This window comes from Thioclava sp. JE_KL1 (assembly GCF_009296265.1).
Classification (GTDB): Bacteria; Pseudomonadota; Alphaproteobacteria; order Rhodobacterales; family Rhodobacteraceae; genus Thioclava.
Genome location: NZ_WBJS01000006.1, coordinates 222,536 through 335,317, shown reverse-complemented (window position 1 = coordinate 335,317; position 112,782 = coordinate 222,536). Strand labels below are relative to the sequence as shown.

105 protein-coding genes (2 of these 105 only partly in view) are annotated in these 112,782 nt (G+C 63.9%); 48 read left to right on the top strand and 57 right to left on the bottom strand.

What is annotated here, in order from left to right:
* On the top strand, positions 1-657 hold the end of the coding sequence (locus F8R15_RS13835; RefSeq protein ID WP_168174793.1) for an extracellular solute-binding protein. The gene continues 1,056 nt to the left of window position 1, outside the view; the window shows 657 of its 1,713 coding nt (coding positions 1,057-1,713); its start codon lies off the left edge, out of view; the stop codon is at positions 655-657.
* Between the two features lie 486 nt (positions 658-1,143).
* Here F8R15_RS13835 and F8R15_RS13830 read toward each other — a convergent pair whose 3' ends face one another.
* The 7 genes from F8R15_RS13830 to F8R15_RS13800 all read right to left on the bottom strand — a co-directional run bounded on the left by F8R15_RS13830 (position 1,144) and on the right by F8R15_RS13800 (position 7,690).
* Positions 1,144-2,763 carry a Na/Pi cotransporter family protein gene (locus F8R15_RS13830; RefSeq protein WP_152844958.1) on the bottom strand — a complete coding sequence of 540 codons (1,620 nt, stop codon included), beginning with the start codon at positions 2,761-2,763 and terminating at the stop codon, positions 1,144-1,146.
* A 151-nt stretch (positions 2,764-2,914) separates the two neighbouring features.
* Positions 2,915-3,751, bottom strand: a complete 837-nt coding sequence (locus tag F8R15_RS13825; RefSeq protein WP_152844957.1) for an energy transducer TonB — start codon at positions 3,749-3,751, stop codon at positions 2,915-2,917.
* Positions 3,748-4,134, bottom strand: coding sequence for a biopolymer transporter ExbD (locus F8R15_RS13820; protein ID WP_152844956.1), 387 nt, complete (start codon positions 4,132-4,134; stop codon positions 3,748-3,750). The genes F8R15_RS13825 and F8R15_RS13820 overlap by 4 nt, the downstream gene beginning before the upstream one ends.
* Positions 4,131-4,505 (bottom strand): biopolymer transporter ExbD, encoded by a 375-nt coding sequence (locus F8R15_RS13815; protein ID WP_253732596.1) that lies wholly within the window; start codon positions 4,503-4,505, stop codon positions 4,131-4,133. The genes F8R15_RS13820 and F8R15_RS13815 overlap by 4 nt, the downstream gene beginning before the upstream one ends.
* 1 nt (position 4,506) lies before the next feature.
* On the bottom strand, positions 4,507-5,187 hold the full coding sequence (locus tag F8R15_RS13810) for a MotA/TolQ/ExbB proton channel family protein (protein WP_152844955.1): 681 nt from the start codon (positions 5,185-5,187) through the stop codon (positions 4,507-4,509).
* Positions 5,184-5,516, bottom strand: a complete 333-nt coding sequence (locus F8R15_RS13805) for a hypothetical protein (RefSeq protein ID WP_152844954.1) — start codon at positions 5,514-5,516, stop codon at positions 5,184-5,186. Before F8R15_RS13805 ends, F8R15_RS13810 begins: the two co-directional genes overlap by 4 nt.
* A 74-nt stretch (positions 5,517-5,590) precedes the next feature.
* Positions 5,591-7,690, bottom strand: a complete 2,100-nt coding sequence (locus F8R15_RS13800) for a TonB-dependent receptor (protein ID WP_253732594.1) — start codon at positions 7,688-7,690, stop codon at positions 5,591-5,593.
* Positions 7,691-7,897: 207 nt separating this feature from the next.
* On the opposite strand from F8R15_RS13800, the gene F8R15_RS13795 reads away from it, so the two are divergent.
* The 6 genes from F8R15_RS13795 to F8R15_RS13770 all read left to right on the top strand — a co-directional run bounded on the left by F8R15_RS13795 (position 7,898) and on the right by F8R15_RS13770 (position 13,024).
* Positions 7,898-8,941, top strand: a complete 1,044-nt coding sequence (locus F8R15_RS13795) for a hemin-degrading factor (RefSeq protein WP_152844953.1) — start codon at positions 7,898-7,900, stop codon at positions 8,939-8,941.
* The gene (locus F8R15_RS13790; protein ID WP_152844952.1) at positions 8,938-9,777 is read left to right on the top strand and encodes a hemin ABC transporter substrate-binding protein; all 840 of its coding nucleotides are present in this window, start codon (positions 8,938-8,940) and stop codon (positions 9,775-9,777) included. Before F8R15_RS13795 ends, F8R15_RS13790 begins: the two co-directional genes overlap by 4 nt.
* A gap of 10 nt (positions 9,778-9,787) precedes the next feature.
* The gene (locus F8R15_RS13785) at positions 9,788-10,843 is read left to right on the top strand and encodes an iron ABC transporter permease (protein WP_253732623.1); all 1,056 of its coding nucleotides are present in this window, start codon (positions 9,788-9,790) and stop codon (positions 10,841-10,843) included.
* Between the two features lie 2 nt (positions 10,844-10,845).
* A complete protein-coding gene (locus F8R15_RS13780; RefSeq protein ID WP_152844950.1) occupies positions 10,846-11,625 on the top strand; it encodes a heme ABC transporter ATP-binding protein in 780 nt (259 codons plus the stop codon).
* Positions 11,626-11,745: 120 nt separating this feature from the next.
* The gene (locus F8R15_RS13775) at positions 11,746-12,081 is read left to right on the top strand and encodes a DUF1992 domain-containing protein (protein ID WP_078547572.1); all 336 of its coding nucleotides are present in this window, start codon (positions 11,746-11,748) and stop codon (positions 12,079-12,081) included.
* A 109-nt stretch (positions 12,082-12,190) separates the two neighbouring features.
* Positions 12,191-13,024: a CPBP family intramembrane glutamic endopeptidase gene (locus F8R15_RS13770; RefSeq protein WP_152844949.1), complete on the top strand. Its 834-nt coding sequence runs from the start codon at positions 12,191-12,193 to the stop codon at positions 13,022-13,024.
* 17 nt (positions 13,025-13,041) lie between these two features.
* Here F8R15_RS13770 and F8R15_RS13765 read toward each other — a convergent pair whose 3' ends face one another.
* Positions 13,042-13,869, bottom strand: coding sequence for a DUF6544 family protein (locus F8R15_RS13765; RefSeq protein ID WP_152844948.1), 828 nt, complete (start codon positions 13,867-13,869; stop codon positions 13,042-13,044).
* A 352-nt stretch (positions 13,870-14,221) separates the two neighbouring features.
* Here F8R15_RS13765 and F8R15_RS13760 point away from each other — a divergent pair, with 352 nt between their 5' ends.
* Positions 14,222-14,974, top strand: a complete 753-nt coding sequence (locus F8R15_RS13760; RefSeq protein ID WP_152844947.1) for an SDR family oxidoreductase — start codon at positions 14,222-14,224, stop codon at positions 14,972-14,974.
* 29 nt (positions 14,975-15,003) lie between these two features.
* Here F8R15_RS13760 and F8R15_RS13755 read toward each other — a convergent pair whose 3' ends face one another.
* Complete coding sequence (locus tag F8R15_RS13755) at positions 15,004-15,744, bottom strand: sulfite exporter TauE/SafE family protein (protein ID WP_152844946.1); 741 nt, start codon at positions 15,742-15,744, stop codon at positions 15,004-15,006.
* Positions 15,745-15,774: 30 nt separating this feature from the next.
* The gene (locus F8R15_RS13750) at positions 15,775-17,280 is read right to left on the bottom strand and encodes a PLP-dependent aminotransferase family protein (RefSeq protein ID WP_253732592.1); all 1,506 of its coding nucleotides are present in this window, start codon (positions 17,278-17,280) and stop codon (positions 15,775-15,777) included.
* Between the two features lie 254 nt (positions 17,281-17,534).
* On the opposite strand from F8R15_RS13750, the gene F8R15_RS13745 reads away from it, so the two are divergent.
* The 4 genes from F8R15_RS13745 to F8R15_RS13730 all read left to right on the top strand — a co-directional run bounded on the left by F8R15_RS13745 (position 17,535) and on the right by F8R15_RS13730 (position 21,727).
* Positions 17,535-18,908: an aspartate aminotransferase family protein gene (locus F8R15_RS13745; protein ID WP_152844945.1), complete on the top strand. Its 1,374-nt coding sequence runs from the start codon at positions 17,535-17,537 to the stop codon at positions 18,906-18,908.
* A 93-nt stretch (positions 18,909-19,001) separates the two neighbouring features.
* Positions 19,002-20,000 carry a taurine ABC transporter substrate-binding protein gene (tauA, locus tag F8R15_RS13740; protein WP_152844944.1) on the top strand — a complete coding sequence of 333 codons (999 nt, stop codon included), beginning with the start codon at positions 19,002-19,004 and terminating at the stop codon, positions 19,998-20,000.
* Between the two features lie 78 nt (positions 20,001-20,078).
* The gene (locus tag F8R15_RS13735) at positions 20,079-20,864 is read left to right on the top strand and encodes a taurine ABC transporter ATP-binding protein (protein WP_152844943.1); all 786 of its coding nucleotides are present in this window, start codon (positions 20,079-20,081) and stop codon (positions 20,862-20,864) included.
* On the top strand, positions 20,861-21,727 hold the full coding sequence (locus F8R15_RS13730; protein WP_253732590.1) for an ABC transporter permease subunit: 867 nt from the start codon (positions 20,861-20,863) through the stop codon (positions 21,725-21,727). The genes F8R15_RS13735 and F8R15_RS13730 overlap by 4 nt, the downstream gene beginning before the upstream one ends.
* Positions 21,728-21,833: 106 nt before the next feature.
* On the opposite strand, the gene F8R15_RS13725 is transcribed toward F8R15_RS13730, so the two are convergent.
* The 3 genes from F8R15_RS13725 to F8R15_RS13715 form a co-directional block, all read right to left on the bottom strand.
* Positions 21,834-22,958 (bottom strand): PQQ-dependent sugar dehydrogenase, encoded by a 1,125-nt coding sequence (locus F8R15_RS13725; RefSeq protein ID WP_152844942.1) that lies wholly within the window; start codon positions 22,956-22,958, stop codon positions 21,834-21,836.
* 189 nt (positions 22,959-23,147) lie between these two features.
* A complete protein-coding gene (locus F8R15_RS13720; protein ID WP_078522979.1) occupies positions 23,148-23,768 on the bottom strand; it encodes a DnaJ domain-containing protein in 621 nt (206 codons plus the stop codon).
* A gap of 278 nt (positions 23,769-24,046) precedes the next feature.
* A complete protein-coding gene (locus F8R15_RS13715) occupies positions 24,047-24,445 on the bottom strand; it encodes a hypothetical protein (protein ID WP_078571686.1) in 399 nt (132 codons plus the stop codon).
* A 175-nt stretch (positions 24,446-24,620) separates the two neighbouring features.
* Between F8R15_RS13715 and cobS the strand changes: the two genes are divergently transcribed.
* Together cobS and F8R15_RS13705 are read left to right on the top strand one after the other, a co-directional pair.
* On the top strand, positions 24,621-25,592 hold the full coding sequence (gene cobS, locus F8R15_RS13710) for a cobaltochelatase subunit CobS (protein ID WP_152844941.1): 972 nt from the start codon (positions 24,621-24,623) through the stop codon (positions 25,590-25,592).
* The gene (locus F8R15_RS13705; RefSeq protein ID WP_078601784.1) at positions 25,589-26,176 is read left to right on the top strand and encodes a hypothetical protein; all 588 of its coding nucleotides are present in this window, start codon (positions 25,589-25,591) and stop codon (positions 26,174-26,176) included. Before cobS ends, F8R15_RS13705 begins: the two co-directional genes overlap by 4 nt.
* A gap of 91 nt (positions 26,177-26,267) precedes the next feature.
* Here the strand turns inward: F8R15_RS13705 and F8R15_RS13700 are convergent, their stop codons facing one another.
* Positions 26,268-26,867, bottom strand: a complete 600-nt coding sequence (locus tag F8R15_RS13700) for an NADPH-dependent FMN reductase (protein WP_078522983.1) — start codon at positions 26,865-26,867, stop codon at positions 26,268-26,270.
* A gap of 278 nt (positions 26,868-27,145) precedes the next feature.
* Here F8R15_RS13700 and cobT point away from each other — a divergent pair, with 278 nt between their 5' ends.
* Together cobT and F8R15_RS13690 are read left to right on the top strand one after the other, a co-directional pair.
* Entirely contained in the window at positions 27,146-29,023 is a 1,878-nt protein-coding gene (gene cobT / locus F8R15_RS13695) for a cobaltochelatase subunit CobT (protein ID WP_152844940.1), read from the top strand.
* On the top strand, positions 29,023-30,822 hold the full coding sequence (locus F8R15_RS13690; RefSeq protein ID WP_152844939.1) for an aminopeptidase P family protein: 1,800 nt from the start codon (positions 29,023-29,025) through the stop codon (positions 30,820-30,822). The genes cobT and F8R15_RS13690 overlap by 1 nt, the downstream gene beginning before the upstream one ends.
* A gap of 136 nt (positions 30,823-30,958) precedes the next feature.
* Here F8R15_RS13690 and F8R15_RS13685 read toward each other — a convergent pair whose 3' ends face one another.
* Both F8R15_RS13685 and F8R15_RS13680 read right to left on the bottom strand, forming a co-directional pair.
* Complete coding sequence (locus F8R15_RS13685) at positions 30,959-32,131, bottom strand: acetate/propionate family kinase (protein ID WP_152844938.1); 1,173 nt, start codon at positions 32,129-32,131, stop codon at positions 30,959-30,961.
* Positions 32,128-33,516 (bottom strand): bifunctional enoyl-CoA hydratase/phosphate acetyltransferase, encoded by a 1,389-nt coding sequence (locus F8R15_RS13680; RefSeq protein ID WP_152844937.1) that lies wholly within the window; start codon positions 33,514-33,516, stop codon positions 32,128-32,130. The genes F8R15_RS13685 and F8R15_RS13680 overlap by 4 nt, the downstream gene beginning before the upstream one ends.
* A gap of 176 nt (positions 33,517-33,692) precedes the next feature.
* On the opposite strand from F8R15_RS13680, the gene F8R15_RS13675 reads away from it, so the two are divergent.
* The 4 genes from F8R15_RS13675 to F8R15_RS13660 all read left to right on the top strand — a co-directional run bounded on the left by F8R15_RS13675 (position 33,693) and on the right by F8R15_RS13660 (position 37,306).
* On the top strand, positions 33,693-35,069 hold the full coding sequence (locus F8R15_RS13675) for an FAD-binding oxidoreductase (RefSeq protein ID WP_152844936.1): 1,377 nt from the start codon (positions 33,693-33,695) through the stop codon (positions 35,067-35,069).
* Complete coding sequence (locus tag F8R15_RS13670; RefSeq protein ID WP_152844935.1) at positions 35,066-35,458, top strand: SgcJ/EcaC family oxidoreductase; 393 nt, start codon at positions 35,066-35,068, stop codon at positions 35,456-35,458. The genes F8R15_RS13675 and F8R15_RS13670 overlap by 4 nt, the downstream gene beginning before the upstream one ends.
* Positions 35,459-35,571: 113 nt before the next feature.
* Positions 35,572-36,483 carry a hypothetical protein gene (locus F8R15_RS13665; RefSeq protein ID WP_152844934.1) on the top strand — a complete coding sequence of 304 codons (912 nt, stop codon included), beginning with the start codon at positions 35,572-35,574 and terminating at the stop codon, positions 36,481-36,483.
* Positions 36,484-36,517: 34 nt separating this feature from the next.
* Positions 36,518-37,306 (top strand): glycosyltransferase domain-containing protein, encoded by a 789-nt coding sequence (locus F8R15_RS13660; RefSeq protein WP_152844933.1) that lies wholly within the window; start codon positions 36,518-36,520, stop codon positions 37,304-37,306.
* 32 nt (positions 37,307-37,338) lie between these two features.
* On the opposite strand, the gene recN is transcribed toward F8R15_RS13660, so the two are convergent.
* The 16 genes from recN to F8R15_RS13580 form a co-directional block, all read right to left on the bottom strand.
* Positions 37,339-38,988, bottom strand: a complete 1,650-nt coding sequence (recN, locus tag F8R15_RS13655) for a DNA repair protein RecN (protein ID WP_152844932.1) — start codon at positions 38,986-38,988, stop codon at positions 37,339-37,341.
* A 21-nt stretch (positions 38,989-39,009) separates the two neighbouring features.
* Entirely contained in the window at positions 39,010-39,858 is an 849-nt protein-coding gene (locus tag F8R15_RS13650; RefSeq protein ID WP_078571802.1) for an outer membrane protein assembly factor BamD, read from the bottom strand.
* 179 nt (positions 39,859-40,037) lie between these two features.
* Entirely contained in the window at positions 40,038-40,958 is a 921-nt protein-coding gene (lpxC, locus tag F8R15_RS13645; RefSeq protein ID WP_078522993.1) for a UDP-3-O-acyl-N-acetylglucosamine deacetylase, read from the bottom strand.
* A gap of 233 nt (positions 40,959-41,191) precedes the next feature.
* Positions 41,192-42,904 carry a cell division protein FtsZ gene (gene ftsZ, locus F8R15_RS13640; protein ID WP_152844931.1) on the bottom strand — a complete coding sequence of 571 codons (1,713 nt, stop codon included), beginning with the start codon at positions 42,902-42,904 and terminating at the stop codon, positions 41,192-41,194.
* A 269-nt stretch (positions 42,905-43,173) separates the two neighbouring features.
* Positions 43,174-44,499: a cell division protein FtsA gene (ftsA, locus tag F8R15_RS13635; protein ID WP_078522995.1), complete on the bottom strand. Its 1,326-nt coding sequence runs from the start codon at positions 44,497-44,499 to the stop codon at positions 43,174-43,176.
* Positions 44,496-45,461, bottom strand: coding sequence for a cell division protein FtsQ/DivIB (locus tag F8R15_RS13630; RefSeq protein ID WP_152844930.1), 966 nt, complete (start codon positions 45,459-45,461; stop codon positions 44,496-44,498). Before F8R15_RS13630 ends, ftsA begins: the two co-directional genes overlap by 4 nt.
* Positions 45,449-46,363, bottom strand: a complete 915-nt coding sequence (locus tag F8R15_RS13625; protein WP_152844929.1) for a D-alanine--D-alanine ligase — start codon at positions 46,361-46,363, stop codon at positions 45,449-45,451. The genes F8R15_RS13630 and F8R15_RS13625 overlap by 13 nt, the downstream gene beginning before the upstream one ends.
* Positions 46,364-46,429: 66 nt before the next feature.
* Positions 46,430-47,362 (bottom strand): UDP-N-acetylmuramate dehydrogenase, encoded by a 933-nt coding sequence (gene murB, locus F8R15_RS13620; RefSeq protein ID WP_078547622.1) that lies wholly within the window; start codon positions 47,360-47,362, stop codon positions 46,430-46,432.
* A gap of 48 nt (positions 47,363-47,410) precedes the next feature.
* On the bottom strand, positions 47,411-47,662 hold the full coding sequence (locus tag F8R15_RS13615) for a DUF2484 family protein (RefSeq protein WP_078522999.1): 252 nt from the start codon (positions 47,660-47,662) through the stop codon (positions 47,411-47,413).
* Positions 47,659-48,849: an APC family permease gene (locus F8R15_RS13610; protein ID WP_152844928.1), complete on the bottom strand. Its 1,191-nt coding sequence runs from the start codon at positions 48,847-48,849 to the stop codon at positions 47,659-47,661. Before F8R15_RS13610 ends, F8R15_RS13615 begins: the two co-directional genes overlap by 4 nt.
* Positions 48,850-48,933: 84 nt before the next feature.
* Entirely contained in the window at positions 48,934-50,343 is a 1,410-nt protein-coding gene (gene murC / locus F8R15_RS13605) for a UDP-N-acetylmuramate--L-alanine ligase (RefSeq protein WP_078523001.1), read from the bottom strand.
* Positions 50,340-51,443 (bottom strand): glycosyltransferase, encoded by a 1,104-nt coding sequence (locus F8R15_RS13600; RefSeq protein WP_152844927.1) that lies wholly within the window; start codon positions 51,441-51,443, stop codon positions 50,340-50,342. Before F8R15_RS13600 ends, murC begins: the two co-directional genes overlap by 4 nt.
* A gap of 18 nt (positions 51,444-51,461) precedes the next feature.
* The gene (locus tag F8R15_RS13595) at positions 51,462-52,628 is read right to left on the bottom strand and encodes a putative peptidoglycan glycosyltransferase FtsW (protein ID WP_152844926.1); all 1,167 of its coding nucleotides are present in this window, start codon (positions 52,626-52,628) and stop codon (positions 51,462-51,464) included.
* A gap of 150 nt (positions 52,629-52,778) precedes the next feature.
* Complete coding sequence (locus tag F8R15_RS13590; protein WP_368731051.1) at positions 52,779-54,017, bottom strand: FAD-binding domain-containing protein; 1,239 nt, start codon at positions 54,015-54,017, stop codon at positions 52,779-52,781.
* 53 nt (positions 54,018-54,070) lie between these two features.
* Complete coding sequence (locus tag F8R15_RS13585; RefSeq protein WP_253732587.1) at positions 54,071-54,505, bottom strand: cyclophilin-like fold protein; 435 nt, start codon at positions 54,503-54,505, stop codon at positions 54,071-54,073.
* Between the two features lie 107 nt (positions 54,506-54,612).
* Positions 54,613-55,812, bottom strand: a complete 1,200-nt coding sequence (locus F8R15_RS13580; RefSeq protein ID WP_152844925.1) for an NAD(P)-dependent alcohol dehydrogenase — start codon at positions 55,810-55,812, stop codon at positions 54,613-54,615.
* A 243-nt stretch (positions 55,813-56,055) separates the two neighbouring features.
* Here F8R15_RS13580 and F8R15_RS13575 point away from each other — a divergent pair, with 243 nt between their 5' ends.
* The 11 genes from F8R15_RS13575 (at position 56,056) to F8R15_RS13525 (ending at position 65,258) form a co-directional block, all read left to right on the top strand.
* The gene (locus F8R15_RS13575) at positions 56,056-56,511 is read left to right on the top strand and encodes a cupin domain-containing protein (protein ID WP_152844924.1); all 456 of its coding nucleotides are present in this window, start codon (positions 56,056-56,058) and stop codon (positions 56,509-56,511) included.
* A 75-nt stretch (positions 56,512-56,586) separates the two neighbouring features.
* Positions 56,587-57,516 carry a LysR family transcriptional regulator gene (locus tag F8R15_RS13570; RefSeq protein WP_253732585.1) on the top strand — a complete coding sequence of 310 codons (930 nt, stop codon included), beginning with the start codon at positions 56,587-56,589 and terminating at the stop codon, positions 57,514-57,516.
* Positions 57,517-57,698: 182 nt separating this feature from the next.
* Positions 57,699-58,562, top strand: a complete 864-nt coding sequence (locus F8R15_RS13565) for an aldo/keto reductase (RefSeq protein WP_152844923.1) — start codon at positions 57,699-57,701, stop codon at positions 58,560-58,562.
* Positions 58,563-58,715: 153 nt separating this feature from the next.
* The gene (locus F8R15_RS13560) at positions 58,716-59,477 is read left to right on the top strand and encodes a carboxymuconolactone decarboxylase family protein (protein WP_152844922.1); all 762 of its coding nucleotides are present in this window, start codon (positions 58,716-58,718) and stop codon (positions 59,475-59,477) included.
* Positions 59,478-59,488: 11 nt separating this feature from the next.
* Positions 59,489-60,127, top strand: a complete 639-nt coding sequence (locus F8R15_RS13555; protein ID WP_152844921.1) for an NADPH-dependent F420 reductase — start codon at positions 59,489-59,491, stop codon at positions 60,125-60,127.
* Positions 60,128-60,163: 36 nt separating this feature from the next.
* On the top strand, positions 60,164-60,559 hold the full coding sequence (locus F8R15_RS13550; RefSeq protein WP_078601764.1) for a cupin domain-containing protein: 396 nt from the start codon (positions 60,164-60,166) through the stop codon (positions 60,557-60,559).
* A 75-nt stretch (positions 60,560-60,634) separates the two neighbouring features.
* Positions 60,635-61,315 carry a dihydrofolate reductase family protein gene (locus F8R15_RS13545; RefSeq protein ID WP_152844920.1) on the top strand — a complete coding sequence of 227 codons (681 nt, stop codon included), beginning with the start codon at positions 60,635-60,637 and terminating at the stop codon, positions 61,313-61,315.
* Positions 61,316-61,548: 233 nt separating this feature from the next.
* Entirely contained in the window at positions 61,549-62,205 is a 657-nt protein-coding gene (locus tag F8R15_RS13540; protein WP_152844919.1) for a TetR/AcrR family transcriptional regulator, read from the top strand.
* Positions 62,198-63,151 (top strand): HlyD family secretion protein, encoded by a 954-nt coding sequence (locus tag F8R15_RS13535; protein WP_152844918.1) that lies wholly within the window; start codon positions 62,198-62,200, stop codon positions 63,149-63,151. Before F8R15_RS13540 ends, F8R15_RS13535 begins: the two co-directional genes overlap by 8 nt.
* Positions 63,148-64,128, top strand: a complete 981-nt coding sequence (locus tag F8R15_RS13530) for an ABC transporter ATP-binding protein (protein WP_152844917.1) — start codon at positions 63,148-63,150, stop codon at positions 64,126-64,128. The genes F8R15_RS13535 and F8R15_RS13530 overlap by 4 nt, the downstream gene beginning before the upstream one ends.
* Positions 64,125-65,258, top strand: coding sequence for an ABC transporter permease (locus F8R15_RS13525; protein WP_078606220.1), 1,134 nt, complete (start codon positions 64,125-64,127; stop codon positions 65,256-65,258). The genes F8R15_RS13530 and F8R15_RS13525 overlap by 4 nt, the downstream gene beginning before the upstream one ends.
* A 141-nt stretch (positions 65,259-65,399) precedes the next feature.
* Here F8R15_RS13525 and F8R15_RS13520 read toward each other — a convergent pair whose 3' ends face one another.
* From F8R15_RS13520 to F8R15_RS13510, 3 genes are read right to left on the bottom strand one after another with little or no spacing between them, the layout of a single operon-like run.
* Positions 65,400-65,918: a phage tail protein gene (locus F8R15_RS13520; RefSeq protein ID WP_253732619.1), complete on the bottom strand. Its 519-nt coding sequence runs from the start codon at positions 65,916-65,918 to the stop codon at positions 65,400-65,402.
* A gap of 55 nt (positions 65,919-65,973) precedes the next feature.
* Positions 65,974-66,513, bottom strand: a complete 540-nt coding sequence (locus tag F8R15_RS13515) for a phage tail protein (RefSeq protein ID WP_152844915.1) — start codon at positions 66,511-66,513, stop codon at positions 65,974-65,976.
* Positions 66,514-66,552: 39 nt separating this feature from the next.
* Positions 66,553-67,065, bottom strand: a complete 513-nt coding sequence (locus F8R15_RS13510; RefSeq protein WP_152844914.1) for a phage tail protein — start codon at positions 67,063-67,065, stop codon at positions 66,553-66,555.
* A gap of 498 nt (positions 67,066-67,563) precedes the next feature.
* Between F8R15_RS13510 and F8R15_RS13505 the strand changes: the two genes are divergently transcribed.
* Positions 67,564-72,318: an autotransporter domain-containing protein gene (locus F8R15_RS13505; protein WP_172976226.1), complete on the top strand. Its 4,755-nt coding sequence runs from the start codon at positions 67,564-67,566 to the stop codon at positions 72,316-72,318.
* A gap of 401 nt (positions 72,319-72,719) precedes the next feature.
* Here F8R15_RS13505 and F8R15_RS13500 read toward each other — a convergent pair whose 3' ends face one another.
* The 3 genes from F8R15_RS13500 to F8R15_RS13490 are packed head-to-tail and all read right to left on the bottom strand — an operon-like array spanning position 72,720 to position 76,620.
* The gene (locus tag F8R15_RS13500; RefSeq protein ID WP_152844912.1) at positions 72,720-73,706 is read right to left on the bottom strand and encodes an ATP-binding protein; all 987 of its coding nucleotides are present in this window, start codon (positions 73,704-73,706) and stop codon (positions 72,720-72,722) included.
* Positions 73,703-75,862, bottom strand: a complete 2,160-nt coding sequence (locus F8R15_RS22105; RefSeq protein WP_152844911.1) for a Mu transposase C-terminal domain-containing protein — start codon at positions 75,860-75,862, stop codon at positions 73,703-73,705. The genes F8R15_RS13500 and F8R15_RS22105 overlap by 4 nt, the downstream gene beginning before the upstream one ends.
* Positions 75,859-76,620, bottom strand: a complete 762-nt coding sequence (locus tag F8R15_RS13490; RefSeq protein WP_152844910.1) for a hypothetical protein — start codon at positions 76,618-76,620, stop codon at positions 75,859-75,861. Before F8R15_RS13490 ends, F8R15_RS22105 begins: the two co-directional genes overlap by 4 nt.
* Before the next feature lie 511 nt (positions 76,621-77,131).
* Here F8R15_RS13490 and F8R15_RS13485 point away from each other — a divergent pair.
* The gene (locus tag F8R15_RS13485; RefSeq protein WP_152844909.1) at positions 77,132-78,949 is read left to right on the top strand and encodes a TniQ family protein; all 1,818 of its coding nucleotides are present in this window, start codon (positions 77,132-77,134) and stop codon (positions 78,947-78,949) included.
* A gap of 229 nt (positions 78,950-79,178) precedes the next feature.
* Positions 79,179-79,388, top strand: a complete 210-nt coding sequence (locus tag F8R15_RS13480) for a hypothetical protein (RefSeq protein ID WP_368731050.1) — start codon at positions 79,179-79,181, stop codon at positions 79,386-79,388.
* A 132-nt stretch (positions 79,389-79,520) separates the two neighbouring features.
* On the opposite strand, the gene F8R15_RS13475 is transcribed toward F8R15_RS13480, so the two are convergent.
* Positions 79,521-80,213, bottom strand: a complete 693-nt coding sequence (locus F8R15_RS13475) for a hypothetical protein (protein WP_152844908.1) — start codon at positions 80,211-80,213, stop codon at positions 79,521-79,523.
* 219 nt (positions 80,214-80,432) lie between these two features.
* Between F8R15_RS13475 and F8R15_RS21490 the strand changes: the two genes are divergently transcribed.
* From F8R15_RS21490 to F8R15_RS13465, 4 genes are all read left to right on the top strand, one after another.
* Positions 80,433-80,603 carry a hypothetical protein gene (locus F8R15_RS21490; RefSeq protein WP_172976225.1) on the top strand — a complete coding sequence of 57 codons (171 nt, stop codon included), beginning with the start codon at positions 80,433-80,435 and terminating at the stop codon, positions 80,601-80,603.
* 184 nt (positions 80,604-80,787) lie between these two features.
* Entirely contained in the window at positions 80,788-80,961 is a 174-nt protein-coding gene (locus tag F8R15_RS21485; protein WP_172976224.1) for a hypothetical protein, read from the top strand.
* Positions 80,909-82,366 (top strand): site-specific integrase, encoded by a 1,458-nt coding sequence (locus F8R15_RS13470; protein WP_152844907.1) that lies wholly within the window; start codon positions 80,909-80,911, stop codon positions 82,364-82,366. Before F8R15_RS21485 ends, F8R15_RS13470 begins: the two co-directional genes overlap by 53 nt.
* A 117-nt stretch (positions 82,367-82,483) precedes the next feature.
* Positions 82,484-84,115 carry a hypothetical protein gene (locus F8R15_RS13465; protein ID WP_152844906.1) on the top strand — a complete coding sequence of 544 codons (1,632 nt, stop codon included), beginning with the start codon at positions 82,484-82,486 and terminating at the stop codon, positions 84,113-84,115.
* Positions 84,116-84,117: 2 nt separating this feature from the next.
* On the opposite strand, the gene F8R15_RS13460 is transcribed toward F8R15_RS13465, so the two are convergent.
* From F8R15_RS13460 to F8R15_RS13450, 3 genes are all read right to left on the bottom strand, one after another.
* Complete coding sequence (locus tag F8R15_RS13460) at positions 84,118-84,747, bottom strand: hypothetical protein (RefSeq protein ID WP_152844905.1); 630 nt, start codon at positions 84,745-84,747, stop codon at positions 84,118-84,120.
* Between the two features lie 157 nt (positions 84,748-84,904).
* Positions 84,905-85,237 (bottom strand): hypothetical protein, encoded by a 333-nt coding sequence (locus F8R15_RS13455; protein ID WP_143594888.1) that lies wholly within the window; start codon positions 85,235-85,237, stop codon positions 84,905-84,907.
* 632 nt (positions 85,238-85,869) lie between these two features.
* Complete coding sequence (locus tag F8R15_RS13450) at positions 85,870-86,733, bottom strand: SDR family oxidoreductase (protein WP_083078266.1); 864 nt, start codon at positions 86,731-86,733, stop codon at positions 85,870-85,872.
* A 116-nt stretch (positions 86,734-86,849) separates the two neighbouring features.
* Here F8R15_RS13450 and F8R15_RS13445 point away from each other — a divergent pair, with 116 nt between their 5' ends.
* The gene (locus F8R15_RS13445; protein ID WP_368731049.1) at positions 86,850-87,749 is read left to right on the top strand and encodes a LysR family transcriptional regulator; all 900 of its coding nucleotides are present in this window, start codon (positions 86,850-86,852) and stop codon (positions 87,747-87,749) included.
* Positions 87,750-87,852: 103 nt separating this feature from the next.
* Here F8R15_RS13445 and F8R15_RS13440 read toward each other — a convergent pair whose 3' ends face one another.
* Complete coding sequence (locus tag F8R15_RS13440) at positions 87,853-88,740, bottom strand: LysR family transcriptional regulator (RefSeq protein ID WP_152844903.1); 888 nt, start codon at positions 88,738-88,740, stop codon at positions 87,853-87,855.
* Positions 88,741-88,777: 37 nt separating this feature from the next.
* Here F8R15_RS13440 and F8R15_RS13435 point away from each other — a divergent pair, with 37 nt between their 5' ends.
* A complete protein-coding gene (locus F8R15_RS13435; RefSeq protein WP_253732583.1) occupies positions 88,778-89,599 on the top strand; it encodes an SDR family oxidoreductase in 822 nt (273 codons plus the stop codon).
* 418 nt (positions 89,600-90,017) lie between these two features.
* On the opposite strand, the gene F8R15_RS13430 is transcribed toward F8R15_RS13435, so the two are convergent.
* Both F8R15_RS13430 and F8R15_RS13425 read right to left on the bottom strand, forming a co-directional pair.
* The gene (locus F8R15_RS13430) at positions 90,018-91,079 is read right to left on the bottom strand and encodes an LPO_1073/Vpar_1526 family protein (RefSeq protein ID WP_152844902.1); all 1,062 of its coding nucleotides are present in this window, start codon (positions 91,077-91,079) and stop codon (positions 90,018-90,020) included.
* A 629-nt stretch (positions 91,080-91,708) separates the two neighbouring features.
* Positions 91,709-93,973, bottom strand: coding sequence for an adenosylcobalamin-dependent ribonucleoside-diphosphate reductase (locus F8R15_RS13425; RefSeq protein ID WP_152844901.1), 2,265 nt, complete (start codon positions 93,971-93,973; stop codon positions 91,709-91,711).
* A 159-nt stretch (positions 93,974-94,132) separates the two neighbouring features.
* On the opposite strand from F8R15_RS13425, the gene F8R15_RS13420 reads away from it, so the two are divergent.
* Positions 94,133-94,558 (top strand): DUF1489 family protein, encoded by a 426-nt coding sequence (locus F8R15_RS13420; protein WP_152844900.1) that lies wholly within the window; start codon positions 94,133-94,135, stop codon positions 94,556-94,558.
* Here F8R15_RS13420 and F8R15_RS13415 read toward each other — a convergent pair.
* From F8R15_RS13415 to F8R15_RS13385, 7 genes are all read right to left on the bottom strand, one after another.
* A complete protein-coding gene (locus tag F8R15_RS13415; RefSeq protein ID WP_152844899.1) occupies positions 94,555-94,875 on the bottom strand; it encodes a hypothetical protein in 321 nt (106 codons plus the stop codon). The genes F8R15_RS13420 and F8R15_RS13415 overlap by 4 nt on opposite strands.
* 117 nt (positions 94,876-94,992) lie before the next feature.
* Positions 94,993-96,600 (bottom strand): glucose-6-phosphate isomerase, encoded by a 1,608-nt coding sequence (gene pgi / locus F8R15_RS13410; RefSeq protein WP_152844898.1) that lies wholly within the window; start codon positions 96,598-96,600, stop codon positions 94,993-94,995.
* A 16-nt stretch (positions 96,601-96,616) separates the two neighbouring features.
* A complete protein-coding gene (pgl, locus tag F8R15_RS13405; protein ID WP_152844897.1) occupies positions 96,617-97,288 on the bottom strand; it encodes a 6-phosphogluconolactonase in 672 nt (223 codons plus the stop codon).
* A complete protein-coding gene (zwf, locus tag F8R15_RS13400; RefSeq protein WP_152844896.1) occupies positions 97,285-98,739 on the bottom strand; it encodes a glucose-6-phosphate dehydrogenase in 1,455 nt (484 codons plus the stop codon). The genes pgl and zwf overlap by 4 nt, the downstream gene beginning before the upstream one ends.
* 106 nt (positions 98,740-98,845) lie before the next feature.
* Positions 98,846-99,346: a DUF2478 domain-containing protein gene (locus F8R15_RS13395; RefSeq protein WP_078601750.1), complete on the bottom strand. Its 501-nt coding sequence runs from the start codon at positions 99,344-99,346 to the stop codon at positions 98,846-98,848.
* Positions 99,347-99,410: 64 nt separating this feature from the next.
* Entirely contained in the window at positions 99,411-99,953 is a 543-nt protein-coding gene (locus tag F8R15_RS13390) for an RSP_2648 family PIN domain-containing protein (protein WP_078547709.1), read from the bottom strand.
* Positions 99,953-101,161, bottom strand: coding sequence for an RSP_2647 family RNA methyltransferase (locus F8R15_RS13385; protein ID WP_152844895.1), 1,209 nt, complete (start codon positions 101,159-101,161; stop codon positions 99,953-99,955). The genes F8R15_RS13390 and F8R15_RS13385 overlap by 1 nt, the downstream gene beginning before the upstream one ends.
* A gap of 240 nt (positions 101,162-101,401) precedes the next feature.
* Between F8R15_RS13385 and edd the strand changes: the two genes are divergently transcribed.
* Positions 101,402-103,207 carry a phosphogluconate dehydratase gene (edd, locus tag F8R15_RS13380; RefSeq protein ID WP_152844894.1) on the top strand — a complete coding sequence of 602 codons (1,806 nt, stop codon included), beginning with the start codon at positions 101,402-101,404 and terminating at the stop codon, positions 103,205-103,207.
* Between the two features lie 133 nt (positions 103,208-103,340).
* Complete coding sequence (gene eda / locus F8R15_RS13375) at positions 103,341-103,982, top strand: bifunctional 4-hydroxy-2-oxoglutarate aldolase/2-dehydro-3-deoxy-phosphogluconate aldolase (RefSeq protein ID WP_152844893.1); 642 nt, start codon at positions 103,341-103,343, stop codon at positions 103,980-103,982.
* Positions 103,983-103,990: 8 nt separating this feature from the next.
* Here eda and F8R15_RS13370 read toward each other — a convergent pair whose 3' ends face one another.
* Both F8R15_RS13370 and F8R15_RS13365 read right to left on the bottom strand, forming a co-directional pair.
* Positions 103,991-104,257, bottom strand: a complete 267-nt coding sequence (locus F8R15_RS13370) for a hypothetical protein (protein ID WP_152845000.1) — start codon at positions 104,255-104,257, stop codon at positions 103,991-103,993.
* 15 nt (positions 104,258-104,272) lie between these two features.
* On the bottom strand, positions 104,273-107,047 hold the full coding sequence (locus F8R15_RS13365; protein ID WP_152844892.1) for a glutamine-synthetase adenylyltransferase: 2,775 nt from the start codon (positions 107,045-107,047) through the stop codon (positions 104,273-104,275).
* Between the two features lie 122 nt (positions 107,048-107,169).
* On the opposite strand from F8R15_RS13365, the gene F8R15_RS13360 reads away from it, so the two are divergent.
* The 5 genes from F8R15_RS13360 to F8R15_RS13340 all read left to right on the top strand — a co-directional run bounded on the left by F8R15_RS13360 (position 107,170) and on the right by F8R15_RS13340 (position 111,927).
* Positions 107,170-107,634, top strand: a complete 465-nt coding sequence (locus tag F8R15_RS13360) for a YbaK/EbsC family protein (protein ID WP_152844891.1) — start codon at positions 107,170-107,172, stop codon at positions 107,632-107,634.
* Positions 107,635-107,764: 130 nt separating this feature from the next.
* A complete protein-coding gene (locus tag F8R15_RS13355) occupies positions 107,765-108,220 on the top strand; it encodes a DUF2852 domain-containing protein (protein WP_078520098.1) in 456 nt (151 codons plus the stop codon).
* Positions 108,221-108,359: 139 nt separating this feature from the next.
* On the top strand, positions 108,360-109,190 hold the full coding sequence (locus F8R15_RS13350) for an arginyltransferase (protein WP_078520099.1): 831 nt from the start codon (positions 108,360-108,362) through the stop codon (positions 109,188-109,190).
* A 234-nt stretch (positions 109,191-109,424) separates the two neighbouring features.
* Complete coding sequence (locus F8R15_RS13345) at positions 109,425-110,522, top strand: TRAP transporter substrate-binding protein (RefSeq protein WP_152844890.1); 1,098 nt, start codon at positions 109,425-109,427, stop codon at positions 110,520-110,522.
* Between the two features lie 292 nt (positions 110,523-110,814).
* Positions 110,815-111,927, top strand: a complete 1,113-nt coding sequence (locus F8R15_RS13340; protein ID WP_083078118.1) for a TRAP transporter substrate-binding protein — start codon at positions 110,815-110,817, stop codon at positions 111,925-111,927.
* 75 nt (positions 111,928-112,002) lie between these two features.
* Here the strand turns inward: F8R15_RS13340 and F8R15_RS21480 are convergent, their stop codons facing one another.
* The 3 genes from F8R15_RS21480 to F8R15_RS13335 form a co-directional block, all read right to left on the bottom strand.
* Entirely contained in the window at positions 112,003-112,170 is a 168-nt protein-coding gene (locus F8R15_RS21480) for a hypothetical protein (RefSeq protein WP_158522199.1), read from the bottom strand.
* A gap of 99 nt (positions 112,171-112,269) precedes the next feature.
* Positions 112,270-112,440: a hypothetical protein gene (locus tag F8R15_RS21475; RefSeq protein WP_098411498.1), complete on the bottom strand. Its 171-nt coding sequence runs from the start codon at positions 112,438-112,440 to the stop codon at positions 112,270-112,272.
* 76 nt (positions 112,441-112,516) lie between these two features.
* Positions 112,517-112,782, bottom strand: partial view of a TRAP transporter large permease subunit gene (locus F8R15_RS13335; RefSeq protein ID WP_152844889.1) — the 3' portion only. It continues 1,486 nt past the right edge of the window; only the last 266 of its 1,752 coding nucleotides appear in the window; its start codon lies off the right edge, out of view; it ends in the stop codon at positions 112,517-112,519.

Below are 112,782 nucleotides of genomic sequence, written 5' to 3'. Positions count from 1 at the left end.
AGCTTCGACACATTCGAAAAGCTGAAGCTTCAGATCGACACCGAGGATGCGCTCGAAGTGATCGAATACATGAAGCAGCTCGTCGAGGTCTCTCCCCCCGACATCGCGACGATGGATTGGGAGCGGCGGATCCACTACTTCATGTCGGGTCAGACCGCGCTTGCCTATTGCTGGACGATGCGCGCGGCGCGCTTCGAGCATGAACTGAGCTCCCGCGTTGCACGACGTGTCGCCTACCTGCCGCCCCCCTCGCGCCGGATGCGTCGCGTGTCGGCCCCGATCGGCGGCTTCCTTCTGACGATCCCCGCCTATGTCGAACCCGCGCGGCAGAAGCAGATCATCGACGCGATTGCGTGGATGGTCTCGCCCGAAGCGATGAAGGAGCACGTGAAGAACGGCTTCCCCGTGGCTCCGCGCTTCTCGGTCTGCGCCGACCCGGAGGCGCTGGCCTCCTCACCCATCGTCAGCATGGTCGACCGCATGGCACGCAAGAACGAGCTGGTGACATGGGCGCGCCCGCCGGTGCCGGAATTCAATCTGATCGAACGCACGCTCGGGGAAGAAATCCACGACATCGTCTTCAACGGAAAATCGCCCCAGCGCGGACTGAGAGACGCGGAGAACCGAATTCTCGACGCCGTCCGATCCGCGGGCTGAGACTGCTTCCCGCTGGCTGCCCTCTCGAGCTCGGGGGTATCGCTTGGCTGAGCAGCCATGGGGCATTCAACTGGCCGAGACTGGCGCCCGGGCAGCGTTCACGCCGGGCGGTGCAGGTTGAAGCAGTCGCCCGACAGGCGGCATCGAGACGCCGATCCTGATGCTCTTCCCGGAATTTCTGAAGGTGCTCCTCTCCTTCGTGGAGCGCGAGCGTGCGCTTCGTCACGTCGATTGTTGGGTTTCTACCTATTCGACCTGGCTGACTGCAGCGGAGAAAGCGCGGGACCACGTGCTCGATCTGCATACGGCTATTCTCGACGAACGTTGTGGATCTAATTTTTGGATGGCAGGTCGACACGTCATCCACTTCGGGATGCCCCAAAGCCCCTAGACGGACCCTCCGTAGATAAGTGACGGGGGGCACGGGTGGTGATGCGCGCGTCCCATGCCGCTTGAGCGGACGGATCGGCCGGTTTCCGGATATCGTCAGGCGAGCTCGGCGGCAGGCGGCGGCGCGGCCTCGGGGGAGGGGACGGCCTCATGGCCCAGATTGCTCTGAACCTCGCGATCATATTCCCCGACGCGCTGGACATTATGCATGATCCGCGTGAACCAGCGCATCGCATCGGTCGCCTGAAAGGTCTCCTGCATCGTATAGAGCCCGACATGCTCGCCAAGCAGAAGCCCGCGCCGGTGCCGCGCGAAGCGATGGGCCACCGGCGCGGCCATCAGCGCCATCCGTGCCCCGATCTGCGGCAGATCGAGCGGGCGGTCAGGCGACAGGCAGGCGGCGAACCACTGCGCGGGCCGCGGCGTGATCTTGCCGCGCAGCAGGATCGCGATATAGCCGCGATGTTCGGCCTGCTCCACCAGACGCACCAGATGGTCAGCCTGATGCATCAGGGCTGCGAAGGCGGCGGCCTCGGTGGGCTTGTCGCGCGGGACCGAAACCTGCGCCATGTAATCCTTCAGCTCATCGAGCGCGATCCCGACCCGCGGGCCCAGTGCCGACATCCGCCGCAGATCGCGCGCAGGGCCGATGGCCAGCGAATAGGCCGAGAGGACCTCGCGCGCGGCCCAGATCACCATCGCATGGGCCGATTGCATCGCCGCGCCCTCGTCGCTCAGCAGATGCCGGTCTAGCTCGGGCGGTGCGCGCCCGCCCAGATCGGGGCGCAGCTTCGCGACGAGCGTCGCGAATTGGCGTGTGACGGGCAGAAAGACCAGCGTCCCCAGCAGGTTGAAGCCGGTGTGAAACAGCACCAGCGCGGTGTCCACCCCGGTGCGCGCGGCCAGCGCCTCCAGCGGGCCCGCGATCAGCTGCAGCAGGGGGAAGGCGATCACCATCGTCCCGCAATTGAACAGCAGGTTCGCAATTGCCGTCTGCTGCATCGCCCGCGATCCCCCGAAGGCGGCGATCAGCGCGGTGAAGGTCGTGCCGAGGTTCATCCCGATCACCGCCGCCGCCGCCTGAATGAGCGGCAGCGCGCCGTTGCTGACCAGCACCAAAACCACCGCGATGGCCGCCGAGGAGGATTGCATCACCACCGTGACCGCCAGCCCCAGCGCCGCCATCGCGAGCAGGCCGCCCACCCCGGTACCGGGGATGCGCTCCACCGTGATCCAGTCCGCCGCGCCGGACATACCCTGTTGCATCATGTCGAGCCCGATGAAGAGCAGGCAGAAGCCCGCAAGCACGCGCCCGATGCGCGCCGCTCGGCCATGCGAGAGAAACAGCGTCAGGCTCGCGAAGAACAACAGCCCCATCGCCACCGCGCCGAGCTTCAGCTTGAAGCCGACCAGCGACACGATCCAGCCGGTGACGGTGGTGCCGATATTGGCGCCGTAGATCACGCCGAGCGCCTGCGTGAAGCTCAGAAGCCCCGCGCCGACGAAGCCGACCGTCATCACCGTGGTGGCTGAGGAAGACTGGATCACTGCCGTCGTGACCAGCCCGCTCGCCACACCCTTGAGCGGCGTGGTGGTGAACCGTGCCAGCAGGCGGCGCAGGTTCGCGCCTGCCGCTTCGCGCAGCGCCTCGGTCATTATCTTCATGCCGAGCAGGAACAACCCGATTCCGCCCAGTGCCGACAGTGTCTCGGACATGGTTTTCCACCCTTTGCCGTCGAGAATGCGACCGCGCGAAACGGAATTCAAGCGCTGGCAAGAGCGCCGCGCAAAGCTCTGTTTTACCAGATGAATCCGGTTCCGCCTGACCTGTGCGAGTTGCCCTCCGGGTCGTTTGAGGGTCGCGGCCTTAACCGCGGGCGATGAATTCGAAGGAGAACTTCATTCCCGGCTTTGGCGGGGGCGGGAACGGCGCGGCCCGGCGGACATGGTCGAGCGCCACCGCGTCGAGCCCCGAGGAACCGGAGCCGCGCAGGATGCGCACCGTACTCAGCCGTCCGTTCGCGGAGATCACGAAGCCGACCACCGCGCGCCCGCGGCCCTGCCCGCGTCGCTTCGGCGTGGACTGGATCTTGCGGATGACCGAGGCCGCGTATTGCCGGGGCGATTGGCCGGAGCGCGCGGCGCTGGGGGCCTTGGCGGGCTGGCCTTTATCGGCGGTGTTGCGCGCCTTGGCCGCGCCTTGCGAGGAGCCGCGCCGGGCATCGCGGGCGGCATTTCCCGCGTTGCTTGGGGAGGCTGGTTTCGCTTCGCTTTGCGCCTGTTTGCTTGGCTTGGCCCTTTGCTGCGGCGCGGGGCGTTGGGGGCGCGCTTCGGGGCGCTGGCTTTGCTGCGGGGCGAGCGTACTCTCGGCGCGCAGGGTCTCGGGCGCGGGGGTGACGGCGGCGAGGCGGTCCGGCGCTGTGGGCGCGGACGGGCTTGTGGCCTTGGGCATTGCGGGCGCCTCCGGCTGCACCGGGCGCGTGACCTCTCGGGCAATCGGTTCGGCGCGCTCCGGCGTAACAGGTGTGGCGCGTCCTGCCGCGAGATCGGCGAAATCATTGCCCAGAAGCGGGGCCTCCTGCGCGGCCTGCCCGCCTGCGGGTGGCAGTTCCGGCGCGGAGACAGGCGTTTGCGCCAACCCCAGCGCATGCAGCCCGGCGGAAACCGCAAGCGCCGCGATGGCGATGAACGCGCCCCGGGTCATGGCGCGTCTCCCCTCTCGGCCACGAGGCGGATGCCCTGCGCCCCCGCCGCGCTGAGATCGCGCGCCAGCGCCACGAGCGCGGGTGCGGGCGCCGCGCGATCGGGCAGGATACGGGCCACGCCGCCTGCCTCGGGCGGAAGCTGCGCGATGAAGGCGGACGCATCCGCGACGCCCTCGGGCCAGAGAATCTCGCCCTGCGCGCTCAGCGCCACCCGGCCCGGTTCGGGCGCGCGAGCGCCTTCCGGCAAAGCGACCAGTTGCAGATCGGCGGGCGGGCGCGCGGCGAGCGTGCCGGCCACGAGGAAGAAGGCCAGCAGCAGGAAGACCACGTTGATCAGGGTCAGGATTGGCTCGCTCCGGCGGCGGGTGAAACTCGTGCTCATCCCAGCACCTCCGCCTGCAGCCCCGGCACCGCGTGCAGCCGCACCAGCAGATCGGCCAGCCGCTGGCTCGACGTGTCAGGATCGAGGCTGACCAGCAGGCGCGGCGGGGACTGTCCGAAATCGACTCGCAGGGCCGCCTCCAGCGCTTCCAAGTCCAGCACCTTGCCGTTCAGGCTGATCCGCTCGGGTCCGAGCTTCAGGAAGGCCAGCTTGCTCTCGGGCGCAGCCGCGCCCCCTGCCCCGCGCGCCGCGATCGGCAGTTCGGTCATGCGTGAAAAGCTCGAGGCCAGCATGAAGAACATCAGCAGCAGGAAGATCACGTCGATCAGCGAGGTCATCGACAGGCTGCGGCGGCGAAGCGGCTTGCGCATGTCACTCTCCGGCGGTTTGCACAGCGCGATTGAGTTCGGCCCCGACAGGTGCGCTCTCGGGCAGCGCCGGGCCGCAGAGCGCCTCGATCATCAGCGCCGCCGTTTGGCTTTCGCGGGCGATGCGGCTCTCGACGAAGGACAGAAACAGCGAGACCGGCATCGCGATCCCGAGGCCGAGCGCGGTGGTCAGAAGCGCCACCCAGATGCCGCCCGCAAGCTGCGCCGGATCGACCGAGGAGCCTGCGCTCTGCAGCGCCTGGAAGGCTTCGATCATCCCCAGAACCGTGCCGAACAGGCCCAGCAGCGGCGCAGTCTGCGCGATGGCGTCCAGCAGCCGCATCCCTGCCTCGCTGCGGGCGGCTTGGATTTCGGTCTCGGTCTGCAAGCGAGTCCGCAGCGCCTGCGGATCGGGGGCCGACATCGCGCGACGGGTCAGGTCCACCAGCGGACCGCGGGCTTGCGCAAGGCTCTGGCGCGCGGCCCCGCGCTGGCCCGCCTGCCACAGATCGAGCGCGGTCTCCAACCGCGCGTGAGCACCGATCCGCAGGCTCGTCAGGTGCCAGAGCTTCCACAGCACCGCCGCCCCGGCGATCACTGAGACACATAGCAGCAGCGCCACGACCCAGCCGCCCAGCGCGACGAAATCGTTCAAACCCTGTTGGATTGCCGCAAGAGAGATCATCCCGTCACCTCCGTTCCGTCGACGCGCGAGCCGGTTACCAGAGCGTCCGCGCAGGCCGCTTCGTCCCCGCCCTCGCAGCTCTCGACGCCATTGATCAGGATCTGGCCAAGCGCCTCGCAGCGCAGCCCGGCCAGATCGAATTGCCGCACGCGGGGCTTGGCTGCGGGCAAGTCGCGGAAATCGAGGAGCAACAGCCGCTCGACCGCGCCCGCGCGGGTGAAGATCACGGCCTCCACCACCAGCGCGTCGAGATCGCTCTCCAGCCCGTTCTCGGCGAGAAAACTCAACCGGCAGGCGTCTTCGGCCTCGGTTGCCCCGGCCAGCGTCAAGCTGAGCCGGGGCGCGCCCTGCGCGGAAATGCCATGAGGGAGGCACGCGCAAAGCAGTGTCAGAAGCGCCGCCCTCACCATGTGAAGGCTTTCGCGACGGCGAGTTTCACGTTCCGGCCCGGCGCGTTGTCGAGCGAGAGGTTATTGCGATATTCGCGGTCGAAGACGTTCTCGACCGTGAGGTTCACCTCGATTCCGGCGAGCCGTTCGGGTTTCCAGCTGACGAAGAGATCATGCGTGGCGTAGCCCGGCGCGGAGGTCGAGGTGGACGCCGTCTCGATCCCGCTGAAGCCCTGCACGCGCCAGCCCGCGCGCACACCCTGATCGGGGAATTTCGCCCCCAGCGTCAGCGCGATATTCTCGGCGGGCGTGTCGGTCAGGGTCTGGCCCGTCGCCTCGTCCTTGGATTTCACCTTGGAATAGGCGAGCTGGCCGAACCAGCGATCGGCCTCGTAGGACGCCTCGATCTCGCCGCCCCAGATTTTCGCGGAATCGACATTGCGGAAATAGGGCAGGCCGACCGAGCCGGAGGGGTTGGCTGCGATCAGATCGGTCAGATCGTTGTGGAACAGCGTGGCTTTCGCGGAAAGGCTGTCGCCCTCCGACAGAAGGCCCGAAGTCTGATAGGTCACGCCCAGCTCGACCGTGGTGGCTTTCTCCTTGTCGAGATTGAGGCTGGCGGTGCGGCCAGCCGCCCCGATCCCGTCGGTCTGATAGAGCTCGTCCAGCGTCGGCATCCGCTCGGTCCGCGCGAGCGAGCCGAAGACGCCCCAAGTGTCGTTGAACTGATAAAGCGCCGCGATCTTGGGCGAGATTGCCGTCCCGTCCTGATCGGTGCCGCCTTGGGCCGCCGCCGCCGCATCGGGCGAGAGCCACGCCCGGTCCACGCGCAGGCCCGGCGTGATCGTCAGCTTGTCGTTCCAGACGAATTCGCCCTGCACATAAAGGCCCAGCTTGTCCTCGGTGCCGCCCGGGTGGAAGGCGGGTTCGCCCACCGAGGAATTCGCGTAGCGGTTCTGATGCGAGAGCTGCGTGCCGAAGGTGAGGTAATTCTCCCACGCGCCGCGCGACATCTCGACGGTGTTCTCGAGCTTGAGCGCGGTCGTCTCATAGCTCGCCGTATTGGGGCAGAGCACCGAAAAACGACCCGCCGAACACATCATACCAAGCGAGAAATTATCGCGCTCCGTCGAGGTTTTCGAGTAGCTCAGCTGCGCTTCGAGATCGAGCCACGGGTTGCCCACCCCTTCATTGGCATAGGTCAGGCTGAGCGTATCGTCGATCGCATGTAGGTCCGAAGTGCCGAAAGCCGAGGCCAGCGCCCCGCCGGTCTGCGCGACGGCCGCATCCTTCAGGTCGCTATCGGTGCGCGAGGCCGAAAACGTCAGGCGCTGATCGCGGTTCTCGCCGAAATAGTAGTTCGACTTCAGCAGCGCCGACCAGCGGTCGCCAGCCGTCGCCGGGATCGTTTCGCCTGCACCGTCTTCCATGTCGTCGGACGAACCTTGCGAATAGCTGAGCAGCATATCCGCATCCTCGCCCAGCTTCTGGGCATAGGTCAGCGTGCCGATCTTGCCGTCGCCATTGCTGTCATACGCGCCCTTGAGCCGGACCGCGCCGGTCTGCCCCTCGGGGATGAAATCGGTCGCGTCCTTGGTGGTGAAATTCACCACGCCGCCAATCGCGCCCGAGCCATACATCGTGGACGAGGCCGGGCCGCGCAGCACTTCGACGCGCTTGTAAAGCTCGGGATCGCCGAAGAAGGAACCGGTGCGATACTGCTCGAAGAATTTCACCGCGCCGTCCACGGTGATGATGATGCGGTTCTGGCTGCCGGTCTGCTCGGCATTGCCGATACCGCGGATGTTGAAGGCCTGCCCCAGCATCCGCGCCGAGGCGCCTGCCGCCTGCACGCCCGGCACGTCGGCAAAGAGATCGCCCATCGTGCGCGGCTGTTCCTCATCGAGGTCCTGCTGGTCGATCACCGTCACCGCCTGCGGCGTGTCGATTGCCACTTTCGGCGTGCCCCAGCCGTAAATAAGGCGGCCCAGCATCGTGTAGCCGTCATCGGTCCCGCTCTGCTGTGCGAGTGCCGGACCTGCGGCGGCGATCAGCGCGAGGCTGGTAACTGTCGTGAAAAGCCGCATCCGCGCGGCGCGAGGCGTCGTAGCCATGAGTGTCCCCTTTGTGGTCTGCATGGGGCTGGCGTGACGCTGGCAGCGCAGAAACTGTCTTGATCTCGATGATGTGACCAGCTAGAGAATCCGACAAAACTAGTCAAGTATATTCCTGAGATATATTTGACCCCATCCGCGCCCAGCCCGAGGCCTCGCCCTCTCGCCAGATTCGCGCCCTTTGCGAAAACGACGAGAGGACTCCCCATGCCCGCAGACGGCACCCTGCCCCAACAGCTTTCCCCCGAAGGTATCCGCGCGTTGCGCGCCGAGCGCCCCGAGATGCGCGCGCGCGATTTCGCCACTCAGCATGGCATCGCGGAGGCCGAACTGGTCGCCGCCCAGATCGGCGCGACCGCCACCGCGATCGAAGCCCATCCCGATGCGCTCATGCCGCGCCTGACCGCGCTTGGAGACGTGATGGCGCTGACCCGCAACGAGAGCTGCGTGATCGAGCGGCGCGGGACTTACGAAGAGTATCACTCGGGCGCGCATGCGCAGATGGTGCTCGGCAAGGAGATCGACCTGCGTCTCTTCGCGCAGCACTGGGCCCATGCCTTCGCGCTGGAGGATGGCGACAAACGCTCGATCCAGGTATTCGACCGGGCGGGCGATGCGCTCCACAAGGTGCATCTGAAACCCGAGAGCGACTTAGAGGCCTTCTACGCGCTCGTCGCGGCGCTGCGCCTGCCCGAGCAATCAGATCAGCTCGACCTTGCGCCCCGCGCTCAGGTCGACGCCGCGAAATCGCTGCCCGAGAAGGCCGAGACCCTGCGCGCGGAATGGGACAAGCTGACCGACACGCATCAGTTCCTGCGGCTGGTCTCGAAGCTTAAGATGAACCGGCTCGGGGCCTACCGCATCGCGGGCGCGCCCTATGCCACCGAGATGTCCCCCGATGCGGTTGAGGCGCTGCTGACCCGCTGCGCAACTGATCAGACGCCGCTGATGATCTTCGTCGGCAATGCGGGCTGCATCGAAATCCATGGCGGCACGATCGAGACGGTGAAGCCGATGGGCCCGTGGATCAACGTGCTCGACCCGCGCTTCAACCTGCATCTGCGCGGCGACCACATCGCCGAGGTCTGGCTGGTCGACAAGCCGACGAAGAACGGCCCCGCGCTCAGTCTCGAGGCCTTCGACAAGCACGGCGCGCTGATCACGCAGATCTTCGCCTCGCGCAAGGATGGCGGCGTCGAGGCGTTCAACGCGACGATCCGCGCGCTGCCGCGTCTGGAGGGTCAGGCATGAAGCGCCTTGCCCTGATCGCAGCCCTCCTCACCGCAGGCCCCGCACTGGCCGAGCCTGCCCGCGTGATCTCGCTCGGCGGGGCCGTGACCGAGATCGTCGCGGCGCTTGGCGCAGAGGACCGGCTCGTCGCGCGCGATACCACCTCGGAATATCCCGAGGCCATCACCAAGCTGCCCGATGTGGGCTATGTCCGCGCGCTCTCAGCGGAAGGCGTGTTGGCGCTCGCTCCCGACCTGATCCTCGCCGAAGCCACGGCAGGCCCGCCCGAGGCGGTGGAGACGCTGAAGGCGGCGGGCGTCGATTTCGTCGCGCTGCCGGGCGATCCGAGCGTGCAAGGCGTGCGCGAGAAGATCGCGGTGGTGGGGGCTGCACTCGACCGCAAGGAAGAAGCGCAGGCGCTCACCGCCAGTTTCGACGCCGAGATGGACGCGGTGCGCAAATCGGCGGGCGCTGTCGCCACGCCGAAGCGGGTGCTGTTCGTGCTGTCTTTGCAGAACGGCCGCGTGATGGCAGGGGGCGAAGGCTCCTCGGCGGAGGCGATCATCGAGCTTGCGGGCGGGGTGAATGCCGCGACAGGCTTGGCGGGCTACAAGCCCGTCACCGACGAGGCGATCCTTGCCGCCGATCCAGATGTGATCCTGACGATGGATCGCGAGGGCGAGATGGCGGTGACCGAGCGCGACATCCTCGCTCACCCCGCGCTGGGGCAGACCCGCGCAGCCCGGGGCGGCGCGCTGGTCGCGATGGACGGGATGCTGCTTCTGGGCTTCGGGCCACGCACCCCGCAGGCCGCGCAAGCGCTGCATGCGGCGCTTTATCCCGAGGCGGAGGGCTGAGGCGATGGCGATGACCTCCCTCGCCCTGCTCGTCGCCATACGCAGCCCCTGCGCGCCGCTGCGGCTCGGGCTGATCGCGCTCTTGGTGATCGCGGCGGCCCTGTCGCTCGGGACCGGGGCGGCGGGGGTCTCGCTGCCGCAGGTTCTGGGCCAGTGTCTGACCGGCGCGGAGATCTCGACCCGTGACCGCGTCGTGCTGCTCGATATTAGGCTGCCGCGGCTGGTCATGGGGCTGATGGTCGGGGCGGCGCTCGCAGTGGCGGGCGCGGTGATGCAGGGGCTGTTTCGAAACCCGCTCGCCGATCCCGGCATCATCGGCGTCGGCGCGGGCGCGGGCCTCGGCGCCGTCGCGATGATCGTGCTGAGTGGCTTCCTCCCCGCTGCTATCGCCGCGTTCTTCGGCACATGGCTGGTGCCGGTCGCGGCCTTTGGCGGGGCGTGGACGGCCACGCTGCTGCTCTATCGGGTTGCGAGCCGGAGCGGTCAGGTCTCCATCGCGACACTTCTTCTGGCCGGGATCGCGCTGGCTGCGCTGGCGGGGGCGTTGACCGGCATCCTGACCTATCTCGCCGATGATACGCAGCTGCGCGACCTGACCTTCTGGGGCATGGGGTCGCTGGCAGGCGCGAGCGACATGAAGCTGCTGGTCGGCGGACTGCTGATCGGGCCTGCGCTGATCCTGACCCCGCGACTTGCGCGCGGGCTGAACGCGCTGGCACTGGGCGAGGCGACGGCGGCGCATATGGGCCACGATATCGAGCGGCTCAAGCATCGCGCGGTGATCGGCGTCGCGGCGCTGGCGGGGGCTGCGGTCGCGATGGCGGGCGGGATCGGCTTCGTGGGCATCGTGGTGCCGCATCTTCTGCGCATCGCGGGCGGGCCGGATCACAAGACGCTGCTGGTGGATGCGGCCCTCCTCGGTGCGGCGCTTCTCGTGCTGGCCGATCTGATCGCGCGGCTGGTGGTCGCGCCTGCGGAACTGCCCATCGGGATCGTCACCGCCATTCTGGGCGCGCCGGTCTTCCTGTGGATCCTGATCCGCCGTCAAGGACTGGGAGGCGTCTGAACATGCTGGAGATTTCCGATCTGCATGTCGCGCGCGGGCGCAGCGACGTGTTGCAGGGCCTCTCGCTGACCGCCCAACCGGGCGCGGTGACGGTCATCCTCGGCCCGAACGGCTCGGGCAAATCAACGCTGGTGCAAGCGGCCTCCGGGGCGCTGCCCTATCGCGGGCGGATCGCCCTGCAGGGCCATGAGATCGCTAAGACGCCCGCCTGGCGGCTGGCCGCGCTGCGCGCCGTGCTGGAGCAATCGAACAGCGTCGCCTTCCCCTTCACCGTGGCCGAGGTGGTGGGGATGGGGCTGCATGCCGGGATCGAGGCGGATCACCCCGAAATCGTGTCCGCCGCTTTAGCCGAGGTCGGGCTGAGCGATCTGGCCCATCGTCCGATCCAGTCGCTTTCGGGCGGTCAGCAGGCCCGCGCCCATCTGGCGCGGGTGCGGGCGCAGGTCTGGCAACCGGTCAGCCACGCAGGCCCCCGCTGGCTTCTGGTCGACGAGCCGGTGGCAAGCCTCGATATCGCGCATCAGCTCGAGGTTATGGCGATCCTGCGGCGCTTCGCCGATGCGGGCGGCGGCGTGGTCGCGGTGATGCATGACCTCAACCTCTCGGCGCAGCTGGCCGACGAGATGGTGCTGATGCGCGAAGGCCGGATCGAGGCGCATGGGCCGCCCGAGGCGGTGATGCGCGGGCCGATCCTCAGTCGCACCTATGGATGCGAGTTGCAGGTGGGCGCGGCGGCCTCGGACGGTCTTTGGGTTCTGCCGCAATTCGCGCGACCGGCCTGAGCCCGCGCGCCGTCTTTCACAGGTTTCGCACAGAAGTCTGAGTGTTCGCATCGCCACAAGCGCGCTATGCTCGCGGCAGTGCCGCGCCTCCTGCGGCGCCGGAACAGGCAGGACCGTCGCATGACCCAATCCTTGAACCGCCTCGTCGAGCGGCAAATCCAGAAGGCCCTCGCGGAGGGACAGTTGAGCGGGCTTTCCGGCGAGGGCAAACCGCTCCCGGATCGCTCGGGCGAGGCGTTCACCGATATGGCGACGGCCGTGGCGTCGCGCATCATGGCCGAAGCCGGCGCGCTGCCCGAGGAGTTCAAGCTCAAGAAGCTGCTGGAGGCCGCCAAAGAGAGCTACCGGGAGGCGGAGGGCGAGGATGCCAAGCGCGTCGCGATGGCGCTGATCGCCGATCTGGAGCAGCGCTACAACATCGCGGTAGAGGCGCGGCGGCGTTTCATGGCCCCTTAGCCTGACGCGGGCGTTCGAGGTTCGATCCGCTTGACCCAGAACAAGGAAATCCGCGCGGAAAGCGGCGACGGTGACGCGTTTCCTGACGTCACGCTCCAAGGCCGCCCCAATGTCTGTTGCTCGCGAACACCCGACCCCGACATCGACGGCGCGCGCATTGCTCGCCTTTCTCGCGCTGACCTTCGCGATCACCTGGGGCGTGATCGGCAGCTACATCTTCTGGCCTGACGCCATGGCCGCGCGGTTCGGCCAGATCAGCGGCGCGCACCCGCTCTTCTTTCTGGCCACCTGGGCCCCGGCCATCGCGGCCTTCACGGTGGTGGTGGCCTCCGCGGGACTAGGCGGCTTGCGCGGGTTCCTGTCGCGGCTTCTGATCTGGCGCTGTCCCGCACCGTGGTGGGGTTTTATCCTGCTCGTGATCCCGCTCGTCTTCATGGCGGGCTCGCTGATCAAGGGCGGCCCCCTGCTTGCGCCGATGCCGCCCGAGGGCGTGGGCGCGATGGTCAGCGTGATGTTCATGATGCTGCTTCTCGGCCCGATCGAGGAGTTCGGCTGGCGTGGCGTCGCGCAACCGCTGTTGCAGCGCCACGTCGCCCCGTTCTGGGCGGGCGTGCTGATCGGCGCGATCTGGGGCGTCTGGCACCTGCCCGCCTTCTACCTCGCCGGGGTGGTTTTCGCGCAATGGAGCTTCCTGCCCTTCTTCATCGGCAATATCACCCTCGCGGTTCTGGTCACGCCGATCTTCAACGCGGCGCGCGGCAGCCTGCTACTGCCGATGCTGTTCCACTGGCAGCTCATCAACCCGTTCTGGCCGGATGCGCAGCCTTGGGACACATGGATTCTGGTGGGCGTCGCCGCGATCGTCGTCTGGTGGAAGCGCGACATGATGTTCACGCGCGAAGGCGCCGTGACCGAAGTGATCCCCGGTGAAGAGCGACCATGAAGCAAGGGTAGGCGCAGTCACCTGGGAAAGCGAATGTCGGTGACATCGGCGATGTAGAACGGGAAATAAGCCTCACTCTCGAAGTTGTTCCCCGCCTCTACATGCGTCGGCAGCCGAAAGCCCTCGACCTCGCGAAACTCCGAGAGATAGCCGCCGAAGGGCTGAAGCCGGTGGCGCTTTTGCGGGTTCGCATTGCTCCAGCGCAGGAAGCGGACCTGCTCGGGGCGGCCATCCTCGGCGACGGTGAGATCGACCGCCTGCTCCAGCCCGTTATGGCGCATCGTCATCCGGGCGATGTTCGTCGAGACCGGCTCCCACGTCACATTCGGGCCCGGCAGCACCGCGGCGGGCGTCCAGAAAACCGCTTCGGCCACGTAGCGCCCGAAGGCGGAGCGTTTGTGATCCGCGCTGCCGCCGAACCGGGCCACGGGGGCGAGCCCCGCGATCCAGAACCGGGTCCATTTGGCGCTGTCGGAGCCGCTGAGACGCATCCCACTGGCCCCGCCCGACATCGCCCAGACGAAGCCATGCGGCGCGGCGAGGACCTGCGTGGCGCGCATCGGCATGTAGCCGGGGTCGGATTTGTCACCCATGCCGAACTGCCCCTGCATCTTCAGCCGGGCGACGGTGTAGAGCGGCGTTCCTTCCGCGATGGCGAAGGTGAAAAACCGGCGCGCGGGCTCGGGGAGGTCGGCGACCATATCACCGGAGAAGCGCGGCGGATCGCTGGGTTGAAATGCACTCAGGCGGGCCATCTCGGACCGGTCTGCCCGCAGGTCGAGACGTCGCCTTGCGAAAAGGCCGAGCAGCCCGATGGCGACGATGGCCAGAACCCAAAGAGCCATGCAGCTTTCCTACCTTTCCATGTCCGATCCGCGAGATGCCAATTGCGCGCCGTCCCGGACTTGAGGATAGCACAAAGACTTAACGCGCTTCGATCCGCTCTGGTCGCCGCGCATCCCGAGAACTGACCGCCGGGGCGCGAGGGACAGGGACGCAGTCACGCGCCCGTGAAATTGCAGTTCCGACCCCCTGCCCCTATCGTGCCGCGGCAAGCGGTGCGCAGGCGCGTGGAACTGGCCCCATGGGAAATCCCCGACTGGCCCTGTCGCACCGGCAGACCACGAAGACAGACTGGCCGCGACCGCCGTGCCGAGATGCGCGGCCCGACAGGCAGCAAGACAGGAAGGCCCCTTCATGACCAAGACCGCCCTCATCACCGGAGCCACCGCAGGGTTCGGCGACGCCATCGCCCGCCGTTTCGCCCATGAGGGCTGGAAGGTCATCGTGACCGGGCGCCGTCAGGAACGGCTCGACGCGCTAGTCGACGCGCTTGGCGGTCCGGAGGTCGCGCATCCCCTGTGCTTCGACATCCGCGACGAGGACGCGACGCGTGCAGCGCTCGACAGCCTGCCCGAAGGCTTCGCGCAGATCGACGCGCTGATCAACAATGCGGGCCTCGCGCGCGGCACCGCGCCTGCGCAGGACTGCGATCTGGATGACTGGCGCGCGATGATCGACACCAACATCACCGGGCTCGCAGTGATGACGCGGCTCACGCTGGATCGGCTGATCGCGCGCCGCGGGCTGATCGTGAACCTCGCCTCGATCGCGGCGAACTGGCCCTATCCGGGCGGCAATGTCTATGGCGGGACGAAAGCCTTCGTGCAGCAATTCTCGCTCGGGCTGCGCTCGGACCTGTCGGGCACCGGCGTGCGCGTGACCTCGATCGAGCCGGGCCTGTCGGAGAGCGAATTCACGCTGGTACGCACCGGCGGCGACAAGGCGGCCTATGACAAGCTCTATGCCGGGGCCGATCCGTTGCAGCCCGAGGATATCGCCGAGAGCATCTACTGGGTGGCCGCCCTGCCCGCGCATGTGAACATCAACTCGATCGAGATCATGCCGGTGAGCCAGAGCTGGGCGCCGTTCCAGATCCACCGCGACTAAAGCCAGCGAAAAGACCGGCGCGGGGCCGATCACAGATAGACCGAGAGGCCCCGCCACCCTGCCAGCACCGCCGAGATCGCCATCACCGCGATCGCGATCTTGCGGTATTGCGCATAATCGAGCCGCGCGAAGGCCGCCGTGCCCGCCCAGGTGCCCAGCGCCATCGGCGGCACGGAAATCGCGGTCAGCCAGAGCACCTCCCCGTCAATCGCACCTGCGAGCCACAGCCCCGGCACCGCGATCACCGAAGCCACGAAGAAGAACAGCAGCAATGAGGCCCGCGTCTGCGCAGGCGGCGTGCCTGCGCCGAGGTAATAGACCACAGCCGGCGGCCCGGGCATCGCTGCCAGACCTGAGAACGCGCCCGAGGCCACACCCGCCAGCAGCGCCAGCCCCGAATGGGGCTGCGGCGCCGCGGGCTTGTAGCGCAACAGCATCGCGAGCCCTCCCAGCACCAGCACCGCAATTGCCATCCGCGCGGCGTCGGGGCTGAGCGCACTGAGCGCCCAGATCCCCAGCGGCGTGCCGATCAGCGACCCCGCGCAGAGCCGCAGCAGCGAGGGCCGATGCACGGCGCCGCGCAGCTTGACCAGATCGTGCAGCCCCACGACCACCTGCAACAGCACCGCCATCGCGACCGCCTCCAGAGGCGGGATGAACAGCGACAGGATCGGCACGGCGGCAATCGCGAAACCGAACCCCGCCATGCCGCGCAGCACCGCCGCATAGGCCACGGCGAGGATCACATAGAGGGTCGTGGCGTCGAACATCATCGGCTCCGTCAGGGTCGTTCCCTCGCCCTAGCTCGCCGCCTGCGCGCCCGATTGGTCCAGAGCGGCATTTTCGTTGGGGCCAGAGACGCCCTCTTGCGCCAGCCGCGCCGCGATCTCGCCCAAGAGGCGCATCCCCGGCACGATGGCCTCGGTCTGGATCAGCGACAGGCCGAGCCGGATGAAGCGCCCCGCCTGTTCCGGGGCCACGAAGGGATCGCCGTTTTCCAGAAGGATACCTTCCGCCCCCGCCGCTGCGATCAGCTCGCGCCCGTCGACGCCCGCGGGCAGCTCCAGCCAGACCGAAGAGCCGCCATGACACGGATCGGGCGCACGGAAACCGGGCAGCAGATCAGGCAGATGTTCCATCACGCGATACCAGCGGTCGGCATGGGCTGCGCGCAGCTTGCGCAGCAGCGACAGGTAATGCCCCTCGGCCAGAAAGATCGCGGCCGTGCGCTGGTTGTTGAGCGGGACCGAGCGATGCACCAGCCGCCGCAGCCAGCGCGCCTCTTTCACCAGCGGCTCGGGGGCCACCAGAAAGCCCAGGCGCACCCCCGGCGCAAGCGTCTTCGACAGCGTGCCGAGATAGATCACCCGCCCGTCCCGATCGCGCGATTTCAGCGCCGGTTCGCGGGCGAAGGCGACCTCGCCCTCGTAATCGTCCTCGATGATCAGGAAATCGTCCTGCGAGGCCCGCGCGAGGATCTCGTCGCGGCGCGGCCCCGGCATCATCACCATCGAGGGGCAATGCGCGCCCGGCGTCAGCAGCGCCAGATCGAGCCCCTGCCCCGAGGCGATCCGCGCGCCTTTCTCGTCGATCGGCAGCGGCACGGACTGGGCGCCGGACATCTCGAAGATGAAGCGCGAATCCGGGTAGCCCGGCATCTCGCAGCCGACCCGCTTGCCCGCCCCCGCCAGAAGCTGCGCGAGCAGGTAGAACCCCTCCTGCGCGCCGAGCGTAATCAGGATCTCCTCGGGCCGCGCATAGATGCCGCGCTCGGGCAGGATGCGGGTCCGGATCTGTTCGATCAGCATCGGATCGTCATCGACCGCGCGATCCGCCGCCCACCAGTCGAGCGAGGCCCGCCCCAATGTATCGCGCGAGGAATTGCGCCACGCGTTGAGCGGGAACAGCCGCGGATCGACCTGCCCGAAGATGAACGGATAGGGATAGTCCTGCCAGTTCAGCGGCTTGCGGATATGGTTGAGTTTCGATGGGGTGACGCCGATGCGGGCCTGCCAATCGACGACGGAAGCGCCTGCGACGCTCTGGCCCTTTCCCTGTCCGCGGGTGGCGACGAACAGCCCGCGGCGCGGCTGCGCCTCGAGATAGCCGCGCGCGACCAACTCGTCATAGACTGCGGTGGCGGTGTTGCGCGCGATGCCCAGCTTCTCGGCCAGCGCGCGCGAGGACAGCACCTTCTGCCCCGGCGCCATCTTGCCTGCGTGAATCGCCGCAATCAGCGCCTGACGCAGCTGGCTTTGCAGCGGCTCGGGGCTGTTGCGGTCGATGGAGACGGGCAAGCGATCCATGATCTGGCTCCTTTGAATTGCCCTCGCATCTGCGCTCTGGCCCCATCGAAGAGCAAGGCCGAGCGGTCCAGATGCCGCCCAATCTTCGGCAATTGCCCATTTTCCGGTCATCTGCCCGGCTGAGGGCTTAAAACCTCTGCCCGAAATACATCGATGCCGAAATCTGGCCCCATCGGAATTGGCGCTCTGGCCCTCACATGCTGCACCGCGGAAAGGCTTGATGGGCGCCGAACCCAAAGGAAAGGGAAACCCCGATGGACGGTCAGTTCAACGATATCAGCGCCACGGTCGAAGCCGACCGCGCCCATGTCTGGCACCACCTGTTCCAGCACGCCGCACTGGACCACCGCGATCCGCGCATTCTTGTCGAGGGCAAGGGCATGACGGTCTGGGACCAGACTGGCCGCGACTATCTCGATGCGGTCTCGGGCGGCGTGTGGACGGTCAATGTCGGCTATGGCCGCGAGAGCATCGCCAATGCCGTGCGCGACCAGCTTCTGAAGATGAACTATTTCGCAGGCTCGGCGGGCACGATCCCGGCGGCGCAGTTCGCCGCCCGTCTGGTCGAGAAGACGCCGGGCCTGAGCCGCGTCTTCTTCGCCAACTCGGGCTCCGAGGCGAATGAGAAAGCCTTCAAGATGGTGCGCCAGATCGCGCACAAGCATCACGGCGGCAAGAAGTGGAAGATCCTCTACCGCGAGCGCGACTATCACGGCACCTCGCTGGGCGCGATGGCGGCCTGCGGTCAGGAACAGCGCCGCGACCAGTATGGCCCCTTCCCCGACGGGTTCGTCGCCGTGCCGCATTGCCTCGAATATCGCGCGCAATGGGATGACGAAGATTACGGTGTCCGCGCGGCGAACGCGATCGAAGAGATCATCCTGCGCGAAGGCCCCGACACCGTGGGCGCGATCTGCCTCGAGCCGATCACCGCAGGCGGCGGCGTCATCACTCCGCCGCCGGGCTATTGGGAGCGGGTTCAGGAAATCTGCACCAAATACGACATCCTGATCCATATGGACGAGGTCGTCTGCGGCATGGGCCGCACCGGCGAATGGTTCGGCTACCAGCATTACGGCATCAAGCCCGATTTCGTGACCACCGCGAAGGGGCTGGCCTCGGGCTATGCCGCGATTTCGTGCCTGATCACCACCGAAGAGGTGTTCGAGAAATTCCGCTCCGATCCCGACGATCCGATGAGCTATTTCCGCGACATCTCGACCTTCGGCGGCTGCACGGCGGGTCCGGCGGCGGCGCTGGAAAACATGCGCATCATCGAGGACGAGAACCTGCTCGCGAACACCAACGCGATGGGTGATCTGCTGATGGACCGCCTGATGGAGCTGAAGGACAAGCACGCCGTCGTGGGCGATGTGCGCGGCAAGGGCCTATTCTGCGGGTTGGAACTGGTCGCGGATCGCGCCACGAAAGAGCCGCTCGACGAGAAGCTTTGCGAGGCGGTCGTGGGCGCTTGCGACGCCGAGGGTGTGATCATCGGCAAGACCTCGCGCTCGTTCAAAGGCTTCAACAACACACTGTGCCTGAGCCCCGCGCTGATCGTCGGCCCCTCCGAGATCACCCGGATCACCGAGACGATCGACCGCGCGCTGGCCAAGCTCAGCGCCTGACACGGATCAACACCGGCCCGGGCGGGCAACCGCCCCGGCCCCTCCCCGAAAGAGGCCGCAAACGGCCCGCTCAACCAACAGACGAGGATAGACATGTTCAAGAAAACCGCCCGTTACGCGACGCTCGCGCTGATCGGCCTGCTGCCGATGGCCACGGCCGCCTCGGCCGAAACGCTGATCATCGGCAATTTCGGGACGCCGATCCCGATGATGACCAAGGTCAACACCGAGGAATACGCGAAGGCGATGGGCTACGATGTCGAGTGGCGCAAATTCGCCTCGGGCACCGACGTGATCGCCGCGATGGCTTCGGGCGACGTGAAGCTCGCGGCGCTCGGCTCCTCGCCCTTCGCCATCGCCGCCAGCCAGGGCGTTCCGATCAAGCTGTTCATGATCGGTGACGTGATCGGTCAGGCCGAGAGCCTGATCGCGCATGACGGCTCGGGCATTTCGTCGCTGGCCGACCTCAAGGGCAAGCGCGTGGCCGTTCCGGTCGGCTCGACCGCGCACTTTTCGCTCACCGGCGCGCTCAAGCATGAGGGCATCTCGGAAAGCGACCTGACCATCCTGTCGATGTCGCCCGACCAGATCGCCGCCGCGTGGGAGCAGCACGCCATCGACGCCGCATGGATCTGGGATCCGGTTCAATCGCAGCTTCTGAAATCGGGCACCCGCATCATGGGCGCGGACGAGACCGCGAAATGGGGCTACCCGACCTTTGACGGCTGGGTCGTCAACAGCCAGTGGGCCGAGGAAAACCCCGAAGCCGTCGCAGGCTTCGTGAAGGTCACCGCCGAGGCCGACGCTTCTTACATCGACAACAAGGACGCCTGGACCGCCGACAGCGACGAGGTAAAAGAGATCGCCACGAATACTGGTGCGGACGCAGCACAGGTTCCGGGCATCCTCGGAGGTTACACCTTCCTCAAGCCCGCCGATCAGGTCGGCTCCGACTGGCTGGGTGGTGCGATGGCGCCTGCGATCAAATCGACCGCCGAATTCCTGAAGGAAGCGGGCCGGATCGACTCGGTGGCCGATGACTACTCGCAGTTCATCACGCTCAAGCCGCTGCAAGACGCAATGGGCGAATAAAGACACGCCCCAGCGCCCGGCCAGAGATCTGGCCGGGCGTTTCCCATTCCCCAGCTCCGCCCCGGAAAGGAAGCCCAGATGCTTGAAATCCGCCGCGCCTCCGTACTCTACCCCGCCCGTGACAAATCCGAGCCGGTCGAAGCCCTTCGCAATGTCGAGCTGACCATCGAGCCGGGCGAATTCGTGGTCGCCCTCGGCGCCTCGGGTTGCGGGAAATCGACCCTCCTGAACCTGATCGCGGGGTTCCTCGCGCCGAGTTCGGGCCAGATCAAACTCGACGGCGCCCCCGTGACCGGCCCCGGCCAGGACCGCGCCGTGGTGTTCCAGAAACACGCGCTGATGCCGTGGATGAACGTGCTCGACAACCTCGCCTTCGGGCTGAAGCTGCAGGGCGTCGCCAAGGCCGAACGCTACAAGGTCGCCCGCGAATTCCTGACCGTGCTGGGCCTCGAGGGGTTCGAGGACAGCCCCGTCTACATGCTCTCGGGCGGGATGCAGCAACGCGTGGGCATCGGCCGGGCGCTCACTGCCGATCCGCGCATCCTGCTGATGGACGAACCGCTCGGCGCGCTAGATGCGCTGACCCGCGAACGCGCGCAGGAGCTGATCCTGAAAATCTGGGAAGCGCAGGGCAAATCGGTCTTCCTGATCACCCACTCGGTCGAGGAGGCGCTCTTCATGGGCTCCAAGCTGATCGTGATGTCGCCCCGTCCGGGCCGGATCACGCATCGCTTCGAACTGCCCTTCTCGCGCCGGTTCCTCGCAGGCGAGAGCGCCCGCGACGTGAAGGCATCCCCCGAATTCATCGCGATGCGCGAGACCATTCTCGGCATCATCTTCGCAGACGAGGAGAAGGCCGCATGACCATGGACATCCAAGATGAAAGCCGCCCCGCCCCGATGATCAAACGCATCTTCCGCCAAGCGCCCACGAAACCCGGCCAGACTTATGGCGTGCCGGGCGAAGGCAACACGATCAAGATCTCGGTCGTGGCCGTTCTGGTGGTGCTGGGCCTGTGGCAGATCGTGACCGCCTCCGGCCTGATCGCGCCGCTGTTCCTGCCCTCGCCCGTGGCCGTCGTGCAAAAGCTCTTCGGGCTGATCTCGACCGGCTTCACCGGCGTGCCGCTGTGGGAGCATATCCTCGTCTCCGCAGGCCGCGTCTTTGCCGCCTTCGCGCTGGCCTGTATCATCGGAATTCCGCTGGGCCTCGCGATGGGGATGAGCCCGGTGATGCGCGGGCTGTTCGATCCCTTCCTCGAGTTCTACCGCCCGATCCCGCCGCTGGCCTACCTGCCGCTGATGATCATCTGGTTCGGCATCGGCGAGACTTCGAAAGTGCTGCTGATCTTCCTCTCGGTGCTGGCGCCGGTGGCGCTCGGTGCACGCGCAGGCGTCCGCTCGGTCGCGATCGAGCAGATTCACGCCGCCTATTCGCTGGGCGCGAGCCGGGCGCAGGTGCTGCGCGAAGTGGTGCTGCCCTCGGCGCTGCCGGAAATCCTGACCGCGATGCGGATCGGCGTGGGCTTCGGCTGGACGACACTGGTCGCCGCCGAGATGGTCGCGGCGACGATGGGGCTTGGCTACATGGTGCTCTCGGCCAGCCAGTTCCTGCAGACCTCGACGGTGCTCGTGGGCATCTTCCTGATCGGCGGCATCGCGTGGTGCTTCGATCTGGCGATGCGCTGGGTGGAGAAGAAGGTCGTGCCCTGGAAGGGCCGGATGTAAGCCCGCAACGCGAAAGGCCAGGTTTGATCCGCCCGGCCTTTGTCCAAGGCGGCGGCGCTGCGCTGAGAAGCGCGCGCCGCCGTTTTCATTTACGCGCCGTGCAAGGTCACTTCGGCACCAGCTGATAGAGCGCACCCTCGCCCGCATCCTCGATGATCCAGACCTCGCCCTTGGGCCCCACGGCCACGTCGCGCACGCGCATCTGCAAATCCCAGCGCGCGATCTGATCCGAGCCGTCGCCCGCGATCAGCGCGAGCCCGTTACCCGCAAGCCCGCCGATCAGCATATCGCCCTGCCAGTCGGGGAAGTCGCGCCCCTCATAGACCGCGAGCCCCGCTGGCGCGATCACCGGCGTCCACCACAGTTTCGGCGCCGCGAAGTCGGGCCGCGTGTCGTGATCGGGGATCGACAGGCCGGAATAGTGCCGCCCGTTCGAGACCGCGTTCCAGCCGTAATTCTTGCCCTTCTCGATCAGGTTCAACTCGTCGCCGCCGCGCGGCCCCATCTCGTGCTCCCAGAGCTTGCCGTCGGGCGTGAAGGCAAGGCCGTATTGGTTACGGTGCCCCTCGGTCCAGGTCTCGGCACGCACGCCGCCTGCCCCCTCATGGGGATTGCCGGGCGCGGGTTGGCCGTCGCGGGTCAGGCGCAGGATCTTGCCGCGCGGATTGTCGGGGTCCTGCGCGGTGTCGGGCTGCATCCGGTCGCCCACGGTGAGGTAGAGCAGACCGTCCGGCCCGAAGGCCACGATCCCGCCGGGCTGACCGCGCCCGCCCGGCGTCTGCTGCCAGATCGTCTTCAGCTGCGTGAGCTTGCTGCCGTCCAGCACGCCGCGCGCCAGATGCAGCGCGTTATCAGGCGCGACATAGGTGATATAAACCTCGCGCGTGTCCGGGAAATCGGGCGGCACCGCAACGTCGAGCAGCCCGTTCTGGCCGCTATATTGCACCTTCGGCAGCCCGCTGATCGCCTGCGCTCCGCCGCCCGTGACATGCCACATCTTGCCCGCCTTTCCGGTCACCAGAACCGAACTGTCGGGCAAGGGCGCGATGGCCCAAGGGTTTTCCAGCTGCGCGATCGGCTTGAGCACGAAAGGCAGATCGCGGCTCGCGGGTTTCTCGCCCACGTTCTGCGCGGCGGCAGGCGTGGCGAGCGGCGCGACGCCGAGGCTCGAGAGAACGGGGATCGTCAGGGCGAGCGCCAATGCGGCGCGCAGACTTGGAAACGGGTTCATGAAGCACCTCCTCCCCTAGAGATGGGGCGGGTGCGCGCGAGTGGAAGGGGTCTAAGGGGCACTGCCCCTCTGCCTGCGGCATTCACCCCGGGACATTTCAAAAGAGCGAAGACGTGTAAAAAGACGTCTTCGCTCTTGCGCAAATATTCCGGGGGACGCACGTCAGCGCGGGGGACGAAGCCCCTGCCGTCACTTGAAGTTGCGGCTGTCCTTCAGCTGGTCCCAGGCCCAGACGACCTCTTGCAGCATCTCTTCCTGAGAGCGGTCGCCGCCGTTCATATCCGGGTGCAGCACCTTGATCAGCGCCTTGTAGCACTTGCGGACCTCGGCCTTGGTCATCGAGTCCTTCGCCTCGAGAATGTCGAGCGCGCGACGTTCGGTCGGCGGCAGCTTGCGGCCCATCGTCCGGCCGGGGTTCTTCGTGGCGTTGTCGCCGAGGATCTCATGCGGGTCGGAGATCCCGTGACGCGCCCAGCCGGCCTCTTCCTTGGCCTTGCTGAAGGGCTTGGTCGGCCGCTCCCAGACGGTCGCATTGTCGAGGAAGGCCTGAAATTCCTCCTCGGACTGACCCTGGAAATAGTTCCAGTTCAGATTGTACTCGCGGACGTGGTCCTTACAGAACCAATAGTAGTCATCGAGGATTTTCGGGCTTTTCGGCGCACGGTACTTGCCCGGCTCGTTGCAGCCTTCCTTGTCGCAGATCCGGGTCGAGGTCTCGAAAGCCCCCGACATGCCGCGCCTGCCACGCGAGCGGCGCTTCTTGTCCGCCGCGGCCGAAATGTTGAAGCCGAAAGGATCGCTGTTGCTCATGCTTGCCTCTTGCCTGCTGCCCGAATGCCACTTCGGGGCGGCGTTTGAGGCCTGCCTCCGAGTCGGGTCACGCAGTCTACTGGAAATGACAGATGTTGAAAGGGGGTCGGGCGGAAATGGGGCCGCTATTTGCTCGGATCAAGGGTCGGCGCGGGCCGCCCCTACGGCAACGCAACCGGCACGCCGAGATGAGGCGCGCGGCATGTCTTGCAGCTGGAAGCTCAGGACGCGCGGCACCCGCTTTCGGGACGCCGCCTTCGCAACGCCCCTGCCCCGCGTCAGTCTTCGTCTTTGGCAGCCCCGTCGCGGTTGGCGCGCAGTTTCGGCGCGCGGCCTTCCGGCGCATCGGCGAGAAGCGCGCGACGCTTGGCCTCGGGCGCGTCCTCGTCATTGGCCGCATCCTCGGGATCGGGATGCGCGCCGACCGCGCGCGCCGGATCGGCGCTGGTGGGACGGCGGAAGACGAGCAGGTTGTGATAGACCGTGGATTTGCCGGTGAGCCCGGTACGCTCTTCCGCGGGCAGGGTCTCTGCGCGCAAGTATTCCCAGCCGCGCGTGGCCATCTCGTTCATCACGCCCGAGAGCGCATGGGCGAAACGGTCCGCGCCGGATTTCAGGCCGCGCTCCTTGTCGCCGCGCGCGGGCGCCGGGATGACCTTGTATTCGTAATGCTGCATGATGCACCTCAAGCTTTGCGGCCTTTCTAGCGGATGGCGGGTCCGGGTCAACTCAAACCAAGCCACGCTGGCGGGAACGGGCCGATAGCAGCCTCGCGCATCACGCGTCATCGCCCCCTTGCACGCCTGCGCGCGATGGTTCACAAATCGACCCAACCACGAAAGGACGTCCGCGATGCTCGACCAGACCGCCAAGCCCACTGAAGAAATCGACCTGCGCGAGGTGTTCGGCCTCGATTCCGACATGAAGGTCAAAGGGTTTGCAGAGCGCACCGACCGCGTGCCGGAGATCGACTCCACCTACAAATTCGACCCCGACACCACGATGGCGATCCTCGCGGGCTTTGCCTACAATCGCCGCGTGATGATCCAGGGCTATCACGGCACCGGCAAATCGACGCATATCGAGCAAGTCGCCGCCCGCCTGAACTGGCCCTGTGTGCGCGTCAATCTCGACAGCCACGTGAGCCGGATCGACCTGATCGGCAAGGATGCGATCAAGCTGGTCGACGGCAAGCAGGTCACCGTCTTCCACGAAGGCATCCTGCCCTGGGCGCTGCGCAACCCGACCGCGATCGTCTTCGACGAATACGATGCGGGCCGCGCCGACGTGATGTTCGTGATCCAGCGCGTGCTGGAAGCCGATGGCAAGCTGACGCTGCTCGACCAAAACGAAGTCATCACGCCGAACCCCTATTTCCGCCTGTTCGCCACCTCGAACACGGTGGGTCTGGGCGACACGACCGGCCTCTACCACGGCACCCAGCAGATCAACCAAGGTCAGATGGACCGCTGGTCGCTGGTCTCGACGCTGAACTATCTCAGCCATGACGCCGAGGTCGCGATCGTTCTGTCGAAGAACCCGCAATACAACACCGAGGCCGGCCGCAAGGTGATCAGCCAGATGGTGACCGTGGCCGATCTCAGCCGGACCGCTTTCATGAATGGCGATCTCTCGACGGTGATGTCGCCGCGCACGGTGATCGCATGGGCACAGAACGCGCGCATCTTCGACAATATCGGCTATGCGTTCCGTCTGAGCTTCCTCAACAAATGCGACGAGTTGGAGCGCCAGACCGTGGCCGAGTTCTACCAGCGCCTCTTCGACGAGGAACTGCCCGAGTCGGCGGCGGCTATCGCCTCGTGATCCCGCGCCTCGCGATCCGGGGCGCGCTCTTCGCGGCGCTGCTGCCCTTCGCGGCGGCAGCTCAGGAGGCGCCCAAGGATGGCGAGATTTTCGCGGCCCTCACCGGGGATTGGAACGGCGACGGCACGCAGGATGCGGCGATGCTGGTGCAGAACGGCGCGGATGCGGCCGATCTGGTGATCTATCTCGGTGATCCGACCTTCGGGCTGAAACGCGAGATGACGGTCGAACGGGTGGTCTTTTCGGGCCAGATGGGCGGTCAGACACCCTCGCTCGAGCCGCTTTCCGACAGCGCGTTCAAGCTGCATTCCGAACAGATCGGGATCGGGCGCACCCCGTGGGAAAGCGCCTATTCCATCGCGTGGCGCAATGGCGGCTTCGTCGTCTCGGGCTACAGCTACCGCTATTACGACCGGATCGATCCCGAGGATACCGGCACCTGCGACGTGAACCTGCTCAATGGCGATTACGTCATGACGCGGCGCGGGCAGACCGCGAAGGGCTCGCAGGATCGTCGCGCCTTCCCGCTGAGTACGTTGCACGCGGACTGGATGCCGATGATCTGCACGGGGCTTTTCCAGTAATCGCAGCCCCTGGAGGCGCGCATAAAAACGCCCGGCGCGGGGGCCGGGCAAACTCGTTACTCTACTACTACGTGTGGCAGATCCGTTTGGATCATGCGGCTTGACGATTTTCTGTCTCGCCCTTGGCCAGCTTCGCCGCCTGACCCCAGAACGCCATGTCGTCGAGCAGCGTTTTCGCCGGGCCGTCCAAATGATCGCCCAGCTCCGCGATCGGCGTGCCTTGCGCGGCCTTCACGAAATCCGCACCGCCGATGCTGACCGCGCCCGCGACCGGGACCATGCCGAAATTGATCGCGACGAGCCGCAGATGCTCGACCGCGCGGGCAGCACCCACGCCGCCATAGCCGACGGTGCCCAGCGGCTTGCGGCGCCAGCCTTCGAACGCATAGTCGAAGGCGTTCTTGATCGTGGCGGGGATCGAGTGGTTATACTCCGCCGTCACCACGATGAACCCGTCGAATTCCTTGAGCTTCTCACCCCAGGCCTGCGCCTTCTCGCTGGTCACGGGCTTCGCTGCAGGCGGAGCCACCTCGTCGAAGAAGGGCAGCGCGGCTTCGCGCAGATCCAGAACCTCATAGCGCATGTCGTCGCGCGCATCGATCTTGGTTTCGAACCATTCGAGTGCGCGGTCAGCGAAGCGCCCTTCGCGCGTCGTGCCGACGATCAGGCCGATGTTCAAAGTCTCGCTCATGTCGAACTCCTTTCGGGTATGTCGTCCGGTGTGTCGCACGGGGCCCTCGATTGGGGAAGTCGGGCCACAGGGGGAGGCGTGCGTCTCGTGTTCAACTCTACGTAAGCCCTGTTTGAGCCCATCCAACCCGTCCGCTATGTGCACAGGTGAACGGATGCCGCGCGCCAGCAGCGGGAACTTTCCCAGGCCCCGCCCCGCTCAAATCGGGCCGATCTGCCGCGCGCGTCTCGCGCGATCGGCTCTTGCGGGCGGACGCGCGCGATGCTTTATCTGAGGCTATGAGCAAGCCTTCCGACAACCCCGCGGATCCCTTCAAAAAGGCGCTGGCCGAGGCCACCAAGACGATGGCCGACGCGCCCGATATGACGGTGAGCTATTCGGTCGACCCTTCGGGTATGACCGCCGACACGATGCGCCTGCCGCAGGTTTCGCGCCGGATGACGCGCGACGAGGTTCTGCTGGCGCGCGGCACGGCCGATGCGATGGCGATGCGCCGCCGCCACCACGATGCCGCGATCGACAGCCGCTATGCGCCCGCGGGCGATCTGGCGAGCGCGATCTACGAGGCGATGGAGACCGCGCGCTGCGAAGCCTTGGGCGCGCGCGACATGCCGGGCACGCTGTCGAATATCGACGCGAAGATCGCCCATGAGGCCGAACGCAAGGGCTATGCCCAGATCCGCGCCCCCGAAGAGGCGCCGCTCTCGGTCGCCGCGGGCTATTTCGTGCGCGAACTGGCGACGGGCCGGAAACTGCCGCCCGGCGCGGATAACGTGCTCGACCTGTGGCGCCCCTTCATCGAGCAATCGGCAGGCGACGATCTGGAGAACGTCAACCACGTCCTCGCCGATCAGGCCGCCTTCGCGCGCCTCACCCGCAAGGTGATCGCCGATCTCGGTTATGCCGATCAGCTGGGCGACGATCCCGACGAGGATATGGGCGACGAGTCCGAGGACGAGCAGGAAGAGAACGCCGACGAGGAACAGGGCGAAGAGCAAGCCCGCGACGAGCAGGAGGACGACGAGGCCGAGGCCACGCCGGAATCCAGCCAGGAAGCGCAGGACGACCAGACCCAGACCTCGGTCAGCTCCGACGATCTCGCCGATCAGGAAATGAGCGACGAGATGGACATGCCGCAGGCCGATGCGCCGCTGGAGCCGCCGCCACCGCCGCCGCATTCGCAGGCCGATCCGAACTACGCCGTCTACACGACCGAATTCGACGAGGAGATCGCCGCCGAGGACTTGGCCGAACCGGCCGAGCTGGAGCGTCTGCGCCTCTATCTCGATCAGCAGCTCGACCCGCTGAAAGGCGCGGTCTCGCGGCTCGCCAACAAGCTGCAACGCCGTCTGCAGGCGCAGCAGAACCGGTCGTGGGAATTCGACCGCGAGGAAGGGATGCTCGATGCGGGCCGCCTCGCCCGTGTCGTCGCGAACCCGACCACGCCGCTCAGCTTCAAGGTCGAGAAGGATACCGAGTTCCGCGACACGGTGGTGACGCTGCTTCTGGACAATTCCGGTTCGATGCGCGGCCGCCCGATTTCGATTGCGGCGATCTGCGCCGACGTGCTCGCCCGCACGCTGGAGCGCTGCGACGTGAAAGTCGAGATCCTCGGCTTCACCACCCGCGCCTGGAAAGGCGGGCAATCGCGCGAGAAATGGCTCGCCGATGGCCGCCCGCAAAGCCCCGGTCGCCTCAACGACCTGCGCCACATCATCTACAAGCGGGCCGACGCGCCGATGCGCCGGACGCGGGCCAATCTGGGCCTGATGATGAAGGAAGGCCTGCTCAAGGAGAACATCGACGGCGAGGCGCTGGAATGGGCGCATCGCCGGATGCTCGCCCGCACCGAGCAGCGCAAGATCCTGATGGTGATCTCGGACGGCGCGCCGGTGGACGACTCGACGTTGTCGGTGAACCCCGCGATCTATCTGGAAAAACACCTGCGCGACGTGATTGCGATGGTGGAACGCCGCCGCGCGGTGGAGCTGATCGCGATCGGCATCGGCCATGACGTGACGCGCTATTACCAGCACGCGGTGACGATCACCGATGTGGAGCAACTGGCGGGCGCCATGACCGAACAGCTCGCCTCCCTCTTCGACAGCGATCCGCGGGCCCGCGCCCGCTTCCTCGGGATCAAGAAGGCTATCTAATGTTTCAGGATTTCTCGGTGCAATCGCGCCCCGAACTGGGCCCGCCCCGGCTGGCGGCGCTGCGCGAAGCCATGTCTGCCGCCGGGCTCGACGGCTTCATCATTCCCCGCGCCGATGCGCATCAGGGCGAATATGTCGCGCCCTGCGATGCGCGGCTGGGCTGGCTCACCGGCTTCACCGGGTCGGCAGGCTTCTGCATCGCCCTGCCCGAGATCGCGGGAGTTTTCGTCGATGGCCGCTACCGGGTGCAAGTGCGCGCCGAGGTCTCGCTAGACCATTTCACCCCGGTGAACTGGCCCGAGGTAAAACCGGCTGACTGGCTGAAAGAGCAGGCACACGCGGGCGCGAAGATCGGCTTCGACCCGTGGCTGCACACGAAATCCGAGATCGCGAAAATCCGCGAGGGGCTGGAAGGCACCGGCATCGCGCTGATCGAGAGCGAGAACCTCGTGGACCGCGTCTGGGACGACCGCCCTGCCCCGCCCGCGGAACCGGCCCGCATTCACCCGCCGGAATTCGCAGGCGAGACCGCCGCAGAGAAACGCGCCCGTCTGGCCGAGGGCCTGCGCGACGACGATATCGCCGCCGCCGTGCTCACCCTGCCGGATTCGATCTGCTGGCTTCTCAACATTCGCGGCTCCGACATTCCCCGCAACCCGGTGGTTCAGTCCTTCGCGGTGCTCTTCGACGACGGCGCGGTGAAGCTCTTTGCCGACGACGCGAAATTCGACGCCGACCTGCGCGCCCATCTAGGCGACGGGATCTCGATCCTGCCGCCCGACAGCCTGACCGCCGCGCTAGAGGCGATCGAAGGCCCGGTGCTGGTCGACCCCGACAGCGCGCCGCTCGCCGTCTCGCTGCTGCTGGCCGATCACGACACCAAGATCCATGAGGCGCGCGATCCCTGCATCCTGCCGAAAGCGCGCAAGAACGCCGCCGAGGTCGCAGGCATGGAGGCGGCGCATCTGCGCGACGCCACCGCTATGGTCGAATTCCTGAGCTGGCTCGACACGGAAGCCCCGAAAGGTAAGCTGACCGAGATCGATGTGGTCACCGCGCTCGAGGGCTTCCGCCGCGACACCAACGCGCTGATCGACATCTCCTTCGAGACGATCTGCGGCGCGGGTGGCAATGGCGCGATCGTCCATTACCGCGTGAACGAGGACACCAACCGGCCCGTGAAACCGGGTGAGTTGCTGCTGGTGGATTCGGGCGGCCAATATGTCGATGGCACCACCGACATCACCCGCACCGTGGCCGTTGGCGACGTGCCACAAGACGCCAAACGCCCCTTCACCCGCGTGCTGCAAGGCATGATCGCGCTGTCGCGCACGCGCTTCCCGCGCAGCGTGGCAGGCGCCCATCTCGATGCGCTCGCCCGTGCGCCGCTTTGGGCCGAGGGCTGGGATTACGATCACGGCACCGGCCATGGCGTCGGCGCTGCGCTCTGCGTGCACGAAGGCCCCGCGCGGATTTCTCGGGTGTCGACCCTGTCGCTCGAACCCGGAATGATCCTGTCGAACGAGCCGGGCTATTACCGCGAGGGCGCATTCGGCATCCGGATCGAGAACCTGATCCTCACCGAAGAGGCCGAGGCTAAGGGCGACAATCGCGACCAACTGTCCTTCTCGACGCTGACCTGGGTGCCGATCGACCGCCGCCTGATCGATGTCGAGCTGCTTGGTCCCGAAGAGCGCGACTGGCTCGACGCCTATCACGCCGAGGTGCTGGAGCGGATCGCGCCGAAGGTCAGCGAGCGCGCCAAGGCCTGGCTGCAAACCGCCTGCGCGCCGATCTGAGACTGCGCGCGCCGAAAGCCGTCGGATGCCTCCGGCGGGGATATTTAGGGCAATTGGAAGGGAAGCCTGCGCTCTGCTTCCAACTGCTCCAAATATCCCCCGCGGAGCGTCCAGCAGGACCCGCAAGCGCCATCGCTTACAGGTCGAGCACGGCCTTCGCCGCCCGCGCGATGACGATTTCCTCATTGGTCGGGATCACGAGCACCCGAACCGCGCCCGACCCGATCTCGCGCGCATTCTCGGCATTGGCGCCGACGTCGATCGCGACCCCGAGGAAGCCCAGACCCTCGCAGGCCTGCGAACGCACGCGCGCCGAGTTCTCTCCGATCCCGCCGGTGAAGACGATCCCGTCCAAGCCTCCCATCGCCGCCGCCATTGCGCCGATCTGACGTTTGATGCGGAAGCAGAAATAGTCGATCGCCTCTTTCGCCTTGGGGTCGCTTGATCCTTCCAGCGTGCGCATATCGTTGGAGATGCCGGACATGCCCAGAAGCCCGGATTCCTTGTAGAGCAGCGTCGAGATTTCGGACGCGCTCATCCCCTCCTGATCCATCATGTAGAGCAGGATGCCGGGATCGAGCTCGCCCGGACGCGTGCCCATCGGCAGCCCTTCGAGCGCGGAGAACCCCATCGTCGAGGTGACCGACTGGCCATTCTCGATCGCGCACATCGACGCGCCCGAGCCTAAATGCGCGACGATCATCCGGCCCTTATGCAAGTCGGGCTCGGTGCGGGTCAGCTCGCCATTGATGAAATCATAGCTCAGCCCATGAAAGCCGTAGCGGCGCACGCCCTTCTCGTAATAGCGGCGCGGCAGGGCGAAGGTGTCGCTGACGAAGGGATGGCCGCGATGAAAGGCCGTGTCGTAGCAGGCGACCTGCGGCGTGCCGGGGAAGGTATCGACCGCCGCGCGGACACCGGCGAGGTTATGCGGCTGGTGCAGCGGCGCGAAGGGAGCGAGCTTGGCCAGCTCCTTCATCAGCGGTTCGGACAGGGGCTCGGGGGCGGCATGGTCGATCCCGCCATGCACGATCCGGTGGCCGACCGCGATCACTTCCAGCCCCGGAAAGGCCGCCTGAAAGGCCGCGAGCGCGGTGTGGAGCGCCGCCGCATTGGTCGCGAAATCGTCCGGGGCGGAGGCGGGCAGCGGTAGCGGCGCGCCATCGGGGCCGCTGAGTTTCATCGCTGCCTCGCGCCGCCCGATCCGGTCGACATGTCCAAGTGCGAGCGTGTCGAGGTCTTCCGAGAACAGCCCCAGTTTCAGCGAGGAGGAGCCGGAGTTCAGCGTCAGGATCGCGCGGGTGCTCATGCGCGATCCCCGCAGGTCCGGTGGTAGTGGATCGAGGCCACGGCGGCGGAGGCCAGCCGCGCCATACCGCTATCGGAGCGCGAGTTCAGGATCACCGGCACTTTCGCGCCCAGCATCAGCCCCGCCCCTTCCGCATGGGAGATATAGGCGAGCTGCTTGGCCAGCATATTTGCGGAGTCGATCCCGGGTGCTACCAGCACCTCGGCCCGGCCCGCCACGGCCGAGCGGATGCCCTTGGTACGCGCGGCGGCCAGATCGACGGCATTGTCCATCGCGAGCGGCCCATCGACCTCGCCTCCGGTGATCTGCCCGCGCTCTGCCATCTTCGACAAGAGCGCCGCATCGAGGGACGACGGGATCGCGGGCGTCACGGTCTCGACCGCAGACAGCACGCCCACTTTCGGCACCTCGATCCCGATCGAGATCGCCACGTCGATCGCGTTTTGCACGATATGCACCTTGGTCTCGAGATCGGGCGCGATGTTGATCGCGGCATCGGTGACGATCAGAGGATGCACGACGCCGGGCACATCCATCACGAAGACATGGGTGAAGCGTTTGCCGATCCGCAGCCCCGTCGCCTTGTCGAGCATCGGCTTCAGCAGTGCATCGGTATGCAGATGGCCCTTCATCACCGCGCCCGCGCGCCCCTCGTTGACCAGCTGCACCGCCATGCGTGCGGCATCGCGGGCGGTCTCAGCAGGCAGGATCTCGAACTTGGTCACGTCGCGGCCCAGCTCCTTCGCGACGGACATGATCTTTTCGGGATGGCCGATCAGCAGCGGCTCGATCAGGTGATGTTCGGCGGCGAGGAGCGCACCGTCGAGCGACACCGGCTCTTCGGGGCAGACGACGGCGGTGACCAGATCGGGCAGCGGCTCGGCCTTCTCCAGCAGTTTCTCGAAATGGCGGTGGCGCTGCGAGATCAGGCCCGGCACTTCGAGCGCATCGAATTTCAAATGTTTCTGCGGAGCGTGAACCTCGGCCTCGCCCTCGACGATCAACGCGTCATCGCCCACGCGGCGCACTTCCGTCTTCATTCGCAGAAGATCGCCGGGCAGCTTCTCGAGCACCTCGACGCGTGCGCAGAGCTCCTGCCCGGCAGCCGCGAGATCGTGGAAGCGCAGGCTTTGCGAGCGATAGAGCGTCCCCGGCCCCGGCAGCAGATTGCCCAGCACGGCGGTGATCAGCGAGGCCACGAACATGCCCGGCGCATAGGCCTCCTTCTGGCCATCGCCATCGCCGTCCTCGGCCTCCAGATGAACCGGGTTGTGATTGCCCGAGGCCGCCGCGAAGACGTAGAAATCATCGGCCGTGCACAGCCGCTTCAACTCCGCCGATTGACCGACCTCGATCTCGTCCCATTTCCGGCTCTCGAACATCATGGCGCGCTCCTTCTTTTTGCCTGCCGCGCAAGTCTGACGGACCCGCGCGCTGCTAGCTAGGCAGAGATTCGCGACAAATCCTTGATCCGAGACAAAAACCGCCGACAAACCGCAGGAACCCTTTCACTCGCGCGCGGCTGAGCCTAAAGCTTGGGCACCACAAGACGGAGGCGGGCATGGCATTGGCAGAGGCGCTGGCGGAACTCGAAACTTTGCTGGGCGACCGGCTCGACGCCTCGAAAGGCGCGCGCGACCAGCATGGCCGCAACGAGACATGGTTTGCTTTCGCCCCGCCGGATGCGGTGGCCTATCCGATCAGCGCCGAGGAAGTTAGCGCGATCGTGAAAATCTGCGCCGCCCATGACGTGCCAATCACGCCCTATGGCACGGGCACCTCGCTGGAGGGCCATGCCGTGCCGGTGCGCGGCGGGATCAGCCTCGATCTGATGAAGATGGACCGCGTGGTCGACGTTCTGGCCGAGGATATGCAGGTGCGCGTGCAGCCCGGCGTGACCCGCGAGGCCCTGAATGAAGACCTGCGCGCGACGGGGCTGTTCTTCCCTGTCGATCCGGGCGCGAATGCCTCGCTTGGCGGGATGGCGGCGACCCGGGCGAGCGGCACGACGACGGTGAGCTATGGCTCGATGCGCGACAATGTGGCGGCGCTGGAAGTGGTGCTGGCCGATGGCCGCATCATCCGCACCGGCAGCCGCGCGAAGAAATCCTCGGCAGGCTACGATCTGACCGCGCTGATGGTGGGCTCGGAAGGCACGCTCGGGATCATCACCGAGCTGACGCTGCGCCTGCATGGCCAGCCCGAGGCGATCTCGTCTGCGGTCTGTGCTTTCGACACGCTGGAAGCGGCGGTCGAGACGGTGCAGATGACGATCCAGATGGGCATCCCGATGGCGCGGATCGAATTCGTCGACGACCTCACCGCGCAGATCTTCAACGAGGCCAACGGCACCGATTTCCCCGCGAAACCGCATCTGATGATCGAGTTTCACGGCTCGGAAAGCGGTGTGGCCGAAGCCTCCGAGCGGTTCGGCGAGGTCGTGGCCGAGATGGGCGGGGCCGATTTCCAATGGGCGACGACGACCGAGGACCGCAACAAGCTGTGGAAGATGCGCCACGGCGCATACCCTGCCACGATCGCGCATCGCCCCGGCTGCATGGGGCTGGTGACCGATATCTGCGTGCCGATCTCGCGACTGGCCGAGGCCGTGGCCGCGACGAAGCATGACATTCTCGAGGCCGGGCTGATCGGCCCCGTTGTGGGCCATGTCGGCGACGGGAATTTCCACTCGGTCCTGCTGCTCGATCCCGCGGATAAGGACGAGTTCAAACGCGCCAAGCTGGTGGCCGCGAAGATGGCCGAACGCGCGCTGGAGATGCAGGGCACCGTCACCGGCGAGCACGGCATCGGCATGGGCAAGATGGGCTATATGCGTGGCGAGCATGGCGCGGGCTGGGACGTGATGGGCCAGATCAAGCGCGCGCTCGACCCGCAGAACATTCTCAATCCCGGCAAACTGGTGGAGCAGGACGAATGAGCTTCGAGACCCCGGACGCGCTGCCGCGCGCCTTTGCGAAAGCCTGGGGCGCGCGCGACGCGCAGGCGCTTGCGGGCTTCTTCGCGGAAGATGCCGATTTCATCTCGCTCACCGGCGGGATCGCCTCGGGCCGCACCCAGATTGCGGAACTGTTCGCAGGCGAACTCGCCGGCGCCTTCTCCCGCGCGCGGCTGGTGACCGGCAAGGCCAAATCACGCGCCGTCGGCGCCGAGGCCGCAGTCGTCCTCCAACGCTTCGTCCTGACCGGGATCATCACCGAGAACGGCGCCGATGCGGGCCGCATCGGCTGCACGCTGGCCGCAACGCTCGAGCTTACGCCAGCGGGCTGGGAAATCGTCGCCGCGCAATTCGTGGTGGAGGCGGGGTAAGACGCCGTATGGCGGCTCCCAGCCGCTTAACCTATGGTTGCGACATGGGAGAAATCAGACCAAGAATCGTCTTCGTTTGCAGCGACCGGCACCTCTCGCTGGGCAGCACCTTCATGCGCGCCCATCAGCTGATTGAACTGATTTCGCCCGAGCTTGGCGACGAGATCGATCTCTCCATTTCCCTCGCGCCGCGCAAGTCGAAGCTTTGGGGCAAGATCGCGCGCCGTCTCTGGGCTGCACGCCAACCCGAAGACGCGATCTTCTTCGTCACGAAGAGCGCCCTGCCCGTGCTGCGCCCCGAGGTCGCCGCGATCTTGAAAAAACGCGGCGGGACAATTTGCGCCGACTATGTCGATGGCGATCTCGACCGGCTTTTGTCGCCCGCCGCCGATCTGCATATCGCAAGCTCGTATCAATCCGAGCGTCAGCTGCTCGACCTTATCGCTGAGCGGAACGCCGGCGGTCCCCGCTTTTCGTCCAAAGTCCACACAATCCTGCACGGCCCCGATATTCGCCTCGCCAATCAGGCTGTACGCGCGCAGCAGGACAAATTCCGCATGGTCTATTTCGGCGACCCGCTGAACTGCCAAATGAGCGAAGCGCTGCGAGACAAGATCGACGTGCTCAACGCGGCCCATGCCGAAGATTTCGAGGCCACATTCGAGGCGCTTGGAGATTACAGCGCGCATTACTGCGTCCGCCCCGACGCGCAAGGCAGCCGCGTGACGAAACCATTCACCAAGGGGATGATCGCCGCCGCCTGCGGAGCCGTTCCTCTGGTGAACCGCTCGGTGCCCGATGCCGAAGCGCTGCTTGGCGCGGACTATCCCTATTTCACCGAAGACGACAGCGACACGGCGGTAGAAGCGGCTTTCCAGAAGTTGGCCGCCGAGTTCGGCCGGCCGAACTGGACACAGGCACTGAACGCGACGCAGGTGATGGCTGCGCGTGTTTCCGCCCCCGCCATTGCTGAAAGATTCAGAGAACTCGTGAAAATCGCGCGCGGGAGCGTGTTTTCACTTTGAGCCGAGTGGCGCTTTGGATAAGGGGAATGACATCATGAACCCCAGTTCATCCTTTTCAGATCGGCCAAGGGTTGTCGTCTATACGGCCATAATCGACGATTACGACTTACCCCTGCCTCCGCGCCAGTCCGATCCGGACGTCGACTATATTCTGCTGTCCAACACCCCCATGCCCAAGGCGCGTGGCTGGACCGTCCGGCCGCTTCCCGAACCGGCCCGTGACCTGCCCTCGGGCGATGCGAACCGCTGGTGCAAAATGTTCGCGCATGAGATTTTCCCTGAATACGGCTATTCGGTCTATCTCGACGGGAACATTCGGATCGTCAGCAACCTCAAGGTTTTGCGCGACGAATTCATCGCCTCGCATGCCGCGATCGGGCTGTTCAAACATCCGACGCGGTCCACCATTGACGAGGAATGCACCGAACTGTGCGACTCCCCCCGCTTCTCGCCCGAGGAAAAGGCTGCGATGCTTGTGCAGCTAAACCGGTATCGCGGGGATATGCCGACCGGGTGCGGCGTGCCGCTCTCCGAAAACAGCATCATCTTCCGCAACCATCGCGCCACCAATCTCGCGCCAGCGATGCAACTCTGGTGGGAGGAATATCGTCACAACTCGAAGCGCGATCAGCTGGCTTTGCCGTGGGTACTGCAAAAGGTCGATCTATCGGTCCACCGGTGGGATTGGTCCTTCCGTCACCCGAACCCGCATTTCATCCGGATGCCGCATTTCAGCGGCCGCTCCGGCGGGGCACTTTCGGTCGCGCGTTACTATCTCTCGATGCATCGCAAGACACTGCGCAACCGGCTGAAAGCCCAGTAGGCAGACCACCGCAAAACACGCGCGGCCGACGCTTAACCCTTCAGCAAATCCAGTGCCGCCGCCTTCGCGGCTTCGGTGACTTCGGCGCCGGCGATCATGCGGGCGATTTCGTCGGTGCGCTCGGCTGTGGCCAGCGCGCGGACCTCGGAAGTGGTCATGTCGTTGTTGACCGATTTCGCGACGCGGAAATGGGTGGCGCCGCGGGCGGCGACCTGCGGGGAATGGGTGACGACGAGGACCTGCGCGCCCTCGGCGAGCTTCGCGAGACGACGGCCCACAGCATCGGCTGTGGCCCCGCCCACGCCGCGGTCGATCTCGTCGAAGATCAGGGTCAGCGTATCGGCACCGCGCGCGAGCACGACTTTCAGCGCCAGCAGGAAGCGTGACAGCTCGCCGCCCGACGCGATCTTGTTGAGCGGCCCTGCCGGTGCGCCGGGGTTGGTGGCGACGGTAAAGCGCACGGTATCGGTGCCCTCGACACCGGGCTCGCCCTCCGACAGCCGCGTCTCGAACACGGCGCGATCCATCTTCAAAGGCGCCAATTCGCCCGCCATCGCGGCGTCGAGCTGCCCTGCGGCCTCGGCACGCGCTTTCGACAATGCGGCGGCGGCCTTGTCATAGGTCGCGCCTGCTTTCGCCAGATCGGCTTCCAGCGCGCCGATCCCTTCCTCGCCCGCATCCAGGGCGGCCAGCTTCTCGCGCAGGCCTTCAGCGAAATCGGCCAGCTCATCGGCGAGCACACCATGCTTGCGCGCAAGACCGCGGATCGCGAACAGCCGTTCCTCGCAGGCCTCCAAAGCATGGGGATCGAAATCGAGCGCATCCAGCGCGGTCTCGACGCCCTGCGCGGCCTCACCCAGTTCGAGGAAGGCGCGTTCCAAGGCCTCCAGCGGCGCATCGAGACGCCCCTCGGCCCGGTCTGCCGCGCCTTGCAGCCAGCGATCGGCGTCGCGCATCATCCCCTCCGCCCCTTCCGGGCCGAGGGCGGCAAAGGCGCGCGACACATCTTCGCGGATTTTCGCGGCGCCCTGCATAAGGCGGCGCTGGCTGTCGAGCTCGGCTTCCTCGCCGGGTTTCGGATCGAGCGTGTCGAATTCCTTCACCGCATAGCGCAGGAATTCTTCCTCTTCCTTCACCGCCGCGAGAGAACTCCGCGCCGCCTCCAGCTTGCGCGCCGCCGCCGCCCGCGCTTTCCACGCCGTGCGGGTGGCCTCCAGGAGATCGGAATGGCTCGCGAAGGCATCGAGCAGCGCCCGGTGGCCGCGTTCGTTGAGCAGACCGCCATCGTCGGATTGGCCGTGCAGCTCCACCAGCGAGGCGGAGACCTGCCGCAACACGTCGCCCGAGGCCCGGCGGTCGTTGATCCACGCGGTCTTGCGACCGTCGCGCGCATTCACCCGGCGCAGGATCAATTCGTCCGAGACAGGAATGCCAGCTTCGGCAAGCACGTCGCGCGCGGGGTGATCGGAGGGCAGCTCGAACACGGCCGTCACTTCGCCCTGATCGGCGCCCTGACGCACGAGTTCCGCGCGCCCACGCCAGCCAAGAACAAAGCCCAGACAATCGAGCAGGATCGACTTGCCCGCCCCGGTCTCGCCGGTGAGCACGTTGAGGCCGGGGCCGAAGTCCAGCTCCAGCCTCTCGATAATCAGAATGTCGCGGATATCCAGCGAATGTAGCATTTCAGACCATGAGGGCCCCGATCAGAGCCACTTGCCCTGAACCACCTGACGATACACGCTGGACAACCATCCGTTGCCCTTCGCCTCGGGCTTCAACCCACGCTTTTGCAGCAGGTTGTAAGCGTCCTGATAGAAGGGCGAGGACTGGAAGTTGTGGCCGAGGATCGCGCCTGCGGTCTGCGCCTGATCGGTGATGCCGAGCGCCAGATAGGCCTCCACCAGACGTTCCAGCGCCTCGGGCGTGTGGCTCGTCGTTTGGAATTGCTCCACCACCACGCGGAAGCGGTTGATCGCCGCGGTGTAGTTGCCGCGCTTGAGGTAGTAACGCCCGATCTCCATCTCCTTGCCCGCGAGGTGGTCGAAGGCGAGGTCGAATTTCAGGATCGCCGACTGGGCGTATTCCGAATCCGGGTATTTCTCGATCACGTCGCGCAGCGCCTGCAGCGCTTGGAAGGTCAGGCCCTGATCGCGGCCGACCTCGTCGATCTGATCGTAATAGCTGAGCGCCAGAAGATATTGCGCATAGGCCGCGTCTTCGTCGCCGGGATAGGTGTCGAGGAATCGCTGCGCCGAGGCGCGGGCTTCTTCGTAATTCTTCGCCTTATGCTGGGCATAGGCTTCCATGATCAACGCGCGCTTGGCCCATTGCGAATAGGGGTAAAGCCGCTCGACCTCGGAGAAATACTTCAGCGCGGTATTGGGGCGGCGCGGATTGCCGACCTCCAGCTCGTATTCGCCACGCTCGTAGATTTGCTTGGCCGTGAAGTTTTCGAGGTTCGGTGCTTTGTTCGGGTCAGTACCGCAGGCGGAAAGCGCCATTACAAGACCAAGAGCCCCGAGTTTCGCTGCCGCCAGTTTGCCGCGCGCCATGCCCTGCCCCATCCCTCTTTCGTTGCCGGAGAAAGGCCCCGGACCCGTCAATCACTACCCCGTTTCGGAGGCCGTTCGGCATGTCCTAGCATAGAAAAATCCGGGGCGCAAAATGCCTTTGCGGGTTTTGACGCCCCTTTTCCCGATGCCCGCGAACCCGTGACCGGGCCGCGATGCATTCAGGCCGATGCCAGTGCCGCTGCCGAGCATACACCAGCGCCGGGCAAGCTGTAAGCCTGCGCGGGCGAACAGGTTTCCCAGCACCACGCATCGGGGCGCTCGAACAACGCCCGCAGAAGCTGGTTGGTCATCGCGTGACCCGCACGGTTGCCGCGATAGCGACCGAGGATCGGCGCGCCCGCAAGCGCAAGATCGCCAAGCGCATCGAGCATCTTGTGGCGCACGGGCTCATCCGCGTGACGCAGACCGCCGGGGCTGAGCACCTTGTCGCCATCGACGACCACGGCATTCTCGAACGTGCCGCCGAGGCTGAGCCCCTTCTCGCGCATCGCGTCGACATCGGCGAGGCGGCAGAAGGTGCGGCTGTCCATCAGTTCGCGCACGAAGGCGCCATTGGCCATCTTGAGGCGCTTGCTCTGACGGCCGATCGCGGCGTCGGTGAAGTCGATCGCGAAATCGATCTCGAGGCCCGCGGCAGGTTCGATGCGCGCCACGGCCTGACCGTTGCGCACTTCAACCGGCTTAAGGATGCGGATCGCGCGCAGTTCAGCGGCAAGCTCACGCAAACCAGCCGCGCGGAACGCCGCGACGAACTGGGCCGAAGACCCGTCGAGGATCGGCACTTCCGGCCCGTCGAGCGAGATCAGCGCATTGTGGATGCCCGAGCCCACGAGAGCCGCCATCAGGTGCTCGATCGTGGAAACCTGAACGCCGTCTTCGTTTTCGATCAGCGTGCAGAGCGTCGCGCTCGGCACGTTGCTCCACAAAGCGGGCACACGCGGGTTCACGCCGGACACATCGGTGCGACGGAACACGATCCCATGGCCCGCAGGCGCCGGATGCACATGCATCTCGACCGGGGCGCCCGAATGGAGCCCAACGCCGGAAAAGGCCACGGATTTGGCAAGCGTCGTCTGCACGATAACCTCACAACTTTTTTCTCTGGCGATCCACGAACACACGGGTCCGAGAGCCGCAGCATCAGTTAGTCAGAGACGGCGGGGTTAACAATTCACTCTTTGTAACGGCCTGAAACATTGCGGCCGTGATCTGGCGGAAGGCCGCGCAGAAGCACATAAGCCACTGATATAGAATGAAAAAAGGCCCGCTCTCGCGGACCTTTTTCGGCGTTTCGTGAAGCCTTTGTGACCGATTAATTCGCCTGACGGCGCAGGAAGGCCGGGATCTCGATGCGATCCTGATCCTCGGATTGCTCGTCATCATAGGCTTCGGCGCGCGGCTGAGCGGTCTGCGGACGCTGCTGCTGGGGCTGCGGCGCGGGCTGCTGCGGAGCGTGCTGCTGGGGCGCGTGGCCCTGCTCGGCATGGCCGTGGCCGGTCATGCGATTGATCAGCGAGTTGATGCCAAAGCGCGGACGCTCTGCCTGCGGCTGCGGCTGCGGTTGCGGCTGCTGCGGTGCGGCCGGGCGAGTCGCCGCCATCGGACGCTGCGCGGGCGCGTTCGACGGGGCCTTGTTCACCGCCGCCTCGAGACGACGCAGGGCTTCCGGCGAAGGGGTGCCGGGCTGACGCGGACGCGGTGCGACATAGTCATGCGCGCCGTCTTCGACATGCAGATCCTGCGCGGGCGCAGGCTGCGGACGATAGGCCGGAGGCGGAAGGTCGTCAGCGGCTTCCTGAGCGCGCGGCTGCTCCATCGTGGCACGCGCTGCGGGCGCGTCGAACAGGGTCCGCTCTTGCGCGGTCTGCTGCGGCTGCGGCTGCGGCGCGGGCTGGAGGGCTGCCTGAGCGGCCGGTGCCTGCTGCGGCGCAGGCTGGGGTGCCGGTTGCGGTGCCGGAGCGGCAGGCGCGTGCTCGATAGTGGCCTCGGCTGCGGTTTCCGCGGGCTTCAGCGGCTCGGCGAGCGAGCGGCGCGGCACCGGGATTTCCGCCGGGCTGGACAGGGCATCTATACCGGTGGCGACCACGGAGACGCGCATCGCGCCTTCCATGTCGGGGTCCAGCGTCGAGCCGACGATGATGTTGGCATCCGCATCGACCTCTTCGCGAATGCGGTTGGCCGCTTCGTCGAGCTCGAACAGCGTCAGGTCGTAGCCGCCGGTGATGTTGATCAGCACGCCCTTGGCGCCTGCCAGCGAAATCTCGTCGAGGAGCGGGTTCGCGATGGCCTTCTCGGCGGCCTGAACCGCGCGATCTTCGCCCGTCGCCTCGCCGGTGCCCATCATCGCCTTGCCCATCTCGTCCATCACCGCGCGCACGTCGGCGAAGTCGAGGTTGATCAGGCCCGGACGGACCATCAGGTCGGTCACGCCCTTCACGCCCTGATACAGAACGTCGTCGGCCATCGAGAAGGCTTCGGTGAAGGTGGTCTTCTCGTTAGCCAGACGGAACAGGTTCTGGTTCGGAATGATGATCAGCGTGTCGACGACCTTCTGGAGCTCTTCGAGGCCCTGCTCGGCCTGCCGCATCCGCTTCGAGCCTTCGAACTGGAAGGGCTTGGTCACGACGCCGACGGTCAGCACGCCCAGCTCACGCGCGGCCTGCGCGATGATCGGAGCCGCGCCGGTGCCGGTGCCACCGCCCATGCCGGCGGTGATGAAGCACATATGCGCGCCAGCGAGGTGATCGACGATCGCCTCGATGCTTTCTTCAGCGGCCGCGGCACCCACGGTGGGACGCGCGCCTGCGCCCAGACCCTCGGTGACCTTGGTGCCCATCTGGACCCGGGCCTGCGACTTGGACTGCTGCAGCGCCTGAGCGTCGGTATTCGCGACCACGAATTCCACGCCCTCAAGCTGCTGCTCGATCATGTTGTTGACCGCGTTCCCGCCCGCGCCCCCGACGCCGAATACGGTGATCCGGGGCTTCAGGTCCTCGTGCTCTGACATCATCAAATTCAACGCCATGTGGTATGTCCGCCTGTTGTTGCTGCCCGACCCTGTCCCAGGCCGATTTCAATGGAAATTAGACCGATTTTAGCGATGAATCGCCGCAGCGTCACGTAAAAAACCGCTTCGGACCACAAAATCTGGAGCTCCAGATTCCGTGACCAGCGGTATTTCGCGCAGACGTCAGCATATTGTGTGGATGATGCGGCCAGACCGCCGCCGCTACGCGAACTTGAAGTTCGCGCGACAGGCGTCTGAGATCAGTCGATTTTCACTTTTGCAACATTTCACCAATTATCGCGGAACCAGCGGATTGCCCGGCGCAGCGAGCGCCCGCCCAGCGTTTCGGGGGGCATCTCGAAATCCCACCACTCGTCTTGCGGGTGCGCCGCGAAAAGCGACAGCCCCACCACGGAAGAGAAGCCCGAGCCGGTCGCGGCCTGCGGCAGACCCTGCACCCGCATGGGTCGTCCGAGCCGCACATTCTGGCCGAGGATTCGCGCGGCCAGCCCGTCGAGACCGGGGATCTGGCTCGCCCCGCCCGTCAGCACGATCTGCTTCGAGGGCAGATGCTCGAACCCCGCAGCATCGAGGATCGCGCGCACGTCTTCGAGGATTTCCTCGACGCGCGGACGCATGATACCGATCAGTTCGGCGCGGCTCACCTGGCGGCGATCCTTTTCCCAGTCGCCGGAGTCGCCGCCCAGCTCGATCATCTCGCGATCGTCCATGCCGGTGGCGACGACGCCGCCGTGGAAGGTCTTGATCCGCTCGGCCACCGACATCGGCACCCGCAGCCCCGCCGCGATGTCGCGGGTGACATGCTCGCCGCCCAGCCGCACCGCGTCGGCATAGATCATGTGTTTCTTCATGAAGATCGACACGCCGGTCGCGCCGCCGCCCATGTCAATGCAGGCCGCGCCCAGCTCTTGCTCGTCTTCGACGAGGCTGGAGACACCCGAGACATAGGCGGAGCTGGCGATACCCGCGAGTTCGAGATCGCAGCGCCGGATGCAATAGATCAGGTTCTGGATGGCGGTGTCGGAGACGGTCAGCAGATGCATGTCGACCGCGAGGCGCTGCCCCGCGTGGCCCCGCGGATCGGCCAGACCCGAGCGGTGATCGAGCGCGAAGTTCACCGGCTGCGCATGCAGCACCTCGCGGCCTGCCCCGAGCGGCGGGATATCGCAGGACGCCAGCACACGGCTCACATCGACCTCGGTGACCTGATCGCCCTGAACTTCGATCTCGCCCGCCAGCCCGTAGGAGCGCGGCTCGGCGCCCGCGAAACAGGCAATGACGTGATCGACGCGGGTATTGGCCATCTTCTGCGCGGCCTGCACGGCGGTCCGGATCGCGCGTTCGGTCTCTGCCATCGCGTCGATCTCGCCGAAGCGCACCCCGCGCGAACGCGTCGTCGCGGCCCCGATCACCCGCACCGAGGCGTGCCCGGCCAGCGAGTCCTCATCCTCGGACCCGTTGGGATTGTCGAATTTCAGAACGAGGCAGGCGATCTTGGAACTGCCGATATCGAGAAGCGCGATCACGCCCCGTTGCATCGCTGCCTTACGCATGTTGCGCATTGCGCGCTGGAACTCGTAGAGATCGGTCATTGCGTGGCCCTCGCTTTGAGAATGTCAGACTGCACCCGGCGGAATTCGGCGAGCGCGTTATCGCTGAGCCGGATCGTCGGACGGTCCTTGTTTCGAAAATCAATCACGGTGAAATCGCGGGCGAGCAGATCCTCGGCGGTGTTGAGCGCGAGGATGCGGTCGAGTGCGGCGACGGGATCCGTCTCGGGAAGCATGATGCGCTGATCGTGATCGAGCACGAGATCCCAGCGCCGCTCGCCCAGTCGCTCCAACCCGCGCAGACGCGGCAGAAGCGGGCCGGCATCGGCAATGATTTCCAGCGCCTCGGGCACCGCCTTATCCGCGCCCATGCCGGAAATCACCGGCAGATCGGGGCGCGCTTCGCGCGAAATCAGCGTGGCGACCCGGTGGCCAGACGCATCGAGCATCTCAAGCCCCGCAGGCTGGCGCCAGAGGATCGCGGGCACGCGCTCGGTCACGTCGGCCTCGAGCACACCGCCCGGGCGGATCACCAGCCGCGCGTCCGCCACCGCATCGAGGCGGCGGATCGTGTCGCGATAGGCGTCGAGGTCGATATCGAAGCTGGAAGCAGGCAGCCCCACCGGCAGCATCGCGCGCACGGCATGGGCGACCTCGGGGCTGGCGCCCTCGATCTTGAGCAGCTTGACCATGAATTCGGGGCGATGCTCGATCGCGTCCTTCACATCCTGCACCTGCGCGACCAGATCGGCGCGGCGGCCCGGATCGCCCAGCCACACCCCGAGCCCCGCGACGATCAGAACAATCGGCACGCCGATCCGGGTGAAGGCACGCACCGCAGGCGTGAGCCACAGCCGTTCGAGTTTGAAAGCAAGCCGCGACGGCGCGGGGTCGCGACGGGCGGGACGTTTGGAGCGTTGGTAAACGCGGGGGGCCATGCCACCCGAAGGGCCTTGGCGATGCCCGGGGGCTTCGCGCGGCGGGGCACCGTTCAGCGGCCGCATGAGGCGTCCTCCACCAACCAGGCGCAGAGCTCGGGGAAATCGATGCCGCAATGCGCGGCCTGTTCGGGCGAAAGCGAGGTGGGCGTCATGCCCGGCTGGGTGTTGGTCTCCAGCAGCACCAGACCGGCAAGCCCCCTGCCCTCGTCCCAGCGGAAATCGGTGCGCGAGAGCCCCCGGCAGCCCAGAACTTGATGCGCGCGGACCGCGTAATCGAGGCAGGCTTCGGTGATCTCGACGGGGATTTCGGCGGGCAGAACGTGGCGCGAGCCGCCGGGGCGGTATTTCGCGTCATAGTCGTACCAGCCCTCGGTGATGATCTCGGTTACGCAAAGCGCGCGCTCGCCCATCACGGAAACGGTCAGTTCGCGGCCCGGGGCGTAGGTCTCGACCATCACCTCTTCGGGCATCTCGGCCGACAGCTGCGGCGGGGAGTTCGCGCCGTCCATCACCAGATAGACGCCGACAGACGAACCCTCGTTATTCGGCTTCACGACATAAGGTGCGGGCAGCACATGCCGCGCCATCACGTCGCCCTTGGTCGCGATCACGGATTGCACGATGGGCAGGTTCGCGGCGGCATAGGCCTGCTTGGCGCGCGCCTTGTCCATCGCCAGCGCCGAGGCCAGCACACCGGAATGCGTGTAGGGGATGCGGAGCCATTCGAGCATGCCCTGAACGCAGCCATCCTCGCCCCAGCGACCATGCAAAGCATTGAAAACGCAATCAGGCGCGGCATCGCTCAGCCGTTGCGGAAGATCCTCTCCCGCGTCGATCTCGATCACTTCGAAACCCGCCGTGCGCAACGCCTTGGCGCATTCGCGCCCCGAGGACAGAGACACCTCCCGCTCAGCAGAAGGGCCGCCCAGAAGAACCGCCACACGGTGGGATGCCCTGCTCGACATACCCGCTACTTTCGCCTCATGCGGGGGTTGACCCCCGTCCGGTAATTGCGTTGCAGGGTGGAGGTCTTACGCCTCGAATTCTCCTACACGCATGATTTCCCACTCTAGCGAAATTCCGCTCGATTGCACAACCTTTTTGCGCACCTCTTCCCCGAGATTTTCGAGATCGGCCGCGGTCGCCCCGCCAGTGTTGATCATAAAGTTGCTGTGTTTTTCCGACATTTGCGCGCCACCGATGCGCGCGCCGCGCATTCCGGCGTCGTCGATGACCTTCCACGCCTTCAGCTCATGCGTGTCATCGGCCCGGCCCGTCGAGGAAAAGCCCGCCGGGTTGCGGAAGGTCGATCCGGCGGTGCGGTCCTTGGTGGGTTGGGTCGCGTCGCGCTTGGCCAGTTGCTCGGCCATATGCGCTTCAAGCGCGTCGGGGTCACCGGCCTCCGCCCGGAACGTCGCGCCGGTCAGCACCCAGCCTTCGGGCAAATCGCTCTGACGGTAGGCGAAGTTCAGATCCCCGGGCGTGAGCGTGACCCGCTCCCCTGCCCGCGTGATCACGCGCGCTTCGATCAGGTGATCGGCGACGTAAGAGCCGTAGCAGCCCGCGTTCATCCGCACCGCCCCGCCGATCGCGCCGGGAATGGTGCGCAGGAAAGTCAGGTCCAGCCCCGCCTGCGCCGCCTTGCGCGCGACATGGGCGTCGAGCGCCGCGGCGCCCGCGGTGACCGTGTCGCCCTCGCAGGCGATGCCGTTGAAGCCCCGCCCCATGCGGATCACCACCGCCCGCAGTCCCCCATCGCGCACGATCAGGTTCGAGCCTACGCCCATCGGAAAGACCGCGATCTCCTCGGGCAGCCCTTTGAGGAACTCTGCAAGGTCATCCTCGTCGGCAGGCTGGAACAGCCAATCCGCCGGGCCGCCCACGCGCAGCCAGGTCAGCGAGTCGAGCGGACGGTTCGGCGTTAGCGCGCCGCGCGGGGTATAGGTCGAAGGACAATCAGTCATGGCGCATCTCGTAGCCGCGCGCGCAGGGCGAGGCAAGCGATCGCGATCTCATTCAGCGGGGTCGCGCGCGCCGCGCAGCGCACGGACAAGGAAAATGACCGGCCAGCGCAGCACTGACATGCCGCCCGCCAGCACCAGCAGCCCCATGATCGGGCCGTTCTGATAGGTCACCCAGCCCACCAGCGGCACGCCGACCGCGATCAGCCCCCACGCGCCCGGCCAGTGGAACCGCCTCGGTCCCATCGCGATCAGCGTGGCAATGAGCGCCCAGACACAGGCAAGAACGAGCGAGACGGTCATGAGAAACCTCCCAGGGCTGCGATCAGGGCCGCTCCGGCGACCAATGCGCCCACGACCGGAACGGCCATAGGCACCTTGAACGGCGCATAGTCGGACCGGCTTTTCAGCGCGACGAGCGACAGGTTAACGAGAAGGAAGACGCCCAGGAGCACCTTCGAAGTGATACCGGCCAATTGCTCGACCGGGGCAGCGAGCGCAAGCGCAATCATCGCCACACCGCAAAGAAGAGTCGCGAGGACCGGCGTGCCAAAGCGCGGATGCGCCTGATGGAAGACGGACAGCGCAGGACTGCGGCGGCCCAGACCGAACAGCACGCGCGCCGCCATCACCACCTGCGCAAGCACCCCGTTCAGCGCCGCCGCCACCGCGATCGCGGCGAGGATGCCCGGCCCGTGCCCCGCCGATTGCCAGACCAGCGCCAGCGGCTGCTCGGAGCGGGCGAGATCGGCCAGCGGCACCGCGCGCACGGCAGCGTAGCTTACGGTCAGATAGAGGATGGCGGTGATCGCGAGCGCGGCGAGGATCGCGCGCGGCATGTCGCGGATCGGGTCGCGCATCTCCTCGGACATGTTCACCATATCCTCGAAGCCGATGAAGGCGAAGAAAGCGAGCGACGCGGCCGCCGCGATCCCGGCCCAATGCGGCGCGGGCAGCGGCGTGAGGTCAGGGCTTGGGTCGGTCGAAATTCCCGCCCAGATCACCAGCGCGAGCCCGACCACCTCGACCAGCGTCAGCGCCACGGCGAGGCCCACGGATTCCAGAACGCCGAGGCAGGCGACGCCGATCAGCACCAGCCCGAAGGCGATCATCACGCCCTCGACCGGTAACGGCACCAGCAGTGTCAGATAGCCAGCCCCACCACGCAGCACCGCCGCAGCCGACACTGTGCCTGCCACGACGATGCCAAGCCCCACGATCAGCGCCAGCGCGTGACTGCGCAGCCCTTCCTCGACAAAGGCGGCCTCTCCGGCGGCTTCGGGGATACGCGAGGACAATTCGGCATAGGACAGCGCCGACGGCGCCGCGATCAGCCCCGCCAGCACGAAGGCCAGCGGCGCCCAGATCCCGGCCTGCGCCGCGACCGCGCCGACCAGCACATAGATGCCCGCGCCCACCATGACGCCGACCCCGTAGCCGGTCATCAGCCACGGACCCAATCGGCGTTTCAGATGCGTCTCGTCACGCATGACGCGGCCCTTCTTGCCCACATAAGACGACGTGGCAGCGCCGCAAGTCTTTTCGATGTCGTGCCGGGTCGCCCCGGCGCCTGCTCAGCCCCCCAGCTTCGCAGGCAGGTTGTTCGCCCAGGTCGAGATCGTCCCCGCTCCGAGGCAGACGACGATATCGCCGGGACGCGCCTGTTCACGCACCAGCCGAGCCAGATCATCTTCCGACAAAATGGCACGAGCATGACGGTGACCATGCGCGATCAGCCCGGCGACCAGATCGTCGCGCGTCGCCCCCTCGATCGGCTCCTCGCCCGCCGAGAAGACCTCGGCAATGGCGACGACGTCAGCCTCGTTGAAACAGGTGCAGAAATCGTCGAACAGCGAATGCAGACGCGAATAGCGGTGCGGCTGGTGGACCGCGATCACCCGCGCACCGGGCTTCACCGCCTGACGCGCCGCTTTCAGCACGGCGGCGATCTCGACCGGGTGGTGGCCGTAATCGTCGATGATCGTGACCCCGCCCAGCACGTCGCCCACCTTGGTGAAGCGCCGGTTCACGCCACCGAAGCTCGCCAGCGCCTCCTTGATCTCGCCCATCTTCATCCCGAGGTGACGCGCCACCGCGACCGCGGCCAGCGCGTTCGAGACGTTATGGTCGCCCGGCATCGGCAGCGTGCAGCCCTCGATCACCGGTTTGCCCTCTTCGCCCTGCAGCGCGATGTCGAAATGCGCGACACCGGCGTCGTAATGCAGGTTGATCGCCCGGATATCGGCCTGCGCGTTGAAGCCGAAGGTCACGACGCGGCGGTCATTGAGTTTGCCGACCAGCGTCTGCACTTCCGGGTGATCGGTGCAGCAGACAGCCAACCCGTAGAACGGGATGTTCGAGACGAAGTCGTAGAAGCCCTTACGCAGCGCGTCGAAAGAGCCCCAATGCTCCATATGCTCGGGGTCGATATTGGTCACGATCGCGATGGTCGCGGGCAGACGGTTGAACGAGCCGTCGCTCTCGTCGGCCTCCACCACCATCCACTCGCCCGCGCCTGCGCGCGCGTTCGAGCCATAGGCGTGGATGATCCCGCCATTGATCACGGTCGGGTCGAAATTGCCCTTGTCGAGAAGCGTCGCGACCATCGTCGTGGTCGTGGTCTTACCGTGGGTGCCGCCGATCGCGATGTTCGATTTCAGGCGCATCAGCTCGGCCAGCATCTCGGCGCGGCGCACGACCGGAAGACCGCGACGGCGCGCCTCTTCCAGCTCGGGATTGCCCGGCTTGATCGCCGTGGAGATCACCACGACGCCCGCCTCGCCGATATTTTCGGCGCGCTGGCCTTCGAAGATGGTCGCGCCCAGCTTCGCCAGACGGTCGGTGATCTTGGAGGATTTCGCATCCGAGCCCTGAACCGTAAACCCTTGGGTCATCAGCACTTCGGCGATGCCGGACATGCCGATCCCGCCGATACCGACGAAATGAATGGGGCCGAGTTCTCCGGGCAGTTTGGTCGCGTTCATTGAGTCTTTCCTGCTAGGTCTTCGACGAGGGCGACGAGCCGCTCGGTGGCGTCCGGCACCCCGTAGGAGAGGGCGGCGCGCGACATCTGCAGCGCGCCCTCGGGGTTGTCCAGCACCAGTGAAATTTGATCCGCGAGGCTCTCCGTCGAGAGCTGGCTTTCGGGGATGGTGATCGCGCCGCCGGTCTTGGCCAGACCGCGCGCATTGGCCGCTTGGTGATCGCCAGCGGCGGCGGCATAGGGGATCAGGATCGCGGGCCGCCCGATGACGGAGATATCCGCGACCGAGGACGCGCCGGCGCGCGAGATCACCAGCTGGCATTCGCTGAGACGGCGCGGCACGTCGTTGAAGAAGGGTTCGACCTCGGCACTGATGCCTGCCGCGTCATAGGCGGCCACGACCCGGTCGAGGTCTTCGGGGCGCGCCTGATGGGAGACGCGCAGATTGGCGCGGGCGGCCTCGGGAAGGCTCGCCATCGCCGCCGGCACCGTGTCCGACAGGATGCGCGCGCCCTGAGAGCCGCCGATCACGAGGACCGACATCGGGTAGTCGCCCGGCGGGATATAGGCCGCGCCCGCCCGCTCGAGCACCGAGGCGCGCACCGGGTTGCCCGTATGCTCGCCCTGCACGCCCTCGGGCAGATCGGTCGGCCAGGTGCCGCAGGCGAAGCGATTCACCTTTTTGGCGAAGACGCGGTTCACCTTGCCCATGATGCCGTTCTGTTCATGGATCGCGCGGGGGATGCCCAGGAACACCGCCGAGGAGAGCGCCGGGATCGTCGGATAACCGCCGAAGCCCACCACAACCGTCGGCTTGTCCGACAGGTTCTTGCGGATGGCCGAGGCCACGCCGCCCGCGATCTTGAACGGCACGCCCAGCTTGCCGAGCGCGCCGCCGCGCGCGAATGTCGCCGAGGCGATTTGCTCCACCGTCACCGTATGGGGAAAGCCGCCCGCGTAGCGCGCGCCGCGCGCATCCGTGGACAGCTTCACGCGCCAGCCCCGGCGCACCATCGCCTCGGCCAGCGCCTGTGCGGGGAACATATGCCCGCCGGTGCCGCCAGCGGCGATCAGCAGTAGCGGGGTCGTGTCCTTGGCCATGTCCCCCTCCTGAGGGTTTTAGCGACCGCGTCGGGCGAGAATATCCGAAATCTGTCCCTGCGGCCGGGTCCGAGTCAGCGCGAGCAACATACCCACCGCAATCCCCGAAGCAATGACCGAAGAGCCCCCGTAGCTGACGAACGGCAAAGTCATGCCTTTCGCGGGCAGAAGGCGCACCGCGACGCCCATATTGATGATCGCCTGAACGCCGAAGGCGCAGGCCAGACCGGAGCCCGCGAGCCGGGTGAAGGGATCGCGCTCGCGCATCAGGCGCAGCAGCGAGCGGATCACGACCGTCGCATAAAGCGCGATGATCACGAGGACGAGGATCAGGCCGTATTCTTCAGCCGCGACCGCGATGATGAAGTCGGTATGCGCATCGGGCAGCGACCATTTCACCGAGCCCTGCCCCACGCCGACGCCGAAGAACCCGCCCTCCTGGATGGCGTTCGTCGCGTAGCCGATCTGGGTGCGCGGATCGACATCGGTCGAGAGGAAGCCGTTGATCCGGCGCGCGAAGTGCTCCGAGAAGTTATAGGCGAAGAAGCCGCCGGCCACGGTCAGCGCCCCGATCCCCGTGAGCAGCGCAATCGGCGCGCCCGAGATGAAATACATAACCGACCATGCGAACAGCACCAGCGAGGCCTGCCCGAAATCGGGCTGCAGCGCCAGCGCCACCACGATGATGATCATCAGCAGGAAGGAATAGAGCCGCCCCTTCGGGCCCCCGACGTCATGGGCTGCGGCCATGAACCAGCCGGAGATGATGACGAAACCGGGCTTGAGGAATTCGGACGGCTGGATCGACGCGAAACCGAAGGAATACCACCGCACCGCGCCCTTGCCGAAATCGGTGCCCAGCACCGGCAGCAGTATCACCGCGACGAAGGCGCCGACGAAGCCGATCACGCCAAGCCTGCGAACTTGTTTGGGGTCGAGCATCGAGATGCCCAGCATCACGCCCAGCGCCACCACCCCGAAGAAGGCCTGACGTTTGACGTAATAGAAGGGCTCAAGACCGTTGCGCTCTGCCAGCGGCACCGAGGCGGCGAGCCCCAGAAGCATGCCAAGGCCGAACAACGCCAAAACGGCGCCGAGCGCCCATTTGTCGATCGTGCGCCACCATTTCGGTAAGACGGGTTCACCGGCCCGCACGGGGACGGTGCCGAATGCCATTTCTGTCATGGGCTATACTGCCGTTACTGCCTCGAATACGCCCGTTTTCCGGGTCTGATCGGAATCGTAGCCCAAAAGCTTTGAGATGACTAGGAAAATTCCGAAGCGGCGCGATCACTCGGCGATGATCGGCAAGGGCGCGCGCAATTCCCCTTGCCCTCAGGCCAAGCCAAGCTCTGCAAGGATTTGAGGGAGTTTCTTTTTGACCTTGAAGAACCCGGCCGTGGCATGGGGCCAGATCACGCGATCCCACTCCCGCGTCAGCTCGCACAGCGCGATGTCATGCGCGCCCAGCGCCGCCTCCGCGCGCTCGCGCCAATCGCCGAGCGGTCCGATCGGGACATACGGCGTGACGAGTTGCTGCACGCCGAGGCTTTGCGCCCAATCGAGCAGTGCTGACGAGTCCTCGGCCCTCATGCGTTGCACTTCCGAGAACCCTGAGCGCGCGGCAGCATCGGCGAGCGCGTCCCGTTCGAACCGGGCGACATGCGGCGCCACCTTGCGCGGTGAGCGAAGGTGACTTGCGGTGACAGTCGCGGTCCCGCGCAGATCGAACGCGCTCAGATCGAAATCCTCGACGCGGCAATCTTCCTCCGTGATCAGAAGCGCCGTGGGCAGTTCCGGCTGCGGGTCGCGCCGCTTACGCAGCGGCGCGACCGGAGGCAGCCCCTCGGGCTCTTCCGTCTCCAGCCCCTCGCTCACCTCTGCCAATTGCGTGGGATCGGGCGCGAACCGCCCGCCGGTATAGCGCGCGATATTTCCGGCCTCGGCGGCATAGAACTTGCCCCGCGTATGCAGCCCCGCGACCCAGCGCCAGCTGAGCGTGTTCGAGGCCGGATCGCCGTCGAGCAGATGGCGATAGAAGAAATCCGCCCCGATCCGCCACGGCAGCCGAAGCGTGAAGATCCAGATCGAGGCGAACCACATCCGGGCATGGTTGTGCAGATAGCCGGTCTCGCGCAGCTCACACGCCCACGCGTCGAAACAGGCGATCCCGCTGCGCCCCGCCTCGGCCTCGGCCACGCGCGCGGCCAGATCGGGGGCACCGTCCAGTGCGGCGAGGTCTTGCGCCAACCCGTCCCGATAGCGCGCCCAGACCTCCGGGCGATGCTCCAGCCAGCCCTTGAAATACCCCCGCCAGAGCACCTCCTGCACGAATTTCTCCGCAGCCTCCGGCCCATGCGCGTCAAGTGCCCGCGCCACCGCCTCACGCTCCAGCACAAGACGCCGCCGCAGATACGGCGACAGTTGCGACACCGCCGAGTGCCGCCCCGCCCCGTGATCGAAATTGCGCGCCTGCGCGTAATCCACACCCATCTTCGGGGCGAACCGCGTCAGGCGGTCCTCGCCAGCCGCGTGAGTGGCGGCGGGCAATGGCAAAGGCTCGGCAACGGTCACGGCATCTCCTTCCGGGTCGGGCTACCGATCTACGCCGCGAGGGCCGTATGCGATCACTCGACCCGCTCGAACCGAACCGTCGGATTGCTCATCAGGACCTCGACCGACCCGTCGAACGCGCCCAGCCGCACGAGGCCCGGCGAGTTGGCGAAAGGTTTGTAGAAGATCGCGAGATTGCCCCAAGGCGCATAAAGCGTGATGTCGCCCGTCTTCGGCTCGTAGCTGCGCGGCGCGCCGGTCGTGTCGAGCTTGCGCGGCAGATCGGCGATCTTCTCGATGCCGTGGTAGTCGCGCAGGGTCAACTCCAGCGGCATGAGCGCCGCGAAATCGCGCCCGGCGGGGGTGTCGTCGAGCGTGGCGGTCAGAACCGTCTCGCCTGCGGTCACGGTGATCGGGATCATGCTGTCTCCTTTCGTCTCCTGAGCGCAGGCCATGCTGGCGGCGACGCATAGCGCCGCGACGGGTGTCAGAAACTTTGTGACGCTCATGGCCGATGCCCTCCTGCTGTCTGGAGACAAATCTATGCGCGATTGCGCAGGAGGATTACCCCCCGCGCAATACTGCCACAGATGAGCGGCACTCATCAGTCGCCCTTTCAGGCCTGGGTCATGTCGATCACATAGCGATAGCGCGCCTGCTTGTTCACGACCTTCTCGCAGGCTTCGCCGATCTGATCGGGGGTGATCATCTCATAGCTAGCCGCGACCCCGTGATGCGCGGCGAAGTCGATCACGCGCTGGGTTTCGGCAATGCCGCCGGTCATCGAGCCCGCGAGGCTCTGACGCCCGAAGCCCATCATCATCCCATGCGCCCCCTCAATGGGGAACAGCGCGCCGACATTGACCAGCGTCTTGTCGAGCTTGAGCAGGTTCAGGAATTGCTGCATCGGATAGGCCACCGGAACCGTCGAGAGCATCAGATCGAAGCTGCCCATCTGGCTCCGCATCGCGGCCTCGTCGGACCAGAGATAGGCCTCGGCGGCACCGAAAGCCTTGGCGTCGGCGATCTTGTCCTCGGAAGTGGTGAAGACGACGACCTCGGCCCCTTTCGCCGCCGCCAGCTTGACCGCGAGATGGCCCAGACCGCCCATGCCGATCACGCCATAGCGCTGGCCGGGCTGCAGGTCCCAGTGATTGATTGGCGAGAAGGTGGTGATCCCGGCGCACAGAAGCGGCGCGAACCCGGCCAGATCGACCCCCGGCGGAATGCGCAGCGCGAAATCTTCCTTCACGACGATCTTCTTGGAATAGCCGCCATAGGTCACCCCGCCCGAGATCTTGTCCTCGGAATTATAGGTAAAGGTCGTGCCGTTGAGACAGTTCTGCTCGCGGTCGGCCAGGCAATTGGCGCAGGTGCCGCAGCTGTCGACCATCGTGCCGACCCCGGCGATATCGCCCTCGCGGAACTTGGTGACCTCAGCGCCGATGCCGACGACCCGGCCGACCATCTCGTGACCGGGAACGAGCGGGAACTGCGGCATCCCCCAGTCGGCCTTGTAGGTGTGAATGTCCGAGTGGCAGATCGAGCTGTACATGATCTCGACCACGACATCCTTCGGGCCAGCGGCACGGCGCGGGACCGTATGGGGCGCGAAACTGCCATCCGTGTCGAAGGCCGCCCAAGCCCGCACTTCGGAAGCTTCGAGCGATGCGCCGGCCTCTTGCGCGGCCGCTTGCGTGGCGACGCTCGCCGCCAAGGGGGCTGCGGCCAGCGCGGCCCCGCTGCGCAGGAAATTGCGGCGGCTTTCGCCATCGCGGGTCAGGGTTTGGAACGTGTCATTGCAGGACTGGCACATCTCGGGCCTCCTTTTTCGGGAACTGACGAAGAGCGCCGGAACAAGGGTGGCGCCTGCCTTTCAACATGCCGTGAAACGCGCCGCAGATAATCACTGCTTTGCGCACAGCATCCATGAATCCTGCTCATGAGGCTTTCCGGCTTTTGCGGCATTAACCCCGCGACGGCGCCCCTTACGTCAATGAAGGCGAGGCCAGGGAGATCACGGCCTTGCCATTGAAACGCAATCCAAGGGAGACCCCTGATGATCCGCACCGTCACGACGCTCGCCGTCCTTCTCGCCGCCCCCGCCGCCGTTGCGCAGTCGATGGAACTGACCCCGGCGGAGAGCCGCGCAGCCACGATCGGCAGCTCTGACACCTTCACCGGCACCGCCCTCGTCGCCCCCGTCTTCGGCCCCGACATGGGCGATGTGAGCGCGGGCGAAGTGACCTTCCTTCCCGGCGCGCGTTCGGCTTGGCACACCCATCCGGCGGGCCAGAAACTCGTCGTGACGGCAGGCTCCGGCTGGGTGCAGGAACGCGGCCAGCCCAAACAGCTGATGCAGGCAGGCGACGTCATCTGGTGCCCGCCGGGCATCGAGCATTGGCATGGCGCGACCGACAAGACCCACGTGACGCATTTCGCGATCCAGCAGGTGGTAGATGGCTCCGCCGTGACCTGGGGCGAGAAGGTGAGCGACGCGGATTATCTGGAGTGACGTCGCCTGATCCACGGCTGAATAATCCGTGGACGTCATGAACCACGCGCATATATCGTGAGGGAGACCCGCCCGATGGCGACACCAACATTCAGCGAGGCCTCCCTCATGCTGCGCGAGAATATCAACGATCTGATCGCCCTGGCCGCCGTCGCCGAAGAGCGCAGCTTCACCAAAGCTGCGGCGCGGCTCAACGTGTCGCAATCGGCGCTGAGCCACACGATCAAGGCGCTGGAGCAACGGCTGGGCCTGCGGCTGCTGACGCGCACGACGCGCTCGGTCGCGCCGACGCTGGAGGGCGAGGACCTGCTGGCCACGCTCAACCCCTGTTTCGAGATGATCGAGGCGCGGTTGCGCGCGCTCGACGACGCGCAGGACCAGCCCACGGGCACCGTGCGCATCGTCTCCACCGATTACGCGATCGAGACCGTGCTTTGGCCAAAGCTCTCGCCGCTGCTCAAGCAATACCCTTCGATCAATGTCGAACTGGTGATGGATTACGGCTTCACCGATCTGGCCTCGGCGCAATGCGATGCCGGGGTGCGCTATGGCGACAGCGTGAGCGAGGGGATGATCGCCACCCGGATCGGCCCGGACGAACGGATGCTCTGCGTCGGCGCGCCGTCCTATTTCGAAACGGCGGGCGTGCCCCAGACCCCGCATGATCTGAGCGAGCATAATTGTATCAACCTGCGGCTGGCGACGCATGGTGCGCTCTATGCCTGGGAATTCGAAGATGCCGAGGGCCACGAAATCCGGGTGAAGGTCTCCGGTCAGGCCTGTTTCAACACGATCGGGTTGGTGCAGCACGCGGCGCTGGATGGGCACGGGCTGGCGCTGGTGCCGGATCGGCTCGCCGCGCCCCATCTGGAAAGTGGCGCCCTGCAAGCCTGCCTCGAGGAATATTGCCCCTATTTCCCGGGATTTCACCTCTATTACCCCAGCCGCCAACGCCCCTCCTCGGCCTTCGGCGCCGTGCTGGAAGCGCTGCGCGAGCGGGGCTGATCGGGCCCCTATTATCACGCCCGGGTGAATGAACGTGCGCATTCATGCTTGTCACTCATGAGTGCTATAAAAATTCCGCCGATTATCCTCTGGCCCAGCGCGCCCTAGATTGCAGGACATGAACCGAAGCCGTGCTCTTGAAACATGAGGGGCGCGGCGCACTCCAATGCAAGGAGCCAGACATGATCCTGAACGAAACCCTTACCCTCCCCAATGGCGTCGAGATCCCGAAACTGGGCCTTGGCACCTGGATGATCGACGATGACAAGGTGGCCGATGCGGTGAAGGCCGCCGTCGAGATGGGCTATCGCCATATCGATACCGCACAGGCCTATGGCAACGAGCGCGGCGTCGGCGAAGGCATCCGCAATTGCGGCGTTCCGCGCGACGAGATTTTCCTGACCACGAAGCTCGACGCGGGCATCAAGAACTATGCCGATGCGAAAGCCGCCATCGACGGCTCGCTCGAGACGCTCGGGCTCGACAAGATCGACCTGATGATCATCCACAGCCCGAAGCCCTGGACCGAGTTCCACGGTGACGATGGCTACTTCGAGGGCAACCTCGAGGCGTGGCGCGCGCTGGAAGAAGCCTATGAGGCGGGCAAGCTGGGCGCGATCGGCGTGTCGAACTTCGAGAAGGCGGATCTCGATAACCTGCTCGACAATGCAAAGGTCAAGCCGATGATCGACCAGATCCTCGCGCACGTGTCGAACACGCCCTTCGAGCTGATCGACTACATCCAGAGCCACAGCATGGTCGCCGAGGCCTATTCGCCGATCGGTCACGGCCAGATCCTCGACAATGCCGAGATCAAGGCGATGGCCGAGAAATACGGCGTCAGCGTCCCGCAGCTGTCGATCCGCTACGTGCTGCAACTGGGCATGGTCGCGCTGCCGAAGACCGCCAATCCCGATCACATGCGCTCCAATGCGGCGCTCGATTTCGAGATTTCCGACGCCGATATGGAGGCGCTGAAATCGGTCGAGGAGATCAAGGATTACGGCGAGGCGAGCATGTTCCCCGTCTATGGCGGTCAGCTTTAAGCCAGACCATCGCACCGCCGGGCCTGTCCCGGCGGTGCCTCTCAAGCCTTTCGATGAATCTCGCTCATGAGTGACTTGGCTTGATGCGGCATTAACCGGAACGCCGCCTACCCCATCTCTGAAGGACAAGATCAACCCGACAGGAGAGATGATATGAAAACCCGTTTTGCAGCTTCCGCCTTTGCTCTGATCGCGTCCTCGGCCTCCGGCGAGGCGCTCGATCGCACCATCCCCGACGCCGTTGGCCGCGCGGCCCCCGCGCTCGAGGCCTATTCCAGCAATGACCTTCTCGGCTCGGTCTGGACCGGCGAGCAACTGTCGATGCGGGACCGTTCGCTCGTGACCTTTGCGGCGCTGATGACCCGCCATGAAACCGGAAACCTCGAGCGTTTCGTCGAACTCGCGCTCGATAGCGGCGTGACGCCGGCCGAACTGTCGGAAACCGTCACCCATCTCGCCTTCTACACCGGCTGGGGCAACGCCACCGCCGCCGCAGAAGCTATGGCCCCGGTCTACGAGGCGCGCGGGATCGCCGCGGACAGCCTTCCCGGCGCAGAGGTCGACCTGCTGCCGCTCGATGAAGAGGCCGAGGAATCGCGCGAGAATTTCGTGCGCGGCACCTATGGCGATGTCTCGATGGGCGTGGTCGACAACACGCGCGAGCTTCTGTTCCGCGACCTCTGGCTGCGTCCCGATCTCGCGCCGCGCGACCGGTCGATGGTCACCGTCGCAGCCCTGATCGCGGCGGGCCAACCCGAGCAGATGACCTTCCACCTCAACCGCGCGATGGATAACGGGCTGACGCAGGAGGAAGCTGGTGCGATGCTCTCGCACCTGGCCTTCTACGCGGGCTGGCCCAAGGTCTTCTCCGCCCTGCCGGTGGCCAAGGACGTCTTCGAGAAACGCGCCGAATAAAGGACCCTGCCATGAAGATCGCCATTCTCGGATCGGGACTGATGGGCGCCAAGCTCGGACGGATCTGGGCGCAATGCGGCCACGATCTGCGCTTCGCCTATTCGCGCAGCCAGACCAAGCTGGACCGGCTCGCCGCCGAGACCGGCGGGCGCGCGACGAGCGTCTCCGAGGCGGTCGCGGGCGCGGATGCGATCCTGCTCGCCGTGCATTGGAGCCGCATCGAGGATGTGCTGGCTCAGGCTGGCGACATGGCAGGTCAGGTGGTGCTCAACTGCTGCGTCCCGCTCGATGCGAGCAATAGCGATCTCGTGCTCGGCCCCAAGACATCTGGGGCCGAGCAACTCGCCACGATGCGACCACAAGCGCGCTGGGTGGCCACATTCAACACCTCCCCCTCCGAGAGCTTCGCCCCGGTCTTCGCGCGCAAGGGACAGGCAGATCCGCCGCAGCTTCTGATCTACGGCGATGACGACGGCGCGAAGGCCGTCGCGCGCGGGCTGATCGAAGATATCGGCTTTACGCCGGTCGAGGCGGGCGGGTTGCGCACCGGGCGTTTCGTCGAACCCTTTGCAATGGTCACCGCCGAGCTAGCCTATGGGCAACCCGGCGGCCCCGCCCTGACCTATCGTTTCGAAAAACTGCGCGACTAAGCCCGCGCGCCCCTACCCCAAGAAAGGAGTTTTCCCATGAAAATCATTCGCTCCGGTACCAACGCCTCGATGCAGGGTCCCGAAGACTGGTTCACAGGCACCGTCCGCGTCGATCCGCTGTTTCAGGCCGAAGAGCCCGGCCGCACCTCGGGCAGCCATGTCACTTTCGAGCCCGGCGCGCGCACCGCATGGCACACCCACCCGGCGGGCCAGACCCTGATCGTCACCTTCGGGCGCGGCCGCGTCCAGCGCGAAGGCGGTCCCGTCGAAGAGATCAGCCAGGGCGATGTCGTGTGGTTCCCGGCAGGCGAAAAGCACTGGCACGGCGCCTCGTCCGAGACCGCGATGAGCCATATCGCGGTGCAGGAAAGCATCGACGGCTCGCCGGTCACCTGGCTCGAGAAAGTCGCCGACGAAGACTATAACGGCTGACCTTGAGGGCCGGGCCTACGCGGCTCGGCCTTCTCTTCCTTCTTCCCAAATTTTTTCAAAGCACGAGGCCCCGCAATGCCCCGGCCGCATATCACTTGCCATATGATCACCACGCTCGACGGACGATTGAAGACCGAAGGGTGGCCCTATTCCGAAGACGAATTGCTGACGATCTACGATGCGGTCGGTGCGCGTCTGGAGGGGCAAGGCTGGATCATCGGGCGCGCCTCGCTCGAAGGCTGGGTGCCGCATGTCGAACCGATGCTCGACCCCGCGCCCACCGCACGGCCCGATCGACTGGCGGATCTGGCGGGACGCACCCTCGGCATCGTGTTCGACCGCAAGGGGCGGCTCTTGCCGGATACGGACGAACTCGAGGGCGACCATCTGGCGATCGTGCTCTCCGAGCGCGTCGCGCAGGCCCATGTCGAGCGGCTGATCGATCGCGGCATCTCGGTCGTGTTCGGCGGTCCCGACGGGGACGATATCGAAGGCTCGCTGACCCGCGTCGCCGAGGGGTTCAGGATCGAGCGGCTTCTGCTGGAGGGCGGCGGCACGCTGAACGGCACCTTCCTCGCCAAGGGGCTGATCGACGCGACCAGCACCCTGATCCTGCCCCTGATCGACGGCAATAGCGGCGCGCCCGCGATCTACGAACAAGGCACCGGCCCCGCGCAATCGCTGGAGCTGGTGCAGACCGAGACGCTGGAGAATGGGATCGTCTGGCTCCGCCACCGCGTGAGCAAGGAAAGCTGAGACAGGCTTGCCCCAAAGCCCCGCGCGCCATCGTGGCGCTCGGGGCGGCGCACCGCTCAGCGAAGCATGGCGCAACGGTGCCTCCTCGCCTTGAGCGATTTTCCCCTTCAACTTCCGCGAAAGACCAACGGCGTCGGGCCTAGCCCCTCGCCTTCTTCCTGACATTGTCGAAAGACATAAGCGGCTGAGTCAAAAATCTTGCTACTGACTGACCGGTCAGTTATTTTCTTCCTATGACAGATCCCGACTCGCCCGAGCCCAAATTTCGCCGTCGCGCCGAGGCGCGGCCTGACGAGGTGCTCGACGCGGCGCTCTCGCTCTTCGATGAAAAGGGTTACGCCCATACGTCGGTGGCGCAGATCGCCAAGACGGCGGGTCTCTCGAAGGGGGCCGTCTATCTCTATTTCCCGTCAAAGCAGGCCATCCTCGAAGGCTTGGTGCGCCGGGCGGTTTCCCCGATCGCCACGCGAGCGCAAGCGCTTGTCGAACCGACCCCCGATGATGCGCGCGCCACGCTGCGCGCGCTGTTCTCGCTGATCGCGACCTCGCTGGGGGATCCGAAGGTTCTAGCGGTCCCGAAGGTCGTGATCCGCGAGGCCGTCGTCGCCCCCGAAATCGCCGCGATGTATCGGCGCGAGGTGTTCGACCACGTCCTGCCCGCGGCGACCGAAATCATCCGACAGGGCATCGCCTCGGGCCAGTTGCGCCCGGTCGATCCCGAACTGACCCTGCGCTCGATCATCGGCCCGATCGTCGTGCATTTCCTGCTTGCGGAGATCTTCGACGTCGTGCCGGAGGACGGGCTGTCGCTCGATCAGCTGATCGAGAACCACCTCGACATTCTATTCCACGGCGTTTTCCTGTCACCGGAGGGTTCGACCGATGCTTGATACCATTGTTGCGTGGATCAGCGCCCTGCTCACCGCGATCATTCCCGGCTATGGGGACGCCCCGGTGCCGCATTACTCGGGCTATGTGGAGGGCGAATATGTCTATGTCGCCCCCTCGGTCACCGGACGCATCAAGAAGCTGGCGGCGATCGAAGGCGACAGCGTCAAGGCAGATCAATTCCTGTTTGATATGGATTCGACGAAACAGCAGGCGGCGCTGCGGGCGGCCGAGGCCAAGATCGGCACCGCCAGCGCCAATCTCAACAACCTCGAGACCGGGTCGCGCGACCCCGAGATCGACGTGATCAAAGCCTCGCTGGAGCAAGCCATCGCCCACCGTAATCTCGCGGAATCCGCGCTGAAGCGCACCGAGGATCTGTTCGCCCGCGAGATCGTCGCCCAGGCCAAGGTGGATGTCGACCGCGCCGCGCTGGAAGAGGCCGAGGCGCAGGTGGCGCAACTCAAGGCCCAGCTCGAAGTGGCGGCCCTGCCCGCGCGCAGTGCGCAGGTTCTCGCAGCCCAGAAAACGCTCGAGGCGGCGCAGGCCGATGCCGATCTCGCCCGGTCGCAGCTCGATGACATGACGGTCACCGCCCCTGTGGCCGGCCGGATCGAGACGGTCTATTACAAGGCCGGGGAAGTGGCCGCCGCCGGGTCGCCCGTACTGTCGATCCTGCCGCCGAACGCGCTCAAGGTCCTGTTCTTCCTGCCCGAGGCCGAGCGCGCGGATTTCGCCATTGGCGATCAGCTGGAGATGGAATGCGACGGCTGTGACCCCGACATCAAGGTGACGATCAGCAAGATGGCCTCCGAGCCGCAATACACGCCGCCGATCATCTATTCGCGCGAAGAACGCTCGCGGCTCGTGTTCCGAGCCGAGGCGCGCATCCCGGCGGGCGCGTCGCTCCTGCCGGGCCAGCCGGTCAGCCTGAGGCGGGTGCAATGAGCACGAGATCCACCGACAGCGTGAGCGCCCAGAGCGAGCCCGCGATCGTCGTGAAAGGGCTCACGAAGATATTCAACGGCAAGAAGGTGGTGAACGCGGTCGATATGTCGGTGCCCAAAGGCGCGATCTACGGCTTCATCGGCCCCAACGGCTCGGGCAAGACCACCACGATCCGAATGATGTGCGCCCTGCTCACCCCTGATGGCGGCGAAGGCCACACCCTTGGCTACGACATCCACAAGGACGCGCGCGCGATCAAGGAAAACGTCGGCTACATGACGCAGAAGTTCTCGCTCTATGGCGATCTGACGATCCGCGAGAACCTCGACTTCATGGCGCGGATGTATCGGGTGAAGAACCGCAAGCAAGTGGTGGACGAGACCCTGCGCACCCTAGGCCTCGAAGGGCGCGGAAAGCAGTTGGCGGGCACTTTGTCGGGGGGCTGGAAACAGCGTCTGGCACTGGCCGCCTGCATGCAGCACAAGCCCGCGCTCCTGCTTCTCGACGAACCCACCGCCGGGGTCGACCCGAAGGCGCGGCGCGACTTCTGGGACGAGATCCGCCAGCTCAGCAAACAGGGCGTCACGGTGCTTGTCTCGACGCATTACATGGATGAGGCGGTGCAATGCGATTACATTGCCTACATCGCCTATGGGAAGAAGCTGATCGACGGGCCCGCGGCCGAGATCCCGCATCAGGTCGGCCTGACCACATGGCGGGTCTCCGGTCCCGACTTGATCCAGCTCGAAGAAGAGTTGCGCGCCGATCCGCGGGTCGAGCAGGTCGCGCGCTTCGGCGCCCAACTTCATGTGTCCTCGACCGACAGCGCCGGGCTCGACGCGGTCGTCGCTGAAAAGAGCGGGGAGAACGACGCGCGCAAATGGGAGAAGAAAGAGGCCGAGCTTGAGGAGGTCTTCATCTACCTGATGGCAACCGCGGCCGACAATTTCGGTGTCAACGGAGGCCCCTCGCCATGAGCTGGTTCTCGGTCTCGCGTTTCGGAGCGGTGCTCTACAAGGAATTTATCCAGATGCGGCGCGACCGGATGACCTTCGCGATGATGATCGGCATCCCGATCCTCCAGCTGGTCATGTTCGGCTACATCATCAATTCCGACCCGCATCACCTGCCGACTCTGATCGAGATGGCCGATGAAAGCCCGGTGGCGCGCGCGGTGCTGTCGGGCATGGAGACCTCGGATTATTTCAAGTTCGAGGGCATCGTCACCAGCGCCGAGGAAGGCGATCAGGCGCTCCGCGACGGTACGGCGAATTTCGTTGTGGTCATCCCACCCAATTTCGAGCGTGACATCGTGCGGGGCCTGTCGCCGAAGCTACTCGTCAGCGCCGACGCGTCCGATCCGACGGCCGTGGGCACCGCTGTCGGCGCGCTGTCGGGGATCATCGACACTGCGGTGAAGCAGACCTTCCAGGGCCCCCTCGCCCCGGTCGCAGGCCAGCCGCCGCCCTTCTCGGTCGTGGTGCACAAGCAATTCAACCCGGCGAGCAAGACCTCGCTGAACATCGTGCCCGGCCTGATCGCCGTGATCCTCGCGATGACGATGGTGTTGATCACCGCGATTGCGATCGTGCGCGAGACAGAGCGCGGCACGATGGAGACCCTGATCGCCACACCGGTCCGGCCGCTCGAGGTGATGCTGGGCAAGATCCTGCCCTATGTCGTGATCGGTTATATCCAGACCGTCGTGTTCCTGATCGCCGGGAAGCTTCTGTTCGGGGTGCCGTTCCTCGGATCGGGGCTGGCCTTCTTCATCGGCTTCAACCTCTACATCGTGGTGAACCTCGCCCTCGGCTTCCTGATCTCGACCCTCGTGCGCACGCAGATGCAGGCGATGCAGGCGAGCTTCATGACGATCCTGCCCACGATCCTGCTCTCGGGTTTCATGTTCCCCTACGCAGGCATGCCCGGCTGGGCGCAGGTGATCGGCTCGGCGATCCCCGCCACACATTTCCTGCGCATCGTGCGCAAGGTGATGCTGAAAGGCGCCCACCTAGCCGACATCACCGGCGACTTGCGGGCGATCGCTATAATCGGCGTGGTGATCATGCTGATCTCGATGCTGCGCTATCGACAGACGCTGGATTGAGGCGCTTCGGCACGGCTTTCGGATCAGATCGGAGAGCGTCACGATCTCTCTCGGCCCCTGATCCCAGCAAAAAGGGGCGCGCCGCGCTGCGACCGCCCCTTTGAATTGCAGGTCGCGCGCCTCGCGGGGCGCGCGGGTTTTTCAGTCGAAGCTCGGGTAGATACCCTGCATGGCGATGCAATAGACGAGGCCTAGCGTCGGCTGGTCGTTCTCATGCGGTTGGCTGCCGCCAGTGGGCACGATCGCGCCGGGCGCGAAGCTGGTCGCATCCTGGATCGGCGTGCCGGTATAGCCATTGGCCCCCGTCGAGATCCAGGTATCGCCCGCAGTCGGCGCGGCACTCGCATCCGCGCCTTCGGGAAACACCGAAAGCGAATGCGAATGCGGCGGCAGATCGGCCTCGGTCAGCGTCACCGTATCGCTGCCCACCCGCTGGCCTAGCGCGCGAGGGGTAAGCCCCGGCCCTGCGCCCTGCCCGGCAACGACGCTCAACGGCGAACCACTGCCTCCGTTGAGATTGGGCAGCCCGAAGGTCGTGCGCCCGTCCCCGCCATAGGTCGTCCCGATCAACGAGTAGACCGCCGAGTATTGTGACATCGGCAAGACCTGCCCGTCACAAGGCATCCAACCCTGGGGGATGAAATTGTAGGGAAATGGCATGACCGTGCAAAGAATGGGGTCCATATCCTGTCCTTTCCGAAAAGACCGGGCGCGCTTACGAGCGCGGCGGGTAAATACCGTCATAGGCGATGCAGTAGTTCATCACCGTGGTCGGCATCATGTTCTGGTGCGGGTGGGACGCACCGCTCGACCCGATCGAGGCCGGGTTCAGCGTCGCGCGCGCGCCACCGGGCTGGGCCGAGTAGCGCGTGACACCTGTGCCATCTGCAGTTGCGAACTCGACCTCCGGGCCGGGCACGGCGGTCGCGTTAGCCGCCGGGCTCTGGCTCGACGCCTGGATGGCGTGGGAATGCGACGGCATCTCCGCGACGCTCAGCGTGACCGTCTCCTCCCCGACCTTATCGCCGACCTTGTAGACCGACAGCCCCGGCGCGTGCCCCATGCCGAGCGGAATGCGCCCGCGCAGATCCGGCACGCCGAAAGTCGTGACGCCGTCGCCGCCATATTGGGTTCCGATAAGCGAGAACAGCGCCTGATATTGGTTGATGGGCAACAACTGCCCCTGACAACTGAGCCAGCCGCGCGGCGTGCGCGGGAAGGCAAACAGCGTGATTTGTCCGACAATGGGGTCCATGAATATATCCTCTCCGTTCCGGCGGATCCGTTGCGCGCTTTACGCGCGCTGCGGGAAGATGCCCTGGAGGGCGATGACGTAATTGACGCAAAGCGAGGGCTGCATGTTGGGATGCGCGATGCCGCCGCCCGTGTGACCGATATTGGTCTGCGCCAGCGCGACCGGCGCCTCGGCGCTGCCATAGAGATTGCCAGTGGGGATATTGCCCGAAGCGATCACCATATCGTCGGGCGCAATCGGCGCGCGTCCCGCGATCGCCAGCTGCGAGGCCACGAAAGGGTGGCTGTGGCTAGGCATCGTGGCGTCCGTGAGCGTGACCGCCTCGCTCCCCAGTTTTTGCCCGCGCGCCTGCATGGTGGCACCGCGCGGACTGCGCCCACGAAGATCCGGAAGGCCGAACGTGGTCCGCCCATCCCCGCCGAACTCGGTCCCGAGAAGCGAGAAAAGCGCCGAATACTGCGCGATGCTCATCAACTGTCCATTACACAACGCCCAGCCCTGCGGCGCGAAATCGAAGGCTACGGGCATGATCATGCCCAGAAATGGTTCCATCGAACTGTTCCCTTGAATTCTCCTCTAAGGCGAGGCTACGGGCGAACATGTCCTGCGACAACTTACAACTATGTGTTGTGTCGTTATATTTACAAATTACCTAAACGGGAGCTCGCGATGCGCGCGCGAGAGCGCTGCAGATGGCGCCCCTGGCCACCCGGCGACTGCGCTCTTCGCGCCACAGCCCTGTCGGCACATTTCGGCAAGATCCCGGCAATACGCGCTAAAGATTGACGAAAATTAATACGCGACATAGCGTCAACATCAGGGAGCAGAGACTCGCGCATTATTTTACCAATTGCCCCACGGGGATTTTCAGACGATTTTCTTTGATGCGTCCGAGCCACGCTGCAATTTCAGTGGGGACAACAAGATATGTTCAGGGCATTGACGCTGAGCGGTCGCATTGCATGCGCCGTCAATCAGGCATCCAACCAGTTTTCTCGCATAACGCGAATTTCGACCTTCCGGATTTTCATTCTGCGATTTCTGGCAGGCGTGCTTCTGACAACCGCCGGGGCGAGCGCCTCTCTGGCCGCCTGCGGCACCGGCACGACGCTGTTATTGGATGGCGGGCAGGGGTCGACAAAGACGCTCAACGTGAGTGCGGAATGTCTCGATGTCCAATATGGCCTCTATGACGCGACGGGGGTCAACGCGAACGCCTATTGGCCGATCCAGGGCGACACGGTTAATAATCAGATCACGAGCCAGACCTTCGCGGATCCGAATTCAGGCGCGGTGATCACGGTGTCCCCGAATCTCGACACAAGCACCGGCACCTATATTTTCCCGACTTACACGGTCACTCTGGACACCGCTCCGACGACCTATGTGGCCAGCGGTTTCAGCGTCCCCCTGTATTATGCGACGGGCATCTCTTCGGGCGGAAACACCACAACCGATACCACCTACACCGTCACATTCACCTTCCCGGCCCCCGCTACCGCGCCGGATGCGCCGACGAATGTCTCGGCCACGGCTGGCGATAGCAGCGCGCAGGTCAGCTTCTCTCCCCCGGCCTCGAATGGCGGCGACCCGATCACCGGCTATACCGCGACCTCCTCGCCGGGCGGGTTCACGGGCACCGGCACGACCGCCTCCCCGATCACGGTGAACGGCCTCACGAACGGCACCAGCTATACTTTCACCGTCACCGCGACGAATAACTTCGGGACGAGCCCGGCTTCCAGCCCCTCGAACGCGGTTACGCCGAAGGCTGCACAGACGATCACCTTCGCCAATCCGGGCGCGCAGAATTACGGCACCTCGCCGACGCTGAGCGCAACCGCTTCGTCCGGCCTGACGGTCAGCTTCTCGTCGACCACCACCGGGGTCTGCACGATCACCTCGAGCGGCGCTCTGACATTCGTCTCGGCGGGCACCTGCTCGATCGATGCCGATCAGGGGGGCAATGGTGCCTATAACGCCGCCCCGACCGTCACGCAGAGCTTCGCCGTAAACGCGGTCGTGCCGGGCGCGCCGACGATCGGCACCGCGACGGCGGGCGATGGGCAGGCCGAGGTCAGCTTCACCCCGCCCGCCTCCGATGGCGGCGCGACGATCACCGGATACACCGTGACCTCCACGCAGGGCGGGTTCACCGGAACCGGGGCTAGCTCGCCGATTACCGTATCAGGCCTCACCAACGGCACCAGCTACAGCTTCACCCTCACCGCGGCGAATTCCGTCGGGACGAGCCCGGCCTCGAACCCCTCGAATTCGGTGATACCGAAAGCCGCGCAAACGATCACCTTCACCAATCCGGGTGCGCAAACCTACGGCACCTCGCCGACGCTGAGCGCAACCGCTTCGTCCGGCCTGACGGTCAGCTTCACGTCCTCTACGACGAGCGTCTGCACGATCACCTCGGGCGGCGCACTGACATTCGTCTCGGCGGGCACCTGCTCGATCGATGCCGATCAGGGGGGCAATGGCACCTATCAGGCAGCCCAAACCGTCACGCAGAGTTTCACGGTCAACCCGACCACGGCTCCTCCGCCGACGAATGTCACAGCCGTCGCCGGCGTCGAGAGCGCCACCGTGAGCTTCACCCCGCCCACCGATACCGGGGGTGCGCCGATCCAGGATTACACAGTGGTGTCTTCTCCCGGTGGCAAGACCGCGACTGGCACCAGCACGTCGATTACCGTCAACGGACTGACCGCCGGTACGGCTTATACGTTCACGGTCAGCGCCGATAACGGCTACGGATCGGAAGGGTTCTCAGCGCCCTCGAACAGCGTCACGCCGACGGCGGGCCAAACCATCACTTTCGCCAATCCGGGTGCGCAGGATTACGGCACCTCGCCGACGCTGAGCGCAACCGCGTCCTCCGGCCTGCCGGTCAGCTTCTCGTCGACCACAACCGGGGTCTGCACGATCACCGCAGGTGGCGCGCTAACTTTTGTCTCGACCGGCACCTGCTCGATCGATGCCGATCAGGCGGGCGACAGCACCTATAATCCCGCGCCGACCGTCTCGCAGAGTTTCGCCGTGAACGCGGTCGTACCGGGCGCGCCGACGATCGGCACCGCGACGGCGGGAGATGGACAGGCCGAGATCAGCTTCACCCCGCCCGCCTCCGATGGCGGCGCGACGATCACCGGATACACCGTGACCTCCGCACCGGGTGGGTTCACCGGAACCGGGACCAGTTCGCCGATCACGGTTAACGGCCTCACGAACGGCAGCAGCTACAGCTTCACCGTCACCGCGACCAACTCTGCGGGCACCGGCCCGGCCTCGGCCGCGTCGAACAGCGTCTCGCCGCTGGCGGCGCCGACCGCGAATGCCGTGAGCCTCACCGCAGGATATGGCTCGACCGACAACGCAGTGCCGCTGAATTTCTCCGGCGGCGCGGCGACATCGGTCACGGTCGCCTCCGGGCCCAGCCACGGCTCGACCAAGGTGAGCGGCACCACGATCAGCTATACGCCCACGGCGGGCTATCACGGCGCGGACAGCTTCACCTATACCGGCACGAACGCGACGGGCACATCCGCCCCTGCGACGGTCACGATCACCGTCTCGGCGCCCACCTTCACCGTGACCTCGGGCGCGCTGTCGGATGGGCAGGTCGGCACGAGCTACTCGGCCACGCTGAGCGTCTCGGGCGGCACCGGGCCCTACACGTTCGACACGACCGCGAAGACCGGCTCGTTCCCATCGGGGCTGTCGCTCTCAGCCACCGGCACGCTCAGCGGCACGCCCAGCGCCAATGGCAGCTACAGCTTCACCGTAAGCGGCCATGATTCCAGCACGCCGAATGCGAGCTTCCAAAGCGCAACGATCACCATCGCGATCCAGCGCGCCGCCCCCACGATCACCGCGATCAGCCCGGCACAGGGGTCGGCCAGCGGCGGCACCTCCGTCACGCTGACGGGGAGCGATTTCACCGGCGCGACGGCGGTCAGCTTCGGGGGGACACCCGCGAGTGGCTTCACCGTCGATTCCGACAGCCAGATCACCGCGACCGCGCCTTCGGGCACGGGCACGGTGCATGTAAGCGTGACCGCGCCGGGCGGCACCTCGGCTGCCACCAGCGCGGATCAGTTCGCCTATCTGTCAAATGTCGCGACGCTATCGGCGCTGAGCGTGAGCCAGGGCACGTTGAGCCCCTTGTTCAGTTCGGGCACGAGCGGCTATTCGGTGGACCTGCCCTATGGCACGGGCTCGATCACCGTCACGCCGACGGCCACGGATAGCGGCGCGAGCCTCACCGTGAACGGCAATGCGACCAGTTCGGGCAGCGCCTCGGCGCCAATCTCTCTGGCGACGGGCGCGAACACGATCACCGTGGCAGCCACCGCAGCCGATGGGATCGCGACGCAGAGCTACACGATCACCGCCACCGTGGCGCGCCAGACCGATACGATCACCTTCGCGCCGGTCAGCTCTCCGGTGCGGATCGGCAGTGCGCCTTTCGCAGCCACCGCGACGGCAAGCTCCGGCCTGACCGTGACGCTGAGCAACGCGACGCCGTCGGTCTGCACGCTCAGCGGGGCTGTGGTCACGCCGGTCGCGGCAGGTAGCTGTCAGATCACCGGCACGACCGCCGGCAATGCGAGCTACGCGCCGGGCAGCGCCACGCTGACGGTTCTGGTCGAGGTGGCCCCCGATCCGACACAGGATCCGGATGTGATCGGGATCGTGACCGCGCAGAACACGATGGCGATGCAGTTCGCCCGCACGCAGATCGGGAACTTCTCCTCGCATCTCGAAGCGCTGCGCGACGGCAATGGCCTGCGCGACAGTTTCGGCGCGCGTCTCGGCATTCCCAGCGTGACCCGCGCGCGCGGTTTTGCCGACCCGGTCGATCCGTTCGAGAACCAGACGGGCGGCACGCCCGCGCCGAGCCGAGAGGCTACGCGTGGCGCGGCTGCTGCGCCGACCCCATCCGTCTCGACCAGCGGCACCTCCGAGAACCTGTTCGGCCCGCAAACCGCGATCTGGACGGCGGGCACGCTGAACCTGACGAAGGACGGCGCGATCGACCTCCATAGCAACGGGCTGTCCGCGGGTCTCGACTACCAACCCAGCGCGGACGCGATCCTCGGGCTCGGGCTCGGCTATGGCAACGGGCGCTCGGATATCGGCAGCGATGGTTCGAAGACCAGCGGGCATAGCGTGAACGCGGTGGTCTACGGGACCTTCCGCACCGGCGAACGCGGCTTTGTCGATGTGCTGGCGGGCTATGGCACGCTGGGCTTCGACAGTCGCCGCGCGATCTCGGGCGGGCCGGATATGGCCTATGGTTCGCGCGATGGCTCTCAAGTCTTCGCACAGGTCCGCACCGGGATGGAGTTTCGGCAGGATAACTGGATGCTCTCGCCTTATGCGGGGATGCAGGTGATCTCGGGGCATCTGAATGCCTTTACCGAGCGCACTGCGGACCCGGCCGATGCGCTGAGCGTCGAACGTCAAAGCTTCGGCTCGACCCAGTTCGACTTTGGCCTGCGCGGTGGCTTCACCCGAAAAACGAGCTTCGGGACGGTCTCGCCGAACTTCCGGCTGGAATATAGCCGGGTGATGAACCGCGATATCGCCGCGGGGATGAGCTACGCGGATCTGGTGAACGGCTCGCAATATGTGCTGAACCTGCCGCAATCCGATCAGGACCTGCTGACGATCGGGCTGGGCACGAATATCGCCTTCGAGGGGGGCACGCAGCTCAGCATCGACCTGCGCAACACCTCGGGGTCGAACAGCCACAGCAACAGCATCTCGCTGAGACTGTCCAAGCAGTTCTGACGCGCGAGACACGCGAAAAACAAACGGGGCGAGGATATGCATCCTCGCCCCGTTCCTGTTTCAGCCTGACGCCCTGAGATCAACGATAGACCAGCTTGGGCGGTCCATGCGCAGGCTTATGCTTTCGCCTGCGCACTCATTTGCTTTTTCTGGCTGCTTCAAGCCAGAGAAACCAAAAGAGTGCCCAAGAATTCACCCCGCCGATTCGAAGGCGACAGTTTTCCATTTAATTATAAATACTTACGAATAAAGCAAGCTTCACCGGAAACCATATCCATGCGCAGAAAACCATAAAGCTGCGCGGGGAGCCCGACATTCGATCGGGCCTTTTGGAGAAGGTCTGAACAAAAGAAAACCCGCGCCGAGGCGCGGGGTCATGTGAGACGAAGTGGTGGTGAGTGTCAGTCGAGGTAAGCCTCTTCGAAGGGGCGATCCCGACGGTAGATGCTTCTGTAATTCGGGCTCGAGAAGGGTGAGGCGATTTCCGCGATGCCGGTCTTGTCTGCCCAAGCCTTATCGAAATCCTGCCGCGTCAACTCGCGAGCCCCACGACCGATAGCGACTTGAAGGGCAGCGAGCACAATTTCAAAAACCAATCCCCAGCGAAATGCTGCAGCCGTGGCTAGGCGGTGAAGGAACTCAATGTCCCGCAGTTCATCAGGCACCTCGATAGCTTCTTTATCGGCGTAGCTTCCGAGGATCGTGTTCAGGGTGAGGTAGTCGCCCAATGAGCCGTCCTCGCGTTCTGTCAGGTCAATGTCCTCGAACCGGACGCGGGTGGTCAGGCGAAACAGCTGTGGCTCCTGACGAACGTAATCCGCGAGTTCAGGAACACCTGACAGGATCAGCATCAAGGGCCAATCATGGGACTTCATCAACGCCTTGAACGCGTCCAGAATAGCGAGAAGCTCTCCCTGCCCCCTACCCCGCATGATATGCTGAGCTTCATCGTAATGGATGCCGATGCACCCTTTCCTTTTCGCCTGATCGACGACGAGGTTCCAGATTTCAGTTTGAGTGCGGCGTGCCTTGTCGTGGATAGGATATCCAAGATCGCGCAAGGTATTCTTGCCAAGGTCTTTCCATCCTTCCTTCGAACTCAACACACAGTCGGCGAAGGATGCCATCGCACCGGACGGCAAGCGCGTATCGCTGGCATTGAAGCGCCCCAGCAAGTCGCCAATTTCCTTACTCTTTCCGGCACCGGACGGCCCGGTGACGAGAAGCGCCCCGGTCTCGAAACGAGCTCCGCTTTGCAATCCGCCGAGGTGGCGGCTCAGAAGCTGGGAGAAGCTGTTTTGGAGGACGCGAGCACGGTCCAACGGATAATGGCGCGCTGCAAGGCCACCACTCAGGGCGACGATTTCGGGGATGACGAATTCGTTCAAAACTTGGTTTCCTTGCTTGGCGGTAGGACGGTTCGGTTCATGCCTGTCTCTGCAGGTTCTTGTGTTCTCTGATCGCGCTGCTGATCACTCGGGCGAGAAAGACGAGTTTTGCCCTCTTCGCGCCGCTCCATGAGCTCGCCGGGTGCCACCAGGTGCTTCATGGGAGCGCTCGATGCTGTCGATATCTTGAGGCACCGCGCAGCGCGTTTTTCAAGCTTGGCGATTGTCTGATAGTTTGAAGGATCGCGCGAATCCGGGAAGAAACCGGATCGTCGCGCGCGATCGGCAATCGCCTCACGCAAATGCCCTTCGTGAAGCGCGCTCTGCATCGGGTTGGAGCGGGTCGCCGCTTCCCTCACTTCAATGGCTTCTTCGAGCGTCAGGTCATTGAAAACCGTCATACTCAAATGCGCTTCGATCACCTTTTTCTCACCTTCAGCGACAATGAAAACGCGGCGCAGGTCATCGGGGTCGAGATGAACAAGAACCTTCTTCGCCTGCCCATCCGCGAACCGCAGTAGCGCCGGGGAGTTAAAGGGCAAGCCGAAAACTCTCACACCTTCCGATGTCGTGGTCGCCTCGCGCTTCACGCCAAGGTGCAGGCACCTGTCTCGCTGAGATGGCGGATCGATCTTTCCATAGAGCCGTATCGCTTCCTCGCTCTTTTGTCGGACAGTCGCACCAAACATCCCGGTCCCACGGTGAGAATGGAACGGATACTCATCGACGAAATACCGCGTAATCGCCCCGTAAAGCTCGTCATGCGTCAAGCTTGCCGATCCCTTCGGATCGACCTCCTTCAACTCACCCGGTCTACTGCCCGTATATCCGGCATAAAAATTGAGGACCTGAAACTGAAGTGGGCCGAAAAAGCTCTCAGCGAAAGGTTTATCGGAGCTATGATAGGTTCGGCCAAGCATGGGCGTTGCCCCGATCCCAAGGAGAGCCGCGAAGGTGCTAGCATTCCGAATAGCGCTACCGTTATCCGAAGAAACGACACCGAGGCCGACCGGCGGCGCAGGGTCATGTTTACACCCATAACGGATTTTTTCCCGGGTCTTGTCGCGGGTTGCCATGCGCAGCAGCGCCGCGCTGTGATCTGCATCTGCGGTCTCCGAAAGGATCCATCCGAGCACCTCTCGCGTCGCGACGTCCATGATGACATGCAGCCAAAGTCGACAAATTTCGTTTTCTTCGAGTTCATCCGATGCGGAACTTGGGTCGATCACCTTCCCGGCCACCGAGCCGTCTGGTTTCGAGAAAAGCGAGAGATAGACTTGGTCTGTCTCCAGCATCATGCCAAACTTCAGAGCGCGAATGGAGGTCGAGCCTGCGCCCAGTAGGTTCGTTGCATGACGCACGCCCTCGCGACCGATGGTTTTCACGACTTCAGAGATTGCTTTGAGCCGGGTCCGGATTGTCGTGATCGACGGGAAGCGGAAGCCGCGCGCGTGTTCCTCAGGCGGGACGTCGAATAGCTCCCGCGCACCCGAAACGAGAGGCGCAAGTTGCGGCTGCAACTTGCTATTCCAACGATTGAGAACGTATTCAATGAAGCGTTCCTGATGCGCTGAAAGTCGAGGTTCGCGCCTTCCTTTCAAATGATCACGATCAGCCAGCACGACGGGGTTTCGGTCGAAGCGCTGGAACAGTTTGTAGTAGCGCATGAGCGTCCGCCCCTGCGGCCATACGAAACTATTGAAGACCTTTCCTCCGCGCGCCTTGGGGGCGAGGCTCGGCTCCATCGAAATTTCTCGAGCGCGCGCAATGAGGCGTCTCCGGAGCATGCCGTCTGTATTGAGCCCGCGTTGCGTCAGCTTGAACCCCTCGGCCTCGAGACGCTCCATAGCCAACATCCCCGCCAATCTCGGTTGAACATCTCGCTGCGCCTGTTCCGAAAGTTGCTCGATACGCTCAAAGCCGCCCGTATATTCGAGCAGCTCACGGTTCTTCGCCGCCACGGCTGGCAATGTGACGTCGCAGGATCGGTCTCGGATCGCGCGCTCGACATGCTCGACCGAAGGAGTAATGCATTCGCCGTCTTGCACATCCGAAAGATCAAACATGCAGTCGTCGCGCCGATCGACGCGCCAGCAACGCCCGTCCATGACGAGCTCGGATCCTTTGGGGATGTTATAGAGCGGCTTTTGCGTCACCCGCGCAGTTCCACCCGCGAATGGTAGTTTATCAGCGCATTCCAATCGGCGCGAAGGACCTTCCGCCCAATTAGGCGCAGCGAAGCGTCAAAGCATCGCGAGGGCTCGATCTGACACCGTCCGATCAGATCTCTCAGCAGCCAATAGCCACCACGCCGGGCGGCCCTTTCGACTTCGGTGTCGGCCTCTTCGTCCTCCTTGTTCCAGACGGCCCAGACCTGGCGCAGATTGTCGCGATAGGTGCGAGAATAGTCGTCGGTCCGAACGACCACGCAGTCATCGGCGAACTCAGTCGGCACGGCCGAGAAGATGTCCTCGATCTCGGCCTGTGTATCCAAACGAGCCAGGCTCGTGGCGTGCCGAATAAAGTAGGCGCGCCGGAACCCGTCGCGAAACGTAACGCGCATATCGAATGAGTGCCTTCTCTGCTTTCGCGCGGTCCGGCTGAAATACGTAACCGGCGGGAGCTGCACTTCGAGCCCGAAAATATCCGGATTCAACAGAGCGTCGATTGCCACTGCGGATTCACCTTCGGACTCGAAGTGATAGACGCGCCGGACACCATCGGTCGCAGGCGTCGCAAACGCCATCGCGACCCGACGCGCGGTGTTGCTACGCGTCAGCGGGTTTCGGGAACCGGCGAATGGAAGCACACCATGGGTCGGGGCGACTTCGAGCGCTGGAAGCTTCTTGGTCGGGGCCTCGGTAGGCTCCCAGTCACCGTATCTTCCCGCGATATAGTCTTCGTATTCAGACATGCGTTCTCCGTGCCCCCGAAGCGGGCGCCTCGGGGAGTATCCAGTTTCACTTGGGAGCTCGGAGCAGGCTTGCCGGGACCGTTTTCGGCCTCTAACGTGGCAAGTAACAACCGGACGCTCGTCGTCCCAACTTTCGACGCGCGTCCGATCAGGGCGCGCGTTTTTTCTTCTTGATCTCAGTCGCCCGTCTCCGAGCCATCTCGAACAAGCTTAGCCTGATCGAATCATATGAAATTCCGAAGCCGAAAAAACATGATGCTTTGAGCATCACGCCAAATCTGAGTCAACCAATTGATTTCGTGCGAAAAATTGTTGTGGATTACGGATGTCGAGAGCCTCTCGAGATAGAAATCCGGAACAGTCGAAGCCTCTCCGCGCCCGTGAATTGGACCATCAAGCCCTCGACCGCGTCGGCCGGATCAAAAGACAAAGACCGGGAGAACATTGCGGAGTGTGTCGTTCTCCGTGACAAGGACATGATGAGTTCTTTTGCCCTACGAAATCTGAAGCGATGACACGCCGTCTCTCACTGGCTCCACAGCATGGCGAACGTGAACCAGCGTTCTCCTATCTCTCGCGTGTGGCTGCACGGTATGGCGTGCCCACACGAGATTTCGCGGCCGATATGGGGCTGTCCTTCTCGCGGATTATCGATGGCGACCCAAGGGACATCACTGCGCTCGCCGAACTAACCGACACCGAAGCAGAACGTCTATTGGCCTGGTCCCCGAAATATCTCGGCAACCGCAACCACTACTTCTGCGGTCACGTCATGCACGCGAAAGCCATCAAAGAGAGCGCGGTCCGAGGGTGTCCAGACTGCCTGAGAGAAGACTTGGAGAACGGGTCCGCATCACCCGAAGGCGCGGTATTCATCCGGGGCGAATGGCTATTTCGCCCCGTAACTCTCTGCGCGAAACATCATCGACCGTTGTCGCCACTTTGGCGCGCACCTGCGAAGCTCGATCGCTATGACATTGCCGCCCGCATGGCGGAAATCGCTCCCGCAATCATCTCGGGTGAGCTTGATCTGCAGACGAGAGCGCCCGCAGACTTCGATCTCTGGATTGCCAAAAGGCTCGCTCGACAATCCACCGGCATCTGGCTGGATCAGTTCCCATTCTACCCCGCCGCGCATTTTTGCGAGCTTCTTGGGCGCGCATGCCGGTCGGTGCGGTTCCTGAAATCGGCAAATGTCCCTCCGGAAGACGCTTGGAAAGTGTTTCAGGTCGGCTTTCGATTTGCGCAGGACGGAGAGAGTAGCATTCGCGCCGCTCTTTCCAGTTTGCAGGGACTGATGGGTGACTCGACCGATGGCCCGAAGAAGATATTCGGAGATCTTTACGACCGGTTGACCTTCGATCTGACGAATGAGGACTACGCGCCTTTCCGGACCCTGCTGCGCGATCACATTCGCAAAACCTGGCCGCTCGGCCCCGGGGATGACCTGATGGGCGAACCTGTTCTGACGCGCCACCTCCACTCGGTGCTCACCGCCTCGCGGGAGTATGGAATCGATAGTCGACGGCTGCGAAAATTGCTCGTCACCGCGGGCGTAGTGCGTCCACTCGAGCAAGGTCGGTCGGATGCTTGGGAGTTGTTCACCCCCGAAGACGCCGAACCAGTCCTCAGCCGCCTGGAGACGCTTCTCTCCGCGGCGGATCTTCAAGACGCACTCCAGATTTCCCGCACGCATTTTGGATCCTTGCGAAAGGACGGCTACTTCGCGCCGACATTGGAAGGTGCTGATCACAAACCGCTTTGGGACCTCCGGGAAGCCCGCGGTTTTATCGATGACCTACTGCAAGGGGCGGAACCGGTCTATGTCCCGACGCGGAGCTGGGCTCACCTGTCGGATGCGGCTATTCGCCTGAAGGTTTCTCCTGGGACCATCATTCGCCTTATCGAAGGGAGAAGACTTCATCGAGTTGGCAAACACGTAAGCCGCGACGGGTTCGCTGCGATCCTGGTGACGCTCGATGAGGTCGAACGGTTGCTCGACCGTCCGACCACGCCCGGGATCAGCATTCAGGTTTTCGCAAAGCAGTGCGGGCTCAAGGACATCTACCTACGGCGGCTCGTGCGCATGGGGCACATTCCGTCAACGGAAGGCCGAAATCCGAAAACAGGAGCGAAACAACGTTTCCTGTCGACCGAGGACATTGAGGCCTTCTATGCCAGGTTCATCACTCTGCGCGACCTCGCCGTGGAACATGGTATAAACTGGCAGGCCCTCCGTCACGAGTTGGCGCAAAGAGGGATTGAACCCTTCAGCCCGGATGGGGAGGACTATGGCGCGGTGTTCGAGCGGGATACGGTCACGCTTTAGTCTCTGCGGACGCCAGCTCCTCTAAACACCGCCCCTGTCACTTTTCTCTAGTTGCGTCAGAGCGCTATCCCCTAAAGTAGTTACGTGCATGCCGGTCCTTACGGGGCCCTAGCTAGTGCTCGAAGATCATCATTTGTGGCTAGCACGGAAAAGCTCACCCCATTATCGTCCACTGTGAAACTCTTTCCACGGGGAGGGTTCTGTGTGTTAGCGAAATGTGGTGTCGCTCGTGGAGATCCTGCAAATTCTTGCCGTCTCAGCCGCCGTGCTCCTCGGCCTCTGGTTCTTGATCTGGTTCTGCATCCAGGTGCCCGCAGGCATGGCTAAGGTGCGTGGTCGCAATGCAGTTGGCTGGGTCCTATTTGGTCTGATAACAAACCCAATCGTGGCAATGTTGCTTCTCTGGCTCCTCGGCGAAAAGCGCCTTGAGCGGGCGTAACTACTTCTTTTTTCCGCGATTAAAGATCTTCCATAGCCCCCAAAGCACCAAAGCAATTACAATGAGGCCCGGTAGCCCGATATTGTTCCACATAACTGTTTTCCTTTAAAAAACTGGTCGTTTAGTGCTCGATCATCTGTCCTGCCAATGGACAGGTCGGCCAAGTTCTTTCGTTAGTGAGGCGTAGTTTTGAATGATCCATGCCCTTCCGGTCGTGGAGAAGGTGCCGTCAGCGAGAGAAGACCTCCGCAGAGCTCCAATGAAAGCCTCCATCGTGTCTCGCTCCTTAACTGCTGCGTCGCGTTGGTTTTGGACTATGGTGAGAACGGCGTTCAACTCCTGCAGACGTGCATTCGCAGAGCCTTCCAAGCATTGATTGAGCCCAGCTTCTGCCTCACTCTTTTCGAAAACTGCCTTTTGAAGAGCTGAGCCAAGGCGCGAGCTCTCTTCGCTAAGACGCGTGTTCTCTTCTGCCAAAGCAGGGCTTTGCGCCTTAAGGGCATCCAAAAACTCCTCACTCACCTCGACGCATCTTCCAGATGTCGAGTTGCCATTGAGGACGCCATGGAACGTGTTGGCAGCCCCCCCGAAGAAGAGGAGAGTATTATCCTCTAGGTTGGCGAGCCTTACGGCATCTGCAGCGTTCACCGCATCGACAGCAGTGGTGCCGATGAACCATGCCTCTTTTTCCTTTTGCCCCCTTATCGTCAGGAAGAACGGCTCTCCTGTTTCGGGAATACAGATTGCTGCGACCAGGTTCTGTGCGATTGCAGGACCTCCGAATAGCAAGGAAAACACTCCCGCGAACAAGCTCAATCTCTTCATACCCCAACCCCTTCTGGAAAAATCTTGCGGACATAGAAAAGCCGAGACTTTGGCAGAACCGGCCACCACCTCATGCAGCGCTCTCTCGACACAGTATGCAACTCGGAATGTCTAACAAGACCAAGCCTAGGACAGGTATGAGTAGATGACAGAATGGGGAGGAGTGGCGCCGAGACCGCTACAGGGTCAAAATTGCATGCCTGTTCACACGATACCGAGATGATCCATGATCGTCCGCTCTATTTTCGGACCGTAAGGGAGGTGCAGAACCTGATCATGGCGCGTGCCGACCTGATGCTCTTCCACACCGACGGGGGCAAGGCTGGCTGGACCGTCGCGGCGCGCGACCGTTGGCAGGCAGCCGGCAAGCCCTGCTTCGTCATCGGCTAGCCCCGCCCTCTCACAGCCGACGTAGCCTACTACAATCGTGGAGTGAAAAATCGCAAGAAACCCATTCAATTATTTGGAAAACCAGTATTCGTCGAGTAGCTGCACCAGTGTCTTCGTTGTGTTAACGGACCGTTTAGTTTCAACGTGTTAGCGTGCCCACTCGTCCAGTTGATAGGAGAATGCGATGAAAGATCCGGTTCAAGCCGACACAGCGGAAGCCGTTCTGCTCGACTATGTCGAGCGATATGGCTTAACGGACAGGGCACGAAGATACTTCCTCAATCTTGGCCAGGAGGAAGCATCCGATGGATCACGCGCCGAAGCTCGACACCCAAAAGACGATCAAAGCTCTTCCTGAAAGAGCGCATCCTTATTGGAACATTCTCGAATATTGCCGCCACATTGGCCTAGAGAAAAAACCAGCTAAGCCCCTTCATTGGGTCGCTCGGATCCGCAAGAAGGATGGCCGCTATAGGCAGCGGCGGCTCGGACCCGCAGAGTCGGAAAACTCACAGGGCCTATCCTACGAAGCGGCGATTGCGCTCGCGCGCGCTTGGTTTGCCGAGCAGGAATTGCAGGGCAACGCCTCTGCGAGCTATCCGGTGGGAACCACACAGCATCTGCGATATTCGAAGAGCGAAACTGGCTTCACCGTTGGCGACGCCCTGATCGACTACGTGGAGTGGAAACGGATCGCTGCGACCAAAACCACCTTCGAGACTCTGGTCGCATTGATCAACTTTCATATCCTGCCGCGCCTCGGATCAGTTCAGCTCGATGAGCTGACCGGCAACACAATCACCAATTTCTGTCGTGCCATCCTTGAGACGCCACCCAAGCGGGGGAACCAGGCGCTCGGGACAAAGGTAAAGATTGAAAGCCTCGACCCCAATGCATTGCGGCGCAGGAAGGGGACGTTGAACACGCTGCTGGGGATCTTGCGAATTGCCACGCAGATGGCATGGGAAAACGGCCACACCGCCTCTGAGCGGTCTTGGCGCTGTATCCACCGCGTTCCGAATTTGGAAGTTCCTCGTCAGATCTTCCTCACACGCGCGCAGTGTCGTGAGCTTATAGCCGCATGCCGCCCCGATCTCGCGGACTTGGTGCGCGCAGCGCTTTACACGGGCTGTCGCGTGTCCGAGCTTTCAGCGCTTCGCGTGTGCGATGTCGGGAAAGACATCTTTGGCATTTACGTCTCCTCCCCCAAAGGCTGGCGACCACGCTATGTGTATCTGCCCGAGGAAGGGATGCGATTTTTCTTGGCCAAATGCGCAGGGAAAGCAGACGATGATATCGTCTTTCGCACTGGCGCAGGCCAGATCTGGAAAACACGCCATAAGCATCTCTTCAAAGCAGCTGTCGAGAAGGCCGGGCTGCCGCATGAATTCGTGTTCCACGGGTTGAGGCACACCTATGCCAGTCAGCTTGTGCAAGCCGGTGCGCCGCTTGCCATCGTCGCGCGTCAACTCGGCCACGCGAACACTGACACGGTGAGCCGGACCTACGGCCATCTGTCTTGCGAAAGCATCGAACGTGAGCTCGCTCTACGATTTGCCGCGTTAGAAGATCAGCCTCGTGAGCATGATGAGCGTATGCGCTCTTTACGGAAATCGCTTCAAGCTGCGCCTCCCCCGGTCCCCGCCTCTTCGTGGCCGCGAAGCAACTTCGCGCGGTGCCGAGGCGACGAGCTTAAGTTCATGAGCAGACGTGCTCGTAAGTATACTTCTGCTATATCCACCCAACAATGCGCAGACACATAGGTATTCAGTGGCGCATAACGAGGGGCGAGCGAAAGTCTGCCCGTGAAAGCGAGGGACACGGTCCCTGATAAATCCTACGAACACGATAAAATCGGCAAGACGCGATAGACTGGTGGGGTGAGTTTCACTACGTTGAAGCTGCCAAGGTTCCGTGAGGATGGAAGCCTTTGGGCGAAAGTCGAACTTCTGAACGTTGAGCGTATTAAAGTGAAAAAAAGAGTAATAATACATATCGGCCCGCACAAGACGGGAACAACATCTGTTCAGAAGTTCCTGCTTGGCAATAAGGATAGTTTATTCCAAGAAGGCTTTCTTTTTCTGCACGATGAAGACACCCACGAAGCGGCCATCTTACTTGCGAAGGAGAAATTCGAAGACGCTGAAAGAAAGCTTGAAGAAATTTCTGAAACAATAGCGAATTCAACCTGCAACACGATTATATTAAGCCAAGAAGATTTTTGTGGGGACATCCCTGGCCGGTCTAAGAGACGAGAGGTATACTCAAAACTCACAAAGAACTTACGCATAATTATGCGTGCCCTGCGGCCTCACGATGTATGCTTCATTTTCTTCGAGCGCAACGAAGAAGATTGGTTGAAAAGTTGCTATCACCAATCTTTAAAATATCGCACGGACTTTCACGACTTCCGAGATTTCCATGCGAGGTTTTCGACTAACTTTTCCTGGGCGCAAAAACTCGAGAAACCGCGGAACGTTTTTGGCGAGCGGCTCGTAGTAGAAGATTACTTCAAAGATGTGGATGACGGAGTCAGCAAAATTCTCAAACTTGCAGGAGCATCGAATATACATTTGCCGACCCCTCCTCAAAGAGTAAATTCGGCACCATCCATAGAAGCATCTCAGCTGTTGGAGCGAGTCAATAAACTCTCGAGCTTTAAGGCGACAGCTTGGTTCTCGAAGAAACTCATTTTGGCTGATTGGAAGCCGCGTCCATTATATGAAACATCGTCGCCGCCTGCTGCCAAGTCAAATGAGCTAGCTGCGGTAGCGTTTCCGGCACTTTCGATGAGATCTGCTTCTAGGTTTGCACCACAAGATGTTGTCGATCTTCTTCCAGCACAGGATGTCGACCTATCTCAATACCTATTTGATATCCTTCCAACTGAAGTCGAGCTTCCCTCGGAATCTCGTGTGAACATGGCAGATCAGTCACGAATTCTTGACTATCACCTCAGAGGAAAATCCAGGCTCGCCAAAATCAATGCTCTTGCTATCAGCTATTTGCGCCGCGATACGCAATACACGCAAAAAGCTTCAGTGATTTTTCACCGAATTTGGCGCGAGCATGGAATCCAACTAGTTAATGAATTATCAACGCGCTGGCTCATATCCACTCTCCAAACCTTTTTAGATCATGGATCAAATGAAGCTCAGAGACAGATTGGCGCAAGCGGCTACTTTTATGCAAACATGATTAAAATCTATGAAGGCGAGCGCGCGATCGAGGGCGCTGAGCAAAACGCGACATACTCAGAAGCATCACCGCAAACACCAAACGAATTTCGCGGCCTCGATCGGTATAGCGTAGGTGGCACAGACCTTCTACTAAATACCAACGCTCTCCTGTTGGACCTCGCTAGAAGCGATGATGTCGCTGGCTTAGTAATGATGGAGTTTTTGCTTCGAGTTAAGAGCTCAGGAAACGTATTTACTAGAATGGACAAAACGCGGAAAGAGAAAGACATATCCGTTAATGGCTTTGAGGACACTTGGTCGTTCTTTGAGTGAAGCTAAGGGTAATAACTAGGAACTTGCGACATCTGGCTTGGCGGACGAACGAGAGTAACTCCCTCCATTTTAGAAAGCCGCTGCAAATCGAGTTCATATTGAACGTCGAGCCTCTCAATGGTTTCAAATGAAAGACCCGGCAAAGATTCGCTATCCAGAGGACTTTGACGCTCTGGAAAAGCGGAGGCAATCAGCTCCTTTAAATCCAGAATAAGATCGAAATCGTCTACCCGCAGCAACTCTCCGATAAAGGACAAAGCGATTTCCCTGGGGCGCTCAAAGTCCCAAACCATAATCTGAAATTCCGGCGCAATTTCTTTTATTCGTTCGATAAGACTCGACCACGAGGGCACTGTCCGCGCCTCTGAGATAGCATCAATATTATTTTTGGAGCGAACGAACTCATAAAAGTAGTCAAGCTGACTCGTGATCGCAAAATGAAGCATCACAGAGTGACCAGAAAAAATCTCCGCGACCCGAGAAACTCGAGCCTCAGTTTGCGGAAGAACTTTGTCTTTCAGGAAAGAATCTTCTGCAACGCCAAGCAATGCATCCTGACTTATCGCAACGGTATTAAACTTCGAAAAATCAGAAAGAATTTCTTCAACGTTGCTCCAAGCTTCGGTATCCAACGCGGCCTCACGCCACCTCGTATTTATTAGCTCTCTGAATTGTTTTTTCCAGATGGGGCGCGAAATGATTGCCGACGAACTTTGGTCTTCGAGAATCCTCGACTTATCAACAGAATGCAATAGGTCAGAAGCTACGCCCGGTATTCCAGCGTGTAGGTTAAACATCCACGGATTTCTCGCCACTAAACTCAGGGAAACCATGCGCCGCAATGCTCTCTCTTCCACTAGCGATTGCTTCCAGGAGTTCGGCGCGGCGCGTAGCGCTTTGAGTTGCCGCTTGGCACATCAGATCCATAGCTTGCCAAGCGCGATCTCGCTCTGCGAGCTCTTCATCTGTCAACCTGCACAGTGTGTCGTCTGCCGAAATAAGAGCGATCAGGAGTGGCAGAACTTCTTCTGCTCTTTCCAACAATGTTTCGGTGTTTAAATCGGTGCGCGCAAAATCAATCACTAATCGAGAACCGGTGACTTCCAAGTCGACTTTTTTCACTTCGACACGCTCCTTACCTTGAACGTTTACGCCCTGCATCGCTACCTGTCGGCAATCTAGCGCGAAGTCAGGTGAATGGCCACCTTAGGGCACCTATCCTCAAGGGCCGCGGCATCGTTGCCGTTTATGCTGCGACCACCTCAGGAGACCATAGTGATGAACTAGTCCACGAATACGCGCAACGCACGGTTTGGGGACGACGGAGGCTCCTCTGAGCTGCCCGCGATCAGAGACCGGTCTGGATTGCGATGCCTCGCGTTTACTGTCGACGAGTAGCGCCTTGTTGACCTCCGCTCGTTGCGCATCTCGGTTAACCGCCATGCCGCGGCGCAGTCCGTCAGCTCTTCCGACCTTCCTGTCGCAACGACGCGACCGGGCCTGAACTGCCTTCCAGTAGGATGGGCGTCGCCGCAACGCAGCCTCCCCAAACTGGCTATCTGTGGCATCTTCCAGCATTAGCGGGCACGCCAAGGTCGCAATTGCCGACCTTCCGGGCGTTCGCCGCGGGTGCGCGATCTCTGCTGCGACCGCGAGAGCCACCGGTCGGAAGGGGCGGGGAGTTGCCGTTAGCTGCACCTGCAAGAGTTCCGCCTCGGGTCACCCATGTGCGCACTCAACAGCGCCGTTCGATTTTATGCCAATGCGCGGGCCAAGACGTCTCGCATCAGGCGTGGCGCGCGGCCGAGAATGCGTGCGAGCGTCGGATCTACGACGGCAAACTCCCCTGCTTTTGCGGCGCGATAATAGCCCTGAATGACGCTTCTAACGGGGGCAGGCACGCCCACGTTCTCCAAGTTCTGGAGCAGTGTCTCTTCACTGATCGTCTCGCGAGTTACCTTCTTTTCGGTCAATGTGCTCGCCATCTGCGCAAGGTCAGCAAGATTAAGGGCTTCACTGCCTGTGAGAGGTGGTGTTGCGCCTTCAAATATTTCCTGCCCGGCCAGGAGACGCGCATCAACTTCTGCCAGGTCGTCGTGGGTCGTCCAAGCCACTTTGCCGTCCGCAGGGCCTACCAAACGACCGCTCGCAAAGCCATGCACGTTCATGCCCACAGCACTCTCTGCGTAAAAGCCATGGCGCAGCGCGGTCCAAGCCAGCCCAGAGGCTGCCAGAATCTCTTCGGTTGCGGCGTGGTCGCGTGCCGGTAGGAACTGGGATTGCGCGCTGCTGGCGGTTTGGCTGGTGTAAAATATCCGTTCAACGCCAAGCTCTTTTGCAACCTTTATGGCTGTTTCATGGTGCTGGAGCGGATCTTCTCCATAGGTTCGCGCATTCGATGACACAAGCAAAACCCGGCGTGCCCCTTCCCATGCATAACGTAGGCTATCCGCATCTGCGTAATCACCTTGGCGCACACGCACGCCGCGCGCGGCCAGCCACGCCAGCTTTTTCGGGTCGCGGACACTGACCCCGATTTGTGCCACAGGAACGATGCGCAAGAGCGCCTCCACCGCAAGACCACCCAATTTTCCCGATGCACCCGTGACGATCAGCATTCTTCAGTCTCCCGACAAATATTGCGCGCCAAAGGCGCAGTGGATGTTGATGCTCAATGGAATAACTGTTCTTTTGAAGGAGCATAATCCGCTTAATTGAGAATAGGTTGTTCTGTGTGAAGAACAGTGTTTCCCCCGACGATCTCTCTGTCTTGCTGACGGTGCTGCGCGAAGGGGGCTTTCGTGCCGCGTCTCGCAGGCTCGGGATCGCCCCCTCGAATGTCAGCGCCACCGTCACGCGGATTGAAGCGCAACTTGGCACACCTGTTTTGCGTCGCACGACGCGAAGCCTGCACCTGACCGATGCGGGGCAGCTCTTGGTGGATCGCGTGCGCCCTTTGTTGTCTGCGTTGGAGGCTGCGTGTCACGAGGTGGCAACGCTTGGGGCGCAGGTGCAAGGTCGGCTGAAGCTAAACGTGCCGGGCGCGGTGATGCCCGACATCTTGCCATCGCTGCTCGCGCACTATCGGGCACGCCACCCGAATGTTGAGGTGGAAATCGTCGTTGAGAGCGGTTTGATCGACATCGTGGCCATGGGCTATGATGCGGGCATTCGCTATGGCAGCGTGCTTGAGCAAGATATGATTTCAATTCCGATTGGACCACGTCGACAGCAGATGGTGTGTGCCGCGTCCCCGGAATACCTTGAGGCGCGCGGGGTGCCTCAAACCCCAGAAGATCTTACCGCACATGATGCGATCCGATATCGGTTGGACGATGGCGCGATGCTGCCTTGGGTTCTGCAAAACAAAGGACGCTCCGTGCGTGTTGAACCAAAAAACGCGCTCATTCTCAGCGTCGGCGCCCTCAACACCGGCTTAAAATATGCGCAAGCAGGGTTGGGGGTCATACACACCTTCCATAATTGGCTTGGCGATGATTTTGACGCAGGACGCCTTGTGCCTATTCTGCCAGACTGGCGATCTGAGCTGGATGGGCCACGCCTTTACTACCCCAATCGCTTCACCCCCGCTCCGTTGCGGGCGTTTATCGAGATATGTCAGGGTGAAAGCTAAGCGCGACGCCAACCTCTGGTGCGGCGTCGCGACGTTATTGTGTTTGACACTGCTGCGCAGGTCGGCGTTCCTCGCCCATTGGGTTGAATATAACATCTTGCCTTTAAGCGGCCGTAAATGCTCTTTCCGCCCAATCGATAAAGGCCCGAACCCGCGGAGACTGGTGGCGCGCCCGCGGATATAGGATCGACACGGGCGACGATGGTGGCGGAGTGTTGCTAAGCACTTCTATGAGCCGTCCAGATGCCAAATCATCTGCGCTGGAATAGCGGGGCTTCTGGATGAGCCCCAACCCAAGGCGTGCGCATTCGACAAGTGTATCCGCAGACGTCACCGTCACCGGCGTTGGCAATGTGACGGTCTTTCGCTCGCCTCGCTGAACAAACTCCAGTGGCAGGACCGTTCCTGTTGCGGTGGATCTGAACCCGACCATCTGGTGACCGTCCAGCGCGGCAAGCGTTTGCGGAGTGCCGAACCGGTCCAGATAGGCGGGCGATGCACATGTCACTTCTTCCAGGCTCGTGAGTTTGCGGATGATCAGGTCACTATCGGCAGGCGCGCCCACGCGCAGCACGCAATCCACACCTTCACGGACGAGTTCGACAAGGCGATCCCCTTCGCCGATCTGGATCTCTATGTCCGGGAACCGCGCCAGAAAATCGGGTAGTGTCGGCAATAAAAAATGTCGTGCAAGAATGCCGTGAACATGGACACGCAGCTTGCCTTTCGGCTTAGCGCCCGAGAAGGCAGATTCCGCATCCTCCATTTCTGACAAAATTGACAGGCAGCGACGGTAAAAATCTTCCCCGTCCAACGTCGGGCGCACAACCCGTGTGGTGCGATGGAGCAGGCTGACCCCCAAACGATCCTCCAGCCGCTTGATCGCATCTGTGAGCGTCGAGCGTGGTAGCCCTAGATCGCTGGCGACCTGCGTGAAGCTACGCGCCTCTACAATGCGGGTGAAGACGTTCATCGCGTCGAGGCGGTCCATCATATTGTCCGATCAAACCGAATAGTGATGTCAAACTATGCCTGATTTTCGAAAGAAAGTTCAAGGCTATATTCCGGGCATGACAGGCAATGTGCCTTTCTCAGACAAGGACGTGAATATGACCGATCCGACACACAAAACGGCCCTCGTAACCGGCGCATCTCGTGGCATTGGGGCTGCAATCGCGGCACGCCTCGCGCGCGAAGGGTTCGACGTCGTCGTCAATTACGCTGGCAGCGAGGTCGCCGCAGCCGGTGTCGTGCGTAAGATCGAGGCACAAGGAGGCCGCGCCATGTCTGCAAAAGCCGACGTATCAGACGCCTCTGACGTAAAGCGTCTGTTCGATTGTGCCGAGACGAAATTCGGGGGGGTCGATGTCTTGGTAAACAACGCAGGCATCATGAAACTGGCCAAGATCGGAGACAGCGACGACGACCTGTTCGACACACAGGTTGCGGTGAATTTGAAAGGCACATTCAACACCTTACGCGAAGCTTCAACCCGCCTGCCGGACGGAGGCCGCATTATCAACCTGTCCACATCTGTTGTTGGCCTCAAGCTGGAAACATATGGTATCTATGCGGGGCTCAAAGCGGCGGTCGAGACGATGACCAGCATCATGGCCAAAGAAATGCGCGGTCGTAACATCACCGTGAACGCAGTTGCTCCGGGACCGACTGCCACCGCCCTGTTTCTGGATGGAAAGCCTGAAGACCTCGTTCAGAAAATGTCAAAGATGCCGCCATTGGAACGTCTTGGCACGCCAGAAGACATCGCCAATGTAGTGGCGTTTCTTGCGGGGCCCGATGGCGGTTGGATAAACGGCCAAATACTGCGTGCCAACGGTGGGTTGCTTTGAGCAGGGTTCCCCAAACTTGAAACAGAATAGCGCCTTTTTCGCATCTGCCTAACTGTAGGTTTGGTTGAGCGGCTCTCAAAAACCGACGTTGCGTAGTTTCAGCGAAAGCAATGAAACGGGTCAAAGTCTGCTTCGGGGAAGCTGCGATGCAGCACTTGGGCATCTGGTCAATGGCAGCTAAGGGCCGATCGCGACGGGTCCGGTGGTCCCGGGCGGGGAGCGGTTGTTCGCCGCGCCCTGGACGAACGGCGGCGCTTCCAACAGTCGGCGCACCGTAACGCCGGGGGCCGAGTGGCCTTGGCGGCCATTTGTGCGCGATAGAACAGACGTGCGATCCAGTCTTGCAAGCCAGGAAGCGGAGTCGCGGCGGTGCATCGACATGAAGTGATGATTCATCGTCCAGTCGAAAATGCTGTTCCTAGGGTTTGATCCATATTGAAAGATCAACATCCCGAAGTGGTCCTTTTGCCAAGTTCGCGTGAGCTAGCGCGATTCCGATCGACGTAAGCCGTGAGTTTTTAATTGTTGGCTGGTTGTATGTTGCCATTATTTCGGAGATTCTCGGGAGATGGGCATTCATCACGCCTTGGAATTCATCTCCAGTGGGCTGGGAACCGCTAGAGACCTCTTTATACCGTCCGGAGTATTCTCCGTAAATTCCGACTTGCGACAACACCGTTTCAAGTTGAGGCCCGCTGACGGCGAATACTTTTTGGCCGTTGCCATAAGGCGAATCCACAATCAGACCTTTTTGTAACAAATGGTCGTAGTCAGCGAACTTATCACGAAGAGCGGCCTCAGATACGCCCTTTGTGATGATGTCACCATATCTCTGCGAAATTATTCCGAGCGCATCAGTTTGGACTGCGATACCGGACGGCGGGATTAAGCAGCCATGCGCCGCGAGATAGTTCGCGGCTGATTCACTTGTTGAGATGTTGTCTAAGAGCGGCAGACAGACACGCGAAAGAAAGTCTGCAAGTTGTTGAATGTTCATCAGCCCATTGTTTTGAACATTCTGGAAGGTGAAAATCATGCTGAGGGCGTTAAGATCAGAATCGGGAATGGAGCCAACCTTAGCAATTGCATCGTTCAAGGTCAGCGAAAGGCGGCTTCGCTCCGCAATCTTGGATCGCTGCGCCACGAGATCGGTCAGAACCTCCCTTAAGCCCTCGTCGCCGCTTCTAGCGAACGCTTTCTGAGCATCAAGAGTTGCTGCAAGGAAGTCCGGTTCACGAAACGCCTCCGAACGCGTCGTGTCGTCGGTTGCAAAACGTTCCAAAACGCCAGCTTCGAATGCCTTTAGCCGGTCTTCGATTTGTGCTCTAGCGACATTACCCAGCGTTTCAACGTGGGCTGTCAATGCTGAAAGTATCTCCACCATCTGAGCGGGTGAGAGCCCACCGTTGACGGTGACATCGCCTGTTGCCTGAATTGCGGTTGAGCCTTCAGTCGCGTTCTGTTTTTGGCCGCCAAGCATTATTTGATTTTCGTGTCACGGCCGGACTGAATGCCGGTTGAGCCCCCCCGCACGTCCTGATTCTGGCTTTTCCGGGACCGCGCGGCGCGAATGCCCCAAACGCCAAGAACAATTGTCACGATTAGGGCAATTCCCCACAGGATAAGATTTGGTATGTCCATGACACCTCCTGCCGTTGGCGGGAGGCTACACAACTAACCCTGCGGAATCTAGCCCTTCAGCGCAAGGTGGCAGACCCGGAAAAAAGCCGCCTCGTCCGCGTTTTCTCCGTTGCAACCATGACAATGCTGCACCGGGTCACGAACGACCGCTTCCGTCCAGCTGCACCACAGCGACGGCGATAACAATGAAGGTCGGCTCTGGGCCGTTTCCAGCCTTACTGCTGGAAGGTCCCAGAGCAGAAATCCCATTTGCGCCGCAAGAAAGCCGGTGGCTACGAGGCGACGGTTCAGCCCGTGGGCAACGCGACAGTCTTAGTCGAGCCGTCGGCCCATTTCTTGAAGCACTAAGTGCGCTCCATGCCGATGAGCGCGTCTGCCAGGTTCAATTCTAGCTTGACAGCCCGTGCGCAGGCTTATGCTTTCGCCTGCGCACTCATTTGCTTTTTCTGGCTCTTCAACTCACCCGGCTCAGCCGCATTTGGAGTGGCCGCAATCGGCGCAGGTCATGCAGCCTTCGACCATCCGCAGGGCGTAGGAGCCGCAGGACGGGCAGGCTTTGCCGCGGGGGGCTTCGCCGATGGCCATGCGGTCGGCCTCGGGGTCGGATTTCAGGCCCAGCCCTTCGCCTTCGAGGAAGCCGATCGAGATCATGTGACGCTCGATCACGCCGCCGATCGCCGCGAGGATGGAGGGGATGTATTTGCCCTGCATCCAGGCCCCGCCGCGCGGATCGAACACGGCTTTGAGCTCTTCGACCACGAAGGACACATCGCCGCCGCGCCGGAACACCGCCGAGATCATCCGCGTCAGCGCCACGGTCCAGGCGAAATGCTCCATGTTCTTCGAGTTGATGAAGACCTCGAAGGGACGACGGTGACCGCCTTGGACGATATCGTTGATCGTGATGTAGATCGCGTGCTCCGAGCCCGGCCACTTGATCTTGTAGGTCGAGCCTTCGAGCGCCGCGGGACGATCCAGCGGCTCGGTCAGGTAGACCACATCGGCGCCTTCATCGACTTCCGGCGCATCTTCGGAGGTCTCCGACACGCTGAGCACCGAGCCGGTCACGTCGTTCGGACGGTAGGTGGTGCAGCCTTTGCAGCCGGTGTCCCAGGCTTCCATATAGACCGATTTGAACGCCTCGAAGGGGATATCCTCGGGGCAGTTGATGGTCTTGGAGATCGAGCTGTCGATCCATTTCTGCGCGGCCGCCTGCATCCGGACGTGATCCATCGGCGCGAGCGTCTGGGCGTTGACGAAATAGTCGGGCAGCGGTTTGTCCCCGAACTTGTCGCGCCACATCTGCACCGCGTAATCGACAACCTCTTCCTCGGTGCGCGAGCCGTCGGGCTGCAGCACCTTGCGCTTGTAGGCATAGGCGAAGACCGGTTCGATGCCCGAGGACACGTTGCCCGCGTAAAGCGAGATCGTCCCGGTCGGTGCGATGGAGGTCAGCAGCGCATTGCGGATACCGTGCTCGCGGATCGCCTCGCGGACGTCATCATCCATCTGCATCATGTTGCCAGAGGCGAGGTATTTCTCGGCATCGAAGAGCGGGAACGGCCCCTTCTCCTTCGCCAGATCGACCGAGGCGAGATAGCTCGCCCGCGCGATCTGCTTCATCCAGACTTCGGTCTGCGCCGCCGCCTCTTCCGAGCCATAGCGCAGGCCCAGCATCAGGAGCGCGTCGGCCAGACCGGTCACGCCCAGGCCGATACGGCGCTTGTTCTGCGCCTCTTCGCGCTGCTGCTCCAGCGGGAAGCGCGAGGCGTCGACCACGTTGTCCATCATGCGGATGGCAAGGCGCACCATCTCGTCGAGCTGCTTCGGATCCAGACCCGCATCCGCCTCGAACGGGTTCGTCACCAGCCGCGCGAGGTTGATCGAGCCCAGCAGGCACGCGCCATAGGGTGGCAGGGGCTGCTCGCCGCAGGGGTTGGTCGCGGCGATCTGCTCGACATAGTTGAGGTTGTTCATCTTGTTGATGCGGTCGATGAAGATCACGCCCGGCTCGGCGTAGTCATAGGTCGCGCGCATGATCTTGTTCCACAGATCGCGGGCGTTCAGCGTGTGATAGACCTTGTCGCCGTATTTCAGATCCCACGGGCCATCGGCCTTCACGGCCTCCATGAATGCGTCGGTCACCAGCACGGACAGGTTGAACATCCGCAGACGGGCCGAATCCTGCTTGGCGGTGATGAAGCTCTCGATATCGGGGTGATCGCAGCGCATCGTCGCCATCATCGCGCCGCGCCGCGAACCCGCCGACATGATCGTGCGGCACATCGCATCCCAGACATCCATGAAGCTCAGCGGACCGGACGCATCGGCGGCGACGCCCTTCACCTCGGCCCCGCGCGGGCGGATGGTGGAGAAGTCGTAGCCGATTCCCCCGCCCTGCTGCATCGTCAGCGCGGCTTCCTTCAGCATGTCGAAGATGCCGCCCATGTTGTCGGGGATCGTTCCCATGACGAAGCAGTTGAACAGCGTCACCGCGCGGCCGGTGCCGGCACCTGCCGCGATCCGGCCTGCGGGGAGATATTTGAAATCTTCCAGCGCGCCGTAGAATTTCTCTTCCCATTTCGCGGGCTTATTCTCGACCTCGGCCAAGGCGCGCGCGATCCGACGCCAGCTATCCTCGACGGTCGCGTCGATCGGGGTCCCGTCCTGTTCCTTCAGACGGTATTTCATGTCCCAGATCTGTTCGGCAATCGGGGCGGCAAAACGGCTCATGAGGTCCTCGCTGGCAGCAGTTCGAGTGAGGTAAAAATCGAGCGCCCCCTCCGCATATCGTGCGTCGGGGGCGGGCTGACACTATACCTAAGGCCTCTTCGCATGACCAGACGCAAATCGGACATTGCCGTCGCGGGAGCGAAAACCTAATTAAGGGGCATGGGTGACAAAGTGGTGAATCTGATCAAGCTATGCGTCGGCGCCGAGAAGGTCGAAGACCTGATCGCGTGGCAGGCCAGCCGCTATGGCAAAGGCCCGGCTATGCATGTAACGCGCATGTGGCCGAAGCGCGCGGATGAGATCCTGAACGGCGGGTCGCTGTACTGGGTCTTCAAGGGCGCGGTTCTAGCGCGCCAGCGCGTGCTGGAACTGTCGGAAGTGATGGGCGCGGACGGGATCGCGCGCTGCGCCATCGTGCTCGACCGCGAGGTTGTCCGCACGGAGGCCCTGTCGCGTCGCCCGTTCCAGGGCTGGCGCTACCTGAGCCCCGATGATGCGCCCCGCGACCTGCCCAAAGGTCGCGACCGCGAAGAGGCGCTGCCCCGCGAGCTTGCCGTGGCGCTGTCCGAGATCGGCCTGCGTTAAGAGGCGAGCCAGCTTTCCGCGTCTGCCTGCACGGTGAAGATGCGGAACGCGCCACCCTCGCCCTGCATACTCGCCTCGGAGCGCATATCCTCCGGCACGACCAGCGCGCAGCGCCCGGCCTGACCGTCTTCGCAGCTTTGACGCAGCCCGCCGATCAGCTCGGCCATGTAACCGTCGAAGCGCGGCGCGACGACGACCATCATCCGATCCGCGGACCCGACGAGGCGCATCGCCTCGGTCACATCATGTTTAAGAACGGTGCCGGAGGCGATCAGACCGACCACGCCTTCGGGGCTATCTTCCATCGAGTCGATCATCGTGGAATTCCTTTGTTCGAACACCAGAAGGCGAGGCGCTGCGCCCCGCCTATAAGCTGAACGGAAAGATGTTCGCCTGGGTTCCGGCCGCAGGCGGCACCGTCAACAAAGCTTGATCTAGCCGCGCAGCGATTGCACTCGCGCGACGAGCTGCCGGGTGGAGCCGTCCTTGCCCTCGCCCGCATCCTCGCCCTTCAGCACCGGAGCCAGCGCAAGCGCCAGTTCCTTGCCCAGCTCCACGCCCCATTGGTCGAAGCTGTTGATGCCGAGGATCACGCCCTCGACGAACACGCGGTGCTCATAAAGCGCGACGATCCCGCCGAAGACCTCGGGGGTCAGTTTCGGATAAAGCAGCGTGGTCGACGGTCGCGAACCCGGGAAAACGCGGTGCCGCGCCTGACGGTCCAATTCGTCTCCCTCGAAGCCTTTCTTGCGCATGATCTCGGTCGCCTCGGCCAGCGAGCGCCCGCGCATCAGCGCCTCGGATTGCGCCAGACAGTTGGCCACGAGCAGCGTATGCTGATGCGCCAGATCGGGCTCATGCCCCTCGGCGGCGACCATGAATTCGCACGGAATGACCCGCGTGCCTTGATGGATCAGCTGGTAGAACGCGTGCTGTCCGTTGGTGCCCGGTTCGCCCCAGACGACCGGCCCGGAATTGTAAGGCAGGTCCTTGCCATCCATGCTGACGCGCTTGCCGTTGCTCTCCATCTCCAACTGCTGGAGATAGGCCGGCAGCCGTGCAAGCCGTTGATCGTAAGGCAGAACTGCGCGCGTAGCATAGTCGCAGAACTGGTTGTGCCAGATACCGACCAGCGCCAGCAGCACCGGCAGGTTGTCCTTGAATTCGGCCTCGCGGAAATGCGCGTCCATCGTGGCGGCGCCCTTGAGGAAACCCGCGAAACCCTCCGGCCCGATCGCGATCATCAGCGACAGCCCGATCGGCCCCCACATCGAATAGCGCCCGCCGACCCAATCGGCGAAGCCGAAGACGCGGGCCTGATCGATCCCGAAGGCGGCGGTCTTCTCAGCCGAGGTCGAGAGCGCCGCGAATTGCTGCGCCGGGTCCGAGACCTTCTCGGCCATCCACCGCTTCGCGGTCTCGGCATTGGTCATCGTCTCGATCGTGGTGAAGGTCTTGGAGGCGACGATCACCAGCGTCGTTTCCGGGTTCAGACCGGCCAGCGTGTCATGGATATGCGCCCCGTCCACGTTGGAGACGAAATGGCAGCGCGGCCCGTCGTGATAGGGCGCGAGCGCGAGCGTCGCCATCGCCGGGCCCAGATCAGAGCCGCCGATGCCGATATTGACCACATCGGTGATCTCGCCGCCCTGCCCCGTGAACTTGCCCTCGCGGACATCGCGCGCAAACGCTTCCATCCGGGCATAGGTCGCGCGGACCTCGGGCATGACGTTCTCGCCATCGACGAACACATCCGTGTCGAGATTGCGCAGCGCGGTATGCAGCACCGCGCGACCCTCGGTGTCGTTGATCTTCTCACCGGTGAACATCGCCTCGGCGCGGGCCGCGACATCCTTCACCTCGGCCAGTTTCACCAGCAGATCGAGCGTCTCCGCATCGATATTGGTCTTGGAGAAATCGAACAGAAACGGCCCGGTTTCGCGGCTGAAACCGCCTGCGCGATTGTCCTTTTCGAACAATTCTCCGATTCCGCGGGATTGCACGGATTGCGCTTTATCGAGGAGGTCTTGCCAGATGGTCATCGCTTACTCTGCCCAGTTATTCAGCCCAGTGAACGGTCGCGTCCTTGAGAACGGCGCGCACCGGCGCCTGTTCCACAGGGAGCCTTTCGGCTTTTTCGATCGCCTCGCGCTTCTCAGCGCCGGTGATCAGGATATGCGTATACATCGCGTCGCGCAGCACGGGTGCGGACAGTGTGATACGCGGCTCGCCCGCAGCTTCGGCCCGCATCGGCAGCAAGATCGGCGCATCGTTCGACAGCGCCTCTTTCAGCCGGTCGGCGCCCGGAAACAGGCTCGCCGTGTGCATATCCGCACCCATGCCCAGAAGCAGGACGGAGATCGGCAGATGCGGCGCGATGCCTTCGGCCAGTTCTTCCATCTTGTCCTCGGGACGTTCCGCCTCGGCATAGAGCGGTACCAGCGTCGCCGCTGCCGCCCGACCCCTCAGGAGCCGCGCACGGATCAGACGCGTGTTCGAACGCTCCGAGCTCTCGGGCACCCAACGCTCGTCATTGAGGAGCACCGCGACCTTCGACCAGTCCAGATCAATGTCGGAAAGGATGTCGAAGATCGGTCCCGGCGTGGAGCCGCCGGGCACCGACAAGGTCGCGCGGCCCTCGTTGTTGATCGACGCGCGCAACTGGCTCGCGATGCGGTCCGCAAGCCCCATCATCAGCATCTCGCGATCGGGATAACTCTCAAAATTCATTCACGAATCTCCCGCCAGCGGCGTCCGTCGCGATGCATCAGCATCAGCGCGTCATCCGGCCCCGACGCGCCGCTGTCATAGGTTTGAGGTTTGTCGCCACGCGCCTCCCAACCCTCGATGATCGGGTCGGTCCAGGCCCAGGCCGCCTCGACCTCGTCGCCGCGCATGAACAGCGTCTGGTTGCCCCGGATCACGTCCATGATCAGGCGTTCATAGGCGTCGGTGATGTCGGCCTCGTCGCCCAGAGCTTCCGCGAAGGACATGTCGAGCGGCACCTGCACGAGGCGCATCCCGCCCGGCCCCGGTTCCTTGATCATCATCTTCAGGTTCATGCCCTCATTGGGCTGCAGCCGGATCACGAGCACGTTCTCGCGCCACTCGCCCTCGGCGTCGTCGAAGATCTGGTGCGGCGGCTCCTTGAAGGTGATCGCGATCTCGGATGTGCGCGCGCGCAGCCGCTTGCCGGTGCGCAGATAGAAGGGCGTGTTCACCCAGCGCCAGTTCGCGACATGGCATTTCATCGCGATATAGCTCTCGGTCGTCGACTCCGGATCCTCAGCATCTTCGAGATAGCCGGGCGCATCCTTGCTGGCCGCGTATTGGCCGCGCACGATATCGGCGGGCTGGACGGGCTGGAGCGCGCGGATCACCTTGAGCTTCTCGTCGCGCACCGCATCGGGATCGAAGTGGTAGGGCGGCTCCATCGCGATCAGGCACAGAAGCTGCATCATGTGGTTCTGGACCATGTCGCGCATCGCGCCCGACTTGTCATAATACGACCCGCGACCGCCCACACCCACCGTTTCGGCCACGGTAATTTGCACATGATCAACAAATTGGCTGTTCCAGAGCGGCTCGAACAGGATGTTGGCGAAGCGCACCGCCATCAGGTTCTGCACCGTCTCTTTGCCGAGGTAATGGTCGATCCGGTAGATCTGCGTCTCGTCGAAATACTCCGCCAGCGCCGCGTTGAGCGCCTTGGCCGAGGCGAGGTCGCGCCCGAACGGCTTCTCGACCACGATCCGCGCCTCCGGCCCCGCGATACCGCGCGTGTGGAGGCGCTCGGCCAGATCGCCGAACAGCGCCGGAGCCACCGAGAAGTAGAAGGCATTGACGGTATCGTCGCGGACTTTCGACTTCAGATCGTCCCAGCCGCCATCGCCTTTCGCGTCGATCGCGACATAGTCGAGCATCGGCAGGAAGCCGTCCAGCGCGCCTTCGTCGTCGCATTTATTGCCGCCGAATTCGGCGATCGCGGCGCGGGTCTGGTCGCGGAACTCCTCGGGGGTCATCTCCGAGCGCGCGGCCCCGATAATGGTGGATCCTTCGGGAATTTGACCGGCGCAATAGCGGCGAAACAGGCCGGGGAGAATTTTGCGATTGGCGAGGTCGCCAGTGGCGCCGAAAATCACCAGATCGAAACGATCGACGGGAATGACGCGCGAAACCATGGGCTGCTCCGTGTTTGGGGTCCGTTAGCGCTAACGACCCCCTTTTACTCACCTTACCTGAACAAGTCTAGCATGGGAGCGACACGAGACAACGCGAGGGCGCGGATTAAGCGCTCTCACGCGAAAGAAACGCCTCAAGCGCCTGAATTTCCGGCACGATTTCTTCGGCCATACCATCTGCGAAAATCGCGAAATCGGCTCGCGTTTCGGGCGGAACGGACAGAAGGACCGGAAAATCGGAGGCCATCGCCTGCGCGATCAGGTCGCGACACCCGCGCCCTGCGGCCTCCTGTTTGCCGAATTTGTTGAGGATCACGATGGCGCCCGGTGGCGCCGTTTCGAGCGCATGACCGACCTGGGCGACGACCTCTTCGAGCGCGCCCGCATCGAGCGAACAGGCCCCCGCGCCCTGCCCCAGATCCTGCGAGATCGTGCGGGTTTCGCCCTCGGGCAAAAGGCGCAGATGCATCTCGCATTCGAAGCGCTGCGGCACCTCGGCGCGCACCATGCCGATCACGTCGCGCCCTTGCGACAGCAGCCTTTCGGCGAGCTGGGCAAGGAGCTTGTCGGCCGCGCCGCGCTCTTGGCATGTGATGAACCCGATCATTGCGCCTGTTTGGCGAGGCTTTCGCGGGCGGTCAAGGGGCGACACCCGGACACGCAGCGCGAGATTACGTCGCCAGCGCCTTGCCGAAGCGCGGCAGACGCGCGCGTTTCATCAGCGCCCGGATCGGCTGCGGCTCGCCCGACAGGCGCTCGGCTTCGGAACGGACGGCCTCGGTGATGGCGCGCATCTGCTCGGGATGCTCGGACAGAAGCTGCCAGAGGAAGCCGTCCGGATCGCGCCGCTCCAGCCCCTCGCCCGCCAAGGTCCCGCGCGGAAAATCCTGCGCGTTGAATGTGAGGATCGCATCGGCACTGCCCGCAATCGCCACCGCCAGCACATGAAGGTCATTCTCGTCGGGCAGCACCAGCCGCGCCTCGATCCCCGGCTGGGCGGAAATCTCGGCTTTCGGGAACCCCGCCCGCAGCAGCGCGATCTCGCCGCGCGCGATGGCCTCGTCGGCAGGCGCGCGGCGGGCCGCCGCACGCGCCCATTCCTCGAGGATGCGCGCCGACCAGAGCGGACGGTAGAGCCCCGCCTTCGCCGCCCCGATCAAGATCTCGCGCAGCACCGTCGGGTAGAGCACGCAGGCATCGAGCACGACCCGCATCAGTCGAGCCGGAAGAACAGGGATTTCAGATAGCCCGATTCCGCTAGCTGCGGCAGCATCGGGTGATCGGGCCCGGCATAGCCGGTATGGATCAGCTGCGCCGACCGCCCTGCCTTGCCGATGCCGCGCGTGCAGGCTGCGCGGAATTGCGACAGATCGGCGGCATGCGAGCAGGAGCACAGCACCAGATAGCCGCCCGGCTCGACCAGCGGCGCGGCCATCCGAGCGATCCGCTCATACGCGCGCAGCCCCGCCTGCAGTGCGGGCTTGGCGGGCGCGAAGGCGGGCGGATCGCAGATCACCAGATCGAAGCGCTCCCCTTCCCGGCTCAAAGCGTCGAGCGTGTCGAAGGCATCGCCCTGCCGCGTGGCGAACCGGTCCGCCATGCCCATCGCGGCCGCACCCTTGGTCGCAAGATCCAGCGCCGGAGCCGAGGCATCGACCGACAGCGCCGAGGTCGCACCACCTGCCAGCGCGGCCAGCGCGAAGCCGCCCACATGGGAGAAGACATCGAGGACTCGCGCGCCCTCCGCCAGCCGTGCGGCGAAAGCATGGTTCGGGCGCTGATCATAGAACAGCCCCGTCTTCTGCCCGCCCAGCAGATCGGCGAGATAGATCGCGCCATTCATCGGCACCTCGACCGGCGCCTCGATCCCACCGCGCAGGGTGAGCATTTCCTCGTCCAGCCCTTCGAGCGTACGCGCCCGCCCTGCCGCGTTCTTGATGATCGTCGTGACGCCCGTGACCTCGGCCAGCGCGGCCTCAAGATCGGCGATCATTATTTCCGACCATGCCGCATTCGGCTGGATCACCGCCGCATCGCCGAAACGGTCAATAATGACGCCGGGCAGCCCGTCCGCCTCGGCATGGACCAGACGATAGAACGGCGCATCGAACAACCGCGCACGCATCTCCAACGCGCGGGACAGCTTCGCCGCGATCCAGTCGCGGTCAATCACCGCCTCCGCGTCGCGGCTCATCACACGACCGATGATCTTGGAGTTCGGGTTGACCGTCACCGTAGCCAGCGGACGGCGCTCGCCATCCTCCAACGTCGCGATCGTGCCGGGCGCCAGCGCCTTGGTGCGCCGGTCCGTCACCAGCTCATCGGCATAGACCCAAGGAAAGCCGTGGCGGATCGCGCGGGCCTCGGCCTTCGGGCGCAGCCGAACGGTCGGGCGGGTGGCGGTGTCTTCGGACTGGCTCATCGGATGCTCCTTGCGCGCGCTGTCTCAAGCGCCGCCTTCCTAGCGCCAAGCGGCGGTGCGCGAAAGCCCTCGCGCTTGCCGCATCCCCGCTCTGCCCCAGATAATCGACAAAGAGAACGGGTTGCGACGTTAGCGCTAACATGATAGCGAAGAGGCGACCGCGATCCGCGCCCGCTGCGCGAGCGGCCCGCTAGGGCTGCATGTTCCGCATCAGATGCATAGCAAGGAAAGGCCCCGCCGATGACCCTCGATGCCACAATCGCCCGTGTGACCGACCGAATCCGCGCCCGCTCCGAAGGCCCGCGCGGCGACTATCTTGCCCGGATGCAGGCGGCTGCCGATGCAGGCCCCGCCCGCGCGCATCTCAGCTGCGGCAATCAGGCCCACGCCTATGCCGCGATGGGCGAGGACAAAGACGCGCTCGCGGCAGAGCGCGCGCCGAATGTGGGCATCGTGACGGCCTATAACGACATGCTCTCGGCGCACCAGCCTTTCGAGACCTTCCCGCAGACGATCAAAGCCGCGCTGCGCGAAGTCGGCGCCACGGCGCAGGTCGCGGGCGGCGTTCCTGCGATGTGCGACGGGGTCACGCAGGGCCAGCCGGGGATGGACCTGTCGCTCTTCTCGCGCGACGTGATCGCGATGGCTGCGGCGGTTTCGCTGAGCCACAACACCTTCGACGCGGCGCTCTACATGGGCGTCTGCGACAAGATCGTGCCCGGCCTGATCATGGCGGCGGCGACCTTCGGCCATATCCCGGCGATCTTCATCCCCGCCGGGCCGATGACCACCGGGCTGCCCAACGACGAGAAAGCCAAGGTCCGCCAGCAATTCGCCGCGGGCGAAGTTGGCCGCGATGCGCTCATGGCAGCCGAGATGGCCTCCTATCACGGCCCGGGCACCTGCACCTTCTACGGCACCGCAAACACCAACCAGATGCTGATGGAGTTCATGGGTCTGCACCTTCCGGGCGCGTCCTTCGTGAACCCGAACACGCCGCTGCGCGAGGCGCTGACGGTCGCAGGCGCGAAACGCGCCGCCGAGATCACCGCGCTTGGCAACGACTACCGCCCGGCCTCGGAAGTGCTCGACGAGAAAGCCTTCGTGAACGGCATGGTCGGTCTGATGGCGACGGGTGGGTCGACCAACCACGTCCTGCACCTGCCCGCGATGGCACGCGCCGCCGGGATCGTGCTCGATCTGGAAGATTTCGACGAGATTTCCTCGGCCGTGCCGCTGATGGCGAAAGTCTATCCGAACGGCCTCGCCGACGTGAACCACTTCCACGCGGCGGGCGGGCTGCAATTCATGATCCGCCATCTGCTGGGTGCGGGCCTACTGCATGAGGATGCGAAGACCGTCGCGGGCGACGGCCTCACCCGCTACACCCAGGAGCCGAAGATCACCGAGGGCGGTCTGATCTGGGAAGAGTCCGACCCCGAAAGCCAGAACGAGAAAATCCTCCGCAAGCCCGCCGATCCGTTCCAGAAAACGGGCGGCCTGAAGCAGCTCGAAGGCAATCTCGGGCGCGGCGTGATCAAGGTCTCCGCCGTCAAGCCCGAGCGCCATGTGATCGAAGCGCCGGTCCGCGTCTTCAAGGAACAGCACGAGGTGAAGGACGCCTTCAAGAACGGCGAGTTCACCTCGGACACGATCGTCGTCGTGCGCTTCCAAGGGCCGAAGGCGAACGGAATGCCGGAGCTGCACTCGCTCACCCCGACCCTCGCAGTGCTGCAGGATCGCGGCCTGAAAGTCGCGCTGGTCACCGATGGCCGGATGTCGGGCGCCTCGGGCAAGGTTCCGGCGGCGATCCATGTCTCGCCGGAGGCCGCCGATGGCGGACCGCTTGCGAAGCTGCAAGACGGCGATATGGTGCGGCTCGACGCGACGACGGGCGAGCTGACCTGCCTGACCGAAGGTTTCGAGAGCCGCACGCCGGTCGTGCCCGACCTCAGCGGCAACCAGTTCGGCCTCGGCCGCGAGCTGTTCGGCGCCTTCCGCACCCATGTCGGCCCGTCCACCAAAGGCGCCTCCGTGGTGCTGTGAGTTTTCTTGCCTCCGGCGGGGATATTTGTACCAAGGCGAAGACAGGGGTCTGCTTTCGGCTTGGCGATAAATATCCCCCGCGGAGCGTCCTGCCCTCTCCGCCCAAGCGGGCGGCCTAGACTGGAGTGATCCGATGACCCCTAGCGAACAATCCGCATCCGCCCGCAAGATCTGCGAACTGGCCCCGATCGTGCCGGTGATCGTGGTGAAGGATGTGGCCCATGCCGCCCCTCTGGCCAAAGCGCTCGTCGCGGGCGGTCTGCCTGCGCTGGAAGTGACGCTGCGCACGCCCTGCGCGCTCGACGCGATCCGCGCCATGGCCGATGTCGAGGGCGGCGTGGTCGGCGCGGGCACGCTGCTGACCCCGGCCGATGTGAAAGCCGCGAAGGCCGCGGGCGCGAAATTCGGCGTCTCTCCCGGCGCGACCGAAACGCTGGTGAAAGCCTGCGAAGACGAAGGCCTGCCGCTTCTGCCCGGTGCCGCCACCGCGTCGGAAGTGATGAAGCTTCTGGAGATGGGTTACGACGTGCTGAAGTTCTTCCCGGCGGAAGCCTCGGGCGGCGCGCCTGCGCTGAAGGCGATCGGCGCCCCGATCCCACAGGTCAGCTTCTGCCCGACGGGCGGCGTCAGCATGAAAAACGCCAATGATTACCTGAGCCTGCCGAACGTTCTTTGCGCGGGCGGCTCCTGGGTCGCGCCCGATGCGATGGTGCAATCGAGCGACTGGGCCGGGATCGAAGCGCTTGCGCGCGAGGCGGCGGCGCTGCCGCGCTAACCACCCTGCTAGGGACGACGTGCCCGCCAGCCGCCCCGCCGCATCGGCGGGCCGCTCTCGCGGGTCAGACCTTCCTCGAGCACCCGGGTCATCGGGTGCTCGGGCGGCGCTTGATAGGCCGCGAGCACGGTGCGCATCGCTTCGTTCGCGTCCATCCCGGGGTCAAGGCTCAGCGCCCAATCCATGAAGATCGAGCGGCACTCTTCCGTGCTGATCCCGTCGATCTTGAAGCTCTCGCGGATCAGCCCTTTCGGGTCCGCCTCGCTCAATTCCATCAGTTTGCGCGCCATTCAGCCCTCCAGAGCCCTGTCCACGATGGCGGCCGTCTCGGTCGTGACCTCGTTCAGACGCGCCGCCAGAGCATCGAGATCATCCAGCCCCGTCTCGCGCAACAGGAAAGCGCGGCCGCCCTCTCCGATCGCCGCCATATCCAGGCGTTTTTCGCTCAGCAAGCGCCCGCCTGCCTGTAGCCGCCAGAGGAAGCGATAGGCGGTGGCGAGCTGCTCGCCCTCCTCGCGCGTCACGAACCCGCCACGCGGCCCTGCGCGTAGCTGCGCCTCGACCTTGCGCGCCGGGACGCCCGCGCGGAGCGCGAAGCTTTGCGCAAGAAGCTCGATATCCTGCAGCCGGCCGGGGCCGACCTTCGCCTCCCAATCGCCATCGGGGGCCTTGGCCGCGAAGATCCGGGCGCGCATCTGCGCCAGCTCGTGGAGCACCGCCTCTCCGCCGCCTTTCGCCTCCAGAACCTTCAGGCGGATCGCCTCGACCCGGTCGGCCAGATCAGCGCATCCCGCGACGGGCCGCGCCCGGGTCAGCGCCAGATGTTCCCAGGTCCAGGCCTCCTCCATCTGATAGCTCTCGAAGCTTTGCACCGAGGTCGCGACGGGGCCTTGTCGGCCCGAAGGCCGCAGCCGCATATCGACCTCGTAGAGCATCCCCTCCGGCATCGGCGCGCTGAGCGCGGTGATCAGGGCTTGCGTGAGCTTCGCGTAGTAAGCCCTCGAGGCAATGGGCTTCTTGCCTTCGGAAAACTCCTGTCCGTCCGCGTCGTAGATCACGATCAGATCGAGATCGGATTGCGCGTTCAGGCGCTCTGCGCCGAGGCTGCCCATCCCCAGAACCACCGCGCCCTTGCCGGGGCACGGCCCGTAGCGGCGCGCGAATTCGCCCTGCACGACCGGCCAGAGCGCGCCCAGAACCGCGCCGGCCACATCGGCATATTGGCACGCGGCTTCTGACGCATCGACGAGACCGCGCAGATGATGCACGCCCACGCGGAACTTCCATTCCTTCGCCCAGCGCCGCGCCGCGATCAACGCGGCCTCGTAATCGCCCGCCCGCTCCAGCAGCCGCGCAAGATCGGCCTCCAGCGCCGGTTTGCCCGGCCATGGCGCGAAGAACGAGCCGCCCAGAACCGCGTCCAGCACCCCAGCATTGCGCGACAGGTAGCTCGCCAGCCCCGGCGCTGTGGCGCAGATGTCGACGATCAGATCGACGAGCTGGGGATTGGCCTCGAAGAGAGAGAACAACTGCACCCCGGCGGGCAGCCCCTTGAGGAAGCCGTCGAATTGGGTCAGCGCCTCCTCCATATTTGCCGCCCGGCGCATCCGGTCGAGCAGTTCCGGCTCCAGCCGCTTGAAGATCGCGCGCGCCCGTTCGGATCGCAGCGCCGGGTAGCCCGTCCAGCCCTCGACGATCTCGCGCGCGGCTTCGCTCAGTTCGGGACGCTCGGCGGCGGCATCGGGCGCGAAGAACTCATTCGTCAGCCCTTCCACCCGCTCCAGCCGGTCACGCAGCCGGTCGCGCCAGCGCGCCACATCGCCCTCGCCCATCATCGCGGCGATCCGCGCGAGCCCCTCTTCGTTGCCGGGCATGATCTGGGTCTGGGCGTCGCCCACCATCTGCAGACGGTGCTCGATCTCGCGATGCTCGCGGTAATGATCGATCAACTCCTCTGCCACGTCCTCGGGCACCCAGGTCTTCGCCGCGAGCGCGCGCAGCCCGCCCACGGTGGTCCGGTCGCGCAGGCTCTCATCCCGCCCGCCTGCGATCAATTGCCGGGTCTGGGTGAAGAACTCGATCTCGCGAATGCCGCCTTGGCCGAGCTTGATATTGTGGCCCGCAACCTCGATCGGGCCGTGCAGCCCCTTATGCTCGCGGATACGCAGGCGCATGTCATGGGCGTCCTGAATGGCCGCGAAATCGAGGTGCTTGCGCCAGACGAAGGGCCGCAGCCGTTCGAGGAATTGCTCCCCCGCGGCGATATCTCCTGCACAGGGACGCGCCTTGATATAGGCCGCGCGCTCCCATGTCCGGCCCTCGGCCTCGTAATAAAGCTCCGCCGCGCCCATCGAGATACAGACCGGTGTGACGGCGGCATCGGGGCGCAGGCGCAGATCGGTGCGGAACACATAGCCCTCGGCGGTCCGATCGTTGAGCATCGCCGCCATCTTGCGCGTGGCCCGGATTAGCGCGCTGCGCGCCTCCATCGCATCGTCAGGCTCGTAGCGGCTTTCGTCGAAAAGGCAGATCAGGTCGATATCGGAGGAGTAGTTCAGCTCCCCCGCCCCCATCTTGCCCATCGCGAGCGCGACCATCCCGGCGGCACTCTCTATATCATCGTTGGTCGCCCAGGGGATTTTGCCGCGGCGGATTTCCTCGGCCACCAGCCGCTGCATCGCGAGATCGACCGCAATATCGGCAAGCCGCGTCAAGGCGCCGGTCACTTCTTCGAGACACCAGACGCCGCCCAGATCGGCAAGCCCGGCCAGCAACGCAACCCGGCGCTTCGCCCGACGCAGCTCTGACGGCAGATCGGCGAGGCTGACGGGTGTGATCCGCGCGAACTCTTCGGCCAGTGCGGCTTCGGGATTGCCCGAAATCGCGGGACGCAGCCACTCGGCCTCTTTCTCCATCAGGCCCTTGAGATAAGGGCTGCACCCTGCCGTCCCCCCGAGCAACTCGCGCAACTCCGGAGCGAGATCGGAGAACAGCTCTTCGGCTTCGGCGGCGCGGTCGCGCTCGAAAGGCAGGGGCGAACGGGTGAGACGCGAGGCAAACGGCATGGCGCCATGCTTACGCCGCCGAGCGAGCCGGTCAATGGGGATTGCTGTCGCGCGACATCTGGCCATAACTACACCCGCCCCGGCGCACCCGCGCCCGACCTCAGACCCTCCGGAGCCTCGCCATGAGCAAATCCCTCAAACGTGTCCGTGCCGCCCTCGAAGCCGCAAGCGTGCAGTTCGAGATCACCGAACCGGGCGAGGCCCGCACCGCCGAGATGGCCGCACAGGCGGTAGGCTGCGAGGTCGACCAGATCGCCAAATCCATCATCTTTCGCGGCGAAGACAGCGGCCATGTCGTGCTGTTCATCACCGCAGGCGGCAACCGGGTAAGCGCCGAGAAGGCAAACGCCGTCGCGGGCCAGCCTTTGGGCAAGGCCGATGCGGCGCTGATCCGGGCGGAGACGGGCTTTGCGATCGGTGGCGTCGCGCCCCTTGGCCATGTCGGTCCGGTGACGGCTTTCCTCGATCCGCGGCTGTTCGATTTCGACACCGTTTGGGCTGCGGCAGGCACGCCACGCCATGTTTTCGCTATCGCCCCGGCCGATCTGGAGCGGATCAGCGGTGCGAAACAAGCCGATTTCACCTAATAAAACCACGCGAATCCGGTGATTTGCGAGAAAAATGTAAAAATCATTTACATACCCCCTTGCAAGAACCGCCCTGACTTCCGATCTTGGGTATGTGAAAGGAATTCACATGCTCAACCCGGAGGTTCAAATGTCCGCCTATTCCACCAACTCCATGCCCGTCGCGGTTGGTAACTGGTTTACCCGCGCCGTTAACTGGATGGATGGGAACGGCCCCGGCGCCTGGATCGCGCTGATGGTGGCCGGTTTCATTTTCGCAGGCCCCCTCGGCCTCGTCATTCTCGCTTTCATCCTGTTCACCGGCCGCTTCGGGCGTCGCTGGCGCACGGGTCAGGCGGTTCAAAAACGCAGCTTCGGTTGCTCTGGCGTCGGTGGCGTCCATGTCTCGCGTTCGACCGGCAACGCGGCGTTCGACGCCTACAAGGCCGACACGCTCGACCGACTGCAGCGCGAACAGCAGGAATTCGAAGAGTTCCTCGGCCGTCTGCGCGAAGCCCGCGACAAGGCAGAGTTCGACCAGTACATGGAAGAGCGCGCCAAGGAAGCGGCTCAGTCGGAGGACACCTCCGAGGACGCGAAAGCCTAACCATATAGACAGTTCGCAACGCGATTTCGGCGCCCCGGTTGACGTAACCGGGGCGCTTTCTATGTCATCAACATGAAACACTTGGCGGGTGCGCGCTCCTTTGCTAGCCTGCCGCGACCCCTCCCCGACGAGGCTACTGATGCGCCATTCGCTTCCGCTTGCACCGCAGTTCTACGTAACCGCGCCGCAGCCCTGCCCCTATCTGGATGGCAGGTCGGAGCGGAAATTGTTTACCGCGCTGCAGGGGGAGTCGGCAGAGAAGCTCAACAACGCGCTGTCGCGGCAAGGCTTCCGGCGCTCGCAGAATGTGCTCTATCGGCCCTCTTGCGCCGATTGCACCGCCTGCCTGTCGGCCCGCATCCGGGTCGCCGATTTCAAACTGTCGAAATCGCAGCGCCGCGTGCTGAAGAAAAACGGCGACCTTAAGCGTACCGCGACTTCGCCCTGGGCGACGGAAGAGCAATTCGCACTGTTCCGCCGCTATCTCGATGCGCGCCACGCCGATGGCGGCATGGCTGACATGGACATCTTCGAATTCGCCGCGATGATCGAGGAGACGCCCGTGAAGTCGCGCGTGATCGAATATCGCGAGACCGCCGCCACGCCAGACAGCATGCGCGCCCTGATCGCGACCTGCCTGACCGATGTGCTCGATGACGGGCTGTCGATGGTCTATTCCTTCTACGAGCCCGAGCGGATCCGCGACTCCCTCGGCACCTACCTGATCCTCGACCATGTCGAGATCGCGCAACGCGTGGGCCTGCCCTACGTCTATCTCGGCTATTGGGTGCCCGGCTCGCCGAAGATGAACTACAAGGCGAACTTCTCCGCGCTCGAAATCTACAAGGGCGGTCAATGGACCGATCTTGGCGATCCGGCCACGCACGAGACGGAGACTCATCCGCTTTCCGTGCCGCCCATCGCGGAACAGGTCGCCCGGATTCAACTCCCCGATACACGCAATAGTTGAGCAACACCCAGGAACGGACGTCACTCTCGCAGGCAATTGCTCAACCGTTCGGCAGACACCATCTGTCAACTCATTTTTTCAAAACTATTCCGTGACTTCCGACGATTACGGGCCCGTGAACTCTGGACACTCCCGGCCCGTGGTGAAACGGTCCCGACAGACCCGCCGCGGAGGACACGAGGCGGGCGGCGAGGACCGGCCTCGCACAACGGAGCAATAATGGGAGGATCCTAAATGGACCGTCGTTCCTTTCTGACGAAAGCCGCGCTGGGTAGCGCGGCCGCGAGCACGCTGGCAGCCCCCGCGATCGCACAAAGCAATCCGCAAATCACCTGGCGTCTCGCCTCGTCCTTCCCGAAGTCGCTCGACACGATCTATGGCGGCGCGGAAGTGATGTCGAAGATGGTCGAGGAAGCCTCGGACGGTAACTTCAAGATTCAGGTCTTCGCGGCTGGCGAGATCGTCCCCGGCCTTCAGGTCGCCGACGCGGTGATGAACGGCACGGTCGAAGCCTGCCACACCGTCGGCTACTATTTCTGGGGCAAAGACCCGACCTGGGCGCTCGGCGCAGCGGTGCCCTTCTCGCTCAACGCACGCGGCATGAACGCGTGGCACTACCACGGCGGCGGCATCGAGCTCTATAACGAGTTCCTCGGCAAGCAGGGCCTCTATGGTCTGCCGGGCGGCAACACCGGCGCACAAATGGGCGGCTGGTTCCGTAAGGAGATCTCGACGGTCGAAGACCTCAAGGGTCTCAAGATGCGTGTCGGCGGCTTCGCGGGCAAGGTGATGGAAAAGCTCGGCCTCGTGCCGCAGCAGATCGCCGGCGGCGACATCTACCCGGCGCTCGAAAAAGGCACGATCGACGCGACCGAATGGGTCGGCCCCTATGACGACGAGAAGCTCGGCTTCTACAAGGTCGCGCCCTACTACTACTACCCCGGCTGGTGGGAAGGTGGCCCGACGGTCCACTTCATGTTCTCGAAAGAGAAGATGGAAAGCCTGCCGAAACAGTACCAGCAGCTCCTGCACACCGCCTCGCAGGCGGCCGATGCGGACATGCTGCAGAAATACGACATGAAGAACCCCAAGGCACTCACGACGCTGGTCGCCAACGGCACCCAGCTGCGCGCTTTCTCCCCCGAGATCATGCAGGCCTGCTTCAAGGCAGCCAACGAGGTCTATTCGGAGATGGAGGCGAACAACGCCGAATTCGCGAAGATCTGGGGTTCGATCAAGGACTTCCGCAAGGACTGGTTCACCTGGGAACAGCTGGCCGAGTTCAACTACGACTACTTCATGATGAGCGAAGCCAACAAAGGCGAGCTGTAAGCCGCCCAAACTGGTCAAGCCAGATAACCGAAGCCCCGGCGCAACCTGCGTCGGGGCTTTTTCTATGCCCTGACGACCGAAGATACCCAACGGATATTCTGCGGCTGCATTGCCACACTGCAGCAAGCTTTCGAAACTGTGACCATTTGCGACATAAAATTACTTGCAGGTCGGTTTACACGCGGAACCGGTCAAGTATTGTGACCGCAATGCCCACACCGGAGGGAACGCTAATAATGGAGCGGTGTGGTCAGAAAAATTGACAGACATCCACGACTTGGGAGGATACCATATGGATCGTCGTTCTTTCCTGCGCAAAGGTGCGCTTGGCGGGGCAGCCGCAGCTGCAGGTAGCGCGCTCGCCGCACCGGCTATTGCGCAAGAAACCCCCACTGTGACGTGGCGCATGACCTCGTCTTTCCCGAAATCGCTCGACACGATCTACGGCGCCGCCGAGACGATGGCGAATTACGTCAAGGGCATGACCGACGGGAAATTCAACATTCAGGTCTTTGCGGCGGGCGAAATCGTCCCCGGCCTGCAGGCGATGGACTCGGTGTCGAACGGCACCGTCGAGGCCTGCCACACCGCCTCCTACTACTACTGGGGTAAAGATCCGACCTTCGCTTTCGCGACCGCAGTGCCGTTCGGCCTGAACATGCGCATGCAGAACGCCTGGTTCTACTATGGCGGCGGCAACGACCTGATGAACGAGTTCTATTCGAACTACAACATCACGGCTTTCCCCTGCGGCAACACCGGTGCCCAGATGGGCGGTTGGTTCCGCAAGGAAATCAACACCGTCGAAGACATGAAGGGCGTGAAAATGCGCATCGGTGGCTTCGGCGGCAAGGTCGTTGAGAAGCTCGGTGTGGTGCCGCAGCAGATCGCGGGTGGTGACATCTACCCGTCGCTCGAAAAAGGCACGATCGACGCCACCGAATGGGTCGGCCCGTACGACGACGAGAAGCTCGGCTTCTACAAGGTCGCGCCCTATTACTACTATCCCGGCTGGTGGGAAGGCGGCGCCTGTCTGCACGCCATGTTCAACAAGAACGCCTATGACCAACTGCCCGAGGCCTACAAGATCGCGCTGACGGCGGCGACGCAGGCGGCGAACTCGGACATGATGGCGTCCTATGACTACAAGAACCCGAGCGCGCTGAAGAAGCTGCTGGGCCAAGGCGCGCAGCTGCGTCCGTTCAGCCAGGAAATCCTGGAAGCCTGCTTCAACGCGGCGAACGAAGTCTATGCCGAGATCAACAGCTCGAACGCAGCGTTCAAGAAGATCTACGACAGCCAGTTCGCATTCCGCAACGACGCCTATGGCTGGTGGCAGCTGTCGGAGTTCAACTTCGACTACTTCATGATGCGCCAGCAGGCTGCGGGCAACCTCAAGCTCTGAGCCGCGTCTCGCGTGAATTGAGAAGGCCCCGGGGTTCGCGCTCCGGGGCCTTTTCTATTGGTCTGGATACAAATCTTACTTCGTCGTGGCGGCGCCAACCGTGGCACCGGCCACGGCGCCAACCGGCCCTGCAACCACGAGGCCGCCGACACCGCCGGTGGCTGCACGTTCGGTCGCGTTGTCACCACATGCCGCGAGCGAAACCAGCAGGCCGCCCGCCATCAAGATCGTCGCTATTCGCATCTTCTCGTCCTTTCGATAGCAGCCACAATGCGCGGCTTCCTCAAGGACAAGACGCCGAAACGCCTGCCGCGGTTCCCAAGTACCGCGATTAGCTGGCCGTCAATTCTTGCGCGTCACGACGCCGAGTCCGGCTCCGACGACCGCTCCGACAGGTCCCGCCACCACGAGACCGGCCACGCCGCCCGTCGCCGCGCGCTGTTCCTTGGTCTCGCCGCAGCCCGCCAGCGCAAGCAACGAAACCCCGACAATAACGAAAAGAGGATACCGCATCCCTCGCCCTCCACTCTCTCTCTATAAAAAAGGGGCGGCCCCTGAAGGCCGCCCCGATCTTTCATTTTCCGGTCGATCAGTTGCTGCCCGGTGTGGGAAGCGGGGGCAGCCCGCCCGGAGCCGCGCTTCCCGAACTCGACCCGCCAGAGGTCGAGCCACCCAGAGGCGCCAGCGACGGCAGGCCACCGAGGCCGCCCCCATCGCCCATGCCCGGCATTTGCGGCAGCTTGATCTCGACATCCTTCAGATCCACCTGCGGCCCCTTGTAGTGCATCACCATGGCCGGGAAGGCGATCACGATGGCAATCATCGCAACCTGGATGAACACGAAGGGAATGGCGC

Excerpts from the sequence above, each read along its gene's own strand:
- F8R15_RS13830 (WP_152844958.1), bottom strand. The coding sequence starts at position 2,763 with ATGTCCGAGACACTGTCGGCACTGGGCGGAATCGGGTTGTTCCTGCTC.
- F8R15_RS13825 (WP_152844957.1), bottom strand. The coding sequence starts at position 3,751 with ATGACCCGGGGCGCGTTCATCGCCATCGCGGCGCTTGCGGTTTCCGCC.
- F8R15_RS13820 (WP_152844956.1), bottom strand. The coding sequence starts at position 4,134 with ATGAGCACGAGTTTCACCCGCCGCCGGAGCGAGCCAATCCTGACCCTG.
- F8R15_RS13815 (WP_253732596.1), bottom strand. The coding sequence starts at position 4,505 with ATGCGCAAGCCGCTTCGCCGCCGCAGCCTGTCGATGACCTCGCTGATC.
- F8R15_RS13810 (WP_152844955.1), bottom strand. The coding sequence starts at position 5,187 with ATGATCTCTCTTGCGGCAATCCAACAGGGTTTGAACGATTTCGTCGCG.
- F8R15_RS13800 (WP_253732594.1), bottom strand. The coding sequence starts at position 7,690 with ATGGCTACGACGCCTCGCGCCGCGCGGATGCGGCTTTTCACGACAGTT.
- F8R15_RS13795 (WP_152844953.1), top strand. The coding sequence starts at position 7,898 with ATGCCCGCAGACGGCACCCTGCCCCAACAGCTTTCCCCCGAAGGTATC.
- F8R15_RS13790 (WP_152844952.1), top strand. The coding sequence starts at position 8,938 with ATGAAGCGCCTTGCCCTGATCGCAGCCCTCCTCACCGCAGGCCCCGCA.
- F8R15_RS13785 (WP_253732623.1), top strand. The coding sequence starts at position 9,788 with ATGACCTCCCTCGCCCTGCTCGTCGCCATACGCAGCCCCTGCGCGCCG.
- F8R15_RS13780 (WP_152844950.1), top strand. The coding sequence starts at position 10,846 with ATGCTGGAGATTTCCGATCTGCATGTCGCGCGCGGGCGCAGCGACGTG.
- F8R15_RS13775 (WP_078547572.1), top strand. The coding sequence starts at position 11,746 with ATGACCCAATCCTTGAACCGCCTCGTCGAGCGGCAAATCCAGAAGGCC.
- F8R15_RS13770 (WP_152844949.1), top strand. The coding sequence starts at position 12,191 with ATGTCTGTTGCTCGCGAACACCCGACCCCGACATCGACGGCGCGCGCA.
- F8R15_RS13765 (WP_152844948.1), bottom strand. The coding sequence starts at position 13,869 with ATGGCTCTTTGGGTTCTGGCCATCGTCGCCATCGGGCTGCTCGGCCTT.
- F8R15_RS13760 (WP_152844947.1), top strand. The coding sequence starts at position 14,222 with ATGACCAAGACCGCCCTCATCACCGGAGCCACCGCAGGGTTCGGCGAC.
- F8R15_RS13755 (WP_152844946.1), bottom strand. The coding sequence starts at position 15,744 with ATGTTCGACGCCACGACCCTCTATGTGATCCTCGCCGTGGCCTATGCG.
- F8R15_RS13750 (WP_253732592.1), bottom strand. The coding sequence starts at position 17,280 with ATGGATCGCTTGCCCGTCTCCATCGACCGCAACAGCCCCGAGCCGCTG.
- F8R15_RS13745 (WP_152844945.1), top strand. The coding sequence starts at position 17,535 with ATGGACGGTCAGTTCAACGATATCAGCGCCACGGTCGAAGCCGACCGC.
- tauA (WP_152844944.1), top strand. The coding sequence starts at position 19,002 with ATGTTCAAGAAAACCGCCCGTTACGCGACGCTCGCGCTGATCGGCCTG.
- F8R15_RS13735 (WP_152844943.1), top strand. The coding sequence starts at position 20,079 with ATGCTTGAAATCCGCCGCGCCTCCGTACTCTACCCCGCCCGTGACAAA.
- F8R15_RS13730 (WP_253732590.1), top strand. The coding sequence starts at position 20,861 with ATGACCATGGACATCCAAGATGAAAGCCGCCCCGCCCCGATGATCAAA.
- F8R15_RS13725 (WP_152844942.1), bottom strand. The coding sequence starts at position 22,958 with ATGAACCCGTTTCCAAGTCTGCGCGCCGCATTGGCGCTCGCCCTGACG.
- F8R15_RS13720 (WP_078522979.1), bottom strand. The coding sequence starts at position 23,768 with ATGAGCAACAGCGATCCTTTCGGCTTCAACATTTCGGCCGCGGCGGAC.
- F8R15_RS13715 (WP_078571686.1), bottom strand. The coding sequence starts at position 24,445 with ATGCAGCATTACGAATACAAGGTCATCCCGGCGCCCGCGCGCGGCGAC.
- cobS (WP_152844941.1), top strand. The coding sequence starts at position 24,621 with ATGCTCGACCAGACCGCCAAGCCCACTGAAGAAATCGACCTGCGCGAG.
- F8R15_RS13700 (WP_078522983.1), bottom strand. The coding sequence starts at position 26,867 with ATGAGCGAGACTTTGAACATCGGCCTGATCGTCGGCACGACGCGCGAA.
- cobT (WP_152844940.1), top strand. The coding sequence starts at position 27,146 with ATGAGCAAGCCTTCCGACAACCCCGCGGATCCCTTCAAAAAGGCGCTG.
- F8R15_RS13690 (WP_152844939.1), top strand. The coding sequence starts at position 29,023 with ATGTTTCAGGATTTCTCGGTGCAATCGCGCCCCGAACTGGGCCCGCCC.
- F8R15_RS13685 (WP_152844938.1), bottom strand. The coding sequence starts at position 32,131 with ATGAGCACCCGCGCGATCCTGACGCTGAACTCCGGCTCCTCCTCGCTG.
- F8R15_RS13680 (WP_152844937.1), bottom strand. The coding sequence starts at position 33,516 with ATGATGTTCGAGAGCCGGAAATGGGACGAGATCGAGGTCGGTCAATCG.
- F8R15_RS13675 (WP_152844936.1), top strand. The coding sequence starts at position 33,693 with ATGGCATTGGCAGAGGCGCTGGCGGAACTCGAAACTTTGCTGGGCGAC.
- F8R15_RS13670 (WP_152844935.1), top strand. The coding sequence starts at position 35,066 with ATGAGCTTCGAGACCCCGGACGCGCTGCCGCGCGCCTTTGCGAAAGCC.
- F8R15_RS13665 (WP_152844934.1), top strand. The coding sequence starts at position 35,572 with ATGCGCGCCCATCAGCTGATTGAACTGATTTCGCCCGAGCTTGGCGAC.
- F8R15_RS13660 (WP_152844933.1), top strand. The coding sequence starts at position 36,518 with ATGAACCCCAGTTCATCCTTTTCAGATCGGCCAAGGGTTGTCGTCTAT.
- recN (WP_152844932.1), bottom strand. The coding sequence starts at position 38,988 with ATGCTACATTCGCTGGATATCCGCGACATTCTGATTATCGAGAGGCTG.
- F8R15_RS13650 (WP_078571802.1), bottom strand. The coding sequence starts at position 39,858 with ATGGCGCGCGGCAAACTGGCGGCAGCGAAACTCGGGGCTCTTGGTCTT.
- ftsZ (WP_152844931.1), bottom strand. The coding sequence starts at position 42,904 with ATGGCGTTGAATTTGATGATGTCAGAGCACGAGGACCTGAAGCCCCGG.
- ftsA (WP_078522995.1), bottom strand. The coding sequence starts at position 44,499 with ATGACCGATCTCTACGAGTTCCAGCGCGCAATGCGCAACATGCGTAAG.
- F8R15_RS13630 (WP_152844930.1), bottom strand. The coding sequence starts at position 45,461 with ATGCGGCCGCTGAACGGTGCCCCGCCGCGCGAAGCCCCCGGGCATCGC.
- F8R15_RS13625 (WP_152844929.1), bottom strand. The coding sequence starts at position 46,363 with ATGTCGAGCAGGGCATCCCACCGTGTGGCGGTTCTTCTGGGCGGCCCT.
- murB (WP_078547622.1), bottom strand. The coding sequence starts at position 47,362 with ATGACTGATTGTCCTTCGACCTATACCCCGCGCGGCGCGCTAACGCCG.
- F8R15_RS13615 (WP_078522999.1), bottom strand. The coding sequence starts at position 47,662 with ATGACCGTCTCGCTCGTTCTTGCCTGTGTCTGGGCGCTCATTGCCACG.
- F8R15_RS13610 (WP_152844928.1), bottom strand. The coding sequence starts at position 48,849 with ATGCGTGACGAGACGCATCTGAAACGCCGATTGGGTCCGTGGCTGATG.
- murC (WP_078523001.1), bottom strand. The coding sequence starts at position 50,343 with ATGAACGCGACCAAACTGCCCGGAGAACTCGGCCCCATTCATTTCGTC.
- F8R15_RS13600 (WP_152844927.1), bottom strand. The coding sequence starts at position 51,443 with ATGGCCAAGGACACGACCCCGCTACTGCTGATCGCCGCTGGCGGCACC.
- F8R15_RS13595 (WP_152844926.1), bottom strand. The coding sequence starts at position 52,628 with ATGACAGAAATGGCATTCGGCACCGTCCCCGTGCGGGCCGGTGAACCC.
- F8R15_RS13585 (WP_253732587.1), bottom strand. The coding sequence starts at position 54,505 with ATGAGCGTCACAAAGTTTCTGACACCCGTCGCGGCGCTATGCGTCGCC.
- F8R15_RS13580 (WP_152844925.1), bottom strand. The coding sequence starts at position 55,812 with ATGTGCCAGTCCTGCAATGACACGTTCCAAACCCTGACCCGCGATGGC.
- F8R15_RS13575 (WP_152844924.1), top strand. The coding sequence starts at position 56,056 with ATGATCCGCACCGTCACGACGCTCGCCGTCCTTCTCGCCGCCCCCGCC.
- F8R15_RS13570 (WP_253732585.1), top strand. The coding sequence starts at position 56,587 with ATGGCGACACCAACATTCAGCGAGGCCTCCCTCATGCTGCGCGAGAAT.
- F8R15_RS13565 (WP_152844923.1), top strand. The coding sequence starts at position 57,699 with ATGATCCTGAACGAAACCCTTACCCTCCCCAATGGCGTCGAGATCCCG.
- F8R15_RS13560 (WP_152844922.1), top strand. The coding sequence starts at position 58,716 with ATGAAAACCCGTTTTGCAGCTTCCGCCTTTGCTCTGATCGCGTCCTCG.
- F8R15_RS13555 (WP_152844921.1), top strand. The coding sequence starts at position 59,489 with ATGAAGATCGCCATTCTCGGATCGGGACTGATGGGCGCCAAGCTCGGA.
- F8R15_RS13550 (WP_078601764.1), top strand. The coding sequence starts at position 60,164 with ATGAAAATCATTCGCTCCGGTACCAACGCCTCGATGCAGGGTCCCGAA.
- F8R15_RS13545 (WP_152844920.1), top strand. The coding sequence starts at position 60,635 with ATGCCCCGGCCGCATATCACTTGCCATATGATCACCACGCTCGACGGA.
- F8R15_RS13540 (WP_152844919.1), top strand. The coding sequence starts at position 61,549 with ATGACAGATCCCGACTCGCCCGAGCCCAAATTTCGCCGTCGCGCCGAG.
- F8R15_RS13535 (WP_152844918.1), top strand. The coding sequence starts at position 62,198 with ATGCTTGATACCATTGTTGCGTGGATCAGCGCCCTGCTCACCGCGATC.
- F8R15_RS13530 (WP_152844917.1), top strand. The coding sequence starts at position 63,148 with ATGAGCACGAGATCCACCGACAGCGTGAGCGCCCAGAGCGAGCCCGCG.
- F8R15_RS13525 (WP_078606220.1), top strand. The coding sequence starts at position 64,125 with ATGAGCTGGTTCTCGGTCTCGCGTTTCGGAGCGGTGCTCTACAAGGAA.
- F8R15_RS13520 (WP_253732619.1), bottom strand. The coding sequence starts at position 65,918 with ATGCCATTTCCCTACAATTTCATCCCCCAGGGTTGGATGCCTTGTGAC.
- F8R15_RS13515 (WP_152844915.1), bottom strand. The coding sequence starts at position 66,513 with ATGGACCCCATTGTCGGACAAATCACGCTGTTTGCCTTCCCGCGCACG.
- F8R15_RS13510 (WP_152844914.1), bottom strand. The coding sequence starts at position 67,065 with ATGGAACCATTTCTGGGCATGATCATGCCCGTAGCCTTCGATTTCGCG.
- F8R15_RS13490 (WP_152844910.1), bottom strand. The coding sequence starts at position 76,620 with ATGTCTGAATACGAAGACTATATCGCGGGAAGATACGGTGACTGGGAG.
- F8R15_RS13485 (WP_152844909.1), top strand. The coding sequence starts at position 77,132 with ATGACACGCCGTCTCTCACTGGCTCCACAGCATGGCGAACGTGAACCA.
- F8R15_RS13475 (WP_152844908.1), bottom strand. The coding sequence starts at position 80,213 with ATGAAGAGATTGAGCTTGTTCGCGGGAGTGTTTTCCTTGCTATTCGGA.
- F8R15_RS21490 (WP_172976225.1), top strand. The coding sequence starts at position 80,433 with ATGATCCATGATCGTCCGCTCTATTTTCGGACCGTAAGGGAGGTGCAG.
- F8R15_RS21485 (WP_172976224.1), top strand. The coding sequence starts at position 80,788 with ATGAAAGATCCGGTTCAAGCCGACACAGCGGAAGCCGTTCTGCTCGAC.
- F8R15_RS13470 (WP_152844907.1), top strand. The coding sequence starts at position 80,909 with ATGGATCACGCGCCGAAGCTCGACACCCAAAAGACGATCAAAGCTCTT.
- F8R15_RS13450 (WP_083078266.1), bottom strand. The coding sequence starts at position 86,733 with ATGCTGATCGTCACGGGTGCATCGGGAAAATTGGGTGGTCTTGCGGTG.
- F8R15_RS13440 (WP_152844903.1), bottom strand. The coding sequence starts at position 88,740 with ATGGACCGCCTCGACGCGATGAACGTCTTCACCCGCATTGTAGAGGCG.
- F8R15_RS13435 (WP_253732583.1), top strand. The coding sequence starts at position 88,778 with ATGCCTGATTTTCGAAAGAAAGTTCAAGGCTATATTCCGGGCATGACA.
- F8R15_RS13430 (WP_152844902.1), bottom strand. The coding sequence starts at position 91,079 with ATGCTTGGCGGCCAAAAACAGAACGCGACTGAAGGCTCAACCGCAATT.
- F8R15_RS13425 (WP_152844901.1), bottom strand. The coding sequence starts at position 93,973 with ATGAGCCGTTTTGCCGCCCCGATTGCCGAACAGATCTGGGACATGAAA.
- F8R15_RS13420 (WP_152844900.1), top strand. The coding sequence starts at position 94,133 with ATGGGTGACAAAGTGGTGAATCTGATCAAGCTATGCGTCGGCGCCGAG.
- F8R15_RS13415 (WP_152844899.1), bottom strand. The coding sequence starts at position 94,875 with ATGATCGACTCGATGGAAGATAGCCCCGAAGGCGTGGTCGGTCTGATC.
- pgi (WP_152844898.1), bottom strand. The coding sequence starts at position 96,600 with ATGACCATCTGGCAAGACCTCCTCGATAAAGCGCAATCCGTGCAATCC.
- pgl (WP_152844897.1), bottom strand. The coding sequence starts at position 97,288 with ATGAATTTTGAGAGTTATCCCGATCGCGAGATGCTGATGATGGGGCTT.
- zwf (WP_152844896.1), bottom strand. The coding sequence starts at position 98,739 with ATGGTTTCGCGCGTCATTCCCGTCGATCGTTTCGATCTGGTGATTTTC.
- F8R15_RS13395 (WP_078601750.1), bottom strand. The coding sequence starts at position 99,346 with ATGATCGGGTTCATCACATGCCAAGAGCGCGGCGCGGCCGACAAGCTC.
- F8R15_RS13390 (WP_078547709.1), bottom strand. The coding sequence starts at position 99,953 with ATGCGGGTCGTGCTCGATGCCTGCGTGCTCTACCCGACGGTGCTGCGC.
- F8R15_RS13385 (WP_152844895.1), bottom strand. The coding sequence starts at position 101,161 with ATGAGCCAGTCCGAAGACACCGCCACCCGCCCGACCGTTCGGCTGCGC.
- edd (WP_152844894.1), top strand. The coding sequence starts at position 101,402 with ATGACCCTCGATGCCACAATCGCCCGTGTGACCGACCGAATCCGCGCC.
- eda (WP_152844893.1), top strand. The coding sequence starts at position 103,341 with ATGACCCCTAGCGAACAATCCGCATCCGCCCGCAAGATCTGCGAACTG.
- F8R15_RS13370 (WP_152845000.1), bottom strand. The coding sequence starts at position 104,257 with ATGGAATTGAGCGAGGCGGACCCGAAAGGGCTGATCCGCGAGAGCTTC.
- F8R15_RS13365 (WP_152844892.1), bottom strand. The coding sequence starts at position 107,047 with ATGCCGTTTGCCTCGCGTCTCACCCGTTCGCCCCTGCCTTTCGAGCGC.
- F8R15_RS13360 (WP_152844891.1), top strand. The coding sequence starts at position 107,170 with ATGAGCAAATCCCTCAAACGTGTCCGTGCCGCCCTCGAAGCCGCAAGC.
- F8R15_RS13355 (WP_078520098.1), top strand. The coding sequence starts at position 107,765 with ATGTCCGCCTATTCCACCAACTCCATGCCCGTCGCGGTTGGTAACTGG.
- F8R15_RS13350 (WP_078520099.1), top strand. The coding sequence starts at position 108,360 with ATGCGCCATTCGCTTCCGCTTGCACCGCAGTTCTACGTAACCGCGCCG.
- F8R15_RS13345 (WP_152844890.1), top strand. The coding sequence starts at position 109,425 with ATGGACCGTCGTTCCTTTCTGACGAAAGCCGCGCTGGGTAGCGCGGCC.
- F8R15_RS13340 (WP_083078118.1), top strand. The coding sequence starts at position 110,815 with ATGGATCGTCGTTCTTTCCTGCGCAAAGGTGCGCTTGGCGGGGCAGCC.
- F8R15_RS21480 (WP_158522199.1), bottom strand. The coding sequence starts at position 112,170 with ATGCGAATAGCGACGATCTTGATGGCGGGCGGCCTGCTGGTTTCGCTC.
- F8R15_RS21475 (WP_098411498.1), bottom strand. The coding sequence starts at position 112,440 with ATGCGGTATCCTCTTTTCGTTATTGTCGGGGTTTCGTTGCTTGCGCTG.